The organism is Paenibacillus sp. FSL E2-0178 (assembly GCF_038593005.1).
In the GTDB taxonomy this organism is placed as follows: Bacteria; Bacillota; Bacilli; order Paenibacillales; family Paenibacillaceae; genus Paenibacillus_AQ; species Paenibacillus_AQ phytohabitans.
Genome location: NZ_CP151953.1, coordinates 461,372 through 576,714, shown reverse-complemented (window position 1 = coordinate 576,714; position 115,343 = coordinate 461,372). Strand labels below are relative to the sequence as shown.

General features: G+C 50.2%; 87 protein-coding genes (2 of these 87 running past the window's edge). 69 read left to right on the top strand and 18 right to left on the bottom strand.

What is annotated here, in order from left to right:
* The 10 genes from MHI42_RS02325 to MHI42_RS02280 all read left to right on the top strand — a co-directional run.
* Nucleotides 1–638, top strand: partial view of a Fe-S-containing protein gene (locus MHI42_RS02325; RefSeq protein ID WP_342422615.1) — the end only. 667 nt of this gene lie to the left of the window's left edge; only the last 638 of its 1,305 coding nucleotides appear in the window; its start codon lies off the left edge, out of view; it ends in the stop codon at nt 636–638.
* 34 nt (nt 639–672) lie between these two features.
* Nucleotides 673–1,971, top strand: coding sequence for an ABC transporter permease (locus MHI42_RS02320; RefSeq protein ID WP_342422614.1), 1,299 nt, complete (start codon nt 673–675; stop codon nt 1,969–1,971).
* A gap of 2 nt (nt 1,972–1,973) precedes the next feature.
* Nucleotides 1,974–3,110: an FtsX-like permease family protein gene (locus MHI42_RS02315; RefSeq protein WP_342422613.1), complete on the top strand. Its 1,137-nt coding sequence runs from the start codon at nt 1,974–1,976 to the stop codon at nt 3,108–3,110.
* Between the two features lie 20 nt (nt 3,111–3,130).
* Complete coding sequence (locus MHI42_RS02310; RefSeq protein ID WP_342422612.1) at nt 3,131–3,829, top strand: ABC transporter ATP-binding protein; 699 nt, start codon at nt 3,131–3,133, stop codon at nt 3,827–3,829.
* Nucleotides 3,830–4,021: 192 nt separating this feature from the next.
* Nucleotides 4,022–4,762, top strand: coding sequence for an SDR family NAD(P)-dependent oxidoreductase (locus MHI42_RS02305; protein ID WP_342424673.1), 741 nt, complete (start codon nt 4,022–4,024; stop codon nt 4,760–4,762).
* Between the two features lie 226 nt (nt 4,763–4,988).
* Complete coding sequence (locus tag MHI42_RS02300) at nt 4,989–5,522, top strand: GNAT family N-acetyltransferase (RefSeq protein ID WP_342422611.1); 534 nt, start codon at nt 4,989–4,991, stop codon at nt 5,520–5,522.
* A gap of 186 nt (nt 5,523–5,708) precedes the next feature.
* The gene (locus MHI42_RS02295) at nt 5,709–6,461 is read left to right on the top strand and encodes a carboxymuconolactone decarboxylase family protein (RefSeq protein ID WP_342422610.1); all 753 of its coding nucleotides are present in this window, start codon (nt 5,709–5,711) and stop codon (nt 6,459–6,461) included.
* Between the two features lie 25 nt (nt 6,462–6,486).
* Nucleotides 6,487–7,329, top strand: coding sequence for an SDR family oxidoreductase (locus MHI42_RS02290; RefSeq protein WP_342422609.1), 843 nt, complete (start codon nt 6,487–6,489; stop codon nt 7,327–7,329).
* A gap of 60 nt (nt 7,330–7,389) precedes the next feature.
* Nucleotides 7,390–8,247: an aldo/keto reductase gene (locus MHI42_RS02285; protein ID WP_342422608.1), complete on the top strand. Its 858-nt coding sequence runs from the start codon at nt 7,390–7,392 to the stop codon at nt 8,245–8,247.
* Between the two features lie 215 nt (nt 8,248–8,462).
* Entirely contained in the window at nt 8,463–8,888 is a 426-nt protein-coding gene (locus MHI42_RS02280) for a MaoC family dehydratase (RefSeq protein ID WP_042137298.1), read from the top strand.
* A gap of 6 nt (nt 8,889–8,894) precedes the next feature.
* Here MHI42_RS02280 and MHI42_RS02275 read toward each other — a convergent pair whose 3' ends face one another.
* On the bottom strand, nt 8,895–10,043 hold the full coding sequence (locus MHI42_RS02275; protein ID WP_342422607.1) for an epoxide hydrolase family protein: 1,149 nt from the start codon (nt 10,041–10,043) through the stop codon (nt 8,895–8,897).
* Between the two features lie 153 nt (nt 10,044–10,196).
* On the opposite strand from MHI42_RS02275, the gene MHI42_RS02270 reads away from it, so the two are divergent.
* The 8 genes from MHI42_RS02270 to MHI42_RS02235 all read left to right on the top strand — a co-directional run bounded on the left by MHI42_RS02270 (nt 10,197) and on the right by MHI42_RS02235 (nt 18,122).
* Nucleotides 10,197–12,452, top strand: a complete 2,256-nt coding sequence (locus MHI42_RS02270; protein ID WP_342422606.1) for an excinuclease ABC subunit UvrA — start codon at nt 10,197–10,199, stop codon at nt 12,450–12,452.
* A gap of 449 nt (nt 12,453–12,901) precedes the next feature.
* The gene (locus tag MHI42_RS02265; RefSeq protein ID WP_342422605.1) at nt 12,902–13,339 is read left to right on the top strand and encodes a hypothetical protein; all 438 of its coding nucleotides are present in this window, start codon (nt 12,902–12,904) and stop codon (nt 13,337–13,339) included.
* Between the two features lie 32 nt (nt 13,340–13,371).
* Entirely contained in the window at nt 13,372–13,701 is a 330-nt protein-coding gene (locus MHI42_RS02260) for a protein tyrosine phosphatase (RefSeq protein ID WP_342424672.1), read from the top strand.
* 47 nt (nt 13,702–13,748) lie between these two features.
* Entirely contained in the window at nt 13,749–14,453 is a 705-nt protein-coding gene (locus tag MHI42_RS02255) for a class I SAM-dependent methyltransferase (RefSeq protein ID WP_342422604.1), read from the top strand.
* A 238-nt stretch (nt 14,454–14,691) separates the two neighbouring features.
* Entirely contained in the window at nt 14,692–15,930 is a 1,239-nt protein-coding gene (locus tag MHI42_RS02250; protein ID WP_171719552.1) for an FprA family A-type flavoprotein, read from the top strand.
* 16 nt (nt 15,931–15,946) lie between these two features.
* Nucleotides 15,947–17,161 carry an FAD-dependent oxidoreductase gene (locus MHI42_RS02245; RefSeq protein ID WP_342422603.1) on the top strand — a complete coding sequence of 405 codons (1,215 nt, stop codon included), beginning with the start codon at nt 15,947–15,949 and terminating at the stop codon, nt 17,159–17,161.
* 27 nt (nt 17,162–17,188) lie between these two features.
* Nucleotides 17,189–17,371, top strand: coding sequence for a rubredoxin (rd, locus tag MHI42_RS02240; protein WP_039307922.1), 183 nt, complete (start codon nt 17,189–17,191; stop codon nt 17,369–17,371).
* A 40-nt stretch (nt 17,372–17,411) separates the two neighbouring features.
* The gene (locus MHI42_RS02235) at nt 17,412–18,122 is read left to right on the top strand and encodes a Crp/Fnr family transcriptional regulator (RefSeq protein WP_171719554.1); all 711 of its coding nucleotides are present in this window, start codon (nt 17,412–17,414) and stop codon (nt 18,120–18,122) included.
* Nucleotides 18,123–18,210: 88 nt separating this feature from the next.
* Here MHI42_RS02235 and MHI42_RS02230 read toward each other — a convergent pair whose 3' ends face one another.
* A complete protein-coding gene (locus tag MHI42_RS02230) occupies nt 18,211–19,095 on the bottom strand; it encodes a 2-dehydropantoate 2-reductase N-terminal domain-containing protein (protein ID WP_342422602.1) in 885 nt (294 codons plus the stop codon).
* A 164-nt stretch (nt 19,096–19,259) separates the two neighbouring features.
* Here MHI42_RS02230 and MHI42_RS02225 point away from each other — a divergent pair, with 164 nt between their 5' ends.
* The 3 genes from MHI42_RS02225 (at nt 19,260) to MHI42_RS02215 (ending at nt 21,285) form a co-directional block, all read left to right on the top strand.
* Nucleotides 19,260–19,832 carry a TetR family transcriptional regulator gene (locus MHI42_RS02225; RefSeq protein WP_342422601.1) on the top strand — a complete coding sequence of 191 codons (573 nt, stop codon included), beginning with the start codon at nt 19,260–19,262 and terminating at the stop codon, nt 19,830–19,832.
* Nucleotides 19,833–19,859: 27 nt separating this feature from the next.
* On the top strand, nt 19,860–20,276 hold the full coding sequence (locus tag MHI42_RS02220) for an NUDIX domain-containing protein (protein WP_342422600.1): 417 nt from the start codon (nt 19,860–19,862) through the stop codon (nt 20,274–20,276).
* Nucleotides 20,277–20,373: 97 nt separating this feature from the next.
* Entirely contained in the window at nt 20,374–21,285 is a 912-nt protein-coding gene (locus tag MHI42_RS02215) for a glycerophosphodiester phosphodiesterase family protein (RefSeq protein WP_342422599.1), read from the top strand.
* A gap of 101 nt (nt 21,286–21,386) precedes the next feature.
* Here the strand turns inward: MHI42_RS02215 and MHI42_RS02210 are convergent, their stop codons facing one another.
* Entirely contained in the window at nt 21,387–22,538 is a 1,152-nt protein-coding gene (locus tag MHI42_RS02210; RefSeq protein ID WP_342422598.1) for a serine hydrolase domain-containing protein, read from the bottom strand.
* Nucleotides 22,539–22,714: 176 nt separating this feature from the next.
* Complete coding sequence (locus tag MHI42_RS02205; protein ID WP_171719559.1) at nt 22,715–23,677, bottom strand: HTH domain-containing protein; 963 nt, start codon at nt 23,675–23,677, stop codon at nt 22,715–22,717.
* 99 nt (nt 23,678–23,776) lie between these two features.
* Here MHI42_RS02205 and MHI42_RS02200 point away from each other — a divergent pair, with 99 nt between their 5' ends.
* The 3 genes from MHI42_RS02200 (at nt 23,777) to MHI42_RS02190 (ending at nt 25,354) form a co-directional block, all read left to right on the top strand.
* Nucleotides 23,777–24,256, top strand: coding sequence for a GyrI-like domain-containing protein (locus MHI42_RS02200; RefSeq protein ID WP_042137324.1), 480 nt, complete (start codon nt 23,777–23,779; stop codon nt 24,254–24,256).
* Between the two features lie 24 nt (nt 24,257–24,280).
* On the top strand, nt 24,281–24,745 hold the full coding sequence (locus MHI42_RS02195) for a hypothetical protein (RefSeq protein ID WP_042137326.1): 465 nt from the start codon (nt 24,281–24,283) through the stop codon (nt 24,743–24,745).
* 117 nt (nt 24,746–24,862) lie between these two features.
* Nucleotides 24,863–25,354, top strand: coding sequence for a pyridoxamine 5'-phosphate oxidase family protein (locus MHI42_RS02190; RefSeq protein WP_342422597.1), 492 nt, complete (start codon nt 24,863–24,865; stop codon nt 25,352–25,354).
* A 597-nt stretch (nt 25,355–25,951) separates the two neighbouring features.
* Here the strand turns inward: MHI42_RS02190 and MHI42_RS02185 are convergent.
* A complete protein-coding gene (locus tag MHI42_RS02185) occupies nt 25,952–26,545 on the bottom strand; it encodes a TetR family transcriptional regulator (protein WP_336100400.1) in 594 nt (197 codons plus the stop codon).
* Between the two features lie 218 nt (nt 26,546–26,763).
* Here MHI42_RS02185 and MHI42_RS02180 point away from each other — a divergent pair, with 218 nt between their 5' ends.
* Nucleotides 26,764–27,873: an NADH:flavin oxidoreductase gene (locus tag MHI42_RS02180; RefSeq protein WP_342422596.1), complete on the top strand. Its 1,110-nt coding sequence runs from the start codon at nt 26,764–26,766 to the stop codon at nt 27,871–27,873.
* A 111-nt stretch (nt 27,874–27,984) separates the two neighbouring features.
* Here the strand turns inward: MHI42_RS02180 and MHI42_RS02175 are convergent, their stop codons facing one another.
* Both MHI42_RS02175 and MHI42_RS02170 read right to left on the bottom strand, forming a co-directional pair.
* Complete coding sequence (locus MHI42_RS02175) at nt 27,985–29,211, bottom strand: MFS transporter (protein WP_342422595.1); 1,227 nt, start codon at nt 29,209–29,211, stop codon at nt 27,985–27,987.
* Between the two features lie 42 nt (nt 29,212–29,253).
* Nucleotides 29,254–30,048 carry a helix-turn-helix domain-containing protein gene (locus MHI42_RS02170; RefSeq protein WP_342422594.1) on the bottom strand — a complete coding sequence of 265 codons (795 nt, stop codon included), beginning with the start codon at nt 30,046–30,048 and terminating at the stop codon, nt 29,254–29,256.
* A 295-nt stretch (nt 30,049–30,343) separates the two neighbouring features.
* On the opposite strand from MHI42_RS02170, the gene MHI42_RS02165 reads away from it, so the two are divergent.
* Nucleotides 30,344–31,147: an ATP-binding protein gene (locus MHI42_RS02165; protein WP_342422593.1), complete on the top strand. Its 804-nt coding sequence runs from the start codon at nt 30,344–30,346 to the stop codon at nt 31,145–31,147.
* 667 nt (nt 31,148–31,814) lie between these two features.
* On the opposite strand, the gene MHI42_RS02160 is transcribed toward MHI42_RS02165, so the two are convergent.
* The 3 genes from MHI42_RS02160 to MHI42_RS02150 form a co-directional block, all read right to left on the bottom strand.
* Nucleotides 31,815–32,069 carry a hypothetical protein gene (locus MHI42_RS02160; RefSeq protein WP_342424875.1) on the bottom strand — a complete coding sequence of 85 codons (255 nt, stop codon included), beginning with the start codon at nt 32,067–32,069 and terminating at the stop codon, nt 31,815–31,817.
* Nucleotides 32,070–32,090: 21 nt separating this feature from the next.
* Nucleotides 32,091–32,942, bottom strand: a complete 852-nt coding sequence (locus MHI42_RS02155) for an aldo/keto reductase (RefSeq protein WP_342422592.1) — start codon at nt 32,940–32,942, stop codon at nt 32,091–32,093.
* A 266-nt stretch (nt 32,943–33,208) separates the two neighbouring features.
* Nucleotides 33,209–33,757, bottom strand: a complete 549-nt coding sequence (locus MHI42_RS02150; protein WP_171719567.1) for a TetR/AcrR family transcriptional regulator — start codon at nt 33,755–33,757, stop codon at nt 33,209–33,211.
* A 231-nt stretch (nt 33,758–33,988) separates the two neighbouring features.
* Between MHI42_RS02150 and MHI42_RS02145 the strand changes: the two genes are divergently transcribed.
* From MHI42_RS02145 to ppsA, 7 genes are all read left to right on the top strand, one after another.
* Nucleotides 33,989–34,384, top strand: coding sequence for a cupin domain-containing protein (locus tag MHI42_RS02145; RefSeq protein WP_342422591.1), 396 nt, complete (start codon nt 33,989–33,991; stop codon nt 34,382–34,384).
* Between the two features lie 31 nt (nt 34,385–34,415).
* Nucleotides 34,416–35,396, top strand: coding sequence for an aldo/keto reductase (locus MHI42_RS02140; RefSeq protein WP_342422590.1), 981 nt, complete (start codon nt 34,416–34,418; stop codon nt 35,394–35,396).
* A gap of 43 nt (nt 35,397–35,439) precedes the next feature.
* Nucleotides 35,440–36,474 carry an alcohol dehydrogenase catalytic domain-containing protein gene (locus tag MHI42_RS02135; RefSeq protein WP_342422589.1) on the top strand — a complete coding sequence of 345 codons (1,035 nt, stop codon included), beginning with the start codon at nt 35,440–35,442 and terminating at the stop codon, nt 36,472–36,474.
* Nucleotides 36,475–36,735: 261 nt separating this feature from the next.
* Nucleotides 36,736–37,338, top strand: a complete 603-nt coding sequence (locus MHI42_RS02130) for a lysozyme inhibitor LprI family protein (RefSeq protein ID WP_342422588.1) — start codon at nt 36,736–36,738, stop codon at nt 37,336–37,338.
* A gap of 377 nt (nt 37,339–37,715) precedes the next feature.
* The gene (locus MHI42_RS02125) at nt 37,716–44,111 is read left to right on the top strand and encodes a GDSL-type esterase/lipase family protein (protein ID WP_342422587.1); all 6,396 of its coding nucleotides are present in this window, start codon (nt 37,716–37,718) and stop codon (nt 44,109–44,111) included.
* A 632-nt stretch (nt 44,112–44,743) separates the two neighbouring features.
* Nucleotides 44,744–46,015: a BNR-4 repeat-containing protein gene (locus tag MHI42_RS02120; RefSeq protein WP_342422586.1), complete on the top strand. Its 1,272-nt coding sequence runs from the start codon at nt 44,744–44,746 to the stop codon at nt 46,013–46,015.
* A gap of 277 nt (nt 46,016–46,292) precedes the next feature.
* Nucleotides 46,293–48,905 carry a phosphoenolpyruvate synthase gene (ppsA, locus tag MHI42_RS02115; RefSeq protein WP_342422585.1) on the top strand — a complete coding sequence of 871 codons (2,613 nt, stop codon included), beginning with the start codon at nt 46,293–46,295 and terminating at the stop codon, nt 48,903–48,905.
* 47 nt (nt 48,906–48,952) lie between these two features.
* Here ppsA and MHI42_RS02110 read toward each other — a convergent pair whose 3' ends face one another.
* Complete coding sequence (locus MHI42_RS02110; RefSeq protein WP_171719574.1) at nt 48,953–49,441, bottom strand: MerR family transcriptional regulator; 489 nt, start codon at nt 49,439–49,441, stop codon at nt 48,953–48,955.
* 124 nt (nt 49,442–49,565) lie between these two features.
* Between MHI42_RS02110 and MHI42_RS02105 the strand changes: the two genes are divergently transcribed.
* The 3 genes from MHI42_RS02105 to MHI42_RS02095 all read left to right on the top strand — a co-directional run bounded on the left by MHI42_RS02105 (nt 49,566) and on the right by MHI42_RS02095 (nt 52,171).
* The gene (locus MHI42_RS02105) at nt 49,566–50,699 is read left to right on the top strand and encodes an NADH-dependent flavin oxidoreductase (RefSeq protein WP_342422584.1); all 1,134 of its coding nucleotides are present in this window, start codon (nt 49,566–49,568) and stop codon (nt 50,697–50,699) included.
* A 93-nt stretch (nt 50,700–50,792) separates the two neighbouring features.
* A complete protein-coding gene (locus MHI42_RS02100; RefSeq protein WP_342422583.1) occupies nt 50,793–51,716 on the top strand; it encodes an alpha/beta hydrolase in 924 nt (307 codons plus the stop codon).
* A 98-nt stretch (nt 51,717–51,814) separates the two neighbouring features.
* Nucleotides 51,815–52,171, top strand: coding sequence for a hypothetical protein (locus MHI42_RS02095; RefSeq protein WP_342422582.1), 357 nt, complete (start codon nt 51,815–51,817; stop codon nt 52,169–52,171).
* An 82-nt stretch (nt 52,172–52,253) separates the two neighbouring features.
* On the opposite strand, the gene MHI42_RS02090 is transcribed toward MHI42_RS02095, so the two are convergent.
* Entirely contained in the window at nt 52,254–53,552 is a 1,299-nt protein-coding gene (locus MHI42_RS02090) for an alpha-glucosidase/alpha-galactosidase (RefSeq protein ID WP_342422581.1), read from the bottom strand.
* A 182-nt stretch (nt 53,553–53,734) separates the two neighbouring features.
* On the opposite strand from MHI42_RS02090, the gene MHI42_RS02085 reads away from it, so the two are divergent.
* The 3 genes from MHI42_RS02085 (at nt 53,735) to MHI42_RS02075 (ending at nt 59,359) form a co-directional block, all read left to right on the top strand.
* On the top strand, nt 53,735–54,598 hold the full coding sequence (locus MHI42_RS02085; protein WP_171719579.1) for an AraC family transcriptional regulator: 864 nt from the start codon (nt 53,735–53,737) through the stop codon (nt 54,596–54,598).
* 64 nt (nt 54,599–54,662) lie between these two features.
* Nucleotides 54,663–55,145, top strand: coding sequence for an NUDIX hydrolase (locus MHI42_RS02080; RefSeq protein WP_342422580.1), 483 nt, complete (start codon nt 54,663–54,665; stop codon nt 55,143–55,145).
* Between the two features lie 227 nt (nt 55,146–55,372).
* A complete protein-coding gene (locus tag MHI42_RS02075; protein ID WP_342422579.1) occupies nt 55,373–59,359 on the top strand; it encodes a collagen binding domain-containing protein in 3,987 nt (1,328 codons plus the stop codon).
* Nucleotides 59,360–59,706: 347 nt separating this feature from the next.
* On the opposite strand, the gene MHI42_RS02070 is transcribed toward MHI42_RS02075, so the two are convergent.
* Nucleotides 59,707–60,363, bottom strand: a complete 657-nt coding sequence (locus tag MHI42_RS02070) for an MgtC/SapB family protein (protein ID WP_342422578.1) — start codon at nt 60,361–60,363, stop codon at nt 59,707–59,709.
* A 229-nt stretch (nt 60,364–60,592) separates the two neighbouring features.
* Here MHI42_RS02070 and MHI42_RS02065 point away from each other — a divergent pair, with 229 nt between their 5' ends.
* The gene (locus tag MHI42_RS02065; RefSeq protein ID WP_342422577.1) at nt 60,593–62,251 is read left to right on the top strand and encodes a DUF6138 family protein; all 1,659 of its coding nucleotides are present in this window, start codon (nt 60,593–60,595) and stop codon (nt 62,249–62,251) included.
* 175 nt (nt 62,252–62,426) lie between these two features.
* Nucleotides 62,427–63,356 (top strand): NAD(P)/FAD-dependent oxidoreductase, encoded by a 930-nt coding sequence (locus MHI42_RS02060; RefSeq protein ID WP_342422576.1) that lies wholly within the window; start codon nt 62,427–62,429, stop codon nt 63,354–63,356.
* On the opposite strand, the gene MHI42_RS02055 is transcribed toward MHI42_RS02060, so the two are convergent.
* A complete protein-coding gene (locus tag MHI42_RS02055) occupies nt 63,340–64,098 on the bottom strand; it encodes an ankyrin repeat domain-containing protein (RefSeq protein ID WP_342422575.1) in 759 nt (252 codons plus the stop codon). The genes MHI42_RS02060 and MHI42_RS02055 overlap by 17 nt on opposite strands.
* Nucleotides 64,099–64,257: 159 nt before the next feature.
* Here MHI42_RS02055 and MHI42_RS02050 point away from each other — a divergent pair, with 159 nt between their 5' ends.
* The 4 genes from MHI42_RS02050 (at nt 64,258) to MHI42_RS02035 (ending at nt 67,079) form a co-directional block, all read left to right on the top strand.
* Entirely contained in the window at nt 64,258–64,854 is a 597-nt protein-coding gene (locus tag MHI42_RS02050; protein WP_342422574.1) for a TetR/AcrR family transcriptional regulator, read from the top strand.
* 27 nt (nt 64,855–64,881) lie between these two features.
* A complete protein-coding gene (gene map / locus MHI42_RS02045) occupies nt 64,882–65,628 on the top strand; it encodes a type I methionyl aminopeptidase (RefSeq protein WP_342422573.1) in 747 nt (248 codons plus the stop codon).
* A 23-nt stretch (nt 65,629–65,651) separates the two neighbouring features.
* Entirely contained in the window at nt 65,652–66,398 is a 747-nt protein-coding gene (locus MHI42_RS02040) for a cyclase family protein (RefSeq protein ID WP_341068735.1), read from the top strand.
* Between the two features lie 306 nt (nt 66,399–66,704).
* Nucleotides 66,705–67,079 (top strand): hypothetical protein, encoded by a 375-nt coding sequence (locus MHI42_RS02035; protein WP_342422572.1) that lies wholly within the window; start codon nt 66,705–66,707, stop codon nt 67,077–67,079.
* A 198-nt stretch (nt 67,080–67,277) separates the two neighbouring features.
* Here the strand turns inward: MHI42_RS02035 and MHI42_RS02030 are convergent, their stop codons facing one another.
* Together MHI42_RS02030 and MHI42_RS02025 are read right to left on the bottom strand one after the other, a co-directional pair.
* Entirely contained in the window at nt 67,278–68,564 is a 1,287-nt protein-coding gene (locus tag MHI42_RS02030) for an MFS transporter (RefSeq protein ID WP_171719589.1), read from the bottom strand.
* 31 nt (nt 68,565–68,595) lie between these two features.
* Nucleotides 68,596–70,818 carry a radical SAM protein gene (locus MHI42_RS02025; RefSeq protein WP_342422571.1) on the bottom strand — a complete coding sequence of 741 codons (2,223 nt, stop codon included), beginning with the start codon at nt 70,816–70,818 and terminating at the stop codon, nt 68,596–68,598.
* Between the two features lie 387 nt (nt 70,819–71,205).
* Between MHI42_RS02025 and MHI42_RS02020 the strand changes: the two genes are divergently transcribed.
* Entirely contained in the window at nt 71,206–72,294 is a 1,089-nt protein-coding gene (locus MHI42_RS02020; protein ID WP_342422570.1) for an NAD(P)/FAD-dependent oxidoreductase, read from the top strand.
* Nucleotides 72,295–72,299: 5 nt separating this feature from the next.
* On the opposite strand, the gene MHI42_RS02015 is transcribed toward MHI42_RS02020, so the two are convergent.
* Nucleotides 72,300–73,190, bottom strand: coding sequence for a 2-dehydropantoate 2-reductase N-terminal domain-containing protein (locus MHI42_RS02015; RefSeq protein WP_342422569.1), 891 nt, complete (start codon nt 73,188–73,190; stop codon nt 72,300–72,302).
* 146 nt (nt 73,191–73,336) lie between these two features.
* Here MHI42_RS02015 and MHI42_RS02010 point away from each other — a divergent pair, with 146 nt between their 5' ends.
* From MHI42_RS02010 to MHI42_RS01950, 13 genes are all read left to right on the top strand, one after another.
* Entirely contained in the window at nt 73,337–73,888 is a 552-nt protein-coding gene (locus tag MHI42_RS02010) for a TetR/AcrR family transcriptional regulator (protein WP_342422568.1), read from the top strand.
* A 140-nt stretch (nt 73,889–74,028) separates the two neighbouring features.
* The gene (locus MHI42_RS02005) at nt 74,029–78,843 is read left to right on the top strand and encodes a sugar-binding protein (RefSeq protein ID WP_342422567.1); all 4,815 of its coding nucleotides are present in this window, start codon (nt 74,029–74,031) and stop codon (nt 78,841–78,843) included.
* 166 nt (nt 78,844–79,009) lie between these two features.
* The gene (locus tag MHI42_RS02000; protein WP_342422566.1) at nt 79,010–81,766 is read left to right on the top strand and encodes an alpha-mannosidase; all 2,757 of its coding nucleotides are present in this window, start codon (nt 79,010–79,012) and stop codon (nt 81,764–81,766) included.
* Nucleotides 81,767–81,779: 13 nt separating this feature from the next.
* Nucleotides 81,780–83,588: a sensor histidine kinase gene (locus MHI42_RS01995; RefSeq protein ID WP_342422565.1), complete on the top strand. Its 1,809-nt coding sequence runs from the start codon at nt 81,780–81,782 to the stop codon at nt 83,586–83,588.
* 4 nt (nt 83,589–83,592) lie between these two features.
* Nucleotides 83,593–85,221 (top strand): response regulator, encoded by a 1,629-nt coding sequence (locus MHI42_RS01990; protein ID WP_342422564.1) that lies wholly within the window; start codon nt 83,593–83,595, stop codon nt 85,219–85,221.
* 36 nt (nt 85,222–85,257) lie between these two features.
* On the top strand, nt 85,258–86,118 hold the full coding sequence (locus tag MHI42_RS01985; protein WP_342422563.1) for a hypothetical protein: 861 nt from the start codon (nt 85,258–85,260) through the stop codon (nt 86,116–86,118).
* Nucleotides 86,096–87,943: an FAD-dependent oxidoreductase gene (locus MHI42_RS01980; RefSeq protein WP_342422562.1), complete on the top strand. Its 1,848-nt coding sequence runs from the start codon at nt 86,096–86,098 to the stop codon at nt 87,941–87,943. Before MHI42_RS01985 ends, MHI42_RS01980 begins: the two co-directional genes overlap by 23 nt.
* A gap of 101 nt (nt 87,944–88,044) precedes the next feature.
* The gene (locus tag MHI42_RS01975; protein WP_342422561.1) at nt 88,045–89,469 is read left to right on the top strand and encodes an extracellular solute-binding protein; all 1,425 of its coding nucleotides are present in this window, start codon (nt 88,045–88,047) and stop codon (nt 89,467–89,469) included.
* Nucleotides 89,470–89,546: 77 nt separating this feature from the next.
* Nucleotides 89,547–90,458: a sugar ABC transporter permease gene (locus tag MHI42_RS01970; protein WP_042137398.1), complete on the top strand. Its 912-nt coding sequence runs from the start codon at nt 89,547–89,549 to the stop codon at nt 90,456–90,458.
* Between the two features lie 5 nt (nt 90,459–90,463).
* Complete coding sequence (locus tag MHI42_RS01965) at nt 90,464–91,789, top strand: carbohydrate ABC transporter permease (protein ID WP_342422560.1); 1,326 nt, start codon at nt 90,464–90,466, stop codon at nt 91,787–91,789.
* 26 nt (nt 91,790–91,815) lie between these two features.
* A complete protein-coding gene (locus MHI42_RS01960) occupies nt 91,816–93,741 on the top strand; it encodes an FAD-dependent oxidoreductase (protein WP_342422559.1) in 1,926 nt (641 codons plus the stop codon).
* A gap of 21 nt (nt 93,742–93,762) precedes the next feature.
* Nucleotides 93,763–94,374: an SGNH/GDSL hydrolase family protein gene (locus tag MHI42_RS01955; protein ID WP_342422558.1), complete on the top strand. Its 612-nt coding sequence runs from the start codon at nt 93,763–93,765 to the stop codon at nt 94,372–94,374.
* A 127-nt stretch (nt 94,375–94,501) separates the two neighbouring features.
* A complete protein-coding gene (locus tag MHI42_RS01950) occupies nt 94,502–94,660 on the top strand; it encodes a hypothetical protein (protein ID WP_342422557.1) in 159 nt (52 codons plus the stop codon).
* Nucleotides 94,661–94,806: 146 nt separating this feature from the next.
* Here MHI42_RS01950 and MHI42_RS01945 read toward each other — a convergent pair whose 3' ends face one another.
* Entirely contained in the window at nt 94,807–98,532 is a 3,726-nt protein-coding gene (locus MHI42_RS01945) for a glycoside hydrolase family 9 protein (RefSeq protein WP_342422556.1), read from the bottom strand.
* A 283-nt stretch (nt 98,533–98,815) separates the two neighbouring features.
* Between MHI42_RS01945 and MHI42_RS01940 the strand changes: the two genes are divergently transcribed.
* The 10 genes from MHI42_RS01940 to MHI42_RS01895 all read left to right on the top strand — a co-directional run.
* Nucleotides 98,816–100,468, top strand: coding sequence for a response regulator (locus tag MHI42_RS01940; RefSeq protein ID WP_342422555.1), 1,653 nt, complete (start codon nt 98,816–98,818; stop codon nt 100,466–100,468).
* On the top strand, nt 100,356–102,191 hold the full coding sequence (locus MHI42_RS01935; RefSeq protein ID WP_342424671.1) for a sensor histidine kinase: 1,836 nt from the start codon (nt 100,356–100,358) through the stop codon (nt 102,189–102,191). The genes MHI42_RS01940 and MHI42_RS01935 overlap by 113 nt, the downstream gene beginning before the upstream one ends.
* 106 nt (nt 102,192–102,297) lie before the next feature.
* Nucleotides 102,298–103,233, top strand: coding sequence for an ABC transporter permease subunit (locus tag MHI42_RS01930; RefSeq protein ID WP_216626735.1), 936 nt, complete (start codon nt 102,298–102,300; stop codon nt 103,231–103,233).
* A gap of 16 nt (nt 103,234–103,249) precedes the next feature.
* Nucleotides 103,250–104,161, top strand: a complete 912-nt coding sequence (locus MHI42_RS01925) for a carbohydrate ABC transporter permease (RefSeq protein WP_042137408.1) — start codon at nt 103,250–103,252, stop codon at nt 104,159–104,161.
* 77 nt (nt 104,162–104,238) lie between these two features.
* A complete protein-coding gene (locus tag MHI42_RS01920; protein ID WP_342422554.1) occupies nt 104,239–105,810 on the top strand; it encodes an ABC transporter substrate-binding protein in 1,572 nt (523 codons plus the stop codon).
* An 85-nt stretch (nt 105,811–105,895) separates the two neighbouring features.
* The gene (locus MHI42_RS01915) at nt 105,896–106,999 is read left to right on the top strand and encodes a glycoside hydrolase family 88 protein (protein WP_342422553.1); all 1,104 of its coding nucleotides are present in this window, start codon (nt 105,896–105,898) and stop codon (nt 106,997–106,999) included.
* 39 nt (nt 107,000–107,038) lie between these two features.
* Nucleotides 107,039–109,198: a GH92 family glycosyl hydrolase gene (locus MHI42_RS01910; RefSeq protein ID WP_342424670.1), complete on the top strand. Its 2,160-nt coding sequence runs from the start codon at nt 107,039–107,041 to the stop codon at nt 109,196–109,198.
* A 33-nt stretch (nt 109,199–109,231) separates the two neighbouring features.
* Nucleotides 109,232–111,490, top strand: a complete 2,259-nt coding sequence (locus tag MHI42_RS01905) for a polysaccharide lyase 8 family protein (protein WP_342422552.1) — start codon at nt 109,232–109,234, stop codon at nt 111,488–111,490.
* 575 nt (nt 111,491–112,065) lie between these two features.
* The gene (locus MHI42_RS01900; protein ID WP_342422551.1) at nt 112,066–114,858 is read left to right on the top strand and encodes a polysaccharide lyase family 8 super-sandwich domain-containing protein; all 2,793 of its coding nucleotides are present in this window, start codon (nt 112,066–112,068) and stop codon (nt 114,856–114,858) included.
* Between the two features lie 59 nt (nt 114,859–114,917).
* Nucleotides 114,918–115,343 carry the 5' portion of an SGNH/GDSL hydrolase family protein gene (locus MHI42_RS01895; RefSeq protein ID WP_342422550.1) on the top strand. Its footprint extends 192 nt past the window's final position, so 426 of the gene's 618 nt are visible here — the first part of the coding sequence; the start codon lies at nt 114,918–114,920; its stop codon lies beyond the right edge, outside the window.

Sequence of the window (115,343 nt, the reverse complement as noted above, 5' to 3'; positions counted from 1 at the left end):
TTAACAATATGGATAAATATCTATACGTATTGCTGGCAGCTTCTTTCATCTGGACCGTAACGGTCTTATTGTCGTTTTTCCGGAGAGAAGAAAAACTGTCAGAGACGTGGAATCCTGCAGTCCAGCGGAAATTCAAAGCCCGGGTACGAAATGACAAGCGCTGGCTGGCAGCTATTGCCGCCCTGATGGTGCTTGTTCCTGCCTTGCTTAGTGTTGAGGCAGTGTTGGCCAACCAGACTATCGAATTATCCCCGGCGGAGCCGGTTACACCCGATCCAAGCCAGCACATCGTGATTCCGCAGGCTTCTGTAAATGACCGGAATCTCCACAGATTCGGTTATACGGCCGCAGATGGTACGATTGTCCGGTTCATTATCATCCGCAAATCCGAGACGATGTATGGAATCGGCTTCGATGCCTGCAAAATCTGCGGATCATCGGGGTATTATCAGAAAGGCAACAAAGTCATTTGCCGGAAATGCGACGTCATTATGAACATTCCGACCATCGGGTTCGAAGGCGGCTGTAATCCGATCCCGCTGGCCTATCACATGGATAAAGGCAATCTCGTTATTGCCAGCAGTGACCTCGAGAAGGAAACCGCTACGTTTCATCAGGAGGATCTGTTCCAGCATTAAGGGATGACGGCGTTATAAGATTGGGGATGGGAAAATGTTTTTCAGAATGCTCGCCAAGGCGTTTACTGTAGGCTTTAAGGGCAAGCTCCTGCTTATTATCACCATTGCCTTCGGAGCGTCCCTCGCTACAGCCATGCTGAATGTATCGCTGGATGTCGGCGATAAAATGAACCGGGAACTCAAAACCTACGGTGCCAATCTGCAGGTCCTTCCAAAAATGGATGCTTTGCCTGCGGAGATCGACGGGGTGGACTTCAATCCGCTGGCTGACAGAGAGTTCATTGATGAGCAGGAGCTGCCCAAGATCAAGACGATCTTCTGGGCCTATAATATAGTGGCCTTTACTCCGTATCTGGAGGCTTCCGCCAGCGTGAATAACGTGAACCATCCTGTAGCGGTGGTAGGCACCTGGTTCAACAAAGATCTGGATCTGCCTACAGGGGAGAAGATTAACACAGGTATCCGGCAGCTCAAAACATGGTGGCAGGTTGACGGGGAATGGGTGAAGGACGATGACGGCAGCACTGCGATTGTAGGTTCAGCCCTGGCTGGACAGCTTGGATTAACACCCGGACAGACCGTGGACGTCAATATTGAAGCGGGCGGTGTCAGCAAGAGTCTGCCGCTGAAGGTTGCAGGCATCTTAAGCGGCGGAGGAACAGATGATGACAAAATCTTCGTTTCTCTAAGCACATTGCAGCAAACGACCGGGCTTACCGGTAAGGTAAGCAGAGTTGAAGTGAGTGCACTGACCACCCCGGAGAACGAGCTGGCCCGCAGGGCCGCGCTGAATCCGGACCGGCTATCCGCGAAGGATTATGAGACCTGGTATTGCACCGCGTATGTCAGTGCGATTGCCTATCAGATTGAGAAGGCGCTGCCCGGCTCCGAGGCTAAGGTTATCCGGCAGGTTGCCGAATCCGAGGGCATGATTCTAACCAAAATTCAGCTGCTGATGTTCATCCTTACAGCTGCTGCGCTCATCAGCTCCGGTCTCGGAATCTCCGGCCTGATGACTACTAAAGTGCTGGAAAGAAGCAAGGAGATCGGCCTGATGAAAGCGCTGGGGGCACAGAGCTCCGCCGTACTGCTGTTATTTGTGATGGAAGCCGTAATCTCCGGGCTTGCAGGCGGACTCCTTGGTTACGGTGCGGGTCTTGGTTTCGCCCAGATTATCGACCGCACTGTATTCGACACCGCGCTTTCATTTAAAGGACTGGTTCTGCCGCTCGTCCTGCTGCTCTCCGTGCTGCTCACCCTGGCCGGAAGCTTCTCGGCCATGCGGATGGTTATCCGTCTGCAGCCAGCTAATGTAATGAGGGGCGGGAGATAAGCATGCGCAAATCAACGATGTTCATCAGGATGCTGATCAGCTCCTTTCAGCTGCGGAAATCAAGAATGTTAATTGCGCTATTCGCTATCATTGTCGGAACCGCGGTAATCTCCGGCCTGCTAAGCGTGTACTATGATATCAATATCAAGATGGGGATGGAATTCCGCTCGTATGGCGCGAACCTGATCCTCACGCCAACCTCGGAATCGCAGAACAAAGTATTTCCGGAGAGCACTACACAGGAGATCGCCGGTATATTCCCGCAGCAGGATGTCGTCGGATATACGTCCAATCTCTATGGTCTGGTGACAATCAATTCCCGCAGACTCGTGGTAGTCGGTACCTGGTTCGATCAGATTCCGAAGATCACACCGTACTGGGAAGTTACAGGAACTATGGATACAGACCGGAATGCCTCAGGAACCGTGCTTGTCGGAAAGGACTTAGCGGAGAAGCTGGGTTACAAGATTGGAACGGTGCTTCCGATTCAGGATGAAGTCTCAGGTAACGAGCAGAAGGTTACGGTAACCGGGACGATCAGCAGCGGCGGGACCGAAGATAATCAAATATTCATCAATCTGGCAGATGCCCAGAAGCTGTTTCATCAGGAAGGCCAAGCGAATGCAGCTTACTTCAGTATTGCCGGGGAGGGACTGGATGCGGCAGCCTCAGCGGTCAATCTGAACTATCCGCAAATGGAGCTTAGTCCGATCAAGCAAATCTCCGGCTCGGAGACCGTCATGCTGGACAAAATCAGCTCGCTGGTCTATATCGTCGTGATCATTATTCTCTTATCTACTCTACTATGCGTAGCCACCACGATGATGACGATGGTGATGGAGCGCAAGCAGGAGATTGCCCTGAAAAAAGTGCTCGGCGCCCAGAACAAAGCACTGGCGCTGGAGTTTCTGAGCGAAGCCGGGGTACTGGCGCTGGCAGGAACCCTTGTAGGATTGGTGTTCGGCTATTTCCTGGCCCAGGTCATCGGGGAAAGCGTCTTTCATTCCTCCATATCCTTCCGCTGGGCAGTTATTCCGCTTGTCACGGTTACAGCCCTGCTTGTAGCCGGGCTGGCTTCGCTGATTCCGCTCAGATCCGTCATCGGCATTGAGCCGGCAGTTGTGCTCAAAGGGGAATAAGACTGAAAGGGGTAAGGACAATGAGTATTCTGGAAATCACCGGAGTTAGCAAGAAATATGACAGTCTGCATGCCTTGAAGGATATCACATTCGCTGTAGAACCGGGAGAATGGCTGTCTATTATGGGCTCCTCCGGTTCGGGAAAGAGCACGATGCTCAATATGATCGGACTTATGGACAAGCCGAGCAGCGGCCAGGTGAAGATAGACGGCATAGCCACCAGCTCAATGAGCTCCAGGAAGCTGACGGAGATCCGCAAAGATAAAATCGGCCTAGTCTTCCAGCAGTTTCACCTGATCCCGCATCTTACGGCACTGGAGAATGTTATGGTTGCCCAATACTATCACAGTATGCCTGACGAGAAGGAGGCAGCGGCGGCCCTGGCAAGAGTAGGTCTGGAAGGGCGTGCCAGGCATTTGCCGCGCCAGCTGTCCGGAGGAGAACAGCAGCGGGTGTGCATCGCCAGGGCGCTGATCAATTATCCGGCGCTGATTCTGGCCGATGAGCCGACAGGGAACCTGGATGAAGCCAATGAGAAGATTGTGCTGGACCTGTTCCAGGAGCTGCATCAGGAGGGACATACGATTATTATGGTGACCCACGCGCCGGAGGTCGGGGAACTGGCCGAACGGCAAATCCGGCTGGAACACGGAGTCATCAAGGAGATCCGGATGCCCAATAAGGTTGTTGCTGTCCAGCAGGAGCTGGTTAATAATTAAACAGATCACATTCGATTAGAGGAACGGAAGCCAGGTAATGCAGCAATTACCCGGTTTCCGTTTTTTTGCGCGGACATTATTTTGCGGACATTATTACATGAACTACAAGCATTCCGTTATGGATATGCCACGCTCGGACTCGTATAATCAACTGGTATATAGCAATATATTTATGTGAATTTGAGTCAGGAGGTGGTCCTGTTGGAGAGTCGATGGGCTATAGTTACGGGTGCTGACCGGGGCGTTGGGCTGAGTCTGGTTAAGGCACTGCTGGAGCAGGGTTATCATGTGTTGGCCGGGCAGTATCTGCAGGAGAGCAATGAGGCCTTGGAACAGCTGAAGGCAAGCTATGAAGAGCAGCTGCAGGTGCTGAACCTGGATATAAGCGACGGAGATAGTGTACAACAAGCTGTCGAGTCTATTGCAGCTTGCACGGACCGGGTGGATATTCTGATTAACAACGGGGCGATTCTGGGTGATATGAAGATGACGGTTCAGGATACGCTGGATTTCGAAGAAATGGAGCAGGTCTTCCGGGTGAACACACTAGGCTCGCTGCGAATGTCGAACGGCTTAATCGAATCTATTCTCCGGAGTGACAGCAAGCTGATCGTCAACATTTCATCAGAAGCAGGCAGTATTGGAACCTGTTGGCGCAACAGCTGGTATGCTTACTGCATGTCCAAGGCCGCGCTTAATATGCAGTCTCAGTTAATTCAGAATCAGATTGCGGCGCAAGGCGGCAAGGTAATGGTTGTCCATCCCGGGCATGTCCAGACTTATATGCAAGGGAAGCTGGATACAACCGGGAGCCTCACCGCTGATGAATCAGCCGGGTCTATTCTTCGGCAGATCGCGAATCGCCTGAAGCCGGATTACGGACAGCAAGAGCTTACTCTGATTGACTATGCCGGTAATACGCTGCCCTGGTAAGTGGTGAGGATTCAATATCATTGAAAAATCCTGCACAAATTACAACAATTTGCTCATTTTTCCGGCGCCAATCCGCCATTGTTGTATGAAATGCAGCATTTCTTCGCTTCCCAGCGGCTAACTATAGAAGAAACTTGCCTGAAGTTTAGCTTTCGGGCTTTTTTTAATGGGATCGTATAATATGAAGCTGAGAGCCCGTCAGCAATTATATGTGGAGGTGTGTGTAATGGCAGAGCAGAAGTACAGGCCGGAGGTAAGCATTGAACCTTGGGATGCCGGAGATTTCGGATTGCTGCAGCAATTGAATTCTCCCGAGATGACAGTTTTCCTTGGAGGACCGGAAACGGAAGAGAAGCTCCTGTCCCGTCATAAACGTTACTGTGAGATTGCCGGAACTGGAACAGGGAGAATGTTCAAGATCCTGTTGCAGCCAGAGCTAGAAGTAGCCGGCAGTGTAGGTTACTGGGATCAGACTTGGCATGGGGAACCTGTGTATGAGATCGGATGGAGCGTGTTAACTGCTTTACAAGGGCAAGGTATAGCTGCAGAAGCAACCGTTAAGGCCATAGCTAGGATCCATTCAGAGCAGAAGCACAAGTATATTCATGCTTTCCCCAAAATCAGCCACCCTGCTTCTAACGCCATTTGCCGTAAGCTTGGCTTCACATTTATGGGCGAATGTGATTTTGAATATCCTTTAGGCACGATGATCCGGTGTAACAACTGGAGATTAGCTCCGGACCTGGAAGTTAATTTTTAATAGACAATTTCGTTAAAATAGTGCATTACTGTACTTTTTAGGCGAAATCATAAATTGTATTACAAAGAGACTCGAGTATAATAATAGACATGAATTCATTTAAATAAAGGGTTAGCCAACTTGTTTGGTTGACCCTTTTTGGCGGAAGAATAATAAACGTCCAGAAATAATCAGGAGGAGTACACAATGGAGATTACAGATGCCGCAAAGAAATACCACGAAAGAATGTTTCCGGGCTACGAATCCAAGCTTCATGTAACAGATCCCGAGTTTATCGAGCGGTTTGATAATTTTGCATTTGATGAAGTGGTTCATCAGGATGATTTGGATGACCGGACCCGTATGATGGCCATTCTATCTGTATTAATCGGCTGTCAGGGAATCGATGAGTTCAAAGCAATGCTGCCCGCTGCCCTGAACTTTGGCGTTACACCGGTGGAAGCCAAGGAAATTGTCTATCAGTCCGTCGCTTATCTCGGCATTGGCAGAGTTCTTCCCTTCCTGCATGTCCTGAATGATGTATTGTCTGCGGGAGGTGTGGAGCTTCCTCTACCGGGGCAGGCCACAACCACTATGGAAACGCGTCTTGAAGCGGGGATTCAGGCGCAGGTGGATATTTTTGGCGAGAGTATGCAGGAGTTCTGGAAATCAGGCCCGGAGGAGAGCCGGCACATCAATCAATGGCTTGCGGCTAATTGCTTCGGCGACTACTATACCCGGCAAGGACTGGATCTCAAACAAAGAGAGATGATTACGTTCTGCTTCCTGTATGCGCAAGGCGGTTGTGAACCGCAGGCGACCAGTCATGCCGCAGCCAATATGAGGCTTGGAAATGATAAGGAGTTCTTGATCAAGGTCATTTCTCAATGCCTGCCTTTCATCGGTTATCCGCGTAGTCTGAATGCGCTACGGTGTGTGATCGAAGCAGCAGCGAAATGATAGTTAACAGGAGGATTAAATGATTATGCACAAAAGAACATGGCTGATTACAGGTGTCAGCAGCGGGTTTGGTTATGTGATGACGCAGCAGCTCCTTGAGCAAGGGGACAAGGTAATCGGAACGGTCCGCAACAAAGAGAAGGTAGCCGGTCTTATTGAGAAATATCCGGATACTTTCATTTGCGAGCTGCTGGATGTGACCGATGTTCCTGCCATCCGGAAGCTGGTCGATGATTCTTTTGACAAGTCCGGAGTGATTGACGTGATCGTAAGTAACGCAGGTTACGGTTTGTTCGGTGCAGCCGAGGAACTGTCTGACGCTGAGGTGGATCATATCATCGCCACGAATCTGACCGGCCCGATTCAGCTCATCCGTTCCGCCCTGCCACATCTGCGCGCACAGGGCAGCGGCCGTATTATTCAGCTGTCTTCCTATGGCGGACAGGTTGCCTTCCCGGGCAATTCGATGTATCACGCTACGAAGTTCGGCATTGAGGGCTTCTGTGAATCTGTGGCCCAGGAGGTCGCTGCTTTTAACATCGGGATTACACTCGTAGAACCGGGAGGAGCCCGTACCGAATTCCGCTATGGCAGCGCACAGGTTGCTTCATTAATGCCAGAATATGAGGGGAATCCTGCGCACGGCTTTTTGAGCATGCTGGACGGTTCGAATGGGCTGGCTCCCGGCGATCCGGCGCGTATGGCTGCCCGTATTATCGAGAGTGTGGACGTAGAGCCTGCACCGATGCGTATGGTGTTAGGCTCCCAGGCATTGGCCGCCACCCTGTCGACCCTTATGAAGCGTGTTGCTGATTTCGAGAAGCAGACCGACTTGGCTGCCTCAACGGACTTTCCGGCTGGTGAATAACCGGCACTAATCAGACGGGGTTAAAATCACTTGTAACTATTAACTTAGGAGGAATTATAAATGGAGTATGTAACCTTAAACAACGGAGTACAAATGCCGATTCTGGGCTATGGAGTCTATCAGATTTCAGATCAGGCGGAATGTGAGAAATGTGTGCTGGATGCCCTAAGCGTAGGCTACCGTTCCATTGATACCGCACAAGCTTACCGGAATGAGGAAGCCGTTGGCCGTGCTATTAAGAAGAGCGGAGTTCCCCGGGAAGAATTGTTTATCACAACCAAAGTATGGATCTCTAATGCAGGCTATGAACAAGCTAAAGCTTCTATTGAAGAATCCCTGCGAAAGCTGCAGCTGGATTATTTGGATCTGGTCCTGATTCATCAGCCGTTTGGGGATTACTACGGAACGTACCGTGCATTAGAAGAGCTGTATAAGGCCGGTACCCTCAGAGCAATTGGTGTAAGTAATTTCTATCCGGACCGATATATCGACCTTGTGCAGTTTACTGAAGTAGTGCCGGCTGTCAATCAGGTGGAGACCCATGTCTTCAACCAGCAGGTCAAAGCTCAGGAAATCATGGAGAAATACCATACGCAGATTGAATCCTGGGGTCCTTTTGCCGAAGGGAAAAATAATTTGTTCACCAACACCACCTTACAAACGGTGGCTGATCAATATCATAAATCCACGGCCCAGGTGGCGTTGCGCTATCTGATTCAGAGAGGCGTGGTAGTCATTCCCAAAACAGTTAGCCGAAACAGAATGGAAGAAAACATAAATGTATTTGACTTCGGACTGACGCCGGAGGACATGGCTAAGATCGCTGCACTCGATACAGGCGAAAGCGCATTTTTCTCCCACTACGATCCGCAAGTCGTTGAGAACCTCACTGGCTACGGGAAACAGGGTCTGGAATAAATTTTATACGAAGCAGCTATGCTAGAATTGAATAGCAGGTGTTAGAGGGCTGCCGGGATTTCCCGGGGCCCTTTTTCGTTTAAATAACATCAAAGTGAATCTTGCCGTTCCAATTCTACTAGGTTACAGTCAAGATTGTATAAGACGGTACACCGGATCTGTGATATAATCCTACTCTAAAATAAACGAGCAAAATTACTTCAAGAGGTGCAATCATGCGGTTTCATGAATTTTATATCGGACAAGTATTTAGAACCAAATCTCTAACCTTATCGAAAGAGGATATCACCAGATTTGCCGGCGAATTTGATCCGCAATATATGCATCTGGATGAAGAGAAGGCAGCACAAGGCCGATTCAACGGAATCATTGCTTCAGGAATTCAGACCCTGGCTGTGTCGTTTAAGCTGTGGGTGGAGACAGGCAGTTATGGGGATGAGGTTATTGCCGGAACTGCGATGAACAACATTAAATTCATGCGCCCCGTATATCCGGGTGATGAATTGTATACCATGGTTGAAGTGACCGGGGTAGAAGAGAAGCGGAATGCAACAGGCCTGGTTACGGTGTTATTATCAACGTTCACCAGCTCAGACGATCAGGTTTTTGAGGGCGAGCTGTCTGTGCTGGTGAAGCAGTGAAATCTTTTATCCTCTTAATGGTCTGAAAAATTCACGGATGTCTTCAGCCAGAGGCGCGGGATCTTCCATGGCTGTAAAATGTCCGCCGCGGGGCATGGTAGTCCAGCGGGTGATATTCAGATTGCGGTCAGCCCATTCCCGGGGCGGCAAGGCGACATCTCCCGGGAAAATAGCTATACCGGTAGGCACCTCAATGCGCCCGAGAGGCGGCAGTGAATGCGTGTTCTCGTAATAGATATTCGCTGTTGACCCTACTGTATGGGTAACCCAATAGATCATAATATTCGTAAGCAGTTCATCCTCGCTAAAGCTGTTCCTTAGGTCACCCTTGCAATCACTCCATGCATGGAATTTCTCAATAATCCAAGCTGCCAATCCTACAGGTGAGTCGTTCAGTCCGTAGGCAAGCGTCTGTGGTTTCGTCGATTGAATCGACATGTACCCGCCTTCATCAGCCATCCATTGCGAAGTATTCTTGATGTACAGGAGCTCTTCTTCAGTCAACCCCGACTTATCCTGGACAGCCAGAAGATTCCGGATGATGCCGATGTCGGTAAGATGTATACCGGTAAGAAGTTCAGGGTGGTTGAATGCCAGATACCGTGTAACACCAGAGCCGACATCCCCGCCTGCCGCAGCGAATTTCGGGTAGCCCAGATGTTCAGTCATTAGTTTGGCCCACAGCTCAGCCACATAAGCATTATTCACACCAGCGCGCTTCAGGCCATTAGAGAAGCCGAATCCGGGCACGGAAGGGACAATGACATCGAAGGAATCCTCGGGATTCCCGCCATAACGGGCAGGGTCCGTAAGCATAGGGATAATTTTCTCGTATCGCACAAAGCTGTCCGGCCATCCGTGCGTAAGGATAATCGGCTGCGGATTAGGGCCTTTGCCGCGCTCGTGCACGAAATGCACATCGATTCCATCGACGTTACAGCGAAAATGTGACAAGCGGTTCAACTCGGCTTCTCTGGCGCGCCAATCAAACTGCTCACGCCAATACGTAACGAGCGACCGTAAATAACCCTGATCCGTACCCCGTTCCCAGTCAGAACCCTCTAATGGATCGGGCCAGCGGACATGATCCAGTCTGTATTTCAGGTCTTCAAGGATTTCATCAGACACCCGGATTTGAAAACGTTCAATCGGCATATTGCTCTCTCCTTAAGTGTATTAGCTACAGCAACGATATAACTATAGTATATCTTTTCAAAATCATGAGGCAATGCCGTAATCAAATGCTAAGGATAATGCTAAGGATAATAGAAACAAAAGAAATCTATACCACCTGGAGGGATGCTAAGCATGAACGAAATGAATCAGGAGTATATCGTGATATCCGGTGCAAGGGAGAACAATCTTAAGAACGTATCCTTGCGTATCCCGAAACGGAAAATCACCATCTTCACCGGAGTATCCGGCTCCGGCAAGTCATCCATCGTCTTCGATACGATTGCTGCTGAATCCACGCGGCTGCTGAACGAGAACTTCAGCATGTTCGTGCGAACCTTCCTTCCGCGTTATCCGCAGCCGGATACAGACGGGATCGAGAACCTGAGCATGGCTGTTATTGTAGATCAGAAACGGCTGGGCGGCGGTTCTCATTCCACGATGGGTACGATAACCGACATCTCGCCTATTCTCCGTCTGCTGTACTCCAGGGTGGGACAGCCCCATGTAGGCGGAGTGAACATGTTCTCGTTCAACGATCCGCAAGGGATGTGTCCCGAATGTAACGGGATCGGCCGCAAGCTGGGGGTCGATATGAGCCGGGCCGTGGACATGTCCAAGTCGTTGAATGATGGAGCCCTCATGCTGCCGGATTATGCAGTCGGCGGCTGGGATTGGAACATGATCGTGCAGGCCGGTGACTTCGATCTGGACAAGAAGCTGAGCGAATATTCAGATGCGGAGCTGGAACAGCTGCTGTATGGCAAGGCCAGGAAAGTGAAGATGGATTTTGCCGGGAAGGCAACTAACATTACGGTAGAAGGTGTTATTGAGAAGTTCACGGGCAAGTATATCAGACAGGATGTGAAGACCAAATCTGAGCGTACGCAAAAAATGGTCGCCCCGTTCATCACCGAAGGCACCTGCTCCAGCTGCCATGGAGCAAGACTTAGCCAGGCTGCGCTCAGCTGCCGGATCAATGGAAGGAACATTGCGGAGCTGTCCGCTATGGAAGTCGGGCAGCTTATCCGCACCATCCGGGAGATAGAGGAACCTGCCGCAGCTCCGGTCGTCAAGTCGCTGGCGGAGCGGCTGCAGCATCTGGTCGATATCGGGCTGGACTACCTGACGCTGGACCGTGAGACCGATACGCTATCCGGCGGAGAATCACAGCGCGTCAAGATGGTGAAGCATCTAAGCGGCAGCCTGGTGGATGTCACCTACATCTTCGATGAGCCCAGCGTTGGGCTGCATCCGCGGGATGTCCACCGGCTAAATGAGCTGCTGGAGAAGCTTCGCGACAAAGGGAATACCGTCATTGTCGTTGAACATGATCCCGATGTCATCAAGCTGGCGGATCATATTGTTGATGTCGGGCCTCACGCCGGCAGCCGTGGCGGTAATATTGTCTATGAAGGCAGCTTCCAGGGCTTGCTAGAGTCAGGTACACTGACAGGCACCCATATGAAGCGGCCGCTTAAGCTGAAGCAGGACTGCAGACCGTCTTCCGGTCAGCTGCCCATCCAGAATGCCTCTCTGCATAACCTGCAGAATGTAAGTGTGGATATTCCTACCGGCATACTGACAGTGGTAACAGGTGTCGCAGGTTCGGGCAAAAGTACGCTGATTAATGATGTCTTCCTCAGTCAGCATCCGGATACGATCGTTATTGACCAATCGGCGATTGGCGTCTCAACACGCTCCAATCCCGCTACCTACACGGGAATTATGGATGATGTCCGCAAGGCTTTTGCCGCGGCCAATAAGGTGAATCAAGGGCTATTCAGCTTCAACTCCAAGGGGGCCTGCGAGAATTGCCAGGGACTTGGTGTCGTGTATACAGACCTTGGTTTCCTCGACAGCGTGAAGCTGCCTTGCGAAGTATGCGGAGGCAGACGGTTCAAGGAGGAAGTGCTTGCCTACAAGCTGAACGGCAAATCCATTGCTGAGGTCCTGGAGATGACTGTTGAGCAGGCTCTTGAGTTCTTCCAGCTCAAAGAGGTGGTGCGCAAGCTTCAGGCTATGAGTGATGTGGGACTGAACTATATTACACTCGGCCAGCCGCTCAGCACGCTCTCGGGCGGAGAATGCCAGCGCATTAAGCTGGCCAGCGAGCTGCATAAGAAGGGCAGCATCTATGTGATGGACGAGCCGACGACCGGCCTGCACATGTCCGACATCGGACACCTGCTGGAGATCATGAACCGGCTGGTGGATGCCGGCAATACGGTGATCGTCATCGAGCATAATCTCGATGTGATTAGCCAGGCAGACTGGATCATCGACATGGGGCCGGACGGAGGCAGCAAAGGCGGAGAAGTGGTGTTTGAGGGCACACCTTCGCAGATTATTGATGCGGAGCATTCGATCACGGGGAGATATTTGGCGTAGTTATCGTCTGGAACCCGCATTATATGCGGGTTTTTCTTTATAATGCTATAAATTATTATAGATAACTCCATCTTCAGACCCAGAAATGAGATTGACCGTAGATAAATAGAAAGATACCATAGAGTTGATGCAATCACCTTTTCTTGGAAATGTGGTTCTGTTAGAGAGTAAGTAACTAATGTGGAGTTCATAGGAAATAACTGTACTTCGTACAGTTAAATCAGGGAGATAAACCTAATCTAATTTGACGGTTTAATTGTATCCTGTACAACTAAAAATAGCGGAAAGTCTTCTCTTACGAAATATGATGATTCTAATTGTAGAAAATACAATTAAAACACTCTCAACGCAATAATCGATCGCTTTAGTTGTACATAATACAGTTAAAGCTTACGTGCATGCTCGTTACGGCCAGCCTGCAGTTTAAGCAGGGAATAGGAGGAGTGATAATGTTTAATTACATTGTAAAAATCATACCAAAGCATGAGAAAACCATCCCCGGCGAAAAAGAGAGAAATGCAATTAAAAATCAAATGAGATTAATGACCGTTAACAAAGAAATAAGTGAACAGCTATATAATGAAGTAACATTTATAGATAGTGGATCGAATTTTGAAGGGATTAGATGCAATCATTGTATGACGTATTTAGAACCCGATTGGTGGGCTGAGCAAATGGATACAAAAAGCTCCAACCAGTTTAATGATTTATCAATAATTTCACCTTGCAGCGCCTCGGCTTTATCATTAAATGAATTGTATTATATTTGGCCAATGGGTTTTGCAAAATATGTTATTGAGATCATGAATCCCGAAGAAGATGAAGTGATTAGGATTGAACAATTTATAGAAAATATAAACTACAAATTAATAAGAGCGCATTACTAGAAATCCCAAAGTAAATATAGAGGCGATACAACATTAAACTATTCTTTATCTGCAGCCGGAATAAGTGGCGCAGTTCGATTGCTGAGAAGATTTTTGACGGATATAACGGTTACGAAGCAAGGTCGGCAGGCACGGAAGAAGGAGCAAGAATAAAGGTGACCGAAGGACATATCGGATGGTCGGATCTGATATTCGTAATGGAGAAGAAGCATACAAGAAGGCTAAGGGACAAATTTGCAGACTCCCTAAGGAACAAACAGGTAATCTATCTTGATATCCCGGACGACTATAGATTTATGGATGAAGAACTAATAGAAATACTGAAATCCAGAGTATCTGAATATATTGAAGTTCCTGAATAAAGCAAATACAGAATGAAGTGGAATCGTTGAAAGCGTGAGGTGAACCAATGGACAGAATAGCCAATATCAGATCCGAAGAGAAGAAATATCATGATGACTGTTACGATACATACGACTTATTCGAGCCAGGGTCCTGGCTGCACAGACCCGTTAAGACGGTGATCAGCCTTTTAGAGGAATATAAGGAGCGGGAATACTTAAGTGTGCTGGATTTAGGATCGGGAATTGGCCGGAACAGCATGCCTATCGCTGAATCTTTGAAATATAGGGATGGTAAAGTAGTGTGCGTTGACCTGCTGGAATCGGCTATAGATAAACTGAATAGCTACAGTAAGGAATATGGAGTTGAACAATACATAGTGGCAAGGTTATCCGATATTGAACAGTTCACCATTGAACCAGATGAGTATGATATTATCGTAGCCGTATCTTCTTTAGAGCATGTCAGTTCAGAGCAGGCACTGGAGCGGAAACTGCAGGAAATGAATGCCGGAACGAAACGAAATGGAGCGAATTGTATTATTATCGCTTCGAACATTCGTGAAGTTAACCTCGCACAAGCGGAAGAACTCGATCCCATGTTTGAAGTGAATCTAACTACGGCAAGAATGTTCGAGCTGCTGGATCAGCAGTATGCCGGCTGGGAAGTTGAGCAACGCTTCGTAAAACCGCTGGAATATGAAATCAGCAGAAAAGGGGAACCTGTTAGGCTGACTTCGGATTGTATAACGTTTGTGGCTAAGAAGAGCTGATCTCATGGGGATCGGCTTTTTATTTTGACCGCTGACACGCAAGAGAAATTTCATTATTTCTGTCCAACTGTGACCCTACGCACCACCCCTTCTGTTCAATCGTCTACATTAAAAGTATAGCGTTAAGCTTTTTCATAAACTTCCGGAATTTGATTTGAATCCTCCTTTTTGTGTGGCAGCCGTAATAGAATGAGGTTGCTGATAAGGATTATCAATCAAAACATTGGAGGTTAACAAAATGAGTACACAATTCAAACAAATCGCCGGGGATACTTACTGGGTAGGCAAAATAGATAACCGTCAGGTTCCGTTCCACCGCCTGATTCTGGCTAAAGGAACAACCTATAATTCCTATCTGTTAAAAACGGGCAAGCCGACCGTGATTGATACGGTAGATATGGAGTTCGGCCGTGAATATGCCGAGTGTCTCGCCGGTATGATTGACCTCATGGATATTCATTACATCGTAATTAACCATACGGAGCCCGACCATTCCGGCGGCCTGGCAGCCCTTGCATCCCAGGCTCTAAATGCCACAATCGTGTGCACCGAAATCGCTGTGCCGGAACTGCAGGAAATGTATAAGCTGCACAGCCGGAACTTCCTGGTCGTTAAAGATGGCGATACGCTGGATATCGGCGGGAAAACACTGCTGTTCAAAGAAACGCCGTACCTTCATACTGCCGAGACGATGATCACGTATTGTATCGAGGATCAGATCCTGTTCCCCTGCGATATCTTCAGTACACATGTAGCTGTTGAGAATCTGTTCAGTGATGAAGCGGGATTTGATATCACTGAAGATTACAAGGGCTATTATGCCGCCATTATCCATCCGCACAGAAGATATGTAAGAACACTGCTGGAAGCGGTCAAGGATATGGATATCCGCATGATTGCCCCATCCCATGGATTCCTGATCCGGGAGGATATCCCTAAATTCATTGATCTGTACGCCACGATGAGCCGCGAAACGACTCAAGGTAAAAAAGCAGTCATCGTATATACCACCATCAAGAACAGCACGAAGAAAATGGCCAAAATCATTCAGGATTGCCTGCAGGAGAATAATATCGGAACGGAAGTCTGGGATGCGGATAAAAGCAGCACTGCGGATATTCTGAACAGCATTGCTTCTGCAGACGCGGTCTTTATCGGCAGCTCTACTAAATATGCGGACATGATCGGGAACCTGGAGGATGTGCTGAAGGAGCTGCAGCATATGAATCTGGAAGGCAAGCTTGCGGCATCCTTTGGCTCGTACGGCTGGAGCGGAGAAGCCATCGAGGTCATTCAGGACTATCTGAACGGAACGAATATGACCGTGCAAAGCACTTCGGAGGTCATCAAAACCACCGGTATGACACATGTTGAATTCCCGGTTAGAGTAAGATTCTCCCCTAAAGAGCCGGAGAAGGTCCAGAAAATTAAAAATGCGGCTGAATTTGTATCAGATCTGCTGCTGAGCTCAATCTAGGGAGGAGGAATAACACATGACGAAGCATTATGTAATCGTCGGCGGCGGCGTCTCCGCCGTCCATGCCGCCAAAGCAATCCGCGATCAGGACGCAGAAGCAGAAATATCGATTCTAGGTGAGGAAAGCGGGCTTCCGTATAACCGGATTAAGCTGACCAAAAGCCTGTTCACCGACCTGCACAGCGAGAAGGTGCTGATCAAGAAAGAGAAGTGGTACCGGGATAACCGTATAAACGTCAAGACCTCAACCCGGATCACCTCGATCCAGCCGGATTGCCGGATGGTAGAGACAGAAGACGGCCAGCGGGTGGAGTATCATAAGCTGCTGTTGTGTATGGGCGCGAGGAACCGTGCACTCTCTATCGAAGGTGCCGGACTTCACAATGTCCATACAATCAGAGACATGAACGATGCGGACCGGTTAAAAGATAGTCTGCAGGATGGCAGCCGCGTAGCGGTAATTGGCGGAGGCGTGCAGGGCATCGAGACGGCTTGGGCTTTGTTCGAAGCAGGTTACGAGGTAACCGTGATCGAAGCAGCCCCGTCCCTGATGGGCAGACAGCTGGACGGGCACTCCTCCAGCCTGCTTAAGGAGACTCTGGAACAATCCGGAGTGAAGGTGATTCTGCAAGCAGGGATAACCTCTATTACGGGTACAGACTATGTTACCGGGATTACGCTGGACGATGGTTCTAATCTCCCGTGTGACCATGTTGTATACTCTATCGGAATTGTCCCGAACACGGCGCTTGTAAGCGGATCGGCAATTCAAGTCCGGAACGGCATTATTGTAAACGAACAATTGCAAACCAGCGATCCGAACATCTTTGCTGCCGGTGATGTTGCTGAAATTAACGGGCATGTTGAAGGACTATGGGGCGGTGCAATAGAACAGGGAAGGATTGCCGGCAGCAACATGGCTGACAGTCTGACCGTTTACCGCAGAGCGGTTCCGGTTACTTTGTTTAATGCTTTTGGGATTTCTCTGTTCTCCATTGGCAACACAGATGAACGGCAATGCGATGTGTCGGTCAGCGGAGAAGAGAATGGCGCCTATACGCGGATCTATGTGAAAGATAATACAATTACCGGTGCGTTATCCTGGCAAGGAGCCGCTGCCTCCCTGACGTATAAGTGGGCTGTAGAACAAGGGATCAGCCTGACCGGAATTCATCTTGACGGCAATAACATAGAAGCTATTATGGCTGAAGTACAATCCCGATTGAACTAAAAAACAACCTATTAGGAGCTGATAAGAATGAAGAAATACATCTGTACACCCTGCGGCTATATCTATGACCCGGCAATAGGCGATCCTGATGAGGACGTAGCCGCCGGCACCGCGTTTGAAGATTTGCCTGAAGACTGGGTATGTCCGGTCTGCGGAGAGGATACAAGTCACTTCGTAGCAGTTGAAGATAAGAAATCTGTTACTCATTAGAGTAAGCAGCTTCTAAATACTACATTTCAGGGGGAACGGTATGAAAGAGCACTCCTGCCAGCACGCCGCAGAACCTTGTACACGCAAGGTGCCGATTTTTGCTGCATTGACGGACGATGATCTCACCAGAATTAGCGCTATGATTAAGCACCGCAAGTTTACCAAAGGTCAGCCGTTAATTCTTGAAGGGGCGCCGTCAGATACGCTGTATATTATTCAACAGGGGCATGTGAAGCTATCCAAAATGACTCCTGAAGGCAAGGAACAAATCCTGCACATTCTGACGAATGGGGATTTCTTCGGGGAGCTTAGTATTTTTAACAGTGATGAGCTTAGTAATTTTAACGCATATGCCCTGAAAGACACTAATATTTGTATGCTGACCCGGAATGATATGGAGCAGTTAATGACAGATAATCCGGATATCTCTCTCCGGCTGCTGAAAAGTGTAACCAAAAGACTCGCCCACACAGAGAATCTGGCGCAGAGCCTGGCGACCAAAGATCCGGAGATCCGGATTGCCTGCATGATCATGGAACTCAGTGACAAATACGGCAAGCGGCATGGCAGCCGTATTCATATTGATCTTCCGCTGTCCCGTGAAGAGCTGGCCAGTTATGTCGGGGTGACCCGCGAGACCATTAGCAGGAAGTTCTCCAGGTTTGAGGATTCGGGCCTGATCAAGCTGATTGGTAATAAACAGATGGTGCTCATGGATCCGGCCGGTGTAGAGAAGTATATGGGAAATTGAATTATAATAAAAGCGGCATTTCCACCATTAGATAATGGGGAGATGCCGCTTTTGAATACCCGGATTAGTTAAGGTGATCTGACTCCCATCAATCTTTACGGAACGCCTCATCCAGCATCAGGATCTCTGCTCTTCTGCTGACAGCCTGATTCCCCAGCTTAACATCAATGATGAAGTCATTGCTCAGCATCTGGCGGTACCGGGCAATAATGTCCTCTTCCGGCAAATCAGCCATCTGTTTCGTTTCCGGCGGGATGACCTGTATTCCGGACTGCTCAACTTGCTTAATATTGCGTTTAATATCAGCAGCAAGCTTGCTCAATGTACTGTCGCTTCTTGCAGTCTCCAAATCCACCATACCCGTACCATCCTCCGTATAAAAGTGCTTGTTGACTGCTGCCAGGGCAGCGTGTGAGATATGGAAGGCCTTTATATCCGGTTCGATTATATTAGTTAGACCTGCCTGCTCAAGGAGTCCGGCAAGACGATTCACTCTTTCGGTCGTCTGTCCATTGATTTCACCAAATATAGTCCCTTGCCCAGGCTCCGTTCCAAACTGGGCGTAGAGCACACCGTCTTTGAGGTCTCCGCCAGCACCCGGGAAGCCCGGAAGCAGCCGCTCGCCTACGATTTCAAGCCAGGAGTCATAACCTACCGTGTTGGTCAACGTAATAATGGTCTGGCTTCTGTTATTCTTAATCGCCTCAAGAGCAGACTCCGCCTGATCATACCGGACCGGAACAAAGATGAAATCGTAGATATCTTCGTCATCCAGCTCCGCAATTACTTTTATCGGAATTTGTTGTATCGTGCCTTTCTCATTGTATCGCAGACCCTGCTTCTGGAGGGCTTCCAGCCGCTTGCCCCGGGCCAGTAAGGTAACGTCAAGTCCTGACCGTGCGAACCGGAGTGCGTACACACTGCCAATCACTCCAGCGCCAACGATTAATATTCTGTCTGAATGTATACTCAAGTTCATCTGTCCTTTCAATTAGGTAACACACATTGTTTAAACAACACATGTCTGATACGATTGATGATAGTCCGGCATCCCGTTGATTTCAATCGGCAGACTCGGGGATAAGTCGGTTAAACAACATAGATTAAGATTTGATGTCTAAGCAGGGGGAGTTAGCGATGGTTAACCAGATAGATCCAAGGGTTGTGCGCACAGGGCAGCTGATTAGAGAAGCCTTCCGGGAGTTGCTGCGGTTGAGAAGCTTCGATACGATCACCATCAAAGATATCGCAGAGAGAGCTACCATTAACCGCGCCACATTTTATACTCATTACGAGGATAAATATGCATTGCTGGATGAAATCATCGAACAGGCTTTCCGCAAGATGATTCCCGGACCCGTGGAGCATGCGCTGGAGTTCACAGATGAAATATGTAACGAGCTCATCCTGATGACTTACCGGTATATTTTGGATTTTTATGAGATCTGCCGGATGGATTCCAAATCGATTGCTACACTGGTGGACGAGAAGATCAAGCAGCTGCTGCAGCAGATTATTGAGCGCATTTTTGTAAAAGGAGATCATCCTCATTCCGCAGACCCCAATCAGACAACAATGCTGGCGGCCATGACAGGGTCAGCGATCTATAGCGCAGCGTATCAATGGTTCAAAGCCGGGGAGAAGGAACGGACGGATCTCCTTGTAGACATCGTACGTCCCTATGTGATGAACGGTCTGGGATTATCATAATTAGGATAACAATGGAGGAACAACCTAATGCAATATCACACCAAAGTACTGGCCTACATTATATATAACGATAAGCTGCTCGTGTTCAGGCACAGGGACTACCCGGAAGCTGGTGTGCAGGTTCCTGCCGGGACTGTAGAATCGGGCGAGAGTATAGAAACGGCATTATTCCGGGAAATACTGGAGGAGTCAGGAATAACGAAGGATGAGCTGCGGCTAGTCAAGCATTTGAAGACGTATCTGTACTACGCGGCGTATAAACAACAACATCATGAAAGACATGTATATCAGTTAGAGTTAATTGAAGAGCGGCCGGCCCGGTGGGAACATACGATAGAAGCATCCGGAGAAGACTTAGGTCTGACCTTTGAATATTTCTGGATTCCGGTGCATGAGGCTGATCTCGCCGGCGGGCAGGGAGAATGCTTAGAATTATGCTGTTAGATTGCGCTGTAATTAAAAATGTGGATTTCAATGACCCTAACTGTTAATATAATAATATTTGCAAAAGTTAAGGTTACAGGAAAATGAGGACGACGGAATGAAAAAGATTGTCAGCCATAAAGCTTATTTTATCGGAATGCATGTACTAATATTTATCCTCTTATTTACAACACTGTACGCTTCCTTCCCGACCATCCGGGTTAAAGTGAAAGAAATCATCGATCCGGCGGAAAAAGTATATACGATCGCCCACCGTGGTGCGTCCGGATATGCTCCGGAGAACACGATACCGGCCTTCGAGCTGGCGCGTGAAATGGATGCTGACTCGATTGAGCTGGATATCCACCTGACCAAGGATCAGATTCCTGTTGTTATCCATGATGATACGGTCAACCGCACGACTAATAGCAAAGGGTATGTAAAGAACATGACGCTGGAGCAGATCAAACAGCTGGATGCCGGGTCGTGGTTCAATAAAGCGTATCCGATGTTTGCCAGAGAAATATATGCAGGGACCACCATCCCCACCCTCGATGAGGTATTCGAAACCTTTGGCAAAGAGATCAGCTATGTCCTTGAAATCAAGGAATCAACGCCGAAGATTAATATCGAAGTCCTCTTGAATGAATACATTAAGAAATATAATCTGGAAAAAGTAGTGGCCATACACTCTTTCAGCGCAGCCAGTCTGCGGAAGTTCCATTCCATCAACCCGGATATTCCGTTGTACCAGCTCGTATGGAATGATTATACCTCGGTAAGACTTACCGAAGCTTATCTGGCGGATGTGAAGTCCTATGCTGTCGGCATCAGCCCGAATTTCCAGGGGACCAGCGCGTCTTATGTGGCGCAGATAAAGCGGGCGGGACTTAAGGTCATGCCCTATACCATTAATTATCAGCTCAATATGGATAAAGCTTATTCTTGGGGTGTGGATGGAGTCTATACCAATTTCCCTGACCGTTTCCATGAAGTCATTGAGACGAACAGGAAGAACGCGAACTGGTAACTTAGCAGAATTTCTCATTTCATAGCACAGGGTCCAATTCTTGTTCTTAACGGAGCAAGAGTTGGACCCTGTGTGTATATTGGACAAGAAGAGCAGGTTTCTTACAACGAGCTGAACACAATATTACGCAGCTTGCGAGTGACCGGCAGTGTGCCGGCATCTTTTTTCTGAATCATGAACAGGAAGGTCAGGCTGTCCTGCGGACTGTTGGTGAAATAAGCTCCCAGCCAGCCGTCCCAGCCGTATTCACCCTGGCCGCCGATCACTCCGGCTTTTCCGGTGTCTTTCAGGATACGCATCTGGTTGCCATAGCTATACCCCTGCAGGGAATGCCAGGTATCGAAGCCTTTTTGCTGCCCATCGCTTAGAACAGCTGTAGTCATATATTGAACGGTTCTAGGCTTGAGCAGCTGAACGCCGTTCAAGCTGCCCTGGTTCATCAGCATGGTGGTGAACTTGGCAGCATCGTCAATCGTTGAGACCAGGCCCGCTCCGCCTGACTCGTAGGCCGGCTCCCGGTCCATATGATGGTAGATGCCCAGATGGCTCTCCGCATACAGCTTCAAGCCTCCTTCGCCGTCCTCCTGGTAGACTCTGGCCAGGCGGTTTCTTTTGTCTTCAGGAAGCCAAAAGCCGGTGTCCTGCATTTGCAGCGGGCTGAATATTTCCTTCTGCAAAAATTCGCCGTACCGCATGCCGCTAACCGCTTCCACTATGGCTCCCAGAACATCCGCTGAGGTCCCGTACTGCCAGAACGAACCCGGCTCGAACGAAAGCGGGCCTTCACCCAGACGGGTGGCGAATTCCATGGTGCTCATCCGGTTATCGCCGTGCAAGCGGCTGTCCAGCTCCTGGAACAAAGCCTCCGTATGCAGAGCGGCTTTGCCTGTATCTCCTCCGTATACGAGTCCCGAGGTCATATTCAGCAGATCGTGAATGACTACCTCCCGGCTGACAGGCACCAGTTCTCCGTTCTTTTCGACCAGCTGGTTCTTAAACCCTGGAATATAACGGCTTACCGGATCGAACAAATCGATCTCACCGCGCTCAAGCAGCAGCATGATGGCGGCTGATGTAACCGGTTTCGTCATCGAGTATAGACGGAAGATCGAATCCCGGGTGACAGGACGTCCCGCTTCGACATCGGCTAAGCCGTCTTCGTGATAGAACACCTCGCGTCCGTCCTTGATGACCATCAGGTTCGCACCTGCGATTTCCTGGTTACCGATACTTGCTCTCAATGTTTTTTTCAATAGGCTGGTTGTGTTTGAATCTAGCATGTTCCTAAAGTCTCCTTTTCCGGATAAGTTCCCTGAAGCCAAATCAGATATTGTCATTACACTACTTGAAAATATTAAACTCTTTTGGACAGGTTGTATAGAGGTCAGAATTGTAATCTGAATATCCGGTACATTTGGTGGCACACTGATTATAGGTATAATAACCGCAGTCTCTCTTTTAACCCTTTCCAGATTTCCTCCGGCGCTTCCTTAAGTCTGATATCTCCGCCCAGGAAAAGCAGCCAGTTTATGATTTCCGCCAGTTCTTCGGGCATATCCGTATGGATATACGTCTTGAGAATGGCTGTGCTCTGGTAAGGATTCGTATAGGAGAGCGATACCTTCAATGGATGATATTTTTTGAATTGGGCAATCGCCTTGGGGCCGAGTTCAAGGACGAGGTTGACTTCTTCTTCCTGATTGCTCAGTTTTTCCAGGATCTTTTTCCTGCTTAATCTTTTTTTATCTGGATTTAGGACAACATCGGTGACTTGGTCCACAGGAATAATCCGCTTCCTTTCATCGTTTAAGTCGAAGGCCTCAATCAGCCAAAAGCTTTTCTCACGATAGAGGCGTAAGAGATAAACGGGATAAACCTGGAGGAGCTTCGCTTCTTCGCTGGTAATCAGCAAATAGCGGTCCACCAGGAGGATCTGGATCAGCTTCTCAAGCATGGGGTGGGGGAGATCAGACAGATCAAGAAGGTCAGGATTGTTCGGGTTGGTCCCTTCAAACAGCAGAATTTGATTCAGAAGAAACAGGTCCTCCTGCTGGTTCTCCGAGAGGAGGCCCAATAATTTCTCCGTTAAAGACTGACGGCTCTTGAGATAAGGGAGCTGCCCGTTTCTTGTAGCCATGAAGGCAATGAACAGGGCTTTGAGCTCATTATCTGTAAACCGGACCACGGGAAGGACAGAATTGCGCATCACAGAATACCCCCCATCCCGTCCAACTTCGGCAACAAGCGGCATCCCCAGAGCCTCGATTTCCCGGATGTCCCGAATCGCAGTCGAACGGGAGATGTTAAATTCCTGCATGATTTCAGTAATAGTAAAGTGGGCCCGGTTGTTAATATACCGCATGATGACATTAACCCGTTCAACTTTTTTCATCGCGTCTCCTAAACAGTTTCATTTTATGACATGATTTAAGGCTATCATATACATATCAAGACAAGAAGACAAATTCCAAATACAAAGGATGGTTGCGACATGGCAAATTACACATTAGAGGAAAAAGACAGCTTCATCGTTATAGGTTTAGGTACGGAGCTTAAGAGCGATTACACGGACTATGCCGGTATTAACAAAGAAAAGTCAGACTTCTGGCAGGCCGTCAGTGAAGATGGAAGGCTCGATAAGTTGAAGGCGATGGCCGTGAACGACTATATTTTTGCCGTGAGTGAAGCGGTGAACAACAAAATGATGTATTATGCGGGTGTCATGACCGAAGCAGCTGCGCCGGAAGAGGCCAGAGTTATCCAGTTTCCTAAGGGGAAATACCTGGTGGTTAGAGGGGAAGCGGCAACGGCTGATGAACTGAATAATAAGCTGGCCGGAGTTGCTTTTGGTCAAGCTCTGCCGGAAGCGAAGGATGTCGCCTATGTGGGCGGACCCAATACATCCGTTGAGATGGGGCAGCAGGACGGACAGGTTGTAGGTGAAATGTGGATTCCTGTTGTAAGTAAATAACGGGTTTGCCGAGGAGGAAGTGCAATGTCTTATATCGTTGATTTCAAAGAGGTGTCTACGGCCGGCTTGGAGTCGTCACCTGTAGTGGATGCACTTGCAGGATTGCGTGCGAATGAAGCGCGTTACTTCATGAATAAATATAAGCATGAGTTCACGGTTGTTCCGGCCAGCGAAAGCCAGGAGACCCTGGATTATGTGAATGGAATTCTGAAAAAAGAACGTGATCTTGAATTCTCGGCCAAGCCCCTGGAGACCTCGCGGTTTCAGGTAGAGAATATCCGGTTTGCTTACGTCTTTTATGAGGATGGTCTGGCGCTTAACGTGATGTATACCGTGGATGATCCCAAGAAGCGGGCTGTCGGATTCAAGCTCTCTGAGGGCATGGAGATTCCCAAGGAGCTGGAGACAAAGTTCAAATTCGCCAGACAGAAGTCTAAGCTGGCCGGAACGATCCGGGGCTCGTTCTTCGTAATCAAAGGCGAATACTGAACCAGGTGGTGAGCTGTGACTGAACCTTTAGAGATAGATTACCGCCTAATCGGGTTAATAATAGGTACGTATTTGGATATCCTATTCCCATAACCCGGAAGAAACGAGGCGATAAGCATGTCAACATTGGATAAAAGTCATCAGGAAGCTGTCGAGACGGTCAGAGACCTTATCAAAGGGATTGATACAGCGATGTTCACGACGATCTCACCCGAAGGCCTGGTATCCCGTCCCATGAAGACACAGGAGGTCGAGTTTGACGGAGACCTGTGGTTCCTGACCAAGAAGGACACCAGCAAGTTCGATGAGATCCTTCATGATCCGAGGGTTAATGTAGTGTACGCTGACAAATCCTATGTCTCCATCCGCGGAACCGCCAGGATTGTCGAGGATCTGGAGAAGAAAAAAGAATTCTGGAGTGCAGGCTATAACACGTTCCTGAAGACCACCTATGATGACCCGAACGTGATCCTGATTCAGGTGCATGCCGAAGCTGCTGAATACTGGAAGAGCGGTAATCTGGCCGAGATGGCGACTTATATGTTCAAACGAATCACCAATCAGGATACGGAGAAGTCGGATCTGAACAAGACGGTTGATTTAGAATAGCTGGTTTGATAAAAGATGCCCCGCGCCGCTGGAGAATTCCGGCTGGTGTGGGGTGTTTTTTTGCTGATCTATAGACGTGAGGGCGTGGGGGAATAGACGTTGCCGTGCAATTGCTGGCGGAAACAGCGAAATCCGTTAATTTCCCACCTTTGATTTCATACCGGTGAATGGGGAGTCTTAGGTAAGGAAGGAAGGATGGAGTAAGGAAGTAAAGAAGTATTGTAAGCATAAATGTTGTACGTTTTACAACTTTGATTCCTGGATTGCCGGGTGCTCGGAAGAATTGTTGTATGAAATACAACAATATTCCACCAAAGTCGCTTGAAAAAGGAATAATGTTGCATTTTATACAACAAACTTGTTTTTGAGCCAATTTATCCAGGGAAATGTTGTATTTTGTGCAGGATTTGATAGCACTCGCTCCCTCCTAAAGTAAATCAAGATAATCTATCTACCGTGTATGCGACAACCTTCACCATTCAGCGCTTATTTATCTCGATATTGCCCCACAACGTTGGCTCAATATAAACAGCGGCAGCCCAGGACACGATTTTCGCGTCCGAGGCTGCCGCTGATTTTACACCTGGGCCAGTCTGATTAGGAAACTTGCGGATTGAACATGGGGAATCCGCCCGTGATCAACGGCATGACCCGCTCCGCAAGTTCAGAGGGAGACTCCGCTCTTCCTTCCACATTCCAGCGGTAGGTTACGCCGTATAAGGACCAGCTTAGCAGGGTGGCCGCAGTGGCAAGCGGCTTCGAATCTGCAGCTGAGTCTGATTCGCTAATAAGCTGCAGGATAAGCTTTTCAAGATGCAGCTTGATATTCTCCTCAAGCAGGAGCGCTACGGAATCATATCTTTTGAAGCAGCGGTGGCTGGTTTCATGATAATTACATAAGGCCACGATAAGCTCCTGAAGCGTCTTTTCGGTCAACGGTCCAGTTGCATCGACTTTATGGAGGACCATATTCGTAAAGGCGTCTAACAAAAAGGCTTCGAACAGCGCATATTTATCCTGGAAATGTGCATAAAAGGTGGTCCGGTTAATAGTGGCTGCTTTGGTAATATCGCCGACGGTTATCGAATTGAAGTCCATGATATTCAATTGCCGGATGAAGGCATCCAGAATTAATTGGCGGGTCCGAATCACCCGCGGGTCGTTCGGATTGGGGGGGAGTATGCCAGCCATCCAAGGAACACCCCTTTCAGTAGAGAGTAGAATCCCTTTATTATAATCAGCTTATTGGTAGACGACAAATAGGATCTGCCAATACGACAGTTTTTCCGGCTTCTAGCTTAAGCAACAACTTGGGCAGATTGTTGGTTGAAGGGGGAACTGGAGCTTGTTACTATTGCATTCATACCCCGCTTTGAGAATAATCATACAATCTACAGGAGGCGTTAATCATGGCTAAACAGCAGGAGCAAATTCATTCACTGGAGACCCTATTTGAACCTTATACGGTTCAACAATTAAATATACCCAACCGGATCGTGATGTCACCGATGGCGCGTGCTTTTGCACCCAAGGGTATTCCAGGTGAGGATATGGCAGCGTATTACCGCCGCCGCGCTGAGAATGGGGTGGGGCTGATCATCACCGTTGGTATGATTGACCATCCGGCGGCGAGCAGTGATCCGGGACTTCCTAATCTGTTTGGCGAAGCCGCTCTGAGCGGCTGGCGTGAAGTCGTCAGACAGGTTCATGAGGCTGGCGGGATTATCTTTCCCCAATTGTCACATATGGGAATGATTCGTCCCGCAGGTTCCGGGCCAATCCCGGATGCTCCGTCGATCGGGCCATCAGGCATCGATATGCAAGGGAACAAGATTAGCGAGCCGATGACAGAAGAAGAAATTGCCGGCGTCATTCAAGCCTATGCCGATGCGGCAGTGAATACACAGCAGGCTGGCTTCGACGGGATAGAGCTTTCCGGCGGCCACGGCTTGTTGATTGACCAATTCTTCTGGGAACAAACCAATCAGCGGACGGACCGCTATGGCGGCGATTTCCTGAAGCGCACCACATTCGCAGCCGAAGTTGTCGCGGCCGTCCGCGCTGCAGTCGGACCGGATTATCCGATTTCCATCCGGTTGTCCCAGTGGAAAATGACGGATTACACGGCGAAGCTGGTAGATACACCGGAGCAGCTGAAGCAATTCCTGGATGTGCTGGTACAGGCCGGCGTGGATATTTTCCATATCTCGACCCGCCGGTTCTGGGACCCTGAATTCGCGGGCTCTGAGCTGGGTCTCGCCGGATGGGTGAAGAAGCTCACCGGGAAGACAACGATTGCCGTTGGTTCCGTTGGCATAGACAATGATCCTGCTGAAGGCGGGGAAGCGGAGCATCAAGGGATGGATGAACTGCTGAAGCGGCTGGATAATCAGGAGTTCGATCTGGTAGCCGTCGGAAGAGCGCTGCTGGGTGATCCGGCATGGGCAAAGAAAATCCGCGAGGGCAGGGTGGAGGAGATTCAAGCCTTTACTCCTGAGGCGGCTGCCCAACTGTATTGAAGCATAGAGAGTGTCTATAAACGCACAAATAAGGCTGCCTATAGGCAGCCTTAACTTTATTTTATTTAGACCATTATCTACAGGTGAATAATTTCCAATATCCGCTCCCTATTACCCTTTCTCCGCCATATAGGTCTTCTGCGTCCGGAGGACCGGGAAGAGCCAATACATCCAGACTACGGTGATGACGAGGGTGCCAAGCCCGCCTATGACAGTCGCCGGTACAGCACCGACCAGACCGGCCATCGTCCCGGACTCGAATTCACCCAGCTGATTCGAGGTGCCGATGAACAGGGAGTTGACGGCGTTGACCCGGCCCTGCATCTCTTGCGGTGTGTTGACCTGAACCAGCGTCGAACGGATTACGACGCTTACGACGTCGGAAGCGCCGATGAGGAAAAGAGCGAAGAGCGAGAGCCAGAAGCTGTGAGACACCCCGAACAGAATGGTCGCCAAGGCAAACACAACGAGGGAGGCGAACAGTGTCTTGCCGATTGCTTTCTCCACCGAATATCGGGTTAGAATCAGCGACACAAGGATCGCCCCGACCGCCGGCGCAGAGCGCAGCAGCCCCAGACCGAGTGAGCCGGTCTTCAGGATATCCTCGGCGAAGATCGGCAGCAAGGCAGTCGCACCGCCAAGCAGCACAGCGAACAGGTCTAGCGAGATAGTGCCGAGTATGATTTTGCGGGCAAAGACAAACTTCAGGCCGCTAAGGAACGTGTCCATATTGACGGCGTCCAGCTTCTTCACGAAGTGAACGGTCTTGACGAAGAAGATGAGCACGGTCGAGATCAGCAGCGCTGCAAGTGAGGCAATGTAGGCAGCGGCAGTACCCCAAACGACAAGCACTCCTCCAAGTGACGGGCCGACGATCATCGCGGTCTGCATTGCGGAGGCAGACCAGGCTGCGGCCTTCGGCAGCTGTTCCCGGTCCACGATGTCCGGCACAAGCGCGGCAGAGGCTGGGCCTTCGAAGGTACGGCAGGCGCCGAGAATGGCGGCGGCGACCAGCAGATGAAGCGAGCCCAGCCAGCCTTGCAGACTGCCGAGGACGAGCAGCAGGACAACTACGCTCTCCATTAGCTGGCAGAGATAGACGATAGTCCGGCGGTCGTACCGGTCAGCGGTCTGTCCGGCCGGCAGTGTCAGCAGGAGCATCGGCAGGAATTGCGCCAGGCCGACAAGGCCCAGCTGGAAGGCGCTATCAGTCAGCGCGTACATCTGCCAGCCAATGGCGACAGACAGCATCTGAAAAGCGCTGGTCGAGAATATCCGTGCGATCCACAGGCGCAGGAACGAGCGGTTATGTAGTACGGACGAGCCTTTTGGATTCAAAACATGTCATCCTTTCTAATTCACAGGTATACATTAAATTCATTACATGCCGGAGTTCTTCGCATGCATCTCGGGATGCTCCCGCCGGATCAGTGCATAATCCTTCCCGTACCGGTCCTCCAGCTCCCTGGCAAAATCTTTCTCGATCCGCATCATCACAACATCGTGGAAGTACGAGGTCTGCAGTACGTTCAGCACCGCCGGGTGGTTGCTCTCCAGCGCCGATACCGGCGCGTGCCGGCTGAAGCTGCCGATGACCGCCGTTTCCTTATCCAGCAGCATGGAGAAATTGCGTGACCGATGCGGTCCCCCCGGCGGCACACTATGTACGATGACATGTTCAAGCTCCGTCGGCATTTCACCGATGATCATCAGATGAACGGCGGTACCCCGGTGCTCGGCTGAGAGCAGCGATTCCTCGACCCAATGCAGATCCTCTGCCCAAAGATCGACCAGAATCTCCTCCCTGGCATTGGCGGCGAGGCGGCGGATCGCCAGATCCACCTGCTGATCTCCTTTCCAGTTACTGAAGAAGGGCGGAGTATCCGGCAGGGTAGTCAGCTCACTCTCCAGTAGGCGTGCAGTTCGTTCGAACTCCGATTGCAGCAGCTTAACAACCTGTCCGATTGGAATCGCCGCGAAGGTAATCGGATCACCTTCCTCAGCACGACAGACACCTTTCTCTACAAGGCCGCGCAGCGCAGCATAGACATTGGAGCGCGATACTGACACCTGCTTAGAGACTTCGTAGCCTGAAGAAGGGGGCTGACCGTGCAGCGCCAGATAACAGCGGGCTTCGAGATCGGACAATCCGAGTTTCCGTAAAGCATCAATCATAGGGGGCCTCCTTTGTATTCGATGATCTTCCAGGAACATTAGAAGTATTCCAAAATACTACTCCTGACTTGAGTAGCTGTCAAGACTGCCGCACCATAATTTTGCCAGCCCCATTCATCCTCAAGCTCCCTTTTGGATGATCAGACTCTCTGGTGTGCCGCAGGTTGACAATGCAGGGAGTAAGCAGGTATATTGTTTAAATAGTAATAATTACGATTAAATAAATGTCACTATAAAGTATTAACTGCACCGGATAAGTACACTCATGCTACATTTAAGGAGCTTCCAGACAACAATGAATAAAAACAGCAGCAATCAGCGTCTTCCCAGAGCGAAAGGTATAGATATGGGGACGTATTACACACCAAAAGAATGTGCCAGAAAAGTAAAGCATCTCGTACTGCCCCAGATGAACCGGAAGATTGTTGAGGAGTTCATTACTATACTCGGGATGCGGGCAACATTCGAAGAACACAACGTACCCATTCCCAATAAAGTGGTCATGTATGGTCCGCCCGGCACAGGGAAGACTTTGACCGCATTCTATATGGCTCAGATGCTGGAGCTTCCGCTTATTCTGGTTCGGCTGGATGCGGTTATTCATAGTCATTTGGGGGAGACCGGAAGCAATATCCGCAAAATATTCGAATATGCCAAAGCAACACCTTGCGTCCTCTTCCTCGATGAATTTGATGCGATTGCAAGAACACGGGAGAGCAATGACGAGGTCAAAGAGATGGCACGCGCGGTAAATACCCTGCTGCAATGTCTGGATGACTTCGGCGACAGCAGTATTTTTGTAGCGGCAACGAATCTGGAGAATGAACTGGACCGGGCGATCTGGAGAAGATTTGATACGAAGATGACTTATTCGCTGCCGGATGAATTCAGCAGGCGTCAATATATCGAGCTATTGATCAATGGATTCGAAGGAGAAGCGGGGTTGACGGAAGAGGTGTGCGGGCGCCTTGACGGATGCAGCTTCGCAGATATTGAACAGATTGTGCTGAAAGCCAAACGGAAGGCAATTATAGAGCATAGTCCACTAACACAAGAGCACATTTTGCTGTCCTATGAGGAATATAGTCCGTCCTTATAAAAATAAAGAGTGTAATTTGAACGTCCCGGATGATGCTTGTGCAGATCATCGGGACGTTTTGATTTGTGAGCGAGAACAGCCTGTTTCTTGATGTTTTTTATTAGTGAAGCATAGCTACGGCAAAAACAACTGGGAATTGCCCGGGGGGAAAAGGGGAGGACAATGAGTCCGCAGAGGAAACTGCGCAAAGAGAGGTGTTTGAAGATTCATACGGTGGGGCCTAGACAATGGTTTGAATAATACAGAATACTACAGTGCATGAGAAAAGGAGTACATTGCAACGGCAATCTGCTCCTTTTCTCATGCTCACAAGTAAGCGTTAGTGGAATCCACTTTAGCAAATCGCTTGCTAAGCGTTTGAAGTGACCCAACTATGGGATATGCCTGGGAGTATGCGGTATGCTTAATTGCACTCTGTACAACTAAATCATCCGATTTACAACCGATTCTCCGTTTAGTTGTATTTCGTACAATTAAACTGCCATTGTACCTCGGTTCTCAGCCATTGGGGCAGATTTAGTTGTACAGAATACAGTTATAAGAGGAAAGCCTCCCTTTTCGTTGTTTTTAATTGCACAAAATACAACTATCACTGAATTCCTGCCTGATACTGAATACATCAATTGCTGCATTGTTGAATAACTCACTTCTATGCGCTGATGTTGTACTAATCTCCCAAGAAAACCATGCTTTTCGCAGGATCGTACATTTCCTTTAGCTGCTTCACATCGGATCTCGGGGGAGAGCCAAACATCCGCGAGTATTCACGGCTGAACTGGGAGGCACTCTCATAACCGACACGGAATGCAACTTCCGCAGCTTCTGGATGGGGAATTGCTGTTTCAAGTACACCATCCGCTGGTGAGAAGTGTTTAATAAGCTTTGCCAATTCTTTTTGTTGTTTGAAGATAGCCTCCAGCATGACGATTCCTCCAGATTTCTATCAGATATCCAGTTTACGGCTGGCAAGCCACTTGACCATTTCAGGATCACGGTGGGAGAAGAACAGGCTCTCTTTCGTATCCAGCGCAGTAATGGAGTTCATATCCCCGCTGCTCAATTCAAAGTCAAAAATATTGAAGTTCTCGGCCATTCTTTCCTTGCGGACTGACTTGGGAATCACGACAACATCTCTTTGAGTCAGCCAGCGCAGAACGACCTGCGCAACGGATTTATGATGCTTGTCAGCGATTGAACATAACAGTTCATTGTGGAACAAGTTATTCTTTCCTTCAGCAAAAGGCGCCCAGGACTCGATCTGAACCTTGTTCTCCTTCATGAAGGCCGCACTTTCGATCTGCTGATTGAATGGATGTGTCTCCACCTGATTCACGGCAGGGACGATTTCATTATGAAGAGTCAGATCGATCAGACGGTCCATATGGAAATTACTGACGCCGATCGCCCGGATTTTCCCTTCACGGTTCAGCTCCTCCATCGCCCGCCAGGAACCATACACATCACCAAACGGCTGATGGATTAGATATAAATCGAGATAATTGAGCTGCAGCCGCTTCAAAGAGTTCTCCACCGCTTGCTTGGTCTTCGCATAACCAGTGTCCTGCATCCAAAGCTTCGTAGTAATAAATAACTCGTCTCTGGCTACGCCGCTGCGTCTAATGGCTTTGCCTACCGCTTCTTCATTCAGATAGGAGGCAGCTGTATCTATCAGCCGGTAACCTGTTGAGATCGCGTCAAGCACGCTTTGTTCACACTGGCTTTGATCGGCAATTTGATAGACTCCGAACCCTAGCACCGGCATTTCCACACCATTGTTAAGAATGACTTGCCGCATATAATTACCTCCATAGGTTGTGAAATATTGTCTCTCTATCGGGACATGCTATCCGTTACCTACTTATTATGCTGCAGATTACAAGAGAACCGTTAGACCAATCCTGCCATATGATTGCCTAATCCTCTTATTGAATACGTTTTGCTGGTGATAGGATTAGGCAATCATTTAGCATTTATGATCTAACGCCTGCGCTTTTATTTAGAGGATAATAGAAATTGGGGGAAATTGGGGAGGGAGGCGCCTCGAAAGGTTGAACGTACTTACTACTCACAGATTCTATCCAGCAAGGCTCCCAGCTGATCTGCCAATACCAGATAAGTTACAGGTCTGTCGTTCATGAACCACCACTCGACAACGCCAACATACGAAGCGGCCACAAAATTCACGACCAGATCCTGATTTAATCCTTCATTCTTTCCTTTGGTGTTGTCCACCTCATCCTGGAACTCATCCACCAGAAACTCCATGAACCGGCTGCGGAAGAACGGAGCCCCTTTACTGGCCAGCATCGTGGAGAAAAAAGCATAATGGGACTCGAAATATTCCGTCCACAATACGGACCCGGTTGCAAAATCCAAGTCTGCAGCGGCTGCACATCTTACCCGTAACTCGTCAATATGAGTCTCAATCAGTTTATCAAGCAGGTCGTATTTATCCATATAGTGCAGGTATATCGTTCCGCGGCTGACGTTAGCCCGATCCGAAAGATCCTGAATGGTAATATCGTCGAAACTCTTTTCCTTCATCAGGTCAATGATTGCAGCCTTTAAGGCTTCCTGGGTTTTAAGGATTCTCCTGTCGATCTTAGTCATATCATTCACCGGGCTTTCTAATATTTATACTTGGTTATAATTATAAACAATTGTATATTATTTTATCAAACGAATTCTTACGATACTGAACAAATTCCCGCATTCGTTTCAGTATTGTACAAAAACGGCGAAATCAGCAATTGGAAAGTTACTGAATGTTGTTATACTAATAGACGTGAGTACATTAACGTGAGCTGTCACAACCATATTACAAGAAAGAAGGAATCTACGATGGAAAATGAACACCTTAGCAGTAGCACCATTTTCCCGCTAGGCAACAAGGTTGAAGCTAATTTCACAGGCGATGCTTACCTGCAGATGATATTTACAGATCCGGCACCGCTGAATACGGCAATCGGTAATGTGACCTTTGCTCCAGGCGCCCGCAATAACTGGCACGCACATCAGGCGGGACAAGTTCTGCTAGTCACCGGCGGCAAAGGGTGGTATCAGGAAGAAGGCCAACCGGCCCGGCTGCTCCAGACAGGTGATGTAGTTAACATCCCGGCTAGCGTTAGACATTGGCATGGTGCAACCAAGGACAGCTGGTTTGTACATCTGGCTATGACCCCGGGACCAACAGACTGGTTCGAAGCTGTTCATGACGAATGGTATGCTGAATTGTAATAGATAATTATAGGAAACGGAGGGTTTGGCTATGGAATATATTAAGTTCGGAAATACAGGGATGGATGTGTCGCGGATTTGTCTGGGTTGTATGAGCTTTGGTGAGGTGCTGCCGGGAGGCCATCAGTGGGTTCTGGATGAAGAGCACAGCCGGCCGATTATCAAAAGAGCCCTGGAGCTCGGGATCAACTTTTTTGATACAGCGAACGTTTACGCGAATGGAACAAGTGAAGAGATTACCGGACGCGCGCTGAAGGATTATGCGAACCGGGATGAACTGGTTCTCGCTACGAAGGTCTGGGGACGTATGCATGAAGGTCCGAATGGTGCAGGGTTGTCCCGGAAATCCATCATGAGTGAAATCGATAAAAGCTTGAAGCGGCTGGGCACGGATTATGTAGATCTCTACATTATTCACCGCTGGGATTACAACACGCCGATTGAAGAAACGATGGAAGCTATGCATGATGTAGTGAAGGCCGGAAAAGCCCGGTATATCGGCGCATCGGCAATGTTCGCCTGGCAGTTCCAAAAGGCCCAGCATGTTGCCGAGAAGAATGGCTGGACAAGGTTCGTCTCGATGCAGAATCACCTGAATCTCATCTACCGTGAAGAGGAAAGGGAGATGATGCCGCTCTGCAAGGATCAGAAAATTGCGGTCACCCCTTACAGCCCCCTGGCTTCAGGCAGACTGATCCGCGACTGGTCGGAAAGCACTCACCGGTCCGAGACTGACCATGTCCAGAAATGGAAATACGATTCTACCGCTGAGGCAGACCGTCTGATCGTCCAGCGTGTGGCGTCTCTGGCCGAAGAGCGCGGTGTACCGCGCATCCATATCGCACTAGCCTGGCTGCTGCAGAAAGAATCTGTAGCTGCCCCAATTATAGGCGCAACGAAGCTGTCGCAGCTCGAAGATGCTGCCGGTGCACTGCAGGTGAAATTAACAGCTGAAGAGATTAATTTCCTTGAAGAGCTGTATGTTCCGCACAACGTAATTGGAGCCCAGTAAATACAATAGACGGTTAATTTAAGTGAAAAGGTGGAACTTAGAAATGAAAGCAAATATTATGTACGCTGCCGGTGATGTACGCGTAGAAGAGCTGCCCCTCCCGGAATTGAAACTACCGACGGATGCGATTATTAAGGTAGTAGCCGCCTGTATTTGCGGAAGCGACCTGCATCCTTATCACAGCATGCATGCCCATGAGCATGGCGAAGGTGATGCCATGGGGCATGAAGTGATTGGACGTATTCAGGAAATGGGTTCGGAGGTTTCCGGATTCAAACAAGGCGATTTGGTTATTGTGCCATTTGCCGTCGGAGATAACACCTGTCCCTTCTGTCAGGAAGGACTGATGACCTCCTGTGTGCATGGAAGCTTCATGACCGGCTGCCAGGCAGAATATGTCCGGGTACCGCAAGCACAGGGAAGCATGTTCAAGCTGCCGGATGAAATTAAGGACGACTCTCCTTTATTGCCGTCTCTGCTGACCTTGTCTGACGTATACGGTACCGGCTATCATGCGGCGGTGATGGGACGCGTGAATGAGAATACAACAGTAACTGTAATCGGTGATGGCGCTGTGGGACTGCTGGCCGTTCTGTCGGCGAAGAAGCTGGGAGCCAAGCAGATCATTCTGATGGGCCGTCACAAAGTGCGGACGGATCTCGGGATTGCCTTCGGTGCTACAGATGTTGTCCCTGAACGCGGAGAAGAAGGCGTTGCAAGAGTACGGGCGCTGACGAACGGGGAAGGGACACATGTTGTTCTGGAATGCGTCGGGCTGATGCCTGCTTACGAGATGAGTATCGGAGCGGTCCGGGCCGGAGGCGTGATCAGCCGTGTTGGCGTTCCGCAGTATGAGGAGGCTCCTGTCGGTTTTGCCAGCTTGTTCGGACGCAATATTACGCTTACCGGCGGGCCGGCACCCACTCGTGCATACATGGAAGAATTGTTGCCGGATATACTTGACGGTACCCTTGAACCTGGACGTGTCTTCGACGTAACCGTTGATTTGGACGGGGTTCCGGAAGGTTACCGCGCGATGGATAACAGGGAAGCCCTTAAAGTACTGATCAGACCTTAAGGTGAGCAGAGAATATTTAATGACATAGTGTAGTTGAACTTAAGCTGCCCTGATTCTGAACATTTAGGATCAGGGCCGCTTTTTTGTGTTGAATGATGTTCTTTGTCAGCAGTTTATCATCGGCGAAATCTTCTTTTTGCTAGGTTGGTCCGGTAATGATTAGTAAGCGGCAGTTACAGGTAATAAGTCTAGAGGCAGTTGATTCCAGCCGGATCTGTGAAGTATGCTAACTACTATACCAAACCGACAGGATGAGGACTTATGAAAAAAGCAATAATAACCACACTTTTGATCTCAAGTATGCTGTTAAGCGGCTGCGGCAATAATGAGGCCGGCAACGGCAATGCGGCGGCCCCAGAACAGACTGGGGCTGAAAGTTCTGCAACACCGGAGGCTACATCAGCTGCGACGGCGGTTGCTACTGTGCAGCCCACTCCCGAAGCTACAACGACGGCAGCTCCCTCGCCGGAGACTACTGCTGAAGCTACTCCGGAGCCGGAGGAGTCCACGCGTCAGGCCTATTTTGACAAACTGGATAAGATTGAAGAGGGGTTGTCAGACCTGAAGGCTATATCGGATAAAGGCACAACGCTTGCAATGTCAACAGCGGCCGTTCAGGAGAACGAACGGTGGGACAAAGCGCTGAATGAGATCTACCAGGTGCTCAAACAGCAGCTCCCCGAAGCAGAAATGGCTAAGCTGAAAGAGGAACAGCGGAACTGGATTACACTCCGCGATGAGACGGCGGCCAAGGAGGCAGCCAAATACGAAGGAGGGACAGCGGAGGGACTGGAATATGCCATCACGCTGGCCAGTGTTACCCGTGACCGCTGTTATAAGCTGGTTGAGTTGTATATGGATTGATGAAGGAGCTGTCAGAGGGGTACAAGGATAGGTAATAACATTACAGAAATCTCGGCAGGCAGTTGCCTATCGGGATTTCTTTTTTTGTGCCTGTAAGGATGCTTTATATCATGAAATATATAAATCCTTATATTTTAAAATAGTCGATTCTGGGTTGAAAGTGCGTTTTTTTGAGCAGAATTGAATCCCATTATTTGATACACTTGTGCATATTTGGTGGGACCTAATGAAAGGGGATGATAACCTCTGGCTGAGCAGGTATAGCATATTAAAGTTAAGAGGACTGCAGCAGGTGTGTTAAATGACAACTATGATGTGAACGTACAAGTTTCCCCCGATTTCTAAATGAGTTTAGAATAATAGGAGGAGTTAAGTACATGGGCAAAAAAGTAATTTTCGTCAAAAAATCAGTGTTCGCATTCTTATTATCATTACTACTGGTTCTCCCGCTTGCCATTCCGGCATCTCCGGTACATGCAGAATCAACGGGCAGCCTTCCCGCACGTCAGGCAGAATATCTGAACCGGGGGTTAGTAGCGGTCCTGGTTGATAACGGTGTCTACTTGAGCTGGAGGTACTTGAATACGGATTCAGATGAAATCGCTTTCAATATATATAAAAACGGATATAAAGTAAACTCAGCTCCGATCAGCGGCTCCACCAATTACGTGGACGCGACAGGCGCAGACAGCTCGCAGTATCAGATTTCTACCGTCATTGGCGGTAAGGAAGAAATGCAGGCGGAGACGGTATCGGTGCTGCACAACAACTATATGCCCATTCCGCTGGATAAACCGGCTGACGGCCGTACCAAAGACGGCGGCACGTATTCCTACTACGCCGGAGATGCTTCTGTAGGAGATTTGGATGGCGACGGCGATTATGAAATCGTTTTCTTGTGGAGCCCGAGCAATTCCAAGGACAATTCACAGGCCGGGTATACCGGCAACGTATATATCGATGCGATTGAAATGGACGGTACGAAGCTATGGAGAATCGACCTGGGTGTTAACATTCGCGCAGGAGCCCATTACACACAACTGATGGTATATGATCTGGACGGCAACGGCAAAGCTGAAGTCGTCGTCAAAACAGCGGACGGCACGAAGGACGGCCAAGGCACAGTTATCGGTGACGGCACGAAGGATTACCGCAATGAGAGCGGATATATCCTCTCCGGAGCAGAATATCTGACGCTATTTGACGGTCAGACCGGCGCAGCCGTATCCACCGTGAATTACGACCCTCCAAGAGGGGATGTAAGTGCGTGGGGGGACGGATACGGCAACCGCGTAGACCGCTTCCTGGCGGGGATTGCCTATCTGGATGGCGTGAAGCCAAGCGTAGTCATGGCCCGCGGCTACTATACAAGAACGACTCTCACAGCTTACGACTATGTTGGCGGCGAGCTGGTGAAGCGCTGGAACTTCGACACGAATGAAGCAGGAGCGCAATATGAAGGACAAGGAAATCACAATTTAAGCGTGCTTGATGTTGACAGTGACGGTAAAGACGAAATCATGTACGGATCCCTGGCGATTGACGATGATGGAACCCTGATCTATAGCACCGGACTTGGCCACGGCGATGCGATGCATGCCGGCAAGCTCGATCCGGACCGGGAAGGTTATCAGATCGTAAGCGTACATGAACATACGAATGCCGAATACGGGCTGGAAATGCGCGATGCTGCAACGGGTGAGATTATCTGGGGCCAGTATACCGGCAAGGATACCGGACGCGGAATGTCTGCGGATATCGATCCGAATTATCCGGGATATGAATCTTGGGCATCTACGATTGTCGATGGTCAAATGGACCCTTTATCCCGCGGATACGCGGCTGACGGAGAAGTCATTTATGAACAGAATGAAGTGCCGCGAAGCGCCAACTTTGCGATCTGGTGGGACGGGGATCTTCAGCGGGAGCTGTTCGACCACGAATGGAATAACACTACAGCCAAAGGCATTCCGCTCGTTTACAAGTGGGATTATGAGAATAAGCAGCTGAAGGAGATTTTCCGGGCAACCGGTACCTTGACCAATAATCATACCAAAGGCAACCCTGCCCTTCAGGCGGATATCCTGGGCGATTGGCGTGAAGAGCTGCTGCTGCGCAGCGAAGACAGCTCGGAGTATAGACTCTATACGACAACGATTCCTACAAGCTACAAGATTCCCGCGCTGATGCAGGATCCGGTATACCGTTTGGGTATAGCCTGGCAGAATGTCGCCTACAACCAGCCGCCGCACACCGGATTCTATCTCGGGACGGAAGCAACGGAATTCCCTAAGGCGAACGTAATTCTTACAGGAGCACAAGAAACAACTGAGCAGGTCTATCACTTTGATTTTGGTACGGGCCCGGCTGCCGGAGCAACAGCAGTTCAGGATACACCTTACACAGAGGCAACCGGATACGGTTTTGAGAGTACAGGCGGAATTATAGTGGACGCAAACCAAGTTTCGCTTCCGGACAACGCGAAGTTTGCTGTTGACCTGCCGAGTGCCAATTACAAGGTAACGCTCAAGCTTGGTGCTGATGCCCGGGATTCCAATATCGGCGTCAAATCTGAATTTGTTCAAAAGCTGGCCGTCACTGGCGTGAGCGCGGGAGCACCTCTGGTCTACTCGTATGATATTGCGGTGGTAGACGGTCAGCTGGAACTCATTTTCTCCGGCACAGCCATTGACGTGCAGGAGATTATTATCGAGAAGTACCCTGAGAAGACGCCGGGAGCTGCAAAGACGATCTATATGGCCGGCGATTCCACGATGCAGTCTTATAGCACTGCGCAGGCTCCCCAGGAAGGGTGGGGCCAGCAATTCGGACGGTATTTTGCGAATGGTGTGGTAGTCCAGAACGATTCGATCGGTGGCAGAAGCAGCAAATCATTCATGGTTGACGGCCGTCTCGATACGATATTGCAGCGGATCAAACCGGGAGACTTCTTCTTCATTTCCTTCGGTCATAACGATGCCAGCATTGGAATTCCTGACCGCTATGCGTCCCCGGCGGATTATAAAACCTACCTGGCCCGTTATGTGAACGGAGCCAAGCAGCGCGGTGCAACCCCTGTCCTGCTCACGCCGGTAGGACGAAGAGACTTCAATACAGTCACTCAGGAATTTAACGTAAGCTTCCCCGAATATGTGAAGGCGGCCAAAGAAGTAGCGGCAGAGCTGAATGTACCGCTGATTGATTTGAGCCAGTTAAGCATTGCGGATTACAATCGTATCGGCCTGGCGGCTACGGAGAAAATCTTCCTGTACGCTAATCCCGGCGAATATCCGAAGTACCCGAACGGAGTTGGGGATAATACGCATTTCAGCAGCTACGGTGCGCAGGTTATTGCCGGTCTGGTAGCCGGTGCGGTGAAAGATATGGGATTAACCATATCACCGTTAGTAATCGATCCGGACATTACGGAACCGGAGCCAGAACCGGAGGTTCAGGTCTATGAGGAGAACTTTGAGGGCGATCCGGCTGCCGCTCAATATTCAATGGTGAATGCCACGGGTATAGCCGGGACAATGACAGGCACGGTAACGGAGCTAAGCGGAAACAAGGTGATGTCGGTTACCGGTTCCGGCTCCGGGAATCGCGCGAAAGTGTTCCGGTTGTTCGATGCGGTGAACGGGGACATCGTTAATGTTAATTTCAACTGGCATTCCGGCAACGTAGGTGCTACCCCGTCAGAGGGACATCTGACCCTGCAGGATTCAAACGAGAATACCATTTTCACTCTATTAACAAAGACGGGAACCGCTAGTCCCAACACGAAAATCCATTATTTTGTAGGCCCGTATACACCTGACTATGGAACCGGCACCACAGCTGTTCCAGATGGCGGAATTGCTACGGACATCCTGAAGAATCAGTGGGTCAATGCCAATGTGAAGATTAACTTTGCTGAGAAGAAGCTTGATTTAACGCTGACGAGTCTGGCAGACTCCAATATCACTCAGACGATCAAGGATATCCCGATGAGTCCCGGCGTTTATGCCAATAACGTAAGGGGATTCCGGTTCCTGGGAACGAGAAAGGGAGGCGGCGGCACGCTGAGCTGGACCACGCAGATCGATAATGTGAAGCTCGAAGGCAAGATGCTTCCACCGGTTGCAGGCGATCAGGCGGCATTGATTGCGCTGCATCAAGAAGTGAAAGCCTTGGATCTGTCAGCTTATACAGACGCATCTGTCGCAGTGTTGAATAAAGCACTGGCAGCCGTGGAGGCAGTCATGGGTACGGAGGCCACACAGGCTCAAGTCGACCATGCAGTCAATGTGCTGACGGTTGCGAGGGAATCATTGACCAGTAGCCCGGCTGGTGATATCAGCGTATACAAATTTGATTTCGGCTCCGGAAGCGCTGCGCAAGGCTACACTAGGGTAGATTCCAAAAGAGCTTATATTGAAGGGAATGGCTATGGCTTTACGGATACCGCGCTGGTACAGGATGAGAACCGCGAAACCGGAAATGCGCTGACAGAGGATTTCATCCGCATGAACGGCAGCAGCCTCCTGGTGGAGATGAAGCCGGCCAATTACCGCGTAACCATGACTATTGGCGATGCAGAGGAAGCGACTAACGCTGCTGTGGTTGTCGAACAGATGACCAAAGTTCCGGTTACAACCGTAGCCAAGGGCCAATTTACCGAAGTAACCTATGATATTGCCCTTATTGACGGTGTTTTTGACTTTACGTTCTCCGGCAATTCTCCGAAGATCAATGCGCTGAAGATCGAGCGCCTGCCGGAGACCGGCGTAGCTGACCAGCCAACCCTCTATCTGGCAAGCGATTCCACGGTCGCCAATTATGCAGAAAGCTATCGCCCGCAGGCTGGATGGGGTGAGACGCTGGGCGGTTATTTCGATCTGGAGCAGATTCGTATTGATAACCGTGCTGTCAGCGGTTTAAGCAGTAAGACCTTCCTGGTTGGCGGATATCTTAACGACATTCTGCTGGGTATTCATGAAGGTGACTATCTGTTCATGCAGTGGTCGCATAATGATTCCACACCGTCCCGGCCGGAACGTTATCTTACACCGGAGCAGTTCAAGGTGTATCTGAAAGATTACATTAACGGTACTGTGCAGAGAGGCGCAATTCCGGTGCTGGTCACGCCGGTGAACCGGCGCGATTTCACCGGAGAAGTATTGAACAAGAGCTTCCCGGAATATGTGCAGGCGATGAAAGAAACGGCACAGGAGACTGGAGCCCTGCTGATTGATCTGAATCAAGCCAGCTGGGAATATTTCCAGGAGCTTGGACCGGAAGGTACCAAATCCATATTTATGTGGGTAGGTACAACCGAGGACAACACACATCTTCAGATGAACGGTGCGGTAAAGGTATCCGGGATGGTCGCAAAGCTTGTGCAAAAGCTGGACATTCCGCTCTCTAGTCTGGTTACCCTTGAAGAAGAACCTTCGGACCAGACAGCGCCGCATACTACTGCGGCTATGGCAGGAGAGTTGCAGAATGGCTGGTATACTTCAGCGGTAGAAGTAACGTTTACCGCAACGGATGAAGATTCCGGAGTCGATTCGACTTACTATCAAGTCGACAGCGGGGAGATCCAGACCGGCACGAAGCTGACGATAAGTGATGAGGGCAAACACACCGTCACTTACTGGAGCGTTGACCTGGACGGCAATAAGGAGGCTGAACAGACACTTGCAGTACCTGTGGATCTCGCCCCTCCGGCCATCGATATTCAAGGCCAGACAGAATACACGATTGACCAGCAGGTAGAGATTATATATACAGCTTCCGATACCGTGTCCGGTGTAGCAGAACCAAGCGGCATGCTGTTGAACGCTCCTGCTTATACGCTGGAGCCTGGCTTGCATGAGGTAACAGCTAAGGTCTCTGACTTAGCGGGCCGGGAAACGAGTGTGGATTACAGTTTCGGCATTTCGGCTACCTTTGCAAGTTTGGCTGAACTGACACGTACCTTCGCAGCGGCTTCGGAAGATCCGGGCGCCGGGGCACTTGCCGAACTGCTGGGAGGCAAACTGCAGCTGGCAGAACTAGCAGCGGGTGCACATGAAGGTGCGAAGGCACGGCAGCTGCTCGCAGCCTATGGCGATGATGTCAATGCCGGCAGAAATACGGTATTTACAGCGGAACAGGCAGATGTACTGGGTAAGTGGGCCGCATGGATCAGCCAGGGCACACCACTTGCGGACAGTGCCCCCGGCACTCCTGCATTGTCCGACAACAACGGCCATGATACTGGGCTGAGAGACGGAGATTACACCATCACCATGAATCTCTGGTGGGGTAACAACGGCACAAAGTTCAAGCTGTATGAGAACGGTGAGCTGATCCAAGAAGTGTCTCTGGCAGACCAGTCCCCTTCCGCCCAGTCTGTACAGATCGATATTACCGGCAAACGGAATGGTACGTATGTCTATACAGGTGAACTGAGCAATTCATACGGTACAACGAAGAGTGCCCCGCTGAGTGTAACAGTCACGGATGCCTCTCCAGGGCAAGCTGTATTGTCTAACGACAACTGGGACGGTGACGGCAGCTATAATGTAAGTATGAATCTGTGGTGGGGTACGAATGCTACCGGATATGAGCTATATGAGAATGGAATTCTGGTAGATACCCAAACCCTGCGGGCACAGACACCAGGTGCACAATCGGCAGTCACTGCAATTTCCGGCAAAGCTCCGGGGACCTATGAATACGAGGTGGTGTTACGCAACCCGGCGGGTGAAACCAGAACGCCGAAGATGATCGTCACGGTACGGAAATAGACCGGTCAGGCTGATAGCCGTGCAGATGCTTAAGCTTCACATTCAGGAAAGTCCGCGACCCGGACTTTCCTTTTTTATTGCATAGGAAATGATGCTAGGCGTGAGTTATGGACAATCGGTTACTTTGGAATTCGGAGCAGAGCAGATCTGGCAGAAGGACGAATGTGTTCTTGTATCAGGAATCCCGCTGAATCCCCGGAAGTCGGGCCAAAGGAGGGTCGATGTATGCGAAAAATCGAACACATTGTGCTTGCGTGGAGGTAACCGGACCAAATGTATGCGAAAAATCGAACACAATGTGCTCCCGTGGAGGTAACCGGACCAGATGTATGCGAAAAATCGAACACATTGTTCTCCCGTGGAGGGGTGCAAAGGCGCTTAAGCTCCAGCTTGATTCACCCGTTAGGCTGATTTTGTCTTGTGGAATTTTCTAACCTCCTACACAGTAATCTTGCAAAAGTACAGTAACAAATCACGCTTCCGCGTGCTATTCTTGGTCCAGAAATACTTGAAAGATCCTAGGGAAGGAGGTGCATCGGATAAAATTGAATGCGTTTACATGAATGGATGGATGAATGATTGAATGAATACTACGCTTTGTAAGAAGCATTTATCTGAAGGAGGCGGAAGGGTTGAAGAAAATTAAACAATGGAAGCTCGGACTCATGATGACAGTGTTGATGCTGATGCTGCCAGCAGGAACAGGTAGCGCAGCCGCTGTGCTGGAAGAGGTTCCATTTCCGATGGATTCCAGCAATCAGGCCGGATGGTGGTCTCCCCTTGCCACGTATGGACTGGGTTATGAGTATGCGTACATGGCCTATAATGCACCGGGAGCTATTGCCGGTAAGCATACCGTTGCCATTGCCAGACGGGATAACGATGGGATTTGGAGCAAGCTGCCGCTTATGAACGGTACCGCACCTGCAGAGTATCTCGACGATCTGGGGCATAATCAGCCGTCGATGGCCAGAGACGGGAGCGGCCGGTTTCACGTATTTGCCTCCATGCACAGCAATCCGTGGCAGTACTTCCGCTCGGATACGGTAGGAGGGATTCCGCAGAATCACTCCGATGAGCTGCCTCAAGGCATGACGGTAACCTATCCGGTATTGGCGACAGCCCCGAACGGGGATTTGTATCTGATGGTGCGTGCAGACAAAGATCCGGCAGGCAAAAGAGAGGCCGTTCTGTTCCGCTGGAATAATGTCGAATCTGCGTGGAGCCAGGTCAAGGTGATTGCCGCGCACCTTAACCGGTCTGTCTACCCTGACGATCTGGTCTTTGATGCCAGCGGAGATCTTCATATCTTGTTCGAGTGGGCGTATTTCGCTGCCAGCCCGCTGCGCCACCAGCTGTCTTATCTGAAATATAGTCCTTCCACTGGAGTATTCTCCAAAGCAGACGGAACGCCTGTGTCAGCTCCGGTCTCACTGACTACCGCAGATATTGTACAGCCTATGGCTCCTGGTGAAGCCTATATACAGAGTGGCAGCGATCCCGGCGGACCGGGCGTTCAGAGCGCCAAGATGACGCTCGATACACTCGGCCGCCCGGTTATCGCTTACCGCTATCGTGAAGAAGGCGCTACGAGCTTCTCGGTTAAGCAGGCCACTTATGGCACAGGAGGCTGGGTGCTGCAGACGGTCTATAATGCAGCTCCGACTACAGCCGCGATTGATGTGACCTGGGCAGGCAATGCCGCAAGAATCTATTACGTGAAAAGCAGCGGCAGCGATCGTGCATTCATGGCCGTAAATACGGGCGCAGGCTGGACCGAAACATCGCTTGCGCCGGGTATCCCGGTCGAGCGGCTGGCGGTTGACCGCAGTCCCAAAGGTATCGATATCCTGTATCTGGTGAATGTGACGAACCTGAAGCTCTATTACGGGCGTAACGAATAGACGAATAGAGGAGGACTCAGATTCCTTTGTTTGTGTTAATCAGGCGTTATTCGCAGATCCTCAGTCCGCTTCAATATAACTTCCCATGCGTCAAAAAAAGAACCTGAGCAGCAGCTCAGGTTCTTCATATTGCATATATACATACACGATGATATAATCACTTCACAACTGTTTTGATTTGAAACAACATAGTTAATGCATCTTATATATTTAATATAACATGCCGGAAATTTCTTGTCAAATATTTTTTCAACTCAATAGTTAGGGGAGATACGGGATGGATACTTTGGTTCTTGGTTTTGAGGAAATGGATAATACGCAGCTGCTGCTGGTTGGCGGCAAAGGGTTAAATCTGGGGATGTTATCAGGAATAAAAGGCATCCAAGTTCCCGAAGGCTTCTGTGTTACAACCACGGCTTATCAGGAAGCAATCTTGCATAACGAAACCTATCATGTTCTTCTGAACCGGCTAACCACACTGCGAGCGGACAACCGGGAGCAGATTAGAGAAATCAGCAGGGAGATCCGCCGGATGATTACGGAAGCAGAAATTCCGTCCGGGGTTGTAACAGCAGTTGCACAGGTTCTCTCCCGGCTGGGGAGTGAACAGGCTTACGCGGTACGTTCCAGTGCGACTGCTGAGGATCTGCCGCATGCCTCTTTTGCCGGCCAGCAAGACACCTATTTGAATATTATCGGCGTTGATGCCATCCTCCAGCATATCCGCAAATGTTGGGCCTCACTATTCACGGACCGCGCGGTAATCTACCGGCTGCAGAATGGTTTTGACCACACTCAGGTCTATTTGTCAGTTATCATTCAAAGAATGGTCTTCCCGCAGGCTTCAGGTATTCTGTTTACCGCCGATCCGGTTACAAATAACCGCAAGCTGCTGTCCATCGACGCCAGCTTTGGACTTGGAGAAGCATTGGTCTCAGGCCTGGTGTCTCCCGATTGCTATAAGGTGAAGGAAGGCGAGATCATTGATAAGCGGATTGCAGCCAAAAAACTGGCTATTTACGGACTGCAGCAAGGCGGTACTGAAACCCGGCAGCTTGATTCCGGCCAGCAACAGGCGCAGACGCTTACTGAAACGCAGATTTTACAGCTTGCACAAATCGGCAGACAAATCGAGACTTATTTTGGCTCACCTCAGGATATTGAATGGTGTCTGGCTGATGATACCTTCTATATTGTGCAGAGCCGTCCCATTACCACGCTATTCCCGATCCCTGAAGCCAATGATCAAGAGAACCGCGCTTATGTATCTGTGGGTCATGGGCAAATGATGACAGATGCTATGAAGCCGCTGGGCCTGTCTTTTCACCTGTTAATTACTCCTGCTCCCATGCGTATAGCCGGCGGAAGACTGTTTGTCGATGTCACCTCCTATTTGGCTTCGCCCGCAAGAATGATGATCATAGATACCTTGGGGAAATCCGATCCGCTCGTCAAAGACGCGCTTATGACTATCGTGGAGCGGGGAGATTTCATACCCATCTCACCGCAAGCTGAAGCGGCGGAGCAGTCCGGCAAAAGCAGTCCAGGTAAGCCGCCCGTTGGCGTTCAAACACCAATAGGCAGCGATCCGGCCATCGTTACGGAGCTGATCAAGAGTAATGAAGCATCGGTAGAAGAGCTGAAACGCAACATCAAGACGAAATCAGGCCCGGCTCTATTCGAGTTCATCCTTGAAGATATCCAGGAACTGAAGAGGGTTCTATTCAACCCGCAAAGTACGGCGGTGTTCATGGCCGCAATGGATGCTTCCGCATGGATTAACGAAAAAATGAACGAGTGGTTAGGTGAAATTAACGCGGCTGATACCCTTTCACAATCAGTGCAGAACAATATCACTTCAGAAATGGGTCTGGAACTGATGGATGTCGCAGATGTGATTCGTCCTTACCCGCAGGTCATTGATTATTTACAGAGTGAACAAGAGGAGGACTTCCTGGAGGGACTGATTACCTATGAGGGCGGGCAAAAAACCCATGACGCGCTGACGGATTATCTCAGCAAATACGGAATGCGCTGTACCGGAGAAATCGATATTACCAGAACCCGCTGGAGCGAGAAACCGGCGATACTGATCCCCATGATTCTTAGCAACATCAGAAACTTTGCACCGGATGCCAGCAGACAGAAATTTGAGCAGGGGCGGCAGGAAGCTTGGGATAAAGAAGAGGAGCTGTTAGACCGCTTGAAGCAGTTACCGGATGGAGTACACAAAGCCGAAGAAACCAAAGTAAGAATTGACCTGGTCCGGAATTACATCGGTTACCGGGAATATCCTAAATACGGTATGGTTAGCCGTTACCTGGTTTATAAGCAGGCGTTACTGAAGGAAGCCGGACGGCTCGTTCAAGCAGGTGTTATCCACGACAAAGAAGATATATACTACCTCAGCTTTGAAGAGCTTCACGAAACCGTACGCACGAATACAATTGATTACCAGCTCATCAATAAGCGTAAAGAGGACTATAAATTATATGACAAGCTCACTCCCCCGCGTGTGATTACCTCTGATGGAGAAATTCTGTCCGGCCAGTACAAACGGGATCATCTCCCGGCTGGGGCTATTGCAGGTCTGCCTGTTTCTGCAGGAGTTGTAGAAGGCAGAGCACGTGTGATCCTCAACATGGAAGAGGCTAATCTGGAGGAGGGGGATATCCTGGTCACCTTGTTTACCGACCCCAGCTGGACTCCGTTGTTCGTCTCCATCAAAGGCTTAATTACCGAAGTCGGCGGACTGATGACCCATGGCGCAGTGATCGCACGGGAATACGGCTTACCGGCAGTTGTCGGAGTGGAGAATGCCACCAGACTCATCCAGGACGGGCAACGCATCCGTGTGCATGGAACCGAAGGGTATGTTGAAATATTGTGAGAAGAAAAATATTGACTTCGTGTGCACACGAAGCCCTACACTAACTTTCAGGGTGAAACATGAGCCTTTGATGCTGAATGGATATGTTCCGGTATATCATATTTCTCACCGCATTCCGGGTTATTGTTAACCGGATTCCAGGTATCGTTCAATTGGCCAGCCAAGACGCTTTTGTAATACGCCTTCTTTTCTTTAATGTGCATTAATTGAAGGTTGTACGCATGGATCTTTGCTTCTAGTTCTTTTTCTTGCTTTGCAACAAGCTCAGCCCTGTCAGGAATCGTCTCATCACCTTGTAAACACATAGCAATGTAATGTTTCACTTCTGAAATCGGCAATCCTGAAACACGAAAGGAGTGAACCATTCGTAACCAATCCAGATCATGGTCAGAGAATAAACGGTTGTTTCTGCCATCTCTTGAAACGAAAGGAATTAATTGCTGGTCATCGTAGTAACGGATCGTATGTTTGGTAAGTCCGGTGATTTCAGCTACATCTTTAATCGTATATTTGGGTTCATGTAATGATTGATTCAAAATTTCATACCTCCATAATATTGATTTCGAGTTACTCTAATACTTAATGAAGTTATTGTAACAATGTTGTTGCCGCTCATCAACTGGTACGTTTAGAAATGACTAATTAGAAAGAGGTAAGAAAATGAACACAAAATATAACAGTCTGTTCGAATCTTTCACATTCAAAAATGGGATTTCTCTTAGAAATAGGGTTGTAATGTCTCCTATGACCACCTGGGCCAGTAATGACGATTACACAATCTCAGATGGTGAAGTGAACTATTACAGAAGAAGAGTAACAGGTGTAGGTCTGGTTATAACAGGGTGTACACATGTTCAGCCTAATGGGATTGGTTTTACGAATGAATTTGCAGCCTATGACGATAAATTCATTCCAAGTTTACGTAGATTGGCGGATGCGGCCAAAAGCGGCGGAGCTGCCGCTGTGCTTCAAATTTTTCACGCAGGCAGCAAAGCACTCCCGGATCTTACACCAAATGGAGATGTAGTTAGTTCCAGTGCTGTTGAGACGGAAGCTACAGGATTTGCTCCTTCCGTTATGCCGAGGGAGCTTTCGAACGATGAAGTATGGGAAGTCATTCATGCATTTGGAGAAACAACAAGACGAGCGATAGAAGCAGGGTTCGACGGGGTTGAAATTCATGGTGCACACGGATTTTTAGTTCAAAACTTTTTCTCTCCCTACTTCAACAGACGTGAGGATGATTGGGGAGGATCACTTGAGAACCGCCTTCGTTTTCCACTGGCAATCGTTAAGGAAATGAAAAGGGTTATTGAAAAGCATGCTGTTAAACCGTTTATTCTCGGTTACCGTATTTCTCCTGATGAACATCAAGAAGGCGGTATAAGGATGAAAGATACTTATGTATTGATTGACCGGCTGATTGAAGCAGAGGTTGATTATGTGCATGCTTCACTAGCTGATGCTCTATCCTCTAAGCCAGTTGATAGCCAAGATGATAAGACTTATCTTGAGTTGATCGTTGAACATGTGAATAGCCGGATTCCCCTGCTGGCTGCGGGTTCTATGGTAACGCCCGGTGATGCTGCAAAAGGATTAGATAAAGGACTTAACCTGGCTGTCATCGGACATGCGTTAATTACAGATCCAGATTGGATTGACAAGGTTCAAAGCGGACAGGAATCAGATATTCAAACTGCTATCAAGGCTTCCAATATTAATACCATTGAACTTCCGGAAAAACTTTGGGCTGTCCTTCAAGCTTCAGGTCCGTGGTTTAATATCGAAATTTAAGTGGTTCTAGTGGAATCCCCCTTGACCTTGAAGTATACTTCAACCCTTATAATGCAAATACAGTAATCCTGTAGCATGACCGGAGGGGTAAGGATGAGTATACAAGTTTATACCAAAAGACGTTCAACGAAGAGTTTTCTGTTTGAGAAGTATTTAGCTTTACGAAACACAAAAAAAGGCTTTTCCAGTATTGAAAACACGACACAGTTTGTAAAACGGGTAGGCCAAGAAAACAGTAAACCCTATATGATTGGTGATGTTAAATTCATCAGCGGAATTACGGAGGAAGTGTTTGAGGGAATTAAGGTTTTTACAATAAATGACCAACAATCCTTGACGCAAAAAGTAATTCTCTATATCCATGGCGGTGCTTGGGTCAACCAGCCTTTAAGCTTTCACTGGATGTTCATGGATAGAATGGCACAGTCGCTTAATGCGAAAATAATTGCCCCTATTTATCCTAAAATCCCTAACTTTAATTATAAGAATACCTATCCGAAGCTCCTTAACCTGTATAAAGATATTCTGGGAACCGTTCAAAGTCCGGAACAATTGACGATTATGGGCGATTCAGCAGGCGGAAACATCTCACTGGGTCTGGCCCATCTGCTCCAAATGAATGATATTCCCCAGCCCAAGGACATCATTCTATTGTCTGCCTGTGTGGATATGGGGCTGACTAACCCGCTTATTCCTGAATATGAAAAGAAGGACCCGATGCTGTCGGTGGGTGGAATGGAAGTCATTACAAGGATCTGGGCGGATGATAAAAGCTTAAACGATCCTATAATCAGTCCCATCTACGGTGACTTTGAAGGCCTTGGAAGAATCACTCACTTCATCGGAACGCACGAAGGCCTATATCCCGATGCGATGAAACTGGATGACAAGCTAACCGGGCAAGGAATTGAAATCAATACCTTTGTATATCCCAAAATGAACCATGTGTTTGTGATCATGCCCATCCCCGAAGCGATAGATGCCCAGCGGAAGATTATTGAGATTATTGAGAGCTAGGAGATTCTTATTGCAGACTTACTCTTGACTTCTATATTATGGTATATTCACCCCTATAGATCACCAGCTGGATAATGGCATTCTGGAGAGGGTTGTATATGAGATTAGCTAAATATTTGAAGTTATCAATTATTGTGTTATTCGTTCTAATGATTGGTTCAGCATGCCAAAACAACCAAGGAGGAGGGTCGGACGGTTATATTTCATTAGATGAATTAACGGATTTATCGGAAAAGAGCAAAGCCCTGGATTGGAGCGATTTAAACAAATATTCTTTTGAGGATACCGGTTCAGGATTATATATAAGGAATTATCCCCTCGAAGGAGGGCATCAGCTTGTACTTACGGGTAGAAGCCTCGAGAGTCCGCCGGAGAGAGTATATGTGGTTAATCATAGCGGCAAGGAGCTAGACTTCAATCCAGATAACTTGAGCGATTTGTATGAGTCAAAATAAACCCTTATTCATAAGCAAAGAAGCCTCCTATAGGGTCCTATGGGGGCTTCTTTGCTTATAGCGATAGAACAAATTTCACCTTTTATTGATAGTCAGGCAGCCAGTCACCGTGGGCAGCGATCAGCTCATCACACATATTAATGATATCATCCATCGATAGCTCTGCTGAAGTATGCGGATCCAGCATGGCTGCGTGGTAGATATGCTCTTTCTTGCGTGTCATGGCGGCTTCAATCGTTAGCAGTTGTGTATTGATATTCGTCCGGTTCAGTGCAGCACATTGCGGAGGCAGATCGCCTACGTAGGTCGGAGTCACTCCACTGCGGTCAACCAGACAAGGGACCTCAACACAGGCTTCTTTGGGCAGATTAGGAATTAGTCCTGTGTTCATAACATTGCCGCCGATCTTAAACGGCACATTGGTCTCCATCGCTTCCAGAATATATGAGGCATACTCATGGGAACGTTCATGAGTAAGCTCCTGATTATTTACCAGCTCCTCACGCATCTGTTCCCAGCGTCCAAGCTGTTCAACACAGCGGCGCGGATACTCGTCAAGAGGGATCTGGAAGCGCTCGATCAGCTCAGGATAATTTCTTTTGATGAAATACGGATGGTATTCGGCATTATGCTCGGAGGATTCTGTAATGTAATAGCCGAATTTCAGCATCATCTCATAGCGGACCATATCACCGTGAGGCTCAAGCTGCTTCTCTGCAGCGAGACGTTTGATCTCCGGATACAAGTCCTTGCCGTCCTTGGTAACCTTGAGCAGCCAGGCCATGTGGTTGATACCGGCAATCGTCGCCTGTACACCTTCCTGTTCTATCCCTAGGTGACTGAATAATCCGGGGATACATTGCTGCACGCTGTGGCATAATCCCACCGTATTCACGCCGCCGTAAGTGTTCATCACATTCGTTAGAACGGCCATCGGGTTCGTGTAGTTCAGGAATAGAGCATCCGGACAGACCTCACGAATATCCGCAGCGAAATCGAGCATGACCGGAATCGTGCGCAAATTGCGGAATAATCCTCCGATGCCTGCAGTGTCCGCAATAGTCTGACGCAAGCCATATTTCTTCGGAATTTCAAAATCTGTAATGGTGCATGGATCATATCCGCCGACCTGAATGGCATTGATTACATATTTAGCTCCGCGCAGCGCTTCTTTGCGGTCGGTATAGGCGATGATGGTACAGGTGCTGCCGCCGCTGTTCTTCAGGTTCGTAAGCATATTCTCGGAGTCTTTGAGCCGCTGAAGGTCAATATCATATAGAGCAAGCTCAAAGCCCTGAAGTGCAGCCGTCGCCATGATATCTCCCAGAACGTTTTTGGCAAAAACAGTACTTCCGGCACCGATAAATGTAATTTTGGACATTAGACATTAGCCTCCTGTAAGTTGCGGAATACGCTTCATTCATTTGGGAATATGAATCTTAATCCGAATGATAATCGTTGGTTTAGAAGCTTTTTCCGCTGTTTTCTTCTATAATCACTATAGAATAGAACCGAAGGCACGACTATGGAGAAAGACAAGATGAATATGGAGGAATGTTGCATATGAATCCGGACCATTATGATTTCACTTTAGGGATTAATCTTACACCTGAGGAGCAGGATCTGTCTGTCCTGTTCAGCGGGGAGGCAAGGCCTTATCCCGGCCATAAAATCGGACCTTCCGTTCACGATTTTTATTTGATACATACTGTCCTGGAAGGGGAGGGCCTGTTTCAAAGCGGGACGTTCTCTGCCGAGTGCAGGAGTGGGGACACCTTCGTTATTTTCCCCGGTGCGCTCTTCAGTTATCAGGCAGATCAGGATTTCCCGTGGCATTATGCGTGGGTAGCCTTGCAGGGGATTGGCGTTCAAGAACTTCTCTCCGCTGTCGGCATTACCAGAGAACAACCCTTCATGCATTCCGGTAATGTCACAGAGCTTCACAGCTTGTACGAACGTATCCGGCATGCCTTCCAGCAGTCTGCTTACCCGCGGCTGGAGAGTCTGGAGGCTTCAGGCTGGGCACGGCTGCTGCTTCATCAATTCGGGCTGGGTAATTTAAGCGCGCTGCCCCTGCACCCTGCCGAAATGCCCGAGATTATTGACCGGCAGATTGACCAGGCTATCCGCTGGATTTCGCTGCAGTTCCACCAGCAGATCAGTATTGATCACCTGGCGTCTTCACTCGGCTACCACCGGGTGCATCTGTCCAAAGCCTTCAAGCAGCGAACCGGCTTCTCGCCCAAACAGTTTCTGCTCAAAAAGCGGATGGACAAGGCCAGACAACTACTCGGGTCTCCGCTGACCATTGAACAGGTGGCTTCGTCCGTGGGCTTCAATGATGCGCTGTATTTCTCCAAGCAATTCCGCAAGCACACCGGCATGCCGCCTAGTGAGTACCGGGCGGGTCTGAGAAGTGGGGAATAGCTGAGGCAAGGCGATACAATGATGTTTGAAAAGTTTAAAATTTAGAGATTGGTGGTGTTTGAGCATGAAAAACAGAGATTGGTTATTTGCTGAAGAGAATCGAATTCATAATTTCCGGAGCGCCGGAGTTTTGCTTCATGAGGGTAAAATTCTTCTTCAACGGGGAGTCGAAGATACTGAATATGCTCTTCCAGGTGGTCATGTGGCTTGGGGGGAGACAAGTGCAGAGGCTCTAATCCGGGAGTATAAGGAAGAACTCGGTGTAAACATATCGGTAGAACGGCTAATTTGGGTTGAGGAAGCCTTTTGGAAGTGGGGAGCAAAAGAAGCCCATACGTTATGTCATTATCATCTAGTTCGTTTAAACAAAGCTACACAGATTCCTTTAAGCGGACTTTTTAAGTCCTTAGAAACGGATGAATCCAGATTGATATTCCAGTGGGTTGATATTAATGAATTACAGGAGTATAAGGTTTACCCTGAGTTTCTTAAAAATAAAATATCGAATTTAGCAGATGAGGTGGAGCACTTTGTAACCCGTGATTAAGTAAAAGGGATAAGCCGTATATAAGTACCAAATAACCTGCCGAGCCTTAAGCTTGGCGGGTTATTTTGTTTTTCCACACGCAAATCCGGAAGCTGTTCAGAAATTGTTCATATGTCAGGTTTACAGTAACTTAAACTACTGTCGGCGCAGTTCTTCCACAAGTTGCGCAGGCAATGGCATGAAGCTTCAAACATAATCGATGACGAAAAAGGAGGAAGTATCCATCAATGAAAATGAAAAAGATTAGCATTTGGCTCGTACTTATTCTGTTGGTTTCCCAATGGACCACAAGCTTTGGCGCTTTCACTGATCGCGCTCATGCGGAACCCAGTAACATCACAGAAAATCTGATCACTAGCGTTTCTCTGGCCGTGTATACGGATGAGGACTACTCAGAGACGGTCACCGGCAATGTATATCAGCTGGATTCCTATTCCGAGCTGAACTACACGTGGGCATTAGCAGATGGGCACGGTTATGAAGCAGGCTCCACGTTTGAATTTAATATTCCCGATCAGTTTGAGCTTTATAGTGATTTGGATGGGGATCTTCTATTTGGTGGAGATACAGTAGGCACCTATCATGTCGATAAAGGTAATAATCATGTTGTCTTTACGTTTAATGAATTTATTGAACAATATGATCAAGTGCAGGGGACCTTTACTGTCCGTTCACTGCTTAGTTCTAAAAAAATAAAAGGGTCGACCACGCAATTTGTGACGTTTCCGATCAATGGCGGCACCCAGGTAATTGAACTTCATTTCAAGCCTAACGTCAGTTCAACTGTAGAGAAGAAAGGTACTCCATTGCCTCAATTCTACAATCCGACGCAAATCGGCTGGACCGTCGATGTCAACAAGGTCTTGGAAAATGTGGGCAACGCTGCTATTACCGATGCGATTCCGGACGGGTTGACGCTTAACACAAGCACCATTGTAGTACGTGAACTAGAAGTGAAACTGGATGGCACAGTAACACCTGGAGCCATTGTTCCGGGCAGCAGTTATGATGCCTCCGGGTCCACTCCGGCGAAGCTGGACTTGAAATTCAAACAGAGCCCAATCACCAAGGCGTATCGTGTAGAATTCACTACCGATATTACAGCCAGCGGTGAGGATGCGGTCAGCTATGAGAATACAGCTATTTTTACGGGAGACAACGGTTTATCTAAAGAATCGAAGGCTACCGTAACCGTTGGCCGTGGGAAGCCGCTTACCAAAGTAACAAACGGCTACGATCCTGCAACCCAGACTCTTGGCTGGGCAATTGAATTCAATTACAATGAAAAGTTTATTTCGGCAAACGACGCGGTTCTGAAGGATACCATTGACCTCAAACAGGAACTCATTCCAGATTCGCTGAAGGTGTACCCGGTGACTATTGCGGCCGATGGTAAAGGGGTCAAAGATGCCCAGCCTCTTCCGGATAATAAATATACGGTTACAGATTCAGTGGTAGATGGTAAATATCATTTTGAACTCAAATTCAATGATGATATTGATTCTGCTTACCGCATCGAATACAAAACTAAAGCGCCGGAACGTATTTTTGAAAATGGCAAGGTCACTAATACAGTGACTTACGGTGAACATTCGGACTCAGCTTCTCAGAATATCACCCAACAAATATTGGTCAAGGGTAACAGCGAAAAAGATTATCTGAACAAGACAGTACGTTGGACTATTACGATCAACAAAGATTCAAAGACGATGGAAAATCTGAAAGTAACGGATACCTTCGTTAACGCAGGACTCAAGCTGGTACTGGGAAGCCTTACGATTAAACCGGTCGCTGGAGGTCCCGCCGTCGCCACTGAGGTTGTTTATAACGAAAATGATCCTATAACGGTTAACGACGGATTTACGATTACTTTTAAAGCACCAATCTCTGAACCGTACACCATCACATACCTCACTAAGTTTGACTTTGATTGGTTGGCGGACGGGAAAACCCAGTTTGTCAATCAGGCAGTGTTGAATTGGCTGGAGGGTGGAAAGTCTAAGACCATCACAACAACATCAACATTCGATCCAAGAGCAGAAGTGAAGAATAATGGACTCAAAAACGGATCGTACGATGCCTTCAACAAAAAGATTACCTGGAATGTCGGGGCCAACTACAATATGAAAACCTTGGCCAATGCCAAATTGGTGGATACGATTACCAGTGGTCAAGTTGTGGATCTGGATTCCGTTAAGGTATTCAAGTGGGTCTACGACACGAATGGAAACACGACGGTGAGCGCAAACGTCGCTGAAGAGGATTACAACGTAACTCTGAACGACGGGAAGCTTGAGGTAAGCTTTAACAAAACGATCAATTATGCCTTTTACGTTACCTTTAAAACTACTTTCGCGGATAAGGTTATTGACGTAAAGACTGTCGACAACACTGCAGTACTGTATGACGGCACGACTAAAGAATCCGCTGACCTCAAAGCTTCTGTCAACATTCCTAATGGAGGCGAATATATCGCCAAGACAGGTGTACAAAACAACAATAAGATTGACTGGACGGTGTATATCAACCGTAATCAATCCGTTGTGAGGGATGCAGTAGTAACAGATATTCCTAGTGAGAATCAAATTCTGCTCACCAACACTTATCATCTCTTTAAGACAAATGTTGGAAGCGACGGGAACATCACATCTTCCGGAGTGGAACTGACTCGCGGCACAGATTATACGCTGGACTTCTTGAAAGACAGTGAAGGCAAAGAAAGCTTCGAACTGAAGTTTACCAAAGAAATCTCGGAAGCTTACATTCTTCAGTACCAATCTGTGATCACTGCACAAAATAATGAAACAGTCAGCAACGAGGTAGGTCTCACAGGTAAGAATGTGAAAGAGGTTACCAAAGAAACCAATTCTGAAGTTAAAGTTCAGCTCTCCAGCGGTTCAGGCACAGGCAGTGGTGTCAGAGGCACGCTCAGCATTGAAAAGATTGATGCCAGTGATCCTAGCAACACGCTCAAAGGAGCTGCCTTTGACTTATTCCGTGTCATCGGCAATGAGCAGATTTGGATTAATGAGGGAGTAACAGATGAAGAAGGCAAGCTTGAATTCACAAAACTGCTCGGCGGCGATTATGCAGTAGTTGAAAAAATTGCACCTGCAGGTTATCTGTTAGATACGACACCTCATGCAGTTAAAATTAATTCAACTACAGCCATAGATCTGCAAATAACAAACAAAACATCAGCGACGCCAACACCATCGCCAACGGCCACACCGACACCGACGGTTGCGCCAACACCATCGCCAACAGTGGCACCGACACCATCGCCGACAGCGACACCAACAGTAGCGCCAACACCATCACCAACAGTAGCGCCAACGCCATCACCGACGGTTGCGCCAACACCATCACCAACGGCAACGCCGACTATTGCACCAACACCAGTGCCAACCGCAACACCAACAGTAGCGCCAACACCAGTACCAACAACAACACCGACGGTTGCGCCGACACCAGTACCAACAGCAATACCGACTGTTGCACCAACACCAGTGCCAACAGTAGCGCCAACACCAGTACCAACGGCAACACCGACTGTTGCACCTACACCAGTGCCAACAGCAACGCCAGCTCCAACAGAACCAACGGCGCCAACAGCAACACCATATGTGCCGTCAACGCCGTCATCAACGCCAACAACTCCTTCAATACCAGGAGTCATAGTCACACCGGGTCCAACAGTAGTTCCAACGGTGACACCATCAGTTTCACCATCGGCTTCACCAGAACCTACAAGTGAACCGACAAATGCACCGACAGCAACACCTGTAATTAGCAGTCCTCCAAGTCCACAGCCAACGGCTGTCAACACAATAGAGGATATTCCGGTCGAGGGTGAAATCCCGCTTGGGGGAATTCCTAGCCTTGGTGATGAGCCTGAACATGGAACCGTCGTGATTACACCAGACGGGAAATGGAAGTACACACCTGACCCTGGCTATACCGGAAAAGACAAGTTCACTATTATCGTTAGCGATAATGGAGAGGACCAGGAGATCGAGATCGAAGTAGTGGTAGATGAAGTGCCTAAAGGAACAGTTGATGAACCTTCACAAAATGAACCAACAAATCAAGGCGGTCTGCCGGGTAAGCTGCCTCAGACCGGTGAAGAAAGTCCGATAGGCATGTACCTAGCCGGAATGGGTCTGATCATCCTTGGTTTCGTGCTCTCGAAGAGATTTAAGACACGCAAGTAGAAACGGCTTTGCTTCACTTATAAAGGACGATACCGTTTCAGCGAGAAATAAAAGGAAAAGTTATCGTGTGAAAGAATCGGCAAAATCGCCCTGTTAGCTTAGGCTGACAGGGCGATTTTTTTGCCTTTAGAAAAGGATGGAAGACTTAACCCGAATTCCACAGGATCAAGGATGCTTAACTTTGCCTGTAACTCTTCATCAGTGTAAAAGAGAAAAGATTCTAGCCGATGCTTCATTAAGTTAACGGGCAGGCTAATTCCATTCAATGGTAAGATAAACTTAATAATTAATTCGAGAATAAGAGCTTAAGAGCCTGACCATAAACAATTTGTTCAGGTCAGGCCTTATTATTCCACCTGCAACCGGATAATATGAGATTCCTCATTCATGACTGCAAGCAGTGTCTCCAAGTGAGCTTTGCGTTGAAACTTCACTGTCATAACTATAGTGGTAAGTTCAGCCTCGCGTTCTGCTTCGAAAGCCAGCACGGATATATCATGACTCCGTAGCAGATTCAGCAATTGTTCCATTGTCTGCTCATAATAATCTGTTACAAGGGTGACCCGCTCGGTCTGCGGTGAACTTAGCCAGCTGATGTGCCCATGAAGAATAATCTGTCCCACAAAAATGATCAAGGCCACCCCAATGCCGATGAGATACATCCCTGCGCCAACGGCCATCCCAATACCTGCCGTAGCCCAGATTCCTGCGGCTGTAGTTAATCCTTTGACCGTATTATTCTGCATGAAGATCATTCCGGCTCCCAGGAAACCCACACCGCTGACGATTCCGGCAGCTATTCTCGATGGATCAACGGACAGATTCTCCCACCCGATCTGATCCTGAAACCCGTATTTTGAAACGATAATCATGAGCGCCGCTCCCACGGCTACGACAAAATGTGTACGAACTCCGGCTTCCTTCATGCGGTTCTTCCGCTCAAATCCAATGAAGATCCCACATAAACCCGCTAATAATACCCGGCCCAGCAATTCAAATTCCATCCAGTTTCCCTCCCGTACGCCGTACGACCCTTTGAATCTTTCCATTATGGGTATAATTATTTGGGGTTGTCAAATTACCTGAAGACTAGTATCAGCGTAACCGGTGGGTATCAACTCTTAAAATTTGAACGGTAAATCAAGATACGTTAATATTTAATGTACATAATAATAGAATGGGCATGAATAACTTGACTGCCGATATTGCTGTGCAAAGGAGCATGTAATAGACATGGATTATACGCTGGAAGCAATTCTTGAAGAAATGAAAATGGAAATAGACAAGTGGCTCAACTATATCAGTGATAAGGATGCAGAGAAAATTGTAAAGCGGACCACGCTGCAGGCGGGCATTCACGGGTACGCTCTTATCGAATATGCGGATGGCAGAGTGGATGTGACAGATAATTTGCTTGGTTTAAACGAACCGGATAAAAGGAAGCAGACTACATCTGAGCAGTTGACAGAGGTACAAGTACGGGAGCAGATCATCCCTGAGCTTGCTTCGTATATGCAGAATAAATTAAATGCATTGCCGCAGGTAGTCCTGGATTACCGGTTCAGATTTGACGGGAAATTCCAAGTAAGCAACGGTGTTGTTAATGTTCGTATTCTTGAATATGTAGATGAGGCGAAGAAGCAACAGCTGCTGGAACAGATCCGCCTCTATACCTTAAACAAGCTTGATGCCGGCAAATATCCGACCAAGCCGCTGGAAACCTTTTTCCTGGCCCGGCATCTCCTGGATGAAGGACTGTATCCCGTCTTGGATTCCGGCAGAATCACCGTTGTGTATGACAAGATACAAGACCTGAACAAGGGGAACAAGCATCTGGCTGAGCATCGCAATACTATCACTGTAGCACTCAGGAACTGGGTAGAAGATCATTGGCTGCCGCGTTATTTCCAGAACACAGGAACCCAGTGGCAGACGGGATTTACGAAGAGGAACGATGCTGTGCTGGAAAATGCCGGGCAAGAAACGGTTGGGCTCGTGATCTATGCTGCAGTTTGCATCCTCAAATATGAGCCTTCCTACAGCAGAAGTACGGGGCTTGTCTTCCTGCAATGCGCGCTCGAACTCGGCAGTGTCCAGGCTGCACGGCTAATTAATTATGGCAGCGGTGCCTTTGCTGAAGAGGTTACGAGATTACGCAATGATCAGGTGGAATGTAGCGCTAATGATGTATTTGCCGAGGTACGCATCCGTATTAATCAGGAGTCAGAGGAGAGTTATGCGTTTGCGCTCCGGTATCTGACGAATCTGCTGAAGTCGGGCTTTCCAAAAAGCTATCAGATCAAGTTAACCTCCTCAGTTAAGCACTGGCTGCCGCTCAAAGGACTCGCCAAAACGGGCACGCACCGTTTCTTTGCGAATGCGCTTGAATACCCTAAGATACACCCGTTGCTTGAAGAGTATGCCATAGCAGCGATGGAAACCTTCGAATGGTATACGGATGCAGAAGCGGAGAAATGCTGCATGCCGGGCAGCTATGCGGTCTTTGGACTGGGTCTCACAGATCAGGCATATTTCCCGCTGGTCCTTCAATATATGGAGAAGGTAGATGTTGAACATCAGTCTGTCCAGAATAGATTCACAGCTGCGTTAATCGAACAATACGGCATTAACAAAGAGATGCTTCCCGTGCTGTTGACGTGTATGCTGTACTGTACAGATTCATTAAAGCTGAAGATGACGCGAGAGTTGAAAAATGTGGGGCTGCTTAGACTACTGCTCGATCAGGTACATGGCCTGCATTACTACCAGGTGGAGCATCTTGTCTACCTGATCTGGGGCGGGAAGAACAAGCTGCAGAAGCTTGCTGACAAAGCTGAGGGAGAGCAGAAGCAATACCTTACCGGACTGATCCAAGCGGCCAATCGGAGCTGATACCACTACTGAAAGATAATATTAATTTAAAAATAATCATTGCAAAATAGTAATAAACCATCTATTGTGGATAAAGAAGCTCTTTGATATCTGTTTTATCGAATCAAACAAGAAGTCCCAGGCTTCTTGCGGTATAATTGTAGACATTTCGAATCTATGAAGGAGGCTATTCATTATGGAGAAACAATATGTTGATGTGGCAATTATCGGCGGCGGACCGGCGGGTCTGAATGCCGCTTTGGTATTGGCGAGGGCGAAGAAAAAGGTAGTGGTGATTGATGAGGGGCGTCCACGCAATGCTGTAACTGGTGCGGTTCACGGGTTTATTACCCGTGACGGGATCACTCCGAAGGAGTTCCGGCGAATTGCACAAGAAGAGATTCTGGCCTATCCCACGGCATCATTCGTAGCGGATACAGTGATATCGATCGCAGGCACCAACGGTCAGTTTGAATTGAGCACGATGGAAGGACAAATGATAACAAGTAAAAAAATATTGTTTGCTGTCGGCATGAAGGATCAGCCGTTTTCTATTCCGGGCCTTAAGGAGGTATACGGAAAAAGCGCCTTCGTCTGCCCGTATTGTGACGGCTGGGAATTAAGGGATCAGCCGCTTGTCGTCATATCGAAGGGGACAGTCCTAATGCATTTCGCTCCGGTTGTTTCCGGATGGACAAGCCGGCTTACGGTTTGTACGAATGGTCCGGATGAACTGACCGAGGCTCAGCGCCAGGAGTTCCAGCACAATGATATTCCCTTGTTCGATTCACCGATCCGGCATATCGACTCGAAGGATGGTATCGTTCAACAAGTTGTATTGGAAGACGGGACGGTGATTCCAGCCAGGGGAATCTTTTTCAAACCTGAGCTGGCGATGGGCTCTGACCTTCCACGCACCATCGGATGCGAATTTGCAGAAACAGGAGTGCTCGCCGTTAATGAATCCGGACAAACAAATATCCCGGGCATTTATAGCGCCGGGGATGCAGCATCTATGATGCATCAGGCAATTGCTTCGGCTTCGGCCGGTTCATATGTGGCTGCAGTCATGAATAATGAGCTGAATACAGAAGCTTGGCGGAGAAACATCAAAGAAGTCCGGTAGCGGATTTAGCACCCAGTCCGCGCAACCACTGTACCAGATCAGGGGAGGCACTGCGCTGAGCGGCGTCCAAGGGAGTGAGGCCGTCCCACACAGAAGGCCAGTTTATATCCGCTTTCCGGCCGAGCAGGTATTCGGCAGCGTGTCGTTGTCCGCCGTGGCAAGCGCACCAGAAAGCGACGTTCACCTCGTCCGGAGGCGATGAGTGTCCCGCTCCCCAAGGGTATTGCTGTGAGAGCGGGTCTCCGGCAAAATGAGCTTTCATAGCATCTACCAGACCCAACGCGGCTGCATGCCAAAGAGCAGCTTTGGCTCCACGCCCAATTAATCTATGCGCTGCCCGCCATTGCGCGAATGCCACTGCGTCGTCGAGCGGCGTTCCACCGGCTATGACGGCACCGGCATCGAGAAGGAGGTCAAGCACTTCGACATCATTGCAGCTTGCAGCCCAATGAAGCGGGGTCTCGCTGTGCGGTCCAGTAAACCGGGCATTCACCTCAGCACCGGCATCAATCAACAGTGCAATTGTCACTGTATTGTTAGGGAAATGTCCGGGCCAATCAGTTGCAATATGCAGCATGGAACGCAATTCTCCGTTCCTTACAATTCTTGAGGCGGCCAACCCGGGATTCTCTTCAAGCAGCAGCTTCAGCAACGGGATATTGCCGGAATGAATCGCAGTAATTACCGAAATACCCAGCGAATGGTCCTCTGGAATGTAAGCCATGTTCTTCTCATCACTCATGATTAGAATGCCTCCCGTTCATAGGTATATCGCGACGGACTCCTTCACTAATCATACTTCATATGTATAGCCAACTTCAAAAAGATACTTGTTATTCCCGTGCCGATGTTTTATATTGACATAACAGCAGGTCAAAAATAAAAGAGGTGGATGGACGAGATGACTCCACGCACGAAGGAACAAAATGAGGATATCCGGCTGCGCCGGCTGGCGCAGATCCGCAAAGCCGCAGCCGATGTGTTTTTGGATAAAGGGCCATTACTGGAAATCCGCGATGTGGCCGCGCAGGCGGGACTCGGGTATGGTACGGTATATCACTATTACAGCAATAAAGGCGATTTGCTCAACGATCTGCTATGGGACGCGCTAGACCGGGCCGGGGGATGGATGGGTGCCGTAGAGTTTGACCCCGCCACCGCCAGCATCCGGCTGCTGCAGCTTTGGGCGGAGGACCACTCCGTATACCTGCTTTATAAGCTGGCGGGTGAGGGTTTTGCCTCGTTGCCTGAAGGGCGTTCTTCCCCGCTCTCGAACGCTTTCCGCCAGGAGGTGCTCACGCCATTTGCCGCGCTGCTGGAAACCGGGAGCGCGGCGGAGGGGGCTGCCGCTTCCGGCGGAAACGCAGCGGAATCACCGGATAAGCTGCAGCGAGCGGAAATGCTGCTGGCCGCGATGACCGGGTGCGCCTCACTTTCGCTTCGCCGCGGGAAACTGCACGAGGAGGCCGGGGATATCGCCCGGCTTCTGAAATTCTAGCAAGCATAAGGAGCGAATAAACCAAAGATGATTATTCTAAAATCCCCCCGAGAAATCGAAGAAATGAAACAGGCGGGTCAAATCGTGGCGGATTGCTACCGCGCGGTGGCCAGCCTGATCGAACCTGGGATCACCACCCAAGAAATCAATGACTTTGTAGCCAGGCACATTACCAAGCTGGGCGGCAAGCAGTTCACGAAAGGTTATAACGGGTTCCCCGCAGAAACCTGTATTTCGATTAACGATGTAGTGGCACACGGCATTCCTTCGAATCGGGCGGTCATGGACGGAGACTTGCTGAAGCTCGACATCGTCGCGGAATACGGCGGATGGTTCGGCGATTCGTGCGTGAGCTATGCGGTGGGCAACATCCGGCCGGAGGGGCAGCAATTAATGAAGGTGACGAAGGAATGTCTGGACCTGGGGATCGCCCGGGCGATTCCCGGAGGCCGGCTCGGCGACATCACATCGGCGATTCAACAACACGCGGAAGCGAACGGTTATTCCGTTGTGCGTGATTTGCTGGCGCACGGGATCGGGCGGAGCCTGCACGAAGAGCCGAGCTACGAGCATATCGGCATAGCCGGCAAAGGCATCCGGTTAAAGGAAGGCATGGTATTTACCATTGAACCCATGATCAACGAAGGTACGTACCGTATCACGATTGACGATGATGAGTGGACGGCAAGAACAGCAGACGGCAAGCTGTCGGCGCAGTATGAGCATACGATCGCAATTACGGCGGACGGACCGCTGATTCTGACTGCCCAGTAAGTGTTATTAGAACTTAATAACCGATTAACGTTAATCAGGGTGAACTTGTACTATGCCCAAAGAAACTACAGGAGAGTGTTATTATTTCAAAATACGTCGAAATCGGTTACCCGATTTATGCTGGAATGCCGGTTTTTCCAGGACTGCCAGAAGTGAAATTAGATCCTCGTGAGCGCTTGAGTAAAGGAGACGAATGGAACGGAAGTGTATTGACCATTTATCTTCATGCGGGTACCCATGTTGATGCACCGTGGCATCATTTGAATAACGGTAAGGGCATAGATGCTGTTCCAATTGAAGACTTCATCTACAGAAGCCCGCTATTGATTGACTGCCCGCTGGGCGCTGACGGTTTCATTACAACCGCTATGCTTGAGGCGTACGAAGAGCTTCATGAAGCGGATATTCTAATCTTCAATACGGGCTATTGGAAATACAGGGATACGGATTTCGAACAATACGCGAATCATTTCCCGGCCGTCTCTCCCGAAGCTGCTGAATACATCCGGACGAAGCTGCCAAACTGCAAAGCCGTAGCTATTGATACCTTAAGCATTGAAAATATGACGGAAGCCAAAAGAACCGGATTTTTTGTCCACCATGCCTTTTTAGACCATGAGAAGTATAAAGAGCCGACGATGCTAATTTATGAAGATATTAACCCAGCGCCGTTAATTGATAAAAAACTCATTTCCGCCTTCGCGGCACCCCTTCGTATTAAAGACCATGACGCTTCGATTATTAATATCATTGTTGAAGTAGAAGCTTAAGATCGATTATGAAAAACTGGTGAAGCTTACTGCTAAAATAAAGACTGTATACTCGTAAATGAGTTGCAGTCTTTATTTTGTTTATTGAGGAACTTGGGATTCTCGGATTCTGCAGTTTTTTGGTTCAACCACTAAGTCCACACCAAACCGTTAAGTCTGAATATTAATATATCAATCACTCAGCTTGTATTTATAGAGAGTTGACCAGACCAGACCCTAGCAACAGTAATTGTGGCAAATGGTTGAGTGATGAATGGCAGTAACGCAATGCAATGAAAAAATATCTTAGTGAAGGAAGTGGGAGTAATGCCTATTTTATCGACAGGTCCGCTTGAGAACAATCCGGTTAATGGAGTGAGACCCACTCAGCAGGTTACGGTTCGAGTGGATAACCGTAGTGCTGGTCTGGCATCAGAAGTATCCATCCGGGGTTATTATCTGAACAACGGAACGAGAGTTCTGTATATCAACGAATTTCTCCAAATTGCTGCAGAACAAGTGATCACGAAAAATTATTTCGCAAGTTTTGACGCTTTCGAATTTGTGTTTCTGACCGAGGATATCGATGAAGGTGGCGATCCCGTTCAAATTTCCGTATGGGGAAAGGATGCTTCAGGTCAATTGGTACCGGCCCATCGGCTGGTTTCAGCTGAACTGGTATTCAACGAAATATTTGAATGAAATAAATAACCTGACCCGGCAGGTTCTACCGGTCCTACCGGCATGACTGGACTTACCAGCGTTACCGGGTCACGAAGAGATGCAAAGAATACATGAAATAACAAGGAAACACAAAAGGCAGGCCTGAAGAAATGGGTCTGCCTTTTGTGTACTCAAGAAACCAACATGATGCCTGTTAATATTTAGTATGTAGATTACTTATACCGACTGACTGGTCTGAGGTGATGGGGATGACTGTGGAGCCTGGATGTCGAGGCTGCGCAGATGATGATTGGTCAGCCCGATGATCAGACAAACGGCGAACAAGGCAGCGGCAAGACCGAAGCATACTTCCACGCCGATTCTGTCAGCCAGAATACCTACTCCGCCATAGGTTAAGGGGATGGAGATGTTAAAGGCCATGGAGCTGATGCTGTTGACACGCCCCCGAAGCGGAGACGGAACCAGCAGCTGGAACAAGGTGCTCATCGGGATCACCGTGACTGTTACGCCAAAGCCCAGGATCAAGTTGCCGAAGCAAGCCGGCCAGAGAGCGGAAGATAAGGCAATCACACACATGCCAAGGCCTTGAACCCCCAGACCGCAGGAGAACCAGACACCAATTCTCCGGGGAGACCTGCTGCCGACGAACAGTCCGCCCAGAAGCAGCCCCACAGCTATAGCTGCATTGAAAATACCAAGCTCGCCGGAACCGCCTTCCAGCAGCTCACCGATCAGCATGGGGGGAAGTACATTGCTTGGCCCTAAGGCAATGTTGCTGAGTGTACCGAGTAGGATAAGCACGAGCATGGCCGTTTGTCCCCGCAGCCATTGCCAGCCCTCGCCGATTTCCGCGAAGATGGATAAGCCGTTGGCGGCACGGGAATTCTTACCGGCCTTGCCGCGCTGCTTAATTTGCTGAATCAGAGCAAGCGAGACGATAAAGGTTGCCGCATCCACAATCACAGCCCCTGAATTTCCGATAGAGGCCACCAATATTCCACCCGCAACCGTTCCGAGAATACGGGTGATTTGCAGGGAAACGGACAGCAGTGAATTGGCTGAGATGAGATAGGTTTTGTCTGCGATGAGCTCGGGCAGGAAGGAACTCTGCGAGGTAGCAAACAGATTGCCCATAATCGATAAGCCGACTGTGATCAGATAGATATGCAGCAGCTGAAGCTGCCCGGTGAACATGAGTACAGCAAGGGTTACGGTAAGCAGAGCCTGAACGGCATCGGCGATCTGCATAAGAATCTTTTTGTTCAAGCGGTCTACCCAGGCGCCAATGAATAAACCGAGTATCATTTCCGGCAGGAACTTGGCGACAATGACCAGCCCCACCTGGAGCGAGGAGCCGGTCATCGAGTACACGAGCCAGCTGATAGCCAGATTGTATAAGGAATCCCCGAAGACGGAGCTGGCACGGGCCAGCCATAGATAGCGGAAATCGGCATTATGTTTTAACAGGAGTCTGTAATTAGGTTTGCTGATTGCGGGGTTCAAGGAATAGCACACCTCCTTCATAAAGCGATCTTCAAGCTTCTGCTGCCGGTAACCGTTTCAGCCGCAGAAACCGGTTCGAGATACAGTGTTGCCATAACTCAGTATGGAACTCATGCTGCGCCGATTGCTGCAGCAGCTCCGTCAAACTTAAGCCAGGTACGAAATTCCGCAAAAACTCGATCATGGGTACAGGAAACGGAAAAAGAGTGCCATCCCGCCGGACGAACAGCTGCTGTTCTTTGGGCTGAGGGTAACTGGAGCAATCCGGTTTCCATTGCCCAAGAAGTTCAGTTATATTTTGCGCGGTGACTGCCTTTCCTTCGCATTCGGATCTGTCCAGGATGTTATCCAGGTTCTTTTTGTTAAAAAGCTTGTGGACCGGAAGGTAATAATGTCCCTCTAGAAGGTGTCCGTTTAATTCCAAAATCGAGTTCTCGTTAGCTGCCGTCTGAGTTGTCCCGTTGATGACCTGAAGGACCTTGTTCCTGAAACGGTCGTGATAGAACATCGAATGCGCAGTATCCACTCCCCCCACCCAGGGACGGTCAAACAGGTTGCTCCTGAGGGATGCTTTGGCCTCTGTCAGCTCCTTCGGTCCCCAACGGGAAGTGTTGGCAAGCAAGTGCGTTTGCTCACTGTAATGCAGCCTCCAGGCGACATCTTCGCCCTCAAAAGGCCGGAGATCCAGAATGCCGAAGCGCTCCGGTTCTTTGGCTATAATGGCACCTTTGGTTAAGATGAACTGGCCAAGCCCGCCAAAAGTCCAGTGTCTGCTGTTATGCTGCAAAAAATCAACTGAACTCAGGGCATCGTCAACCGTTTCCGTAGGAAATCCGGTAAATCCCATAATTTGAACACCGATGCCGGCTTCGCTGAACATTTGGATCGTTTCCTGCAGCCGGTCCACCTTGGTTCCTTTATTAATGAGATTCAATATCCGCTGGTTGCCGGATTCAAATCCGACCGAGATGGCGGTACATCCGCTTTGCTGAAGCAAAGCGCAGCGTTCCGGTGTCCAGTATTCCTCTAACCGGATCTCCGCTCCCCAGCGGATGTCGAGTCCTTCTTCCATAATCGCTGCCGCCAGCTTAAGCAGCAGGGCCGGAGATAACACGTCCACTGAGAAATAGATATATTTGTAGGTGACGGCGAGCGTCCTCAAATCTTCCATAATCTTATCCAGCGGGTATTGCCGCCAGGGACTGGTAGGCGAATCGGTATTGAGGCCGTAATCACAAAAGGTGCACCGGTTCCAATAACATCCCCGCGAAGGAGAATAGTAAATGAACGGGAAGGGGGATAAGTATTTCTCCCAGGGCAGCTTGCTGTACTCCGGCACCGGAAAGGAGCAGATATCTTCGTATTTGATTTCCAGAGCGGAGGCACCATGCACCGCCTGGTACCGGGGATGCAGCGCAATATTCGGTGACGCAGGCAGCGGTTTATGGTGCTTCAATGCCTGGAGGATAGAGACCAGTGCACTTTCACCTTCCCCGATAATGCAGGCATCTGCAGAGTCAAATACAGCATAGAAATCGCTTTTGTTCAAAATATATTTCCAGTAATCTGAGACGGCAGTCCCGCCAAATATAATCCGGATTTCCGGGCAGCTCTCCCGGATGTGCTGCGCCATGCTGAGCGCGAAAGGAAGCTGGGCGACATAGGTGATGCTGATCCCCACGAGGGAATAACCGCCAGTGATGATGCCGGGAATCAATTCGTTCCTGAAATAATTCGTGAAAGGTGCTGAGATCACTCCGGTAATTCGGGTATCGCGCATATCCATGGAGTTAAATACATTGAAAAATCCGCTGGTGGCTAAGCTGAACCCTCTGAATTGCCCCGGAAAGCCCTTTAGAGATAAGGCATCCATCCAGAGCATTACAGTCTCAACGGCGCTGGTATACAGCCTGTAGTCAAAGAATTCTGTTTCATCACGGAAAGTATGCAGCGCGGCTGGCAGCGCCCCGGCAAAATTCATGCCTTGTACTTTGAGCGCGTAATAAAGCTCCATCTGTTCAATGGGCGTAGGTTGTTCCAATGCTTGAAGCTGTGCAGTCCGTTCATTTATATACTGCATTGTTCTTCCGATTTGCTCAGGCGTTACGGTATACAGCCAGGAGTCTATATTACTATCAATAATATCAATATCTTCAAAGCCGAATTGCCGCGCATAGCCCGCCAAGCAACATAGGCTGTGATAACCTGAAGTAGGATCGCTGACCGGAGGGTATATTAGCGCAGTTTTTACCATTCCAAAACCTCCATCATGAAGAGAATTCCTCCTCATTGGAAGATTCAATGAGGAGGATGGGCTGCGGAGAGTTACTTAGTGAATGTTATTGACGTTGTTCTGGCGTGTAACATCGTTATCAGATGCTTCGGTGACTTCCAAAATCGCTGCAAGCAACTCTTTTTCTTCCTTTTTCATGTAAATTCACCTCCTTTAGCTAATTAAAGAGATTATATGCTATAAAATACCACTAGACCTATGAGTTAGCAGATTGACGATGAAAATAATTACAGATAAACTATTAAATTGGGTATTTCTGCGTAAAATCGCTAAAGCCTAAATGAATACTCACTCTGCTGTTACGGGAAGAATGTATGCAAGAGAATGTCTGGAAGGAGTGAGCGCTAGATGAAAGTTGCAATCATGGGGGCAGGAATATCGGGGCTTGCCTGTGCCATTACACTTGAGAAGCATGGAATAGAACCCGTAATTTTTGAGAGCCGCAATATGATTGGAGACCGGTTTGTGAATGCCGAAGTGCTGCTCTCCATGTTCACCCGTCCCGTTAATGACAGTATCGCTTACTTATCGGAGCAATACGGTATATATCTTCATCCGGCTGCCGGCATTTCAAAGTTTACATTTTATTCGAAGCATGAGCAGGCTATTCTGGAAGGGCAGCTAGGCTTCACGAACATTCGTGGAAGACATAAGAATTCTTATGAAGCACAGCTGGGGAGGCAGGTTAAGTCAAAAATCCATTACAGATCTGACAAAACGTATGAGGAACTGCTTGCAGACTATACGCATGTGGTGCTTGCAACGGGGGACAGCGATTACGCGAAGAAAACCCGCAATTTCAGGGAAGATCTGACGGTTTCGGTCAAAGGCGCAACGGTTGAGGGCCAATTCGATCCGTATGAGGTTAAGGCTTGGCTGGACTATGACCTCGCACCTTTCGGATACGGATACCTGATTCCATTCTCGGAGAAAGAGGCTAACCTTGTCATTGCCATTCCTGATCTCCCTGAGATGAATACCGGTATAGAAACTCTATGGGAGCGTTATTATCTCAAGGTACAAGCGGAACTCCAGCAAGCGCTGCCTATTACGGACCAATTCCAAATCACCGGTTACCCCCTAGGGGTATGTCACTCCGGCAGGATCGGCAATACATTTTATGTTGGTAATTGCTTCGGGGCAATGATGCCGTTCATGGGGTTCGGACAGCATGCCTCCTGGATGACCGGGATTTATGCCGCCCGCGATTTATGTGGTCTGGGTAATTATGAGGAGCTTACCAAGCCGATCAGAGAGAGTTATGAGAACTCGCTAGTCCTGCGCAGAACGATGGAGCATCTCTCGAATGAGACCTTGGATCTTATTATCCGTAATCTCGATAGCAGCCTGGGCAAAAAATTGCTAACAAGCTCAAACCTTAATCCTTTAAAAATAGCAAGTTATCTGCTTCGTCCCTATATTAAGCTGAAGAGCTAATTATTTTAACTTAAGAGCTTCAATAAATCGTTCCTCAGCTGTACAACTTCCCTGTTTGCACTATCCGCGTAATCCGGCAGAAGCATATCCCGTACCATATTAGTCCGCAGCCATATCATAAAGAATAAATCCAGTATCATGCTTGGCAATATAAGCACCATTTTAAATCCAGCAGGGTTAATAGTGACGCCAGCTTGTTGGATGGCCTTTAAATACTTTTTTAAGGTGACTGTTATTTGGTGTGCCGTTTGTCTGGTTCTGACTGTTTTTATGTCAATAATCTTATGGTCAGAGTGTAAAACACTAAGCAATGCAATGTCCGATACGGAATGTGTAATTAGATAAGCTCTCATATCCTTATTGATTGCGTAGGGAAGCTTCGCTGTTGTCAATAATTGTGCGAGGTTATTTACACGTTCTCTCACTGAACCGTTGATTTCTCCAAATGTAGTAGCGAATAGCATCTTTGGCGGAAACCGGGCATACAAAATCCCCTCTTTAATCTGTCCGCCAGCCCCGGGAAAAGCCGGTAAAAGTCTGTCTCCCACAATATCCAGCCACGAAGCAAATCCAATTGAATTATTAGTCATGGTAACAATATTTTTGCTTTGATTGTCTTTGAGTGCTAACAACGCGGATTCGGCTTGATCGTAACGAACGGTTACCAAAATAAAATCATATACATCATCATTTTCAAGCTTATCGATGACTTTTACCTGTACCGCTTTAACGGCACCTTTCTCATGATATTGCAGGCCTTTCTCTTTCAAGGCTGTAAACCGGTTAGAACGTGCAAACAGAGTAACATCCACCCCTGCTTCCAAGAATTTGATTGCATACGCGCTCCCTATAACACCTGCACCAAAAATCAAAATTCTTTTTTGTTTCACTGGCATAATAATCCCCCTATTTTTTAACATTCCGGTATTGACTATCCAACAGCGTGTTGTATGATGTGATCATAAATCTTTAGTCTTCCCTCATCAACCATCAGTTTTTCAGGATGTGTCGGATGATAATCTTGTCTGCGAAGGAGTATGGAATGAAAAAACAGCCCGAAATCACGGAAAAAACGAGACAAAATTTCATAGATGTTTTTTGTGAGCTGTACAGCCAAAAGCCGATTGAAAAAATCTCGGTGCAAGAGATTGCGAAGAAGTCGAGATATAACCGCAGCACCTTTTATCAATACTTCACTGATATTTACGAATTGTTGGACTCTGTTGAGAATGATTTGTTGAATTACATCAAAGAAGAGTTGGCGAATAAAAAGCTGGCTGCCTATACTGTTCAGGATGCGCTTCATTGTCTGGAAAACCAGGAATATCTCTCGGTCCTTAAGGCCCTCCTGGGTGATTATGGCAGTATCCATTTTATAGAACGCTTGAAAAGAGAAATGATCCTGGATAGATTGGATTTAAACGTTCCGCACAACGATTCCTTAAAGCCATACCTGATTGAGTTTCAGATTTCAACCTCACTTTCTCTGCTTCGTCTATGGCTTCAGCGGGAAAAGGATTTACCGCCGGAAGAATTCCACAGGTTAGTGGACAACCTATACACAGCGGGGGTAACGGCCTATTCTCAGAACTGAAACCATGCCGATTTCTCAGCATTATTCGACTTGTTCAAATTTTAATAGCGCTTACATTAGGATATTCATAGGGTCCTTCGCTCCCCGTCATTATAATGAAGGTGCAATTACCTTAAAGATGAGGTGAGGTGGGGTTAATAATGAAGAGGAAGTCCGTTGTGTCATTGCTGCTTGTCTGGATGCTGATTGTCGCAGTCGTTCCGTCTTATGCAGGTGCAGATCCGGTACCGGGTCCGGTTAGTATTGTGCTGGGAGAGACGAATACAGAGAATGGAATAACGGCCTGGAACGGGGACGGACCGGGAGGGGTCATCAAAGAGACGGTCCAGGGCAAATCCGGCTGGCGGACAGACCCGGCCGGGGGCGGGAAATATATTTACCTGAACGTGTCGGATGCCTTCATCCATGGCGGAACTAATACGGTCACGGTCACATTCGAATATTATGATATGGCCGGCAGCGCAGACAACATCTTCGGATTCTCCTACGACTCCGTATCAAGTGCATGGGATTATAACGTACCTAAGACGTATCTGACAGGCAGCAACACCTGGAAGACCGTCACCTACACCTTAAAGGACGCTAACTTTGCGAATAGGGAGAATGGGGCTGACCTCCGGATTGACACCTCTGTCCCTGTCCTGTTCGGGAGCATCACTGTCGCGAAGAGTGCGGTAACTTCTGCAGCAACGGGGCTTCAGGTGGTTCCGGTTGCCGTAAGTCTGCCCATCGGATCAACCCGTACGGTTGCTGCCGCTGTACTGGACCAGAACGGGTTCCTGATGAACAAGCTGACCCTCAGCTACACCAGCAGCAACGCTGCCATCGCCAAGGTTGAGAGCACCGGCAAGATCACGGCCATGCAGCTGGGAAGCGCCGTAGTCACAGCGAAGTACGGCACCCTCACCACGAACATTCCCGTGACTGTAACCAAGGTGACCGGACCTGTAAGCGTTATCATGGGATCGGTTACACAGGAGAACGGATTGACGCCGTTTGCCGGAGATTCGAATGCCAAGACAATCCAGACTTACAATGGCATTACCGGCTGGCAGACGAATCCTGCCGCCAGCGCGCATTATATCTATTTCAAGGTAACCGATAATTACATTTATGGCGGCAAAAACACGGTCAAGGTAACGGTAGACTACTACGACAGCGCCGTGAGCGGAGAGAAAGGCTTCAAGCTTGCCTATGATTCATCACATACGCAGTACGCTTACACAGACTTGACCGTACTGACCGGCAGCAATACCTGGAAGCAGGCGACTTACATCATAGAGGATGCCCAGTTCAGCAACCGTCTGAATAATGGCTCCGACTTCCGGATTGAGACCAGTATACCGGTCTGCTTCGCCAAGGTAACCGCTGAACTCATCCCTACCGTGTCGATGCGCGGGGCACAAGTCAAGACAGGCAGTGTTTTCAAGGAGACGGAAACATCGGGCGTCAACCTGGTTTTTGACAATCAGTTCGAATCCGGCAGGGCCCTGCATGTGAAGTACAGTCTTCTTGACTATTCGAATATTACGGTGGATGAAGGTGAGTTCGATGTCAGCCTGAATCCGGAGCAGAAGGGCTTCATCAAGCCGCTGAATTTCGGTATTCTGAACAAAGGGACGTATACCGTATCCGTAGACGCCGCCAGTGCAGACGGAACGATTCAGCTTCATGAAGACCTGCATCTCGGAACAATCACCGATCTGACGGGTAAACCTGTCCAATCGTTCCTGGGCATGAACACCCATTTCAGCAAAGCCTATGGAGGCTCAGATATCCGGCTTCCGCTGGCTGTCCAGGCAGGCGCGGTATCGATCCGGGATGGCTACAATCCGGGCAACCCAACGACTTACATTGATAACGCAGCCGCAAACGGATTAAGCACTTTCATCGTGACAAGCACAGATCCTGTTGTCATAGAACAGACGGTGACAAGTCTGCAGGGCAAGGTGAACGCTTTTGAAATCGGCAATGAACTCAGTACCCAGCTGACACCCGCGCAATATCTGGCGATTCTGCAGAACGCGTATACGATTATCAAAGGCGTGAATCCAAGCCTCAAGGTAGTCGGCGGTGTCACCTTGAACTATGATGAGCCTTGGCTGAAGCAGCTGGTCGATCTTGGGGCCACGCAATATCTGGATGTGATGTCCTTCCATGTGTACCCTTCCTACAATCCTGAACAAGGGGAGACGCTTGCTGAATTTCAGGATCTGGACAGTTATATTAAAGCTTATCAGAGTAGTCATGGGCTCACCAAGGATATTGAGCTATGGCTGACCGAGATTGGCTGGCCGACGATGGATCAGAAATGGGGAGGGGTAACGGAGCTTGATTCGGCTTCTTATGCGGTTCAATTGTATGTAGCCAATCTGGCGAATGATAAGCTGATCGATCGAATTTACTGGTACGATTTCCTGAACGACTGTACCGACAACACCTTCTATGAATGCAGTCAAGGTGTGCTGTACGTCGATAATTCGCCGAAACCTTCGTTCGTCGGGTTCAATGCCGTCTCGGAGCTGCTGGGCGGAGCCACCTTCGTTCAGGCTTACAGTCTGGCGGACAATGATGTAAGAGCCTATAAGTTCCACCGTGCGTCCGACAACCAGGATATCACTGTAATCTGGTCAAACACCGATAAGCAGATTGGTCTGCATACGGGTACCGCCGAGGTAGAGCTGAGAGATCTATTCGGTAATGCCCGTTCCTTCGATACGATCGGCGGCACGACGACATTCACGGCTTCGCAGGAACCCGTCTACCTCGTCGGCAATCTCGCCGCGGCTCCAGTGCTGGATACGCCGACCTTTCAGGCGGACACTTCTGCTATAACGGCGGCACCGGGGGAAGAAGTTCAGATACAGGTCACGCGGGCAGGCGGGGCAGAATCGCTCTCTGGAACTTACAGTCTGGCCCTTCCGGACGGCTGGCAGCTGGTATCAGGAGGCTCCTTCAGTGCGGGACCGGCAACGGATACTTTAACCGTCAGAGCCCCGGGAACCCCCTCCACCGGCAGCGCACGCCTCTACCCGACCGGTGCGTCCGGCGAACGGTACGGCAGTCTGACGCTGGAGGTTCTCATGAAGGAAGCTGACGCTGTGCATGTCTCTCCCGCCCTTAACGCAGCCGGAGACGGCTGGGATCTGGCGGTCACGATTGACAACCAGAATGCACTCGGGCCAATGGATGGGGGAACAGTCACCGTGCTGGAACCCTCTAATATGGCCGGAACGCTACCTTTTGCGCCTGTTGCGCCTCATTCGAGTACAACTCTTGTCATTCCGGCTCCGTCGCTAAGCAAGGACGCTCCATTGTCTGTCAAGATCAAGGTAGACCGGGATGACGGGTTCTCGCAGCTCATCGAACGGAATATCAGCGCTCTGACAGCGGTCAAGTCGAACCAGCCTATTACGGTAGACGGAGTTATCGGTGCAGCGGAGTGGAGCCACGCGGAGTCATTCGTATTGGATCAGGCCTCGCAGGTCCGGCTCATGACGGATTGGGGAGGAATAGAAGATCTAAGTGCCACCGCCTATACCAAGTGGGACGCAGAGCAGCTCTACCTGGCGGTTCAGGTGACAGATAATACCCATATTAACAACAATCCTCCGGGCGATGCCTGGAAGGGAGATTCCATCCAGTTCGCAATCGATCCGGGCCGTCCCGTCGAGCCTGGTAAACTGGGCTGGAGTGAGAACATCGTCGCCTTGAATCCGGAGACACAAGCAATCATGAAAAGAGGCGGCATCGGCGGCAATAACCTGCAGAATTCATCCGTCGCGATCCACCGGGAAGGCACCCAAACCGTCTACGAGCTGGCGGTTAAATGGTCAGATGTGCTTCCCGCCGGAATGACGCCGTCTGCGGCGAACTCCATCGGGTTCTCTCTGCTCGTGAATGATAATGACGGAACAGGCAGACGGGGATGGATGGAGTATATGAGCGGGATCGGCTTCAGCAAGAATCCGAATCTCTTCGGGGATCTAATCTTAACAGACCGGACGAAGCTTGGAGCAGACCTCCCCGGACCGGCTTCGATTGCGGTCGATCAGACCGAAGTCCACATGCCTGTCGGGGGGACGGTTTCTGTAACGGCTGCAGTCTATGATCAGAATAACACGGTCATGAGCGGTGTCCAGGTTGCCTGGTCGAGCAGCAATCCGGCAGTAGCTGCCGTCGATGCGGCAGGGGTGATTACCGGGGTGTCGGCCGGAACATCTGTGGTCCAAGCCACGTATGAGGGCTTAACCGCAAATGTGGCGGTGAATGTTGAGGCAGTCACCTTGATCTCCGACGGATTCAGCGGAAGCAACGGAAGCTTGATTTCCGGAAGAGCACCGGACACGGCTAATCTTCCAGGAGGGACTTGGTCGCTGGCAAGCTTCCCTTCGAACGGCAATTTCTCCGCTTATGTGAATAACAGCCAGGGAAATCCGTTGCCGCAGGCACAGATCAATGCGGCCGGCAATTCCCGGGGCGCAATGGCCATTCCAATCGTCAGCTCCGGAGCCTACCAGAAGCCGGGGAAGATGCGCATCGAGGCGGATCTCTCCTTCCCGGTGAAAGCTACCGAGCAGGTGGGACTCGGATTCTACGCCGCACTTCCCTCACAGAGCAGCGGCGAGCTTGCTGAGTCTTATTTTACCGGCCTGAGCATCGACAACCGGACGGGCGCCATCACGCTTAAGGTGAACGGGCAATCTGTCCGGTCCGAGATTGCGTATACCGGAACCTGGAATCCGGAGAGCGGCTTCCTGCATCTGGCCTATACGGTTGATACCTCCACGGGCGCGATCTCAAATATAACCTTTACGGGGAGTACCAGCAATTACAGCTTCCAGACAGACGGATTTAACGGAAACGCCACTGCTTATGCGGCCGTCCTGATCGGGTCGACTTCCCAGCGGGATCACCGCGTGTATCTGGATAATTTCAAAATTAGCGGTTTATAGAACCAAGCAGGACAACAGCGGTGCGGGGAGTAGTCTCCGTACCGCTGTTTGGCATGGCCGTTTAAATTTTCATAGCGAGGAAGTACAGATATTCCATTCCCGCTCTTAGCGAAACTCTATACAATTACGCTGAGTCTACCGAAGAAACGACAAGGGGAGTGCCGCAATGAATAACATTGTACATGTCATATCCCATACACATTGGGATCGGGAATGGTATATGCCGTTTGAGAAGCATCACGTGAGACTGGTCGCTTTGATGGATGAATTGCTGGACGTGCTGGAACGGGACGCGGAATTCCGCAGCTTCCATCTCGACGGGCAGACGATCATCCTGGACGATTATTTACAAGTGCGCCCTGATCGCAGGGAAGAGCTTGAGCAGCGTATAAGAGAGGGCCGTATCCTGATCGGCCCCTGGTATATCCTGCAGGATGAGTTCCTGACCAGTCCGGAAGCCAACGTGCGGAACCTGCTGGCCGGCTGGCAGGCCGCGAAGCCCTATGGCCGCTGGACGAGGATCGGTTATTTCCCTGATTCCTTCGGGAATATCGGGCAGGCGCCGCAGCTGATCGCGCAAGCGGGCATGACAGCGGCGGTATTCGGTAGAGGGGTGAAGCCGACAGGCTTCAATAATTACACCCGGCAATCAGGCAGCTACGAATCGCCTTATTCCGAGATGTACTGGGAGTCGCCTGACGGCACGAAAGTCCTGGGTATCTTATTCGCGAACTGGTACAACAATGGGATGGAGATACCGGTCCGGAACGAAGAGGCTACGGCCTATTGGGACGAACGCATAGCAGCGGCAGGGCAGTATGCCTCGACACCTCACCTGCTGCTCATGAACGGCTGCGACCATCAGCCGGTCCAGGCCGATCTGTCCGCAGCGCTTGCGGCCGCACGCCGGTTATATCCGGATACCCGGTTCGTACATTCTGACTTCGAATCCTATATCGAACAGGTCCGGGCTGCGGCACCGGAGAAGCTTAACATCATCCAAGGAGAACTGCGAAGCTTACGCAGTGACGGCTGGTATACACTAGTCAACACGGCTTCAAGCCGGATTCATCTGAAGCGGCAGAATGCCCTGGGCCAATCAGAGCTGGAGCGTGTTGCAGAGCCGCTCGCAGCCTTCGCTTACCTGCAGGGGGATGCCTACCCGCATCACTTGCTTGCTTATGCGTGGAAGACGCTGATGCAGAATCATCCTCACGACAGCATCTGCGGCTGCAGTGTTGATGAGGTTCACCGGGAGATGGCAACACGGTTCGACAAAAGTCTTCAGGTGGCGGAATCGGTCGCCCTGGACAGCGCGGAGTCTCTTGCGGGCAGGGTGGATACCTCTTGCTTCGCAGCATACGGTAACGCCTTGCCGTTCGTTGTATTCAACACGTCCGGCTGGCCCAAGCACGGTGTCGTCACGGTGGAACTGGAGACCCAGCGGTTGTATCTGGCTGAAGGCAAGCCGGCTGAGCTGAAGCAAAGACTCAGCAGCCTGCCCTTCCGGCCGGGATACGTCATTACGGATTCGGGCGGGAACCTTGAAGCGCAGGTGGAGGACCTCGGCGTCCGCTTCGGCTACAAGCTGCCGAAGGACCGGTTCCGCGAGCCTTATTACGCCCGTATCATCCGCTTGACCTTCTTAGCCGGCCAAATTCCGGCTCTCGGATACCGGACATTCGCCTGGGCAACGGATACGCTGCCAGCTGCATCTTTCCCGCCGTCTTCGCTGGTTACAGGTCCGCGATCAATGGAGAATGAATGGATTCGGGTGGATATTGCAGATAACGGAACGTTCACTTTGCTGGATAAGGCATCGCAGACAACCTATCCCGGACTAGGCTATTTCGAGGATACGGGCGATATCGGCAATGAATACGTATATACCGCACCGCAGGGACATTCTGCGCTGACGACGGAAGGCAGCCCGGTGTCTTCCTGCGAACTGGTGGAGAATTGGGCCGGTGCAGCCGCGTTCGAAATCGTTCACCGGTGGGCTGTTCCGGCAGAAGCGGATTCGCTGCTGCAGGAAGAGATCGATGCGATGGTTCCGTTCATGGATCGGCAAGCCCAGCGCGGCAAGCGTGAGATTCCGCTCATCCTCAGGATGAAGGTGACGCTGGAGCGGGGAGCGAGAAGCTTGAAGCTATCGGTCCATTACGACAATCAGGCGAAGGATCACCGGCTGCGTATCTGCTTCCCGGCCGGCATTCAGGCGGACAGCCATTACGCGGAGTCAGTCTTCGAGATTGCGGAGCGCAGTAATATACCCGACCCCGAATGGGTCAATCCGAGCTACTGCCATCCTCAGCAATCATTCTCCGGCATCGATTCCGTGGAGGCCGGTCTGATGGCGGCTGGCCTCGGGCTGCACGAGTATGAAGTGCTGCAGGACGGCCGTAACACGCTTGCCGTCACGCTGCTTCGGGCCGTGGGCGAATTAGGGGACTGGGGCGTGTTCCGCACGCCGGAGGCACAGTGCCTGGGAACGCATACGGCCCAGCTCAGCCTCATTCCGTATTCGGGTAAGCCGTTCCGGACTGAAGCGGCGGCGGAAGCCTATCGCCAGTCGGTTCCCTTTACGGTAATTCCAACCGGGTTGAAATCCGGAGAACTTCCCCCTACCCATTCTTGGCTGCAATGGGAGGGAGACGGATTGTTACTAACCTCGGTCAAGGTTTCGGAAGAAACCGGCGATCTCGCCGTCCGCTGGTTCAATGCGTCTATGCAGCCAGCGGTCTTATTGCTGGATGCACCTCCGGGAGGCGGGGGCGTATGGAACAAAAGCAACATTATGGAGGAACGTCTGCATAGGCTGACCCCAGGGCAGGATGGACGGGTTCGGTTGCCGGTCCGGCCTGCCGAAATTGTGACGGCGGTTTATGAGAGAGCCGGTCAGGAAGGACTCCCTTTAGCGTAATAATCGGATTATAATGAATTATGGAAAAAATTATGATCTGGGGGCGATGGCCATACTCTCGTTAATCCATTCGGTCACAAAGGGGATTATGGCTGTATTCGGCTATTTTTCACGCTCCCTTTTCCGTAAAATGCTGCTCGCCTTATTCGCGATCATCACGATTACGGTATCAACGCTTGGCTTATATACCTACGATCATACGTCCTCCGATATCAAGCAGCGCGAGATCCAGAATATGGAGCTCTTCAGTTCGCAATCAGCCGCCAACCTGGAGACGCAGATGGCCAATATCAAGAGTACCGCATGGAATTACTTCTCTGACCCGAGATTCCAAAGCTTCGTGCAGACGTTAGGCTCCGATCCGCTGGCTTATAGTGAATTCTCCGGCAACTTCAGTCAATTCGTGACCGATCATTCCGCAGTCGAATTCATCGTGGTTACACAGCTTGAGGGCAATCGCTTGATCAAAGGCAATCTCAATAACACGGATGTAGTCGATTTCGAAGATTTGAAGGAGATCGCGGTGGCGAATAACGGCAGAGGCGTCTGGGTCCCCTCGATAGCTTTTGACCGGCGTACAGGGCAGGAGGTTAGCACGCTGACTTTCGTACAGGCAGTCAAGAATATCAGCACGCTATCCAAGTTCCCTATAATCGGTGTCCTGATGGTCCAGCTGTCTTATGAGTATCTGAAGCAATGGCTCTCAGGACTTGGTGAGACGGAAGGCGTGGACTTTCTGCTGGTGGATGCAAGGGAAGAGACGGTCCGGATCTCTGCTGATTCCTCACTGCCCGGTAAACCGCTGGAGCGCCGTAACGATTCGGAAGTGCTGTACGTTTCCCAGCCTTTGGCGAATACGTCATGGGTACTGGTGGGCATCGTTAATGTCCGTACCCTGCTCAAAGAGGTGAACGGATTGGCGCGGGATACGATCTTGATCGGAATTGCCTGCTTATTGGGAGCCATGCTGGTGGCTATTCTGCTGTCCTCACGAATTCTTACACCACTCAAAGAGCTGAAGAAAGGCATTCTGGCCGTTGAGAAGGGCGATTACGATATTATTCTGCCTATCCGCACCAAAGATGAAACCGGTTACATTATTCACCGTTTTAACCACATGACTGAGGAGATCAAGTCGCTGATCCGGAAAGTGTACGAGGCAGACTTAGTCCGTAAAGAAGCGGAAATCAAGGCGCTGCAATCGCAGATCAATCCTCACTTTCTCTACAATACACTAGGCATAATCGATAGCCTTGCCACCCTGCATGATGACGACCGTATTAGCCTGATCAGCAGGTCACTGGCAAAGATGTTCCGTTACAACATAAGTGCTGCCCGGACGTCAACGATACAGCTTGAGCTGCGTCAGATCGAATTGTACCTCTATATTCAGCAGCAGCGGTACGGGAACCGGTTCAAATATACGATCGAAGTGGAGGATTCAATATACGGCTTCTCCATTCCGAAGCTGCTGATACAGCCCTTGGTGGAGAATTGCTTCGTGCATGTCTTCGACAGAATGTCTGCGCAGTGCGAGCTGCGAATCCGGGGCTGGAGACGGTCCGATCAGGAAATCTATCTCTCTGTATGGAACAACGGCCCGCCGATTGCAGCGTCAAGACTGGCGGAGCTCAACATGCTGCTGAGTCAGGATATCCAGCAGCGGCGTGACGAGCTGCCGCCATCCTCCATCGGACTGATGAACGTGCAGAACCGGATCAAGCTGCTGTATGGAAATGAATATGGTCTTACCATTACCAGTGAGCCGGAGCAAGGCACTGAAGCCGTTATTCATCTAAGAAAACTGGGAGAGGAGGAGTAGTGGGATGAAACTGCTCCTGATTGAAGATGAGCCTATCTTACGGCAAGGCCTGATCCGGATCATCGAACGGATGGGGCTGCCGATCGGGGAGATTGGCGAAGCCGCAAATGGAATTGAAGGCTTGCAGCGTCTGGCTGAGCTCCGGCCGGACATCGTCATTACGGATATCCGGATGCCGGAGATGAACGGGCTGGATTTCATCCGCGAGGCCAAGGAGGTCGACGATAAACTGCAATTTATCCTGGTCAGCGGCTATGAAGAATTCGAGTTCGCCAAAAGAGGCATCCAATACGGAGTTGCCGACTATCTGCTGAAGCCGGTCGAACCCGAAGAGCTTCGGGGCTGCCTGATCCGGATCATGGCGAAGATCGAGCAGGACCGACGGCATTCCACGCTCGGCGATGAGCTCCAGCTGCTTCAGCAAAGAAGCGAGGAGACTTCGCGTGAGCGGCTGTTGACCCAGCTGATCCAGCAGGGAGACGAGGGCTTTGCCTTCGAGCAGGACAGGGAGCTGGCTTCCATGAACACTTCTTGCCGCGAGTTCGTAATCGTCCTGTTCGAAGTCACACGGCCCGACTTGCCCTATAGCTCTTTCCTCCAGGGAGACGAAGCTCTGCTTAGATTTGCAATCTCCAATGTCATCTCCCAGCTGATTGAATCCAGGGAGCGGGAAGGGATGTTATTCCGCCATTCCATCTATGACAAAGAGCTTGTCTACCTCCTTGGAGACGGCAATTCCATCGGCCTCACCTCTATAAAGCATGAGCTTGAAGGGGGGATGACGGGGATTCACCGCTATCTTAAGCTTGAGGTGACCATCGGCTTCGGCCTGCCGGTGCGGAATATCCGCCAGATCCATCAGTCCTATCAGCAAGCCAAGCAAGCGCTGCGGGACCGGATTATCCACGGACGGAATAAAGTATACGGCTTGACACCGGCAGCCGGCGGTCAGGGTAACGGGAGCTCGGTTCTTGCGGAAGAGGATGAGCGGTTCGTATTCCGCCTTTTGAACGATGGCAATGCCGCAGCCTTAATCAAGTGGCTCGGCCCCCGTATCGAAGCTCTCGTGGAGTACGAAGCTTCCAGCTTCAATCAGCTGGAGAGCTTCTGCATTGATCTCCATCTTCTCTACCGCAAATATCTGCTGCTTAAGACAAGTATCCCGGAATGGATCATCGGTGAGGTCGGCGATCTCCTGAGCTGGCTTCACGGGGTGGAGAGCTGGACGGAGATTGAGGTCAAGCTTGCCGCTATGACCCATAATATGATGGATCACTTAAACAGGATGCGGCATTCCTCGAATCCCGATCTTATGGATGAAATCAAGCTCTATATAGACAATAATCTGCATGAGCCGATCAGTCTCCAGGTCATTGCTGACCGCTTCTATATCCACCCGAATTATTTCTCCAGACGGTTCAAAGAACGGTTTAAAAGCAGCTTCATCAGCTACATGACTGAAGAACGAATCCGCAAGGCCGGACAGCTCTTGAAGAAGACGGAGCTGCAGATCCAGGAAATTGCCGTTCTGGTTGGCTTTCCCGATGCGGCTTATTTCAGCAGCGTGTTCCGGAAGTCGACAGGTACGACTCCGGTGCAGTACCGCTTGAACATGTCGGCTGCTTCAGAGTAAGGCCGATGAGCGTTGACAAGGGGGGACAAGGGTTCGATGAAGATCACGGAACATACATGGCAAGCACACTATAAGACACTAATCTGCGGAGCGACTTGCAGCGGAATCGGAGCAGCGTTAGCGGCACCGGAGTCGACTCTGGTCGTCGAGCGGTCGGCAGCAGTAGGGCAAGAGTATATCGAGAGCTTCAACCCTGGACGGAACGATGGGCCGATTCCGCTGTCCTCATTCGGACGCTCGTTCGTGCTGGAGCTCCGTCAGCGCAATTTGACCGGGGCTGCCTTAGAGCCGGTGCACCTGCCGGGCCTTCATCCTGTTCTGTGCCGGAGACTGCTGGATGCCCGGGTTCAGGTGCTGCTCCTGACAGAGATTATTGAGATCCGGCAGCTCCCCGCAGGCTTCGAGGTTGATCTATTCAATGCATCAGGTCTACGTACGGTAACGGCCGACCGCATTATAGATACGACTACATGCCGGGTATCCCGTCCGGCAGAGATCCGTCCGTCCGGGCGCAGCCTTAATGCGTATATTCACACAGGAATTGCAGATCAGGGCCTGCCTGCTGCCAGCGATCCCGGGGTGGAGTTCGTTCAAGGCCGTTTCAGCGCAGAGCATATCGTCAAATGGACGCTTGCAGCAGACGACGATTGGCCTGCTGCAAGAAACGGTCTATTAAGCTATTGGCATACCCGTCCAAGCGTACTTCTCCCCTGGACAATTGCCGCCATCGCCTCCGTCTTCGATTGTGAAGTGCAGCGAGGCTTGCAGCTCGTCATGGACGGCTGGTTCTGGCTCCCGTCAAAAGGGTATGGGCACCCGGTTGAAGCTATCGATCAAGGCTATGTTCACCAAAAGAGATGGGAGGGAGCAGCAGATGGAGCACGCAGAAAGGTATAGCGGTGGCGTGGTCAACCATTCGTCCTTCGGGGGAGCTTATGCGGGACGCTATGATGTCATCGTAGCAGGGCTGGGAACAGCAGGATCGATTGCGGCGATCACGGCGGCCAGGCAAGGGCTGAAGGTTCTTGGCGTAGAGCGTCTGCATGGCATGGGCGGTACAGGAACGGCCGGGGCTGTATGGAGCTATTATTACGGGTCGAGGGGCGGCATATCCGAGCCTCTGGATGAGCAGGTGTTAACGCTTGCTGCCGGATGCTTCACACCTTCGCAAGGCTTGAACGGAGAAGCCAAAATGATCGTAATGGAGCAGGAAGTGATTCAGCTTGGCGCAGACCTCCGGTATGAGAGCACAATCACAGGAGTCCTTAGACGGGGCAAGCGCGTATGCGGAATCGAATGGATATCCCCGGAAGGCCGATTCACGGCGGACTGTGAAGTCGTGATTGATTGTACGGGAGACGCGCATGTGTGCGCGCATGCAGGAGCGGGCATGTACTGCGGCCGCAAGATGGACGGCCAGCTGCAGCCGTTCTCGAACGTATGGCTGAAGCTGGAGAACGGACAGGTTAACTGCCGGCATACCGACTCGGGTTATGCCGATCCGGGAGATGCGTTAGCTCTGTCGCAAGCAATCCTCACGTCCGCAACCGTCTCTACGCACCTGAAGGATACTTATACTGAGCGGGACCGCTGGCTCCGCCTTGCACCACTGACCGGAATCAGGGAAGGACGGCTGATCGAAGGGGAAGCACAGGTGACACTCGAATGCGTCCTCAATGACATTCATACAACGGAGCCCTTGTATTATGCGTATGCGCATGTTGATCTGCACAGCAAGGATACCGCCTTCGAGAGCGAGGTGCTGCAGAAATGGACCGTTGCCTGCAGCATGTGGGGACACAAACTCTCCGTTCCGGTCCCGCTCGGCGCGTTCATTCCCAGAGGAATGGAGGGGCTGCTCGTCGCGGGCAGATGTCTGGCCGTCGATCATGACTTGGCCACCTGTGTACGGATGAAACGGGATATGCAAAAAGCAGGGGAGGCTGCCGCCAATGCCGCCTATCTCTCCATAACCAGGAAAGTACCGCTCCGCGAGGTTCCTTATCCGGAGCTATCCGCGCTGCTCACCGCAACAGGCTGCTTGCAGGCAAGAGGTCACAATACGGGTCCGGCTTGGCTCGGTGCGCCGGAGAGCATCAGGGAAGGCATGTCCAGCGCGCATCCGGGGCTTTCAATCTGGTCGGCGGTTAGAATGGGTGGATCTATTCACGCTGCATTAAGAGCCTGGATGACACAGGTTCCTGAGTCTGACCTCAGTAAGCATAGTGCATTCACACTTGCATTGCTTGGGGATGCCTCGTCCGCACCTGTGCTGAGAAAGCTCGCGCGCGTGAAGGACCCCTTCGTACCACAGACCCGCCTCGTCCATAAGCGCGGCCATGGGCGGGGCTATTCGGCAATTCTCCTGCTGGGACTACTTGCGGACAAGGAGGCGGCTGATTTGCTGTATACCCTATTGGAAGAACCTGTAGAAGCTTTCCCGGACCCGGATGCAAGTGAAGCGTCGGAGACGCCTGCCGAAGTACACTTCCAATACGTCTCGTTCGCCGTGGCTGCCTTGGCCAGAATCGGGGACCGCCACTCGGATACGCGGAGTCCAACGGCCGAAGCTTATTGTAAGCTGCTGCACAGGAAGGACCTCGGATTTGAGGTCGCCCTGCCCGGTGCGCCTCACATTCTGTACGACATGCTCCCTAAAATCCGGTTGTGCATAGAACAAACAATCCTCCGCTGGGACATCGGACCGCTGTCCTGGAGGTGAAATATTCATGTTTAGCCGGTTAATTATTTCTATTTAGTAAGCGGTTGCAACCCTTTATGATGAAGGGGTACAGCAATCACACTTCACGGGGGGATTATGAAATGAAGCGTTATAAAGGGTCTACACACAAGCGGGCTGCGCTGTTAACCATGTCGCTCGCCTTCGGCCTGCTGACGGCGTGCGGTTCCGGCAACGGGAACGATCCGGCAGCAGAATCGGCGGCAACGCCGGCGGGCAATACGCCTGCGGCGGAGAATACAGCAGAGCCTTCCAAGGAAGCAGCTATCGTCGAGATTACCGTTTGGGATAAGCCGGCGCCGGATGCCGCAACGAAAGCAGTCGCCGAAGAACTGCAGGCAAAGTTCGATGCTGCTTATCCGAATATCAAGGTCACACACGAGGATGAGACGCAAACGCCCGAGAAATTCCTGGCAGCGGTTGCGGGCGGAGAGCAGCCTGACGTGTTCCGGCCGTCGTTCCCCAAGATGCAGGAATACGTTCAAGCGGGCATTGTAGCGGATATTACCGATTTGATCAACGCTTCCCCTGATAAGGACCGCTTTATCGACGGCGCCTTCAACATGGCTACACGGGACGGCAAAATCTATGGCGTACCTCTCTCAATGTATTCGACGGGCGTCTATTACAACAAGAAGCTGTTCGAAACTGCCGGAATAACGAGCCTTCCTGCCACATGGGATGAATTCGCTGCTACGGCCAAGACCGTACAAGAGAAGAATCCGGGCACTATCGGTTTCGATATTCTCGGCATGGACTGGGGCGACTGGCACTTCGAGTATTACGTCTGGCAAGCCGGAGGAGATTTGACGGAGCTTCAGCCGGACGGAACGGTCAAGCTTAACTTCACTTCTGAGGCTACCGTCACAGCCTTGCAGTATTACAAGGATTTGAAATGGACGCATAAAGTCGTTCAGAGCAATGTTCTCCAGTCTTTTGAAGAGAATAACAAGGACTTCTACAGCGGGAAGTCGGCGATGATCCTCGGAGCATCCGATGCCTATAACACCTTCGTCGGCCAGGGTATGGACCCGAGTGTAATCGGCTTCATGCCTTACCCGGTCGGTCCTGCGGGTGTAGGCCCATCACAGGTGGGCGGCAGCTTCTGGGCGATCAGCCCGTCGGCAACCCCGGAGAAGCGGCAGGCGGCTTTTGATTACATTATGTTCATGTCCTCCAAGGAAGCCTTCGAGACCCGGCTGCAGTTCAATAAAGACAACGGGCTGGGAGTCAATCCGTTTACCGTCGTCAAAGACGTAGACACATCGAATTATGTTGAAGGCATGCCCGCTGATTTCTTAAGTGCCATCCGTAAGGCGGCCGAAACGCAGCAATTGGAATATTATTTGAAATCGAGTCTGAGCCCCTATGTGGTGAAGCCGATTCAGAAGGTGCTGCTCGATCAGAATGCTGATCCTTTGACGGAGCTCAAGGCGGCGGAACAATTGGCGCAGAAGGAAGTTATCGATAAATATAACGCAGATATCCTGAGTCAATCCGGCAAGTAAACACAGATTACTGTTAAGCTGCCCGGGGTTTCCGGCAAGGAGATCCCGGCATCTATTCTTGTGCAGGCGGTGAAAAGATGAAGCTCGAATCCAGTCCTCCCCTGAAGGCCCTTCCCGCCCCGCGGACCCGTTTCCGTATCCGGTGGACGCCGGTCTTGTTTCTACTGCCATCCATTATCGTCTTCATCGTGTTTAAGTATTATCTGATCTTCTCGGCCGTGCAAATCAGTCTATTTAACTACGATATCGTGAATCCGCCCGGCAGGTTCGTCGGGTTAGAGAATTACTTCGTCTTTCTGCAGACATCAACGTTCTGGCTTGCGCTCAAGAACACTTTTATCATCTTCCTCCTGTCCGTCGCGTTAACCTTCTGGGTGCCGATCGTTCAAGCCATCTTCCTGAGCGAGATCCGCAAGGCGAACGGAGTGTACCGGGTGCTGTATCAGATTCCGAGCATTCTGCCAGTCGTGGCAGGCGCGTTGCTGTGGAAGTGGATGTACAACCCCGACAGCGGGCTGTTCAATTACTTGCTCGGCAAGATCGGCCTTGGTCCCTACGGCTGGCTCAACGATATTAACATGACTAAGTTCGCTATTGTCCTGCCGGGGTTTTTCGCCAGCGGCGGAATCGGAGTGCTGCTCTACTATGCTGCGATCAAATCGATCCCTGCAGAATTATTCGAATCGGCCAAAATCGACGGTTGCGGCCCCTGGCGCCGAATCCGGTCTCTGGTGCTGCCTAATATCCGCTTCGTAATCCTGATCCAGTTCATCTCGTTCATGTCCGGGGCGCTGCTTGCATTCGATAATATCTTCATTCTGACGAAGGGAGGACCTGCAGATGCTTCACTGGTCGTTTCCTTGCTCATTCAGCGTTCTGCCTTCGAACAATCGAACTTCGGGATGTCGGCTGCCCTGTCATTCTTCATGTTTCTGGTCATTGCCTTGCTGACGGTCATTCAATTCAAGCTGCAGAAGGAGGAGAACTGATCCTTATGAAATCTAACCGCATCTCTGAGCGAGGTGAGAAGGGACTAAAGTTCACCTCCTATGCTGTGACGATATTGTTTCTCTTGTTCGGTACGCTGCCACTCGTATGGCTGTGCCTTACTTCCATCATGGACAACGAGTCGATTCAATCGGTTACGCCCAAATTCATTCCGGACGTGCCTCACACGATTACTGTTACATTAGATTTCACGGGCGCAGACAGCGGGGATGAGACCTTCTATAAGAAAGAAGCAATGGAGGCGATCTGGTTCCCCTGGGCATCCTTAATCCGCAACAATATCGGTGAGATTATCGTGAACGGGACGAGGGACGGCCAGCAGCTGTTCCGGGCCAAGGCCACTTCGGCGCAATTCTATGTGGGCCAGATGTCGATTGTGCCTACCCGCGTCGTCAACGATCAGGTGATGAAGCTTAAGCTGCCCACCATCGCAGAGCGGAAACTGAGTGATTTCGAATGGTACGGCCCGGCCTCTAAGCCGGCCAAGGCTACGGCACCCTCCTCTGACCATGAGGTGGCGAAGCTCTACCGCGACTTCTTCGTGTCCCATGACGTGTTAGCCGGGAAAATAACGAGTGTCGGGCATTCCCGCAATAAGCTAAGGCTGTTCGACAGCTTCGCCAGCCTGCAGCATATAGCGCTTGGGAAAGCCGGGGATCTCGGGTTCTACCGTTACTTCATCAACAGCGGAATGGTCACGTTCACCGTCATCATCTGGCAGCTGGTCTTCGCGGGTATCGGCAGTTATGCCTTGTCCCAGCTCATCCGCAGCAGCCGCCTGAGATTCTTCCTGTTGATGTTCTTCCTGGCGACAATTATGATTCCCGGGGTATCGATCCTGATCCCGCAATATATTCTCATCAAGAACCTGCATCTAAGTGACTCCCTGTGGGCCATCATCCTGCCGCATTTCGCCTGGGGCTTCGTAATCTTCCTGTTCAAAGGCTTCTTCGATCAGCTGCCCAAGGAATTGCTTCAGGCGGCCCGGATTGACGGTGCTGGTGAACTCAGAACCTTCTTGAAGATTGTCGTTCCCATGTCGATCCCTGTATTCACCATCGTGGCGGTCATGACCTTCGTGCCTGTATGGAATGAATTCATGTGGCCCTACATCGTAACGAAATCGCCGGAGCATTGGACCTTCCCGGTCGCGATGAACGATATGCAGCAGACGACCAACCGCAATACCATCGTCCGGCCGAACCTGATCAGTGCGAGCGGCGTCCTCTCGCTGATTCCGCTGCTGATCTTGTTCATATCCACACAGCGTTTCGTGGAGAAAGGGATTAATTTCACAGGAATTAAGGGCTAATAACCATTTGAAGGAGCAGAGGATAAATGGAAAGCTATGAGGTTGTCATATACGGAGCAACACCCGGCGGAATCGGTGCAGCGCTCGGAGCGGCGAGGCAGGGCCGGCGGACCTTGCTTCTGGAACCGACAGATCATCTGGGCGGAATGCTGACCAGCGGACTAGGCAGAACCGATATTCTCTCTCTTGAAGCCTCCGGCGCCGTATTCCGTGAATTTGCCGGCCGCGTACATGCTTATTATCGTGACCGGTACGGCGAAGAATCCGCGCAGGTCCAGGATTGCAATAACGGATTATTCTTCGAACCGTCCGTCGCTCAGCATATTCTGCAGGAGATGACACGCAAGGAAACGCTGCTTCACATTCAGCTGTGTGCAGAGCTGAAGGGTGTCCGGGTAGAAGGCACTCAACTGCTGGCGATTCGGGTACAGACGCATGCTGGCGAACAGGAATTGGTCGGCAAGGTATTCGTGGACGGGACTTACGAGGGGGATCTGGCGGCGATGGCAGGTGTTCCTTACCGGCTGGGACGCGAATCCCGGGAAGAGTGGAACGAGGAGTATGCCGGCAGGCTCTATATGAACTTCGATGAATCGAAGGAAGTGTATCGCGGCAGCACCGGCGAAGGGGACGACCGGATACAAGCGTATAATTACCGGCTGTGCCTAACCCGGAACCGGGATAATTTCATTGCTTGTACCAGACCGCAGGGGTATAACCGTGACGAATATGCCCTGCTGGCAAACGATGTGGCGGAGCAACGGGTCAAGTCTATTGGCGAAGTGCTTAATATGCTGGCCGTGCCGAACGGCAAAACAGACAGCAATAACCACCATTACTGCATGTGCTCGACGGATCTTCCGGAGGAGAATACGGCTTATGCCGATGGGGACCGCAGGACAAGGGAGCTATTCGCGAAACGCCAGAAGGAGTATATTCAGGGGCTGCTGTGGTTTATTCAGCACGATGAGGAGCTGCCGGAGGACTTTCGCAAAGAAGCATTAAGCTGGGGGTATGCGGCGGATGAATTTACCGCTTACGATTATTTCCCGCCGCAGCTATATGTGCGTGAAGCCAGAAGGATACAGGGAGAGTACACGTTTACAGAAAATGATGCACGACTCGCTCCCGGTCTAGAACGTGCGCCGATTCAATACGACAGCATCGCGATCGGGGATTACCCCATTGATTCTCATGCCGTGAAGAAACGGGAGCCCGAAGGTCAAAACAAAGCGCTTGAGGGCTTCCTCGGCCTCAACTGGCTGTCTGAAATCTATCAGATTCCCTATGGTGTTATAGTTCCGCAAGTTATTGACGGATTGCTGGTACCGGTCGCCGTGTCCGCCAGTCATATGGGCTTCGGCACCCTCCGGATGGAGCCATGCTGGATGCAGCTCGGCTTGGCGGCCGGCATAGCCGCAGACCTTGCCATCACTAGGAACACAGATGTGCGTCTTGTGCCTGTCGATGCACTGCAGATCAGCTTGCTTGATCGGGAGCAGCGGATTACTTACTTCGAAGATGTTGCCTGGGATCATCCCGCAAGGCAGGCCGCGGAATACTTGGGAACAAAGGGGTTCTTCACTGCTTATGCTGCCGGATTAGACGATCCAATGCCGTTATCCGAAGCCTCCAGACTGATTGCATGGGCACGCAGCTTACCCGGATGCCGCAGCCTGCCTGTACTTCCGGCGACAGACAATCTAATTCCGGTGGGTACAGATATGGGGCCAAGGCTGCCCCTGGAGGAAGCCGGACCGCGGGAGTACTGGCATGAACGGCCGCTGCTAACCGGGGCGATGACGGCGAATTGGGTACAGGTTGCATTAAGAGGGCTTGGCCTCTCCGCCCGGGAGGACCCGCTTATAGAGCTTGGCCGCGAATCCAGTGTGACCAGAGGCATGTTTGTGTCCAAGCTGTATGAGCTTATCCGTGAGGTTCAGCAAATGTAGTGAGGGGGTGTGTTTTTGAGAGTGTCTGGCCGATGGGCAGGCAAAAGCTGGGGCACGCTTGGCGACAGCATCAGCGCGGCGGGTGGTTATCAGCCGCTGGTGTGTGCAGAAGTTGGTTTCGGAACAATGGTCAACCTCGCAGTCAGCGGTTGTCCTATGGCAGCGGGCGGAGACCGTGACTACGGGGCGACAGTACATGCGGGCCGTTCCTTAACTGAGATCCCTGACTGTGTTACTATTTTGGCCGGAACCAACGATTTCAGGCTCGATAAGCCGCTGGGAAGTATGGAAGGGCGGGACATTCATACCTTTTACGGTGCCTACGCCACCTTGATTGAGGACCTGATAACCCGCAGGCCGGATGCCCGTCTGAATCTGTGGACTCCGCTTCAGCGGGATAAGGACGGATGGGATACTGCCTTCATTAACGGTGCAGGCTTCCGTCTGCCGGAATACGCTGAAGCGGTCCGCAGGATCGGAGCCTATTATGCGGTGCCAGTACTGGACTTGTATGCTGAAAGCGGGATTACCCGGTTAACTCTGGATTATTTCACCCTTGACGGCCTTCATCCGAACGAGGCAGGCTTTCAGCGGATTGCTGAGCTGGCCATCCCTTTTCTGGAGCGGATTTGAACGGCCTCTTTAAATTCCAATTCACCCAGCACCGGATGAACAATGATTTTCTTACACTGTAGACAACAATGTTGTACGTTTTACAACTCTGATCCATGGATAGTCAACTGATTGGGAGGATTGTTGTATGAAATACAATAATAATCCTGCTGAGCCGCTTGAATACGGTGAAAAGCTGCAATTTGTACAACAATTTTGGATTTGGGCCGATTTGAGGAGGGGAATGTTGTATTATGTGCAGGATTTAATAAAAAGTATCTGGATCTCTGCCACAGAAAGCGGATGAACCGAGGAACCGAGAAATTCCTGTTCGCGCAGCGCCCGCTCAAGTGCACACGTTGATCCAGATCCGAGAGAAAGAGCTGCCCCAAGCAGCTCTTTCTTAGCTTGGGACAGCCCCTGCTAGGGACAGCCCCTTGTGCAGCGGTATTATTAGCTACCCCAACCAACTATAGGGCCACTCTGAACCTCTGTACTTATAGCATCGGTAAAAGTATCAGTAGTGTGGAAGTAGTAGGAATGCTGGCCGGGAGGCAGCTTGGTCGTGTATTGATAGACTCTGCCGTCAACATAGTTAGTATCACCCGGATTAGCAGGCTGCATGGTCCGGACAACGCCGTCCACGACCAGCTCCATGGCAAATGGGGCCTGATTGTCCGCATCGGTATAAGTGACTGTGAAAGTAAACTCGGTTTGCGGCGTGCCTGCTGTATGATTTACGCCTCCTGAAGTTAACGTTGGCGCACTTCCGCTGACCTGATTGGTCGCCTTAATTTCATCAATCAGCATTTCTCCGGCAGTGACTGTATTTTGTTTCAGCCAAATGGACATCTTGAGTGCCTTTTTATCAATGGCCGGACTAAGTGCATTCAGATCAAATTGCAGATCGCTCCAGTCCGCTGGAACCAGAGCCCAGCCTCCGGTCAGATTGTACGTTCTTTTGCCGTCATTAATTTCAATCCGGGTTCTGAGGTCAGGCGAGGCCGGATTCTTAAGCGTAATATTCAAATACCGGTAGCCGCTCAGATCGACCACATCGTTCCACGGCTGGAATTTAGCCGCTGAAGTCACACTTGCCGGAGTCTGGGCGAATTTGCCGGCTGAACGTCCGTCTGCGGTTAGCTTGGTGAATGTTCCTGTGCCGCCATTCTGATTATACCAGTTGACCCATGTTGTATTGGCCGCAGAACCACCCCAGAATCCGCCTCCTCCAAAATCATCATATAACAGCGGAGTGGAGGGGTCCGGCAACGCCGGAGCAACGGTGTAATGAGTGGAGCTGTAGGTGTATGCGCCGGAAGAATCCTTCGCACGAACATCTACTCTCCGGTTGGTGTAGGGCAAGGATTGGCTCTCATCGATGACAGCAGCGTAAACCGCACCGCTTACAGTTGAATATACATTACCGGATACCGTCATCGGCTGATAAGGCAATCCGGCTGCCGCATACTCTACCTGGCTCAGACCATCCCCGGCCTCAGCAAAAACAGTTACATCTCCGCGGACCCATTCTCCAATCACCGGAGAGAGTAGCGGCAAGGCGGGCGGCTTCGCTGTGTTGTCTGCCCCTGTTCCCGGAGTTGCACTAAGTCCCATAACTGTATACAGGAGTCCTGCCTGAATACTGATACTGAACTCGTTATACCGCCACTGATTCGTATCATCCAGATAGAGGGACCGGTCCTCGTACCAGGGGCTTACACTGTTCCGATTCTTAGGATCCTTCATATTCGGTCCGCTGACCATGGCGCCGGGGAAGATAATCCCTGTATCACCCGCAGTATTGGAATCCTCATTGTAGCGGGTATGCGGGAACATCACATGATGGGTGCCAATGCCGGAGACCCAGCTGATGTTCCACGGATTCTCTCCGAACAGCCAGTACATGCCTTTTACCACCGCCTCCAGTGCTGCCGGGTCACCAAATAATTCATAGTACCGCAGCAGGTCCCCCAAATAAGAAGCATGAGGTTCGTTTACACCGAAATTCTTAAACTGGTTCAGTACGCCATAGGGTGTATCATCTGACGTGGAGAGGAAGAAATCCGCTTGTCCTTTTAACAAACTGTGAATATGAGACTGTGTTGCAGCATCGGCAACCGGATAGAACTCAGCCATGGACATCGGGCTCATATCCCAGTAGTTCGTGGATGAGATGTCACCCAAGGTTAAGGCGTTAATTGTAGCCGAGGCTGCATTCCTATAATGGTTCTCGCCGGTCAGCAAGTACAGCTCCACATCAGCGAGCAGCTTGGAATTGGGGATGCCTCCTCTGGTGGAGTAAGAGCCTATTGGACCGTCAGAATGGGCAACCACATAATCATAAAAGATTACAGCTGCGCTCTCGCATTGGTCGGCAAAATCCGTGAGTTCTGCAATCTGAGAGGATTCGATATCGCCTTCGTTAATCGCTGTGCGGATCGCGCGCGCTGTAGCAGCAAGTGTACCCGCTGACTTGGCTGAGCCGCCGACGCTTAAATCGGTCAGCTTCCGGTCATCCGCTGTGCCGGATATGTTGTCGGTAGATTTCTCCGGGTGAACGAAAGAAGCATTGTTCCTGAGATTATACATTTCCCCGCCAAGCTGATCCGCGAACTTGATGAGATATTCGCTGCCGAAGACAGCTTCATCTACCAGGTCCGGGATGCCATTGCTGTCGTTATCGTACTTCACGCTGTCTTTGTCCGCATAACGCGTATAAGCAAGTGCAATCTCCGCGCCGACCCATTGGTTACCGCCATATTTGCCGTAATCCCCCGCATCGTACCAGCTGCCGGTCAGATCATAATGGGTCAGGCCGTCCGCAGACTGGGCATCATCCAGGTGACCCGCGGCATGGTAGAGCTTGGCGGAAGGAGCTACACTGCTGTAACCCTCAGGATAAGCATCACTGGTGGCTACTGAGGCACGCAGAAGACGGTAGAAGGCAGTCATTTCATCCTTGTATTGATCCCACAGGTTAGGCGTGATTACAAAAGGATAGGAATACTGCTGATTACTTCGCACCCTGTAGTTGTTCCCGGCATCCGTGACGGAGGAGAAACCGATAGAATAGACATGCTTATTCCAGTAGAAGCCCTCGTAAGTCATGGTGCCTGAAGACACGACATTAGATCCATCCAAGATTTCATAAGTGGCGTCTGTGACGGTTGTGGTTGAGATGAATTTGGCGTTCTTGATATCGTCTGCACTGTATCCGGCTTGGCTCACTACAATATCAATCACAGAAGAGGAATTGGTTACGCTCAAATTGTGAATTCCGGTCGTGACTTCATTGGAAGTCGTATCTGTGGTGCGGAAATAATAAGAGTGGGCTCCCGCCGTAAGCTTGGTCATGAACCTGTAATCTTTTCCGTCCGTGTAGGTAACATCGGCTTGATCGGTTTCGCGCATAGTATAGGCCGTGTCATCAATGATCACCTGGACGGCATAAGGCGCTTCGTTATCCGGGTCGGTATAAGTGGCATCGAAGGTAAAATTAGTGTTCTGGTTATAGCTGCCATCTGTATCCGCACTCATCACAGCCGGGCTTAACTGAGGCGCGGTACCGCCGGAGGCCGTGGTAAACACGATATCATCGATCAGCATTTCCCCGTAAGTCCCGCCGGCTTGTCTAAGCCACACCTCCAGTTTGACTTTCTCCTTCTGAATCTTGGGCGACAGGGCATCCAGATCAAACTGCAGGCTGGTCCAGGTATTCGTTGCAGGTACATAACCACCGGTAAGATTATAATTGGTGATGCCATCGCTTATGACAACACGAATGAGTGACTGGGCATAACCTGCATTTTGCAGAGACAGATTCATGTAACGGTAGCCCGAGAGGTCAAAGGTCTCGTTCATCGGCTGAAACTTGGCCCAGGAGGTGGAGGAGCTTGGGGTTTGTGTGAACTTTCCAATCGTGCGGGTGCCTTGGACCGTCTTGGTGAAAGTGCCGCTGCCCCCGTTCTGATTGTACCAGTTCGTCCAATTTTGCTTGAACAGCCCGCCGCCGGCAAAATCATCATACAGAAGAGGGTGGCCGGGTCCCGGCAAGGGGTTAACCGCTGCTGCGGCAGGCCGGGGAGACAGAGCAACAGCACTTATGATCAACAACAGACTGAGGCATACAGGCAATAACTTTTTGAATCGTACGGGGAATAGGCTTGATCTGAACATCTGTTTAACCTCCTCATAGTCGGATAGTGTGAACCCTAATCTCCTTTCCTCTTTTATGTAAACGCTTGCAAAAAGAGCATAAAAGAGTTACTATCACTAATCGATGATGAATTACAGGAAATATGTGATCTATACTAGGGCTGTAACGGCTTCGAACCTATGAAATAAAGGTCTTTCAGAGCCAGGCGGTTAACAATCCTGATATAGATCACACAAAAGATGAAATAGATCATTCTATCGGAATTTGCAGCGAGTGTACTGTGATACAAAAGGGGGGAGCATCATGTATAAAATTCTCGTGGTAGACGATGAGCCGAGAGTGAGTGCGGGGATCAAGAACTTCCTGCTCGCTTCGGACATGAACATCACTTATGTTGAAACGGCAATCAATGGGTTCGAAGCGATTGATTATTTGCGGATGGACCGCTTTGATCTGGTGCTGACCGATATACAGATGGGCCGGATGAGCGGAATTGAATTAATGGAGAATATCTATATGGAGCAGTGGAATGTCCCGGTGATTGTCATTTCCGCCCATGAGAAGTTTGATTTCGCCAAAAAATCGCTCCGGCTGGGGGCTAAGGATTATCTGGTCAAGCCGGTAGAGCGAGCAGAGCTGCTGCGGGTAGTCCGCAAAGCGTTAACCCAGAAAGAGCTTCCGGGGAAGAGCCTTGAGGCGGACAGCAGGCCGATACAGGACCAGTCCAGGCGTAATGAGTGGCTGATGGAGCTGGTTACAGAGCGGAATCTGACCCGGAAGGATATTGAAGATGTGACCAGTGAACTGGGAGAGCTATTACAAGGACAATTCTTCGGCGTGATCTCCAGCCGCATTGATTATAGCCAGGCCGGCTTCAGCCAACAGAAGGTCACTCTGCATGACCGCAAATTATTGAAATATGCGGCGATTAATATTATGAATGAAACCTTAATGGAGTGGAATGGTTTGACCTTCAACGGGTTCGGCCATTCGATCATCAGCATTATCCAGTTATCTGCCGAAGAAATGGGCGATCCCCGGGTTAGAGTACACTCGCAGATCCATATGATCGGGCAGATGATCGCCATGAATATGAAGCAGTATCTGAATGTGGAGGCAACGATCGGCCTCAGCACTTTGGGCGGAGATGTATTAATGCTCCCCAGGCTGATGGAAGAAGCAGACACTGCGGCGGAGTGGACCAAAGTCCATCCCGGACAAAGAGTCTTCTATTATCACGATATAGCCGTGCAGGATAATCTGAGTATGGTCGTCTGGATGAGCAAGGTCAGTGAATTCATGGAGCAGATGAAATCAGCGGTAGAATCCGCAGGGGACGTGAATCCGCAAAACATCCTTGGCCAGCTGCGGGTGTCTGAACAGTCACAGGAGGTCACGAACAGCTATTGCGGGATGCTGATCTACCGGATTTACGGGCTGCTGGTCGAATACGGACAGGGGAACGGGGTTTCCCTCTATGATTTCAACCCGGATATGGTGTTCCAGGGACTTAGCGGACAGCAGAAGCTGGAACGGCTGCACCGGTACATTGAAGATTCGGTTGCTTTTTTGCAGCAGCTCTCGAAGGCCAGAGATCAGAATGTGATCTCGCGGATTACCAGCTACATCCAGAAGAATTACCGTAATCCGGCGCTGAAAATCCAGGATATTTCCGAGGAGGTTCATTTCAGCGCAGCCCACTTGGGTTATATTTTCAAACGTGATATGAAAACCAACCTCTGGGATTATGTGACGGCACTAAGGATGGAAGAGGCCCGGCGGCTGATGATTACCACAGACAAGAAACGGTATGAAATCGCCTTTGCGGTAGGGTATGAGTCGCCTGAGCACTTCAGCCGGATGTTCAAGAGAATGCTGGGGCTCACACCGGCGGAATTCCGCAAGCAAGCCAGAGGAGGGAACCGGACTGAAGCTGAAACTGAAACTGAAGCATAAAGTCACCCTGGCATTCCTCGTATTGATTGTCCTCCCCTTTATAGTAGTAGGCTGGATTTCAGCTTATGTGGCTGTAGACACCATCAAGGAAGAAGTCGGCAGTACAACACTCCAGCTGGTTAAACAAAATCATGTGACGATCGACAAAACCATATCCGCGATCAATGACAGGACGGTCACACTGCTGGATAATCACTTTTTCAGTAATCCGGCGGGGTATAGCTTCTGGACCGGAATTGACACGCTGAATGAAATCCAGCAGGCCGATAATATTCTGGAGAGCTGGTCTACCGGGGGCACGGAATATGCAATTTATATGAGAAATATTGAGCGTAGAGATACGCCTTTTGATCTTTCCCATAAGACAAAGGGATTCAAGTATTTGGATAATGATGCGGGCGGATTACCTGACGCTATGGTAAGCAACATGGATGACAGCGGAGGCGGAGCACTGCGCATTACGCATGCAGAGACCGGTGAGCAAACGATCTCGTTCATGCGCAGTATTCTCAATCCCCGGGACTATAATGAGGCCATCGGCCTGCTGGTGGTCAACAAGGTAGAGGTGCTTTTAACCCGGGATATGGTATCTGTTGAGGTGCCGTCTGCTGCCGGTATCTTCTTATTCAATGACAAGGATGAGCTGTTAATGTCCGCAGGTTCAGGCAGCATTTCACTGGCCGAGATTGACAAGAATATCGGACCTGCGGGGCCTTATGGCTTCACCTTCGCTGAAGAAGGCGGGGAAGAGTGGCTCTATGCCTATTCGGACAGCCCGAAATTCCACACCAGATTATTGTACAAAATCCCCTTAGCGTCCATTACCGGTAAACAAATCTGGCTGCAAAATATGCTCGTCATAATCTCCGTCGTTTTTTTAGCATTTGTCCTCACGTTCGTGCTCTATTTAGTACGGCTTGTCGTTAAGCCCGTAGTGAAGCTCGTCTCGGTTATGAAAATATATGAACCCGGCAAAACGCTGTCTTGGACAGAGGAGCCGCTCAGGCATGATGAATTCGGCATTCTATATGGATCATTTGTGAAAATGACCAAAAGGCTGGATTATTCGATTGAAGAAAATTATGTGATGCAGCTGAAACAAAAGGAGTATGAGCTGCTGATGCTCCAATCCCAGATCACGCCCCATTATCTGTACAATACCCTGGATTCGATTTATTGGTACGCGCTGGATAGCGGAAATACCGAGGTTGGCGAAATGGTCCGTGACTTGTCCATGCTGCTGCGTATCGGCCTCAGTAAAGGCCGGAAAATGATTACAGCCGGGGAAGAGCTGGAGCATGCCCAGGCCTATACACGGCTGCAAGAGAAACGTTACCCTGACACCTTTGAGGTCTGCTGGCAGATCGATGAAACATTGAGCGGCTATGAAACTCCCAAAGTCATTATTCAGCCTCTGATCGAAAATGCCATTATTCATGGCGTGCGCGGAATGGATGGGGAAGGAGAAATACGGGTATCTGCCGTTCAAAGTGAAGATACCCTCCGCTTCATCGTAGAGGACAACGGGCATCTGCCTGTAGATCCGGATGAACTCTCTGCCATTATGCAGGAAGAGCATAGTCCGAAGGGATATGGCATCAGAAATGTGCATCAGCGGATCCAGCTCCATTACGGGGAGGCGTATGGTTTGACCTATGAACGAAGCGATGAGGGGTGGACACGGGCAATCATCACCCTGCCTTTGCGCAAGCCCCCCGAATGAGGTACTACCGGCTATGGGCGTTTAAAAGATCACGTTTTTACGGGAATGCATCATCGTAGCCGTGTAGAGATGGTTCTATAATAAGTCCATGAAAGGAGTAATGGACATGACTAGAGCCACTGGATTCTCAAGATTTATCCATGCCATGTGGAAGTACAAGGCGCTGACACTAATGATGCTGCCGGCCGTTCTTGTCCTTCTGGCGCACAGCTATCTGCCGATGTTCGGTATATTCATTGCGTTCAAGAATGTGAATTACATTGACGGAATTTGGGGGAGCCCATGGGTAGGATTTGATAACTTCAAATTCCTGTTCTCCTCGGGAGATATGTGGAGAATTGTAAGAAACACGCTGCTGTACAGCTTGACCTTTATGATACTGAACCTAGTGCTGTCGGTATCGATCGCGGTGGCCATCAATGAGATCCGGCGGCGGTTTCTGGCAAAAGCTTATCAAAGCTTCATTATCCTGCCGCACTTCCTGTCAATGGTAGTAGTGAGTTATCTCGTATACGCTTTCCTGCAGCCGGATCATGGCTTCATCAATGCCACCGTCCTCAAAGCCTTCGGGCAGGATGCGGTGTTCTGGTATTCGGAGAAGGAATACTGGCCTTATATCCTGGTGTTCGTGAACGCCTGGAAGCATGCCGGCTTCGGTGCCGTTATCTACATTGCGGCGATCGCCGGAATTGACCCCGAATACTATGAGGCTGCACTTATCGACGGGGCTTCCAAGTGGAAGCAGATTACGAACATAACGATCCCTTTTATCCGGCCGGTCATTATCATTATGACGATTCTGTCGATGGGAAGTATCTTCAGTTCAGACTTCGGGCTGTTCTTCCAGGTGCCCATGAACTCAGGGGCATTGTATCCGGTAACGGATACCGTGGATACGTATGTATACCGGGCCTTGATGCAATTAAATGATATCGGGATGTCCTCGGCCACGGCGCTTGTTCAATCGGTGGTTGGGTTCATCATGGTGATCGCAACCAATAGCGCGGTCAGACAAATTGACCGGGAACAGGCATTATTCTAAATAAAGGAGAACAATCATGGCCAACGACTCCGGCAGCCGCATCGGCGGAATTTCTGTAGCTTCCAGTTTAATTTTAAACATTGCTTTTGTAATCCTCTCACTAATCTGCTTTTTGCCTGTTCTGCTAGTCATTATTGTATCCTTCACAGACGGACAGTCCATTCTGACTCAGGGGTACAGCTTCGTTCCGGATAAATGGTCGTTGATTGCCTACGAATCCATCTTTAAGGATTTTCAGACGATTCTGTCGGGCTACCGGGTGAGCTTTACCATAACCATTCTTGGCACAGCGCTCAGTGTACTGCTCATGGCACTATATGCCTATCCCATTTCACGTGCGGATTATCCGTTCCGTAATGCATTTACGTTCTTTTTGTTCTTCACGATGTTGTTTAATGGCGGGATGGTCAGCAGATATTTAATCTATACTCAGGTGCTGCATATCAAGGACTCCTATATGGCGCTGATCCTGCCCATGCTGATTGTGCCATTCAACGTAATTATTATGCGGACCTTTTTCCAGACGACCATTCATCCTGCAGTGATTGAATCGGCAAGAATTGACGGTGCGGGTGAGCTTAGAATCTTCCTGCGGATCGTTCTGCCGCTCTCGTTGCCTGTCCTGGCGACCATGGCTTTGTTCAGCACTATCGGTTATTGGAACGACTGGTTCAATGCGCTGCTGTATATCAGCAGTGAGGACAAATATCCGCTCCAGTATTTGATGATGCGTGTCCTCAATGACGTGCAGTATCTGCGCAATAATGTGGAGCTGGCCGCCCAGAATCCAACGATGATGAAGAACCTGCCGAATGAATCCTTACAGATGGCAATGGCCGTCATAGGGATGGGGCCGATTCTGATCGCGTACCCTTTCTTTCAGAAATATTTTGTCAAAGGCCTCACAGTAGGGGCTGTTAAGGGCTAAAGCAGCGGTGGAACCGGCAAGCAGCCTATTCTGTCTGCCGTTCTATATATAAGCTTAATCATTTAGGGAGGGTTAATATGAAAAAGTTAAAAGGGCGCAAACCGCTATTCACAGCGATTATTCTGGTTCTTGCGTTATCCTTGCAGGCATGCTCTGGCGGTAATAACGGGGGTACTTCTGAACCGGCAGCATCAAAAGGCACGGAGAGCACGAGTACTGCGGCACCTGCTGACAGTCCGGAATCACTGAAGCCTTACGAGGTGTCGATTATCTACTTCGGTGCGCCGCAGCGGGATGATGCGCTGGTCGAAGCCAAGCTCAGTGAATATTTCAAAGAGAAATTTAATGCCACTGTTGATCTTCAGCCGATCGCCTCCAGCGAATACAAGCAGAAGACCGAGCTGATGTTAAATGCCGGTGAGCCAATGGATCTTGTATTCACAGCCTCATGGCTTAATTTCTTCGGCAACGTCTCTAAGGGCGCCTTCCTGGATCTGGATGATCTGCTGGCCAAATACGGGCAGGGCATCTCGGAGAACCTGAACCCGATCTACCTGGAGGCTCCGCGCTACAAAGGGAAGCTGTATGGGATTCCCACAAACAAAGAGATTACCCAGGGCAAGGCCTACACTTACCGGAAAGATATAGTCGACAAATATAGTATCCCTATTGAGGCTATTAAGACGATGTCGGACTTTGAACCCTGGTTCAAGCTGCTGAAGGAGAAAGAGCCGGCATTGATTCTGGATTTCATTAAGGAGTCGGGTGAAGGCATGATGTATGAGACCCGCTCGAACTTCCGCGTTATCGGGCCGACGCCTAACAAGATTCCTTTGTTCTTATATGACTATACGAATACAGATAACATCCAGATAAAGTCGGTTGTTGATCCGGAAATCTCATCGATTGCCAAAGCGGAATATGAGCTGAACCGCAGCTATTATGAGAAGGGCTACATCAATAGCGATGCAGCTACAACAACGACTGACATCGGTGATTTAAGAAAACAGGGTAAAATCTGGATGCAGCAGGCCGTCTGGAAGCCGGGGGCTGATATTGAACTGAAAATTGCCACCGACAATAAATATGATTTCGTCTCTAAGGTTATTGAAGAGCCTATTGTAACCACGGACCTTGCCGCCGGATCGATGTTCTCCATCTCCCGCACCTCCAAAGATCCGGAGCGGGCCATGATGGTGTTAAATGCGCTGCATACTGATCCTTATGCCGTGAACCTGTTCGTTAACGGAATTGAAGGCACCCACTATAAGAAGATTAGCGAGAACCGCATCGAGCCGATTGCCGATTCCGGATATGGCACCAGCGCCTTGTTCTGGGTGATCGGGAATCAGCTCATCAATTATCTCAAGCCGGGTCAGCCTGATGATTTGTATTCAAGCTGGAAGGAATTCAACAATGAGGCCAAACGTTCACCGCTGTTAGGGTTCGTATTCGATGAGTCATCCGTCAAGAACGAGATTACTCAGCTTACCTCGGTCATTGGCGAATACCGGGCCGCAAGCACGGGGGCTATTCCTGACCCTGCCAAAATGCTTGAGGAAAGAAATGAGAAATTAAAGAAGGCTGGCATTGAGAAGGTCCAAACAGAATTGCAGACCCAAATTGATGCCTGGAAAGCAGCTCAATAATTAACGGATTGAAGCATGGCAGGAGGTCTGTTGTTTCAGGGCGTCCTGCCATTTAACTGTACAAGAGAAAAGGAGACCATACACGATGGAGACTTGGATCAATGAGGCCTGGGATTATTCCCTGGGCAAATTAAGCAACACGCGCCACAGAATCGGAGCAACCTTCCCTAATGCCTCTTACGGCGGAAAATATGATGCGCGTGACCCCGATTGCTGGACCAACGGGTTCTGGCCCGGAATCCTGTGGCTCGCTTATCGGGCTACCGGCGATGAGGAATACCGGAGGATCGCCGAGAACTGTGAAGAACAGCTGGATGCGCCTCTTCAGGAATACGAACAGCTCCATCATGATAACGGATTCCTCTGGAGTCTGTCAGCGGTGGCCGACTACAAGCTCACCGGCAATATGCTGTCCAGAAGAAGAGGGCTGATCGCTGCCAGCCATTTAGCCAGCCGCTTTAATCTTAAAGGGCATTTCATCCGTGCCTGGCTGTATGAAGGCAGTGAAGGCCTGGCGATTATAGATTGCATGATGAATCTTGGCTTACTGTACTGGGCCAGCGAAGAGCTTAAGGACCCGCGGTACCGGCATATAGCCGCTGCACACTCTGAGATGGCGCTCCGCGAATTCATCCGTCAGGATGGCTCGGTGCACCATATCGTCCGCTTCGATCCCGGAACGGGAGAGCGGATAGAAGCGCTTGGCGGACAAGGGTATAGCCCGGATTCCGCCTGGTCCCGCGGATCGGCCTGGGCGATTTACGGATTCGCTATAGGGTACCGCTATACGCGCGACATCCGGTTTTTGGATGCGGCCAAAGCGGCTGCGGATTATTTCGCCGCACAATTGCCGGAGGATCTTGTGCCACCGTGGGATTTCCGGGCACCTGCAGAACAGCTATGGGCCAAAGATTCAACAGCTGCGGCCTGCGCAGCCAGCGGAATGCTGGAAATTGCCTTTCTGCTGGAAGGTGAAGAAGCAGCGCGCTACCGGAAGCTCGGCGCGGCAATAACGGAATCGCTGTTCCGTCATTACACGCCGGAGGACCCGGCGGAAGAAGCGTTGATTACCAAGGGGACCGGCAGCTTCCCGTCCAATGCCGAAGTAGAGGTGCCTATCATCTACGGCGACTTTTACTTTCTGGAAGCCTTGCTGAAGTTAAAGGGAGAGAGCGAAATCTTTTGGTAGAGGGAAGGCTTTACCGGCAATGAAGGAGGTACAACGTTGATGAGAAGAAGAGTGGATTATGTCGATCCGTTTATAGGTGTGGATGGGGAAAATAATTGCTTGTGCGGGCCTTATCTGCCGGGCAGCATCGTAAGGCTTGGCCCGGATACGCTGCCGCCGCAGCTATCCCACGGCTACGACAGTTCGAGGCCGATTATCAGATTCAGTCATACGCATGTCAGCGGAACGGGGGGCGGAGGGCGTTACGGCAATGTAGGCTTTACTCCTTATACCGGCATGCAGCGGTTCCATATCGATCCTTACCTTAAGGAGAATGAGCAGGCCGAAGCAGGATATTACAGCGTGCAATTAATGCCCGCTGCCATACAGGCTGAATTGACCAGCACAGCCCGCACAGGCATCCACCGTTACAGCTTCAAGCCCGGGGATGCTGCCAACCTGCTGATTGATGCCGGGGCGGTAATTCAGGTAGGCGGAGATGAGCCGGGGAAGACTACCGGCGTCTCCACGGGCGGCTACCTTGAAGTGATATCGGAGTACGAGATTGCAGGCCGCTCCGACCTGCGCGGGGGCTGGGGGCATGAATTCCCTTATTCCGTCTACTTCTATATCCGCTTCGATCAGCCGATGGAGAGCAGCCTGCTGGCGGACACCGGCGGAGTACGCCGCAGCCCGTCTGTAGATGGTCCGAATTGTAAGGCTTCCCTTAGCTTCGGTGACTGCGGAGTTCTGGTGGCGAAGACTGGCATTTCTTATGTAAGTGTCGGCAAGGCCAGAGCCAGTGTGGACCGGGAAGCGTCCGCCGGATTCGATGAAATCCGGCAAGCGGCCAGTAGCATCTGGGAGGATAAACTCAGCAGAGTCACGGTGGAAGGGGGTAGCGAGGAGCATACGCGGCTGTTCTATACCCTGATGACCCGGCTGTTCTGTATGCCGAGTGACTTGGGAGTAGACGATGAGAACTTCGCCTGGGAATCCGGGGTCCGGCATTTCACTGATCTGTATGCACTGTGGGACAGCGTCCGAAATGCCAACTCGTTGATTACACTGCTCGACCCGCAGCTTGAAGCGGATATCCTCAATTGTCTGCTGGATATCGCGGATCATACCGGCTGGCTGCCGGACGCCTGGATTATGGGACATAGCGCGATGATTCAAGGAGGAAGCTCCGCAGATGTGCTGTTCTGTGAAGCGGCGCTTAAAAAGCTTGAGGGAATCGACTATGCCAAAGCCTTGAAGCAAATGCGCAAGAATAATGAGGTTACGTCCCCGGACACCTGGCTCTATGGCCGTCACCTGAAGGATTATCATTCCCTGGGGTACTTGTCGACGGATGTGAAGAAGAACTGTGTATCCCGTCATATGGAGTATACCTATCAGGACTGGTGTATCGGCCGGTTAGCTGAGGTTCTCGGTCAGGATAAGACAGCCGAAGAGTATTATCAAAGCTCGGAGAAGCTATGGAATTTATGGCGGGAGGATCTTAAATGCTTTGCGCCCCGGCTTCCGGACGGGGAATGGGCAAGGTCCTTTGACCCCACATCCTGCCTGCCGGATTCATGGAATGATCCTTACTTCTACGAAGGAACCAGCCTGCAATGGTCGTTCAGCACGCATCATGACTTTCATGGACTGGTCGAACGGCATGGGGGGACAGAAGCTTTTATCAGGCATTTAGACGATTTCTTTGACGGCGGATTCTATAACTCCAAAGAAACCATGCTGCATATTCCTTATTTATATATTTATGCGGGAAGACCCGACCGGGCGGCTGACCGGGTCCGGGAATGTCTGGAGACATACTTCAGGGCTGAACGTGACGGATTGGGTGATAACGAGGATATGGGTTGCCAGAGTGCTTTTTTCATCTGTTCAGCTATGGGGTTGTACCCTTTGATGGGTCAGGATATCTATTTCCTCGTTCCACCATTGTTCAGTAGGGTAACCTTGCTGCTTGGAGCGAAGGAGACTCCCGTTCCTTTGACGATCGAGACTCAGGGTGAATGCAGCGGGTCCGGCAACCGGTATATCCGGTCTGCTTCCATCAACGGCAAGGAATTGAACCGTGCCTGGGTCCGCCATGAAGAAATCGCCGGAGGAGGCACGCTTCTGCTGGAGCTTGGTTCTGAAGCCGGAGAGTGGGGAAGCATGATTCCACCTTCCCCGCTCAAGGAGAGGGAACCGCGCACATTGGCATAAAGGGCAAACCGTTGGCTGAAGGAGAGAATGCGCATGCAGATTCTGAGAAACAAATGGCTGCAATATATCTCGGGAGATACGCTGAGTCATGAATCGCTGCAAAGTGTCAGGCATGATCAGGATACGATGCTCGATCACCAGGAGTTGCTATGGGCTGATGTTCCTTATGCTGAGAACGCTTCAGATGTATTTGTGATCATTGGCCGTTTAAGAGGGATGGCGATTGCTCTGAAGTCATCACGGTCTGCTTGTTATCTGGACTCTACATTAAGGCAACAGGTGATTTATGGATTGGGATTTCTATATGCACAGAGATACAACGAAAGCTCACGTCCCTATGGAAACTGGTGGTATTGGGAGATTGGCGTGCCGATAGCTCTGCTGGAAACCCTGCTGCTCATGGAGGAGCTGCTGGATACAGAACTTGTAGAGCAGCTGCTCCTCCCCATAGACAAATATGTCGGCGATCCGGCGTTTCATGCGCAGTGGTTCGTGGCTAAGGCTCCGCCGTCCACCGGAGCGAATCTGGTCTGGAAGTCTACGGCAGTTGCTCTTGCTGCCGTTATTCAGGGCGACGGGCAGAAGCTGTCCGCCGCCCTTAGTGCGCTGCTTCCGGTATTCAAGAATGTTAGCGAAGGGGACGGCTTCTATGAGGACGGCTCCTTTATTCAGCATGATAAATACGCGTACACCGGCGGATATGGGGTCTCACTGCTGCAGGATGTGGTCCGGCTGATGGTATGGCTGCATGATACCCCTTGGGAATTGCCGGGTGAAGCCCGCGATTTGACAGCCAAATGGATTGAGGATACATTTGTGCCCCTTATGTACCGGGGATCTATGCTGGATATGGCCAGCGGCAGGGAAATCTCGCGGGCGGATTCGCAGAATCATGAGTGCGGGCATTCGGTGATCACCTCCTGCTTACGCTTCTCGCGCATACTGGATGAAGCGGAGCAGGTACGGCTGCTCTCCAGAGCGAAAGGGTGGATTGTGGCTGACACGTACAAATTGTATTTAGCCGATGCACCGCCGGATACTGCCGCACAAGCCGGAGCTTTGCTGGACAATGAACTCGTGGAGCCTGCCCGGGAAGAGGCCTTCTGCAAGCTGTTTGCGCATATGGACCGGGCGGTGCTGCAGGGTCCGGGTTTTGCCTACTCCATCAGTATGTTCTCCAGCCGGATCTATAGCTATGAATCTATCAACAGAGAGAATTTGAAGGGCTGGTATACTTCGTATGGCATGGGCCAGCTGTATAATAGTGACTTGGGGCAATATGCCGATGCTTACTGGCCGACGGTTGATCCCTGCCGCCTGCCCGGAACTACAGTAACAAACAAGCGTCAGGAGCATGGAGCCGGGCAAGGCCGATTAAGCACCAAGTCTTTTGTCGGCGGGGCCGTACTTCACAACCAGTACGGCGCCATCGCCATGGAATTGGAGGATGTGGTTAACGAGGCCGATGGACTGACAGCGCTCAAAAGCTGGTTTTTGTTCGGAAACCGTATCGTTGCCTTAGGTTCGGATATTAAGAGCCTTAATTCCGCCAGAGTAGAGACGGTCATCGATAACCGGAAATTGAAATCGTTGGGAGACCATGCGATTACAGCAGACGGAACAAGGATCTGCCGGAAGCCTGGATCTGGCGAGATAGAGACCCTTAACCCCAAATGGATTCATATGGCGGGCAGTGAGCGGGGAGCGGATGTGGGCTTCTTTTTTCCGGAACAATGCCGTGTACATGCCTTGTGTGAACCGCGCCAGGGGAGCTGGAAGGAAATCAACGATGCCGGTTCACCTGAGAAGCTGGAACGGTTCTATCAGACGTTGTGGTTCGGTCATGGAGAAGCCCCGGCGGGGGATACCTATGCTTACGTGCTCCTGCCTGGCTACAGTGAGGAAGGGACTGCTAGTTTTGCTGAGGAACCAAGGGTGAGAATCCTTGAATTGAATGCTCAGGTGCATGCGGTTGAAGATTCTGAACTGGGAATTACAGCAGCGCATTTCTGGAAGGCAGGCTGGTATACAAGCGGGATGATTGCTTGCAGCAGCCAAGCCTCCATTGTGCTGCAAAGGAATCCGGCAGGCTGGAGCCTGGCCATAGCCGATCCGACACAAAGGCAGCGCAGTTTGATCGAAATCGGGATTGAATTCAATCACCCTGTTACCCGTGTGATGAACAAGTCAGACCGGATAACGGTAGAACACAGTGAAACTGGCAAGGTAAGACTGTGGTTTGACCCGGATGGTGCCGGGGGAGCCTCGTTTCATGTTGAGCTTGGGACCTAGCGAATCTATGAAATGAGGAACAACATTGGCAGACTTGTGTGCGCAGACGGCTTGGAATAGTTATGGATTTTCTCCATTTGCTCATGAATGGAGGAGTCCTAGCCAAGCAACAGTTGGAAGATCAGGGGAGTGTGCCGTCAGCAGAGTGAAGCGGACTCAAAAACCCTTATTTCGCAGAAAAGCCCCTTTCTGGGGCTTAAGCGGACTGAGAATCCGCTAACTTGTTCATTTGGGCTTGAAACGGGCTGCGGCAGGCCCATTAACGGAATCTGAGTCCGCTTAGCCAGAATAAATGGCAGATATGGGAAAATAGCGGATTTTCAGTCCGTTTGGTGGTTTGACTATCTGATGATCCAAAATGAAAGGTATCCTTCCGAGATCGCTCGAAATTTCATACCTTTTCTCGAATTCACGTAGTTTCTTTAGCGGCCATTCCATATCATACTATTAAATGTAAGCGCTTCATCATAGGCGAGATTACAGTCGGGAACGGAAGGATTATGGCTGGAAAAAGAAGTGTTTGGATTACGAAAACGAAGCAAACGAAGCAATGAATGAAAAAAGGAGGATTATGGATGAGAAGAATACTAATGAAAAGCTGCATGATTATGTTAATTCTGCTCCTGTCTGTCGGCAGCTTTGGAGGAATAACGGGTATGGAGCGTGCCCGCGCAGCGGATGAATTCGACGGAATGAGGGAGCACCGCAAGGTTATGCTGACCGGAGGAGCCTCCCTGAATACTGCGGATACTGATATAGCCGCTGCAATTACCAGGCTGACTACCGAAGCGAACGGCTATTGGCAGACAATGAATACTTCGCCCAGCCGTACCTATCTGTGGAGCGATAACCCTGGTATTGGGAATTCGATTCACATCCGGGTGACCTATGAACGTCTGTACACCATGGCGCTCGCTTATGCCACCACTGGTTCGGCGTTGTACCAGGATAGTCAGCTTGAGACCGACATCGTTGCTGCACTCGATTATATGTATGCAACCAGATACCATGAGGCGGTAACGACGACCGCCAGCGGAACCAGCAATTGGTGGGATTGGCAGATCGGCATACCGATGCAGCTGAACGATACAGCTGTGCTGATGTATGACTCCCTAAGTCCGGCTCAAATTACGAATTATATGAAAGCCGTAGAACGTTTCTCGCCAAGCGTCACCTTAACAGGAGCCAACCGCTCGTGGAAAGCGATCGTTGTAGGCGTTCGGGGAATCCTCGTCAAAGATGGTGCCAAGATTGCCGCTGCGCGTGACGGGCTATCTTCGATTTTTAATTACACGGTTAGCGGAGACGGCTTCTATCGAGATGGTTCATTCATTCAGCATGGCAATATCCCCTATACCGGAGGGTATGGACTCAGTCTGCTGCTGGCTGTAAGCGATCTAATGGGGATGCTCCACGGTTCAACATGGCAGGTCACCGATCCTAACCAGTCTAATGTCTGGGATTGGGTATACAACACCTATCAGCCGCTGATGTACAAAGGCGCCATGATGGATATGGTTCGCGGCAGGGAAATCTCCAGAAATTACAGTCAGGATCATGACGCGGGACATACAGCAATGCAAGGTATCCTGCTGTTGTCCGGGATCGCGCCGCCCGCGCAAGCGGCTGACTTCAAGCAGATGCTTAAGGGCTGGATAATGTCGGATACCTTCAAGTCCTTCTATTCCAGTGCACCGATCCCATCCATCGTACTGGCCAAGAGCATAAGCGCGGACCCGTTGATTGAGCCGGCGGAAGAGCTTAAGGTCTATAAGCAGTTCTCGGCCATGGACCGGGCAGTCCAGCACCGGCCTGACTATAGCATCGGACTTGCTATGTATTCGAAGCGCATCAGCAGCTTTGAAGCGATCAACAGCGAGAACGCCAAAGCCTGGTACACCTCAGCCGGGATGACCAGCTTGTATAACAGCGATCTCGGACAATACAGCAATGATTTCTGGCCAACCGTCGATAATTACCGCCTGCCGGGAACAACCGTGTTGTCCCAGACCCCGTCAAGCAGCCATACCAGTGCATATACGTGGACCGGCGGCTCCGACATTCAGAACTTATACGGCAGCTCAGGTATGGATTTGCAGTATGCGGATCATACGCTTGGCGCCCGGAAATCCTGGTTCATGTTTGACGACGAAATCGTCTCCCTGGGTGCAGGCATCACCAGCACGGACAATATTGCCGTTGAAACCATCGTGGAGAACCGGAAGCTGAACACAGCGGGCAGTAATACACTCACTGTGAATGGCGAAGTACAGCCTTCAGCTTTGGGGTGGTCGGATTCCCTAGACCAGGTAGACTGGGCTCACCTGTCCGGCAGCACAGCTGGTGCCGATACCGGATATTATTTTCCACAGAATGTATCGCTTGCCGCCAAAAGAGAGGCCAGAACAGGAAACTGGAAGCAGATCAACCCACGTCCGGTAACCCCGTCCACGCCGATAACCCGCAATTATATGACCTTATGGCTGAATCATGGTGCGAATCCGGGTGGCGGGGAATATCAATATGTCCTGCTGCCGGGCAAGACGGCTGCTCAAGTGGCTGCTTATGCCGCTGCGCCTGATATTGAAGTGCTGTCAAACTCCTCCTCTGTTCAAGCGGTAAAAGAAACGAAACTGGGCATCATTGGGGCGAATTTCTGGGAAGATGGGGCCAGCTCCGTCGATTTGATCACAGTGAACAAGAAAGCGTCGGTCATGACCAGAGAAGCTGAAGAGGGCACTTTGGAACTATCGGTCAGCGATCCGACACAGTTAAATACCGGTGTTATTGAGGTTGAACTGGACCGTTCGGCAAGCGGATATACTGCGGACCCCGGAATTACCGTGACGCAGCTCAGCCCGACCATCAAATTAACAGTCAATGTCAACGCAGCCAAAGGCAAGACGTTCAAGGCCTCCTTTGAACCGGGCAGCGGTACGCCGCCAACCCTCCCTGGAGAAGAGGTTATTGTGGACAATAACGACACCACAGGTGTGCTAAAGACGGGAAGCTGGAAGACCTCTGCGGTTCAGACAGACCGGTACGGAATCAACTATGTACATGATGACAACAGCGGTAAAGGCAGCAAAAGTATTGCGTATACACCCGAGTTGCCCGTCACCGCCACTTATAGCGTCTATATGATGTGGCCGGAGCATTTTAACCGCTCCACTGCGATCCCAATTGAAGTCATTCATGCAGGCGGGACGGCAACACTCACCATAGACCAGACCTCAAACGGCGGGGTATGGAACCTAATCGGAACGTACACCTTCAATGCCGGCACCTCCGGCAGTGTGACGATCCGCAATAGCGGAACAAGCGGATATGTTGCTGCCGATGCGGTCAAATTTGTGCGTAACCCGTAATGGGCAGCTAAGTGAATAAAGGTTGCATCAAGAGACACTAACGGGAAAGGAGACTTTATTTGAATAAATCCGGCAGATGGGCGGGCAAAAGCTGGGCCACGCTTGGAGACAGCATCAGCGCGGCGGGTGGCTATCAGCCGCTGGTGTGTGCTGAAGTTTGTTTCGCAACAATGATCAATCTCGCGGTCAGCGGTTGTTCTATGGCAGCAGGCGGAGACCGCGACTACGGGGCGACTGTGCATGCGGGTCTAGCCTTACAAGATATTCCTGACTGTGTTACAGTTTTTGCGGGAACCAATGATTTCAGGCTCGATAAGCCACTGGGGAGTATGGAAGGGCGGGACATTCATACCTTTCGCGGTGCCTACGCCACATTGATTGAGGACCTGTTAACCCGCAGGCCGGATTCCCGTCTGAATCTATGGACTCCGCTTCAGCGGGATAAGGACGGGTGGGACACCACCGTCAGGAACGGCGCAGGCTTC

Coding starts and splice junctions, on each gene's coding strand:
- MHI42_RS01920 (WP_342422554.1), top strand. CDS start 104,239: ATGAAAAAGTTAAAAGGGCGCAAACCGCTATTCACAGCGATTATTCTG.
- MHI42_RS02320 (WP_342422614.1), top strand. CDS start 673: ATGTTTTTCAGAATGCTCGCCAAGGCGTTTACTGTAGGCTTTAAGGGC.
- MHI42_RS02185 (WP_336100400.1), bottom strand. CDS start 26,545: ATGGCTGGCATACTCCCCCCCAATCCGAACGACCCGCGGGTGATTCGG.
- MHI42_RS02020 (WP_342422570.1), top strand. CDS start 71,206: ATGAAAGTTGCAATCATGGGGGCAGGAATATCGGGGCTTGCCTGTGCC.
- MHI42_RS02170 (WP_342422594.1), bottom strand. CDS start 30,048: ATGATTGATGCTTTACGGAAACTCGGATTGTCCGATCTCGAAGCCCGC.
- MHI42_RS01960 (WP_342422559.1), top strand. CDS start 91,816: ATGGAAAGCTATGAGGTTGTCATATACGGAGCAACACCCGGCGGAATC.
- MHI42_RS01925 (WP_042137408.1), top strand. CDS start 103,250: ATGGCCAACGACTCCGGCAGCCGCATCGGCGGAATTTCTGTAGCTTCC.
- MHI42_RS02015 (WP_342422569.1), bottom strand. CDS start 73,190: ATGCCAGTGAAACAAAAAAGAATTTTGATTTTTGGTGCAGGTGTTATA.
- MHI42_RS02025 (WP_342422571.1), bottom strand. CDS start 70,818: ATGGTAAAAACTGCGCTAATATACCCTCCGGTCAGCGATCCTACTTCA.
- MHI42_RS01930 (WP_216626735.1), top strand. CDS start 102,298: ATGACTAGAGCCACTGGATTCTCAAGATTTATCCATGCCATGTGGAAG.
- MHI42_RS02205 (WP_171719559.1), bottom strand. CDS start 23,677: ATGAAAAAAGTTGAACGGGTTAATGTCATCATGCGGTATATTAACAAC.
- MHI42_RS02245 (WP_342422603.1), top strand. CDS start 15,947: ATGACGAAGCATTATGTAATCGTCGGCGGCGGCGTCTCCGCCGTCCAT.
- MHI42_RS02140 (WP_342422590.1), top strand. CDS start 34,416: ATGGAATATATTAAGTTCGGAAATACAGGGATGGATGTGTCGCGGATT.
- MHI42_RS02225 (WP_342422601.1), top strand. CDS start 19,260: ATGGTTAACCAGATAGATCCAAGGGTTGTGCGCACAGGGCAGCTGATT.
- MHI42_RS02160 (WP_342424875.1), bottom strand. CDS start 32,069: ATGCTGGAGGCTATCTTCAAACAACAAAAAGAATTGGCAAAGCTTATT.
- MHI42_RS02095 (WP_342422582.1), top strand. CDS start 51,815: ATGAGATTAGCTAAATATTTGAAGTTATCAATTATTGTGTTATTCGTT.
- MHI42_RS02285 (WP_342422608.1), top strand. CDS start 7,390: ATGGAGTATGTAACCTTAAACAACGGAGTACAAATGCCGATTCTGGGC.
- MHI42_RS01915 (WP_342422553.1), top strand. CDS start 105,896: ATGGAGACTTGGATCAATGAGGCCTGGGATTATTCCCTGGGCAAATTA.
- MHI42_RS02075 (WP_342422579.1), top strand. CDS start 55,373: ATGAAAATGAAAAAGATTAGCATTTGGCTCGTACTTATTCTGTTGGTT.
- MHI42_RS02070 (WP_342422578.1), bottom strand. CDS start 60,363: ATGGAATTTGAATTGCTGGGCCGGGTATTATTAGCGGGTTTATGTGGG.
- MHI42_RS02135 (WP_342422589.1), top strand. CDS start 35,440: ATGAAAGCAAATATTATGTACGCTGCCGGTGATGTACGCGTAGAAGAG.
- MHI42_RS02200 (WP_042137324.1), top strand. CDS start 23,777: ATGGCAAATTACACATTAGAGGAAAAAGACAGCTTCATCGTTATAGGT.
- MHI42_RS02235 (WP_171719554.1), top strand. CDS start 17,412: ATGAAAGAGCACTCCTGCCAGCACGCCGCAGAACCTTGTACACGCAAG.
- MHI42_RS02270 (WP_342422606.1), top strand. CDS start 10,197: ATGAACGAAATGAATCAGGAGTATATCGTGATATCCGGTGCAAGGGAG.
- MHI42_RS02250 (WP_171719552.1), top strand. CDS start 14,692: ATGAGTACACAATTCAAACAAATCGCCGGGGATACTTACTGGGTAGGC.
- MHI42_RS01940 (WP_342422555.1), top strand. CDS start 98,816: ATGTATAAAATTCTCGTGGTAGACGATGAGCCGAGAGTGAGTGCGGGG.
- MHI42_RS02300 (WP_342422611.1), top strand. CDS start 4,989: ATGGCAGAGCAGAAGTACAGGCCGGAGGTAAGCATTGAACCTTGGGAT.
- MHI42_RS02105 (WP_342422584.1), top strand. CDS start 49,566: ATGAACACAAAATATAACAGTCTGTTCGAATCTTTCACATTCAAAAAT.
- MHI42_RS02005 (WP_342422567.1), top strand. CDS start 74,029: ATGAAGAGGAAGTCCGTTGTGTCATTGCTGCTTGTCTGGATGCTGATT.
- MHI42_RS01965 (WP_342422560.1), top strand. CDS start 90,464: ATGAAATCTAACCGCATCTCTGAGCGAGGTGAGAAGGGACTAAAGTTC.
- MHI42_RS01990 (WP_342422564.1), top strand. CDS start 83,593: ATGAAACTGCTCCTGATTGAAGATGAGCCTATCTTACGGCAAGGCCTG.
- MHI42_RS02100 (WP_342422583.1), top strand. CDS start 50,793: ATGAGTATACAAGTTTATACCAAAAGACGTTCAACGAAGAGTTTTCTG.
- MHI42_RS01900 (WP_342422551.1), top strand. CDS start 112,066: ATGAGAAGAATACTAATGAAAAGCTGCATGATTATGTTAATTCTGCTC.
- MHI42_RS02080 (WP_342422580.1), top strand. CDS start 54,663: ATGAAAAACAGAGATTGGTTATTTGCTGAAGAGAATCGAATTCATAAT.
- MHI42_RS02085 (WP_171719579.1), top strand. CDS start 53,735: ATGAATCCGGACCATTATGATTTCACTTTAGGGATTAATCTTACACCT.
- MHI42_RS01905 (WP_342422552.1), top strand. CDS start 109,232: ATGCAGATTCTGAGAAACAAATGGCTGCAATATATCTCGGGAGATACG.
- MHI42_RS01975 (WP_342422561.1), top strand. CDS start 88,045: ATGAAGCGTTATAAAGGGTCTACACACAAGCGGGCTGCGCTGTTAACC.
- MHI42_RS02255 (WP_342422604.1), top strand. CDS start 13,749: ATGGACAGAATAGCCAATATCAGATCCGAAGAGAAGAAATATCATGAT.
- MHI42_RS02150 (WP_171719567.1), bottom strand. CDS start 33,757: ATGACTAAGATCGACAGGAGAATCCTTAAAACCCAGGAAGCCTTAAAG.
- MHI42_RS02130 (WP_342422588.1), top strand. CDS start 36,736: ATGAAAAAAGCAATAATAACCACACTTTTGATCTCAAGTATGCTGTTA.
- MHI42_RS02265 (WP_342422605.1), top strand. CDS start 12,902: ATGTTTAATTACATTGTAAAAATCATACCAAAGCATGAGAAAACCATC.
- MHI42_RS01970 (WP_042137398.1), top strand. CDS start 89,547: ATGAAGCTCGAATCCAGTCCTCCCCTGAAGGCCCTTCCCGCCCCGCGG.
- MHI42_RS02275 (WP_342422607.1), bottom strand. CDS start 10,043: ATGCCGATTGAACGTTTTCAAATCCGGGTGTCTGATGAAATCCTTGAA.
- MHI42_RS01950 (WP_342422557.1), top strand. CDS start 94,502: ATGAAATACAATAATAATCCTGCTGAGCCGCTTGAATACGGTGAAAAG.
- MHI42_RS02060 (WP_342422576.1), top strand. CDS start 62,427: ATGGAGAAACAATATGTTGATGTGGCAATTATCGGCGGCGGACCGGCG.
- MHI42_RS02165 (WP_342422593.1), top strand. CDS start 30,344: ATGAATAAAAACAGCAGCAATCAGCGTCTTCCCAGAGCGAAAGGTATA.
- MHI42_RS01995 (WP_342422565.1), top strand. CDS start 81,780: ATGAATTATGGAAAAAATTATGATCTGGGGGCGATGGCCATACTCTCG.
- MHI42_RS02155 (WP_342422592.1), bottom strand. CDS start 32,942: ATGCGGCAAGTCATTCTTAACAATGGTGTGGAAATGCCGGTGCTAGGG.
- MHI42_RS02295 (WP_342422610.1), top strand. CDS start 5,709: ATGGAGATTACAGATGCCGCAAAGAAATACCACGAAAGAATGTTTCCG.
- MHI42_RS02065 (WP_342422577.1), top strand. CDS start 60,593: ATGGATTATACGCTGGAAGCAATTCTTGAAGAAATGAAAATGGAAATA.
- MHI42_RS02280 (WP_042137298.1), top strand. CDS start 8,463: ATGCGGTTTCATGAATTTTATATCGGACAAGTATTTAGAACCAAATCT.
- MHI42_RS01945 (WP_342422556.1), bottom strand. CDS start 98,532: ATGTTCAGATCAAGCCTATTCCCCGTACGATTCAAAAAGTTATTGCCT.
- MHI42_RS02315 (WP_342422613.1), top strand. CDS start 1,974: ATGCGCAAATCAACGATGTTCATCAGGATGCTGATCAGCTCCTTTCAG.
- MHI42_RS02000 (WP_342422566.1), top strand. CDS start 79,010: ATGAATAACATTGTACATGTCATATCCCATACACATTGGGATCGGGAA.
- MHI42_RS02195 (WP_042137326.1), top strand. CDS start 24,281: ATGTCTTATATCGTTGATTTCAAAGAGGTGTCTACGGCCGGCTTGGAG.
- rd (WP_039307922.1), top strand. CDS start 17,189: ATGAAGAAATACATCTGTACACCCTGCGGCTATATCTATGACCCGGCA.
- MHI42_RS02190 (WP_342422597.1), top strand. CDS start 24,863: ATGTCAACATTGGATAAAAGTCATCAGGAAGCTGTCGAGACGGTCAGA.
- MHI42_RS01985 (WP_342422563.1), top strand. CDS start 85,258: ATGAAGATCACGGAACATACATGGCAAGCACACTATAAGACACTAATC.
- MHI42_RS02180 (WP_342422596.1), top strand. CDS start 26,764: ATGGCTAAACAGCAGGAGCAAATTCATTCACTGGAGACCCTATTTGAA.
- ppsA (WP_342422585.1), top strand. CDS start 46,293: ATGGATACTTTGGTTCTTGGTTTTGAGGAAATGGATAATACGCAGCTG.
- MHI42_RS02290 (WP_342422609.1), top strand. CDS start 6,487: ATGCACAAAAGAACATGGCTGATTACAGGTGTCAGCAGCGGGTTTGGT.
- MHI42_RS02310 (WP_342422612.1), top strand. CDS start 3,131: ATGAGTATTCTGGAAATCACCGGAGTTAGCAAGAAATATGACAGTCTG.
- MHI42_RS02220 (WP_342422600.1), top strand. CDS start 19,860: ATGCAATATCACACCAAAGTACTGGCCTACATTATATATAACGATAAG.
- MHI42_RS02055 (WP_342422575.1), bottom strand. CDS start 64,098: ATGAGTGATGAGAAGAACATGGCTTACATTCCAGAGGACCATTCGCTG.
- MHI42_RS01910 (WP_342424670.1), top strand. CDS start 107,039: ATGAGAAGAAGAGTGGATTATGTCGATCCGTTTATAGGTGTGGATGGG.
- MHI42_RS02215 (WP_342422599.1), top strand. CDS start 20,374: ATGAAAAAGATTGTCAGCCATAAAGCTTATTTTATCGGAATGCATGTA.
- MHI42_RS02050 (WP_342422574.1), top strand. CDS start 64,258: ATGACTCCACGCACGAAGGAACAAAATGAGGATATCCGGCTGCGCCGG.
- MHI42_RS02010 (WP_342422568.1), top strand. CDS start 73,337: ATGAAAAAACAGCCCGAAATCACGGAAAAAACGAGACAAAATTTCATA.
- MHI42_RS02035 (WP_342422572.1), top strand. CDS start 66,705: ATGCCTATTTTATCGACAGGTCCGCTTGAGAACAATCCGGTTAATGGA.
- MHI42_RS02090 (WP_342422581.1), bottom strand. CDS start 53,552: ATGTCCAAAATTACATTTATCGGTGCCGGAAGTACTGTTTTTGCCAAA.
- MHI42_RS02145 (WP_342422591.1), top strand. CDS start 33,989: ATGGAAAATGAACACCTTAGCAGTAGCACCATTTTCCCGCTAGGCAAC.
- MHI42_RS01980 (WP_342422562.1), top strand. CDS start 86,096: ATGGAGCACGCAGAAAGGTATAGCGGTGGCGTGGTCAACCATTCGTCC.
- map (WP_342422573.1), top strand. CDS start 64,882: ATGATTATTCTAAAATCCCCCCGAGAAATCGAAGAAATGAAACAGGCG.
- MHI42_RS02125 (WP_342422587.1), top strand. CDS start 37,716: ATGGGCAAAAAAGTAATTTTCGTCAAAAAATCAGTGTTCGCATTCTTA.